Source organism: Paenisporosarcina sp. HGH0030 (genome assembly GCF_000411295.1).
GTDB lineage: Bacteria > Bacillota > Bacilli > Bacillales_A > Planococcaceae > Paenisporosarcina.
Genome location: NZ_KE150422.1, coordinates 57,185 through 172,527 on the forward strand (window position 1 = coordinate 57,185; position 115,343 = coordinate 172,527).

Annotated in this window: 108 protein-coding genes, 2 tRNA genes, 1 other RNA gene, 2 pseudogenes and 1 riboswitch (2 of these 114 running past the window's edge); of the genes and pseudogenes, 26 read left to right on the forward strand and 87 right to left on the reverse strand. The window is 39.7% G+C overall.

The features are described from left to right. The 17 genes and pseudogenes from sufB to HMPREF1210_RS12455 form a co-directional block, all read right to left on the reverse strand. Window positions 1-624, reverse strand: the beginning of a protein-coding gene (gene sufB, locus HMPREF1210_RS12375) for a Fe-S cluster assembly protein SufB (RefSeq protein WP_016429032.1). The gene continues 774 nt to the left of window position 1, outside the view; only the first 624 of its 1,398 coding nucleotides appear in the window; the start codon lies at window positions 622-624; the stop codon falls past the left edge of the window. Between the two features lie 18 nt (window positions 625-642). After that, window positions 643-1,080: a Fe-S cluster assembly sulfur transfer protein SufU gene (sufU, locus tag HMPREF1210_RS12380; protein WP_016429033.1), complete on the reverse strand. Its 438-nt coding sequence runs from the start codon at window positions 1,078-1,080 to the stop codon at window positions 643-645. Then, window positions 1,070-2,299: a cysteine desulfurase gene (locus HMPREF1210_RS12385; protein ID WP_016429034.1), complete on the reverse strand. Its 1,230-nt coding sequence runs from the start codon at window positions 2,297-2,299 to the stop codon at window positions 1,070-1,072. The genes sufU and HMPREF1210_RS12385 overlap by 11 nt, the downstream gene beginning before the upstream one ends. Beyond that, window positions 2,299-3,603, reverse strand: a complete 1,305-nt coding sequence (gene sufD, locus HMPREF1210_RS12390; protein WP_016429035.1) for a Fe-S cluster assembly protein SufD — start codon at window positions 3,601-3,603, stop codon at window positions 2,299-2,301. Before sufD ends, HMPREF1210_RS12385 begins: the two co-directional genes overlap by 1 nt. A 15-nt stretch (window positions 3,604-3,618) precedes the next feature. Continuing rightward, the gene (gene sufC, locus HMPREF1210_RS12395; RefSeq protein ID WP_016429036.1) at window positions 3,619-4,398 is read right to left on the reverse strand and encodes a Fe-S cluster assembly ATPase SufC; all 780 of its coding nucleotides are present in this window, start codon (window positions 4,396-4,398) and stop codon (window positions 3,619-3,621) included. Window positions 4,399-5,201: 803 nt separating this feature from the next. Then, a complete protein-coding gene (locus tag HMPREF1210_RS12400) occupies window positions 5,202-5,732 on the reverse strand; it encodes a hypothetical protein (RefSeq protein WP_016429037.1) in 531 nt (176 codons plus the stop codon). Between the two features lie 506 nt (window positions 5,733-6,238). After that, entirely contained in the window at window positions 6,239-7,063 is an 825-nt protein-coding gene (locus tag HMPREF1210_RS12405) for a MetQ/NlpA family ABC transporter substrate-binding protein (protein ID WP_016429038.1), read from the reverse strand. A 53-nt stretch (window positions 7,064-7,116) separates the two neighbouring features. After that, window positions 7,117-7,785 carry a methionine ABC transporter permease gene (locus HMPREF1210_RS12410; RefSeq protein ID WP_016429039.1) on the reverse strand — a complete coding sequence of 223 codons (669 nt, stop codon included), beginning with the start codon at window positions 7,783-7,785 and terminating at the stop codon, window positions 7,117-7,119. Then, a complete protein-coding gene (locus HMPREF1210_RS12415; RefSeq protein WP_016429040.1) occupies window positions 7,778-8,803 on the reverse strand; it encodes a methionine ABC transporter ATP-binding protein in 1,026 nt (341 codons plus the stop codon). The genes HMPREF1210_RS12410 and HMPREF1210_RS12415 overlap by 8 nt, the downstream gene beginning before the upstream one ends. A 250-nt stretch (window positions 8,804-9,053) precedes the next feature. After that, window positions 9,054-9,161, reverse strand: a riboswitch (SAM riboswitch). A gap of 57 nt (window positions 9,162-9,218) precedes the next feature. Next, on the reverse strand, window positions 9,219-9,527 hold the full coding sequence (locus HMPREF1210_RS12420; protein WP_016429041.1) for a thioredoxin family protein: 309 nt from the start codon (window positions 9,525-9,527) through the stop codon (window positions 9,219-9,221). A 12-nt stretch (window positions 9,528-9,539) separates the two neighbouring features. Next, window positions 9,540-9,881: a toprim domain-containing protein gene (locus tag HMPREF1210_RS12425; protein WP_016429042.1), complete on the reverse strand. Its 342-nt coding sequence runs from the start codon at window positions 9,879-9,881 to the stop codon at window positions 9,540-9,542. Window positions 9,882-10,068: 187 nt separating this feature from the next. Further along, window positions 10,069-10,449 carry a glycine cleavage system protein GcvH gene (gcvH, locus tag HMPREF1210_RS12430; RefSeq protein ID WP_016429043.1) on the reverse strand — a complete coding sequence of 127 codons (381 nt, stop codon included), beginning with the start codon at window positions 10,447-10,449 and terminating at the stop codon, window positions 10,069-10,071. A gap of 74 nt (window positions 10,450-10,523) precedes the next feature. Next, entirely contained in the window at window positions 10,524-10,883 is a 360-nt protein-coding gene (locus HMPREF1210_RS12435) for an arsenate reductase family protein (protein ID WP_016429044.1), read from the reverse strand. 274 nt (window positions 10,884-11,157) lie between these two features. Further along, a complete protein-coding gene (locus HMPREF1210_RS12440) occupies window positions 11,158-12,942 on the reverse strand; it encodes an acyl-CoA dehydrogenase family protein (protein ID WP_016429045.1) in 1,785 nt (594 codons plus the stop codon). A gap of 32 nt (window positions 12,943-12,974) precedes the next feature. Next, on the reverse strand, window positions 12,975-14,150 hold the full coding sequence (locus HMPREF1210_RS12445; RefSeq protein WP_016429046.1) for an acetyl-CoA C-acetyltransferase: 1,176 nt from the start codon (window positions 14,148-14,150) through the stop codon (window positions 12,975-12,977). A 31-nt stretch (window positions 14,151-14,181) separates the two neighbouring features. After that, window positions 14,182-16,548 (reverse strand): 3-hydroxyacyl-CoA dehydrogenase/enoyl-CoA hydratase family protein, encoded by a 2,367-nt coding sequence (locus tag HMPREF1210_RS12450; RefSeq protein WP_016429047.1) that lies wholly within the window; start codon window positions 16,546-16,548, stop codon window positions 14,182-14,184. Between the two features lie 286 nt (window positions 16,549-16,834). Beyond that, window positions 16,835-17,157, reverse strand: a pseudogene (locus tag HMPREF1210_RS12455) (proline dehydrogenase family protein); the annotation flags it as partial. A gap of 184 nt (window positions 17,158-17,341) precedes the next feature. Between HMPREF1210_RS12455 and HMPREF1210_RS12460 the strand changes: the two are divergent. The 4 genes from HMPREF1210_RS12460 to HMPREF1210_RS12475 all read left to right on the forward strand — a co-directional run bounded on the left by HMPREF1210_RS12460 (window position 17,342) and on the right by HMPREF1210_RS12475 (window position 18,853). After that, a complete protein-coding gene (locus HMPREF1210_RS12460) occupies window positions 17,342-17,602 on the forward strand; it encodes a hypothetical protein (RefSeq protein ID WP_016429049.1) in 261 nt (86 codons plus the stop codon). Continuing rightward, window positions 17,599-17,913 carry a spore coat protein gene (locus HMPREF1210_RS12465; RefSeq protein WP_016429050.1) on the forward strand — a complete coding sequence of 105 codons (315 nt, stop codon included), beginning with the start codon at window positions 17,599-17,601 and terminating at the stop codon, window positions 17,911-17,913. Before HMPREF1210_RS12460 ends, HMPREF1210_RS12465 begins: the two co-directional genes overlap by 4 nt. Window positions 17,914-17,984: 71 nt before the next feature. Next, the gene (locus HMPREF1210_RS12470; protein ID WP_016429051.1) at window positions 17,985-18,305 is read left to right on the forward strand and encodes a thioredoxin family protein; all 321 of its coding nucleotides are present in this window, start codon (window positions 17,985-17,987) and stop codon (window positions 18,303-18,305) included. An 80-nt stretch (window positions 18,306-18,385) separates the two neighbouring features. Then, complete coding sequence (locus HMPREF1210_RS12475) at window positions 18,386-18,853, forward strand: STAS domain-containing protein (RefSeq protein WP_016429052.1); 468 nt, start codon at window positions 18,386-18,388, stop codon at window positions 18,851-18,853. Between the two features lie 15 nt (window positions 18,854-18,868). Here HMPREF1210_RS12475 and HMPREF1210_RS17400 read toward each other — a convergent pair whose 3' ends face one another. Further along, entirely contained in the window at window positions 18,869-19,735 is an 867-nt protein-coding gene (locus HMPREF1210_RS17400; RefSeq protein WP_016429053.1) for a GNAT family N-acetyltransferase, read from the reverse strand. Between the two features lie 219 nt (window positions 19,736-19,954). Here HMPREF1210_RS17400 and HMPREF1210_RS12485 point away from each other — a divergent pair, with 219 nt between their 5' ends. Together HMPREF1210_RS12485 and HMPREF1210_RS12490 are read left to right on the forward strand one after the other, a co-directional pair. Further along, a complete protein-coding gene (locus HMPREF1210_RS12485) occupies window positions 19,955-21,400 on the forward strand; it encodes a catalase (RefSeq protein ID WP_016429054.1) in 1,446 nt (481 codons plus the stop codon). 132 nt (window positions 21,401-21,532) lie between these two features. Continuing rightward, on the forward strand, window positions 21,533-22,075 hold the full coding sequence (locus tag HMPREF1210_RS12490; RefSeq protein ID WP_016429055.1) for a hypothetical protein: 543 nt from the start codon (window positions 21,533-21,535) through the stop codon (window positions 22,073-22,075). A 44-nt stretch (window positions 22,076-22,119) separates the two neighbouring features. On the opposite strand, the gene HMPREF1210_RS12495 is transcribed toward HMPREF1210_RS12490, so the two are convergent. Both HMPREF1210_RS12495 and HMPREF1210_RS12500 read right to left on the reverse strand, forming a co-directional pair. Beyond that, window positions 22,120-23,010, reverse strand: a complete 891-nt coding sequence (locus tag HMPREF1210_RS12495) for a 5'-3' exonuclease (RefSeq protein ID WP_016429056.1) — start codon at window positions 23,008-23,010, stop codon at window positions 22,120-22,122. Next, complete coding sequence (locus HMPREF1210_RS12500) at window positions 23,010-23,576, reverse strand: NADPH-dependent FMN reductase (RefSeq protein WP_016429057.1); 567 nt, start codon at window positions 23,574-23,576, stop codon at window positions 23,010-23,012. The genes HMPREF1210_RS12495 and HMPREF1210_RS12500 overlap by 1 nt, the downstream gene beginning before the upstream one ends. Window positions 23,577-23,747: 171 nt before the next feature. On the opposite strand from HMPREF1210_RS12500, the gene HMPREF1210_RS12505 reads away from it, so the two are divergent. The 3 genes from HMPREF1210_RS12505 to HMPREF1210_RS12515 are packed head-to-tail and all read left to right on the forward strand — an operon-like array spanning window position 23,748 to window position 27,551. Beyond that, window positions 23,748-25,301, forward strand: a complete 1,554-nt coding sequence (locus tag HMPREF1210_RS12505; protein ID WP_016429058.1) for a spore germination protein — start codon at window positions 23,748-23,750, stop codon at window positions 25,299-25,301. 16 nt (window positions 25,302-25,317) lie between these two features. Then, the gene (locus HMPREF1210_RS12510; protein WP_016429059.1) at window positions 25,318-26,430 is read left to right on the forward strand and encodes a GerAB/ArcD/ProY family transporter; all 1,113 of its coding nucleotides are present in this window, start codon (window positions 25,318-25,320) and stop codon (window positions 26,428-26,430) included. Next, window positions 26,427-27,551, forward strand: coding sequence for a Ger(x)C family spore germination protein (locus HMPREF1210_RS12515; protein WP_016429060.1), 1,125 nt, complete (start codon window positions 26,427-26,429; stop codon window positions 27,549-27,551). The genes HMPREF1210_RS12510 and HMPREF1210_RS12515 overlap by 4 nt, the downstream gene beginning before the upstream one ends. An 804-nt stretch (window positions 27,552-28,355) precedes the next feature. On the opposite strand, the gene hutH is transcribed toward HMPREF1210_RS12515, so the two are convergent. Beyond that, window positions 28,356-29,882: a histidine ammonia-lyase gene (hutH, locus tag HMPREF1210_RS12520; RefSeq protein ID WP_036660095.1), complete on the reverse strand. Its 1,527-nt coding sequence runs from the start codon at window positions 29,880-29,882 to the stop codon at window positions 28,356-28,358. Between the two features lie 149 nt (window positions 29,883-30,031). Here hutH and HMPREF1210_RS12525 point away from each other — a divergent pair, with 149 nt between their 5' ends. Together HMPREF1210_RS12525 and HMPREF1210_RS12530 are read left to right on the forward strand one after the other, a co-directional pair. Next, on the forward strand, window positions 30,032-30,517 hold the full coding sequence (locus tag HMPREF1210_RS12525) for a DinB family protein (protein ID WP_016429062.1): 486 nt from the start codon (window positions 30,032-30,034) through the stop codon (window positions 30,515-30,517). 17 nt (window positions 30,518-30,534) lie between these two features. Next, complete coding sequence (locus HMPREF1210_RS12530; RefSeq protein ID WP_016429063.1) at window positions 30,535-31,083, forward strand: GNAT family N-acetyltransferase; 549 nt, start codon at window positions 30,535-30,537, stop codon at window positions 31,081-31,083. Window positions 31,084-31,130: 47 nt separating this feature from the next. On the opposite strand, the gene HMPREF1210_RS12535 is transcribed toward HMPREF1210_RS12530, so the two are convergent. From HMPREF1210_RS12535 to HMPREF1210_RS12545, 3 genes are all read right to left on the reverse strand, one after another. Further along, window positions 31,131-32,462 carry a DUF4179 domain-containing protein gene (locus HMPREF1210_RS12535; RefSeq protein ID WP_016429064.1) on the reverse strand — a complete coding sequence of 444 codons (1,332 nt, stop codon included), beginning with the start codon at window positions 32,460-32,462 and terminating at the stop codon, window positions 31,131-31,133. Beyond that, window positions 32,455-32,973, reverse strand: coding sequence for a sigma-70 family RNA polymerase sigma factor (locus HMPREF1210_RS12540; RefSeq protein WP_016429065.1), 519 nt, complete (start codon window positions 32,971-32,973; stop codon window positions 32,455-32,457). Before HMPREF1210_RS12540 ends, HMPREF1210_RS12535 begins: the two co-directional genes overlap by 8 nt. A gap of 310 nt (window positions 32,974-33,283) precedes the next feature. Next, complete coding sequence (locus HMPREF1210_RS12545; protein ID WP_016429066.1) at window positions 33,284-34,912, reverse strand: GNAT family N-acetyltransferase; 1,629 nt, start codon at window positions 34,910-34,912, stop codon at window positions 33,284-33,286. A 636-nt stretch (window positions 34,913-35,548) separates the two neighbouring features. On the opposite strand from HMPREF1210_RS12545, the gene HMPREF1210_RS12550 reads away from it, so the two are divergent. After that, complete coding sequence (locus HMPREF1210_RS12550) at window positions 35,549-38,581, forward strand: efflux RND transporter permease subunit (RefSeq protein ID WP_016429067.1); 3,033 nt, start codon at window positions 35,549-35,551, stop codon at window positions 38,579-38,581. 289 nt (window positions 38,582-38,870) lie between these two features. Here HMPREF1210_RS12550 and sstT read toward each other — a convergent pair whose 3' ends face one another. From sstT to clpP, 18 genes are all read right to left on the reverse strand, one after another. Next, a complete protein-coding gene (gene sstT, locus HMPREF1210_RS12555; protein WP_051123229.1) occupies window positions 38,871-40,139 on the reverse strand; it encodes a serine/threonine transporter SstT in 1,269 nt (422 codons plus the stop codon). Window positions 40,140-40,834: 695 nt separating this feature from the next. Next, window positions 40,835-41,014, reverse strand: a complete 180-nt coding sequence (locus HMPREF1210_RS12560; protein WP_016429069.1) for a DUF4083 family protein — start codon at window positions 41,012-41,014, stop codon at window positions 40,835-40,837. A 665-nt stretch (window positions 41,015-41,679) separates the two neighbouring features. After that, the gene (locus HMPREF1210_RS12565; protein WP_016429070.1) at window positions 41,680-42,858 is read right to left on the reverse strand and encodes a NupC/NupG family nucleoside CNT transporter; all 1,179 of its coding nucleotides are present in this window, start codon (window positions 42,856-42,858) and stop codon (window positions 41,680-41,682) included. 250 nt (window positions 42,859-43,108) lie between these two features. Further along, window positions 43,109-43,196: transfer RNA gene (locus tag HMPREF1210_RS18095), tRNA-OTHER, on the reverse strand. Continuing rightward, window positions 43,157-43,306, reverse strand: coding sequence for a hypothetical protein (locus HMPREF1210_RS18250; protein ID WP_016429071.1), 150 nt, complete (start codon window positions 43,304-43,306; stop codon window positions 43,157-43,159). The genes HMPREF1210_RS18095 and HMPREF1210_RS18250 overlap by 40 nt, the downstream gene beginning before the upstream one ends. Window positions 43,307-43,656: 350 nt before the next feature. Then, window positions 43,657-44,012, reverse strand: a transfer-messenger RNA (tmRNA) gene (gene ssrA / locus HMPREF1210_RS17785). A gap of 122 nt (window positions 44,013-44,134) precedes the next feature. Beyond that, window positions 44,135-44,602 carry an SsrA-binding protein SmpB gene (smpB, locus tag HMPREF1210_RS12575; RefSeq protein ID WP_016429072.1) on the reverse strand — a complete coding sequence of 156 codons (468 nt, stop codon included), beginning with the start codon at window positions 44,600-44,602 and terminating at the stop codon, window positions 44,135-44,137. A 242-nt stretch (window positions 44,603-44,844) separates the two neighbouring features. Further along, on the reverse strand, window positions 44,845-47,169 hold the full coding sequence (gene rnr / locus HMPREF1210_RS12580) for a ribonuclease R (RefSeq protein WP_016429073.1): 2,325 nt from the start codon (window positions 47,167-47,169) through the stop codon (window positions 44,845-44,847). Between the two features lie 43 nt (window positions 47,170-47,212). Then, window positions 47,213-47,959, reverse strand: coding sequence for a carboxylesterase (locus tag HMPREF1210_RS12585; protein ID WP_016429074.1), 747 nt, complete (start codon window positions 47,957-47,959; stop codon window positions 47,213-47,215). Between the two features lie 149 nt (window positions 47,960-48,108). Next, the gene (gene secG, locus HMPREF1210_RS12590) at window positions 48,109-48,336 is read right to left on the reverse strand and encodes a preprotein translocase subunit SecG (RefSeq protein ID WP_016429075.1); all 228 of its coding nucleotides are present in this window, start codon (window positions 48,334-48,336) and stop codon (window positions 48,109-48,111) included. 353 nt (window positions 48,337-48,689) lie between these two features. Continuing rightward, a complete protein-coding gene (gene eno, locus HMPREF1210_RS12595) occupies window positions 48,690-49,985 on the reverse strand; it encodes a phosphopyruvate hydratase (protein ID WP_016429076.1) in 1,296 nt (431 codons plus the stop codon). A 2-nt stretch (window positions 49,986-49,987) separates the two neighbouring features. Then, a complete protein-coding gene (gpmI, locus tag HMPREF1210_RS12600; RefSeq protein WP_016429077.1) occupies window positions 49,988-51,532 on the reverse strand; it encodes a 2,3-bisphosphoglycerate-independent phosphoglycerate mutase in 1,545 nt (514 codons plus the stop codon). Then, window positions 51,525-52,286, reverse strand: coding sequence for a triose-phosphate isomerase (tpiA, locus tag HMPREF1210_RS12605; protein WP_016429078.1), 762 nt, complete (start codon window positions 52,284-52,286; stop codon window positions 51,525-51,527). The genes gpmI and tpiA overlap by 8 nt, the downstream gene beginning before the upstream one ends. 12 nt (window positions 52,287-52,298) lie before the next feature. Continuing rightward, window positions 52,299-53,486, reverse strand: coding sequence for a phosphoglycerate kinase (gene pgk / locus HMPREF1210_RS12610; RefSeq protein ID WP_016429079.1), 1,188 nt, complete (start codon window positions 53,484-53,486; stop codon window positions 52,299-52,301). Between the two features lie 124 nt (window positions 53,487-53,610). Beyond that, window positions 53,611-54,618 (reverse strand): type I glyceraldehyde-3-phosphate dehydrogenase, encoded by a 1,008-nt coding sequence (gene gap, locus HMPREF1210_RS12615; protein ID WP_016429080.1) that lies wholly within the window; start codon window positions 54,616-54,618, stop codon window positions 53,611-53,613. 12 nt (window positions 54,619-54,630) lie between these two features. Then, window positions 54,631-55,668 carry a sugar-binding transcriptional regulator gene (locus HMPREF1210_RS12620; protein ID WP_016429081.1) on the reverse strand — a complete coding sequence of 346 codons (1,038 nt, stop codon included), beginning with the start codon at window positions 55,666-55,668 and terminating at the stop codon, window positions 54,631-54,633. Window positions 55,669-55,782: 114 nt separating this feature from the next. Continuing rightward, complete coding sequence (locus HMPREF1210_RS12625) at window positions 55,783-56,016, reverse strand: glutaredoxin family protein (RefSeq protein WP_016429082.1); 234 nt, start codon at window positions 56,014-56,016, stop codon at window positions 55,783-55,785. Window positions 56,017-56,334: 318 nt separating this feature from the next. Then, on the reverse strand, window positions 56,335-56,931 hold the full coding sequence (gene clpP / locus HMPREF1210_RS12630) for an ATP-dependent Clp endopeptidase proteolytic subunit ClpP (RefSeq protein WP_016429083.1): 597 nt from the start codon (window positions 56,929-56,931) through the stop codon (window positions 56,335-56,337). A 169-nt stretch (window positions 56,932-57,100) separates the two neighbouring features. On the opposite strand from clpP, the gene HMPREF1210_RS12635 reads away from it, so the two are divergent. Beyond that, a tRNA-Arg gene (locus tag HMPREF1210_RS12635) sits at window positions 57,101-57,172 on the forward strand. A gap of 181 nt (window positions 57,173-57,353) precedes the next feature. Here the strand turns inward: HMPREF1210_RS12635 and HMPREF1210_RS12640 are convergent. The 21 genes from HMPREF1210_RS12640 to hprK all read right to left on the reverse strand — a co-directional run bounded on the left by HMPREF1210_RS12640 (window position 57,354) and on the right by hprK (window position 75,630). Next, on the reverse strand, window positions 57,354-58,142 hold the full coding sequence (locus HMPREF1210_RS12640) for an N-acetylmuramoyl-L-alanine amidase (protein WP_016429084.1): 789 nt from the start codon (window positions 58,140-58,142) through the stop codon (window positions 57,354-57,356). Between the two features lie 267 nt (window positions 58,143-58,409). Continuing rightward, window positions 58,410-58,667, reverse strand: a complete 258-nt coding sequence (locus HMPREF1210_RS12645) for an HPr family phosphocarrier protein (protein WP_016429085.1) — start codon at window positions 58,665-58,667, stop codon at window positions 58,410-58,412. 74 nt (window positions 58,668-58,741) lie between these two features. Beyond that, entirely contained in the window at window positions 58,742-59,698 is a 957-nt protein-coding gene (gene whiA, locus HMPREF1210_RS12650) for a DNA-binding protein WhiA (RefSeq protein ID WP_016429086.1), read from the reverse strand. Window positions 59,699-59,724: 26 nt separating this feature from the next. Then, on the reverse strand, window positions 59,725-60,717 hold the full coding sequence (yvcK, locus tag HMPREF1210_RS12655; RefSeq protein ID WP_016429087.1) for a YvcK family protein: 993 nt from the start codon (window positions 60,715-60,717) through the stop codon (window positions 59,725-59,727). 4 nt (window positions 60,718-60,721) lie between these two features. Next, window positions 60,722-61,609, reverse strand: a complete 888-nt coding sequence (gene rapZ / locus HMPREF1210_RS12660) for an RNase adapter RapZ (RefSeq protein WP_016429088.1) — start codon at window positions 61,607-61,609, stop codon at window positions 60,722-60,724. After that, a complete protein-coding gene (locus HMPREF1210_RS12665; RefSeq protein WP_016429089.1) occupies window positions 61,606-62,082 on the reverse strand; it encodes an 8-oxo-dGTP diphosphatase in 477 nt (158 codons plus the stop codon). Before HMPREF1210_RS12665 ends, rapZ begins: the two co-directional genes overlap by 4 nt. A gap of 423 nt (window positions 62,083-62,505) precedes the next feature. After that, on the reverse strand, window positions 62,506-63,456 hold the full coding sequence (gene trxB / locus HMPREF1210_RS12670; protein ID WP_016429090.1) for a thioredoxin-disulfide reductase: 951 nt from the start codon (window positions 63,454-63,456) through the stop codon (window positions 62,506-62,508). A gap of 69 nt (window positions 63,457-63,525) precedes the next feature. Continuing rightward, a complete protein-coding gene (locus tag HMPREF1210_RS12675) occupies window positions 63,526-65,052 on the reverse strand; it encodes a lipopolysaccharide assembly protein LapB (RefSeq protein WP_016429091.1) in 1,527 nt (508 codons plus the stop codon). A gap of 73 nt (window positions 65,053-65,125) precedes the next feature. Then, a complete protein-coding gene (gene hisIE, locus HMPREF1210_RS12680) occupies window positions 65,126-65,761 on the reverse strand; it encodes a bifunctional phosphoribosyl-AMP cyclohydrolase/phosphoribosyl-ATP diphosphatase HisIE (RefSeq protein ID WP_016429092.1) in 636 nt (211 codons plus the stop codon). Next, window positions 65,758-66,516, reverse strand: coding sequence for an imidazole glycerol phosphate synthase subunit HisF (hisF, locus tag HMPREF1210_RS12685; RefSeq protein ID WP_016429093.1), 759 nt, complete (start codon window positions 66,514-66,516; stop codon window positions 65,758-65,760). The genes hisIE and hisF overlap by 4 nt, the downstream gene beginning before the upstream one ends. Next, a complete protein-coding gene (gene hisA, locus HMPREF1210_RS12690) occupies window positions 66,510-67,253 on the reverse strand; it encodes a 1-(5-phosphoribosyl)-5-[(5-phosphoribosylamino)methylideneamino]imidazole-4-carboxamide isomerase (protein WP_016429094.1) in 744 nt (247 codons plus the stop codon). The genes hisF and hisA overlap by 7 nt, the downstream gene beginning before the upstream one ends. Next, window positions 67,250-67,903: an imidazole glycerol phosphate synthase subunit HisH gene (gene hisH, locus HMPREF1210_RS12695; RefSeq protein WP_016429095.1), complete on the reverse strand. Its 654-nt coding sequence runs from the start codon at window positions 67,901-67,903 to the stop codon at window positions 67,250-67,252. The genes hisA and hisH overlap by 4 nt, the downstream gene beginning before the upstream one ends. Continuing rightward, the gene (gene hisB / locus HMPREF1210_RS12700) at window positions 67,900-68,490 is read right to left on the reverse strand and encodes an imidazoleglycerol-phosphate dehydratase HisB (RefSeq protein ID WP_016429096.1); all 591 of its coding nucleotides are present in this window, start codon (window positions 68,488-68,490) and stop codon (window positions 67,900-67,902) included. The genes hisH and hisB overlap by 4 nt, the downstream gene beginning before the upstream one ends. Next, window positions 68,487-69,773 carry a histidinol dehydrogenase gene (hisD, locus tag HMPREF1210_RS12705; RefSeq protein ID WP_016429097.1) on the reverse strand — a complete coding sequence of 429 codons (1,287 nt, stop codon included), beginning with the start codon at window positions 69,771-69,773 and terminating at the stop codon, window positions 68,487-68,489. Before hisD ends, hisB begins: the two co-directional genes overlap by 4 nt. Window positions 69,774-69,785: 12 nt before the next feature. Further along, window positions 69,786-70,409, reverse strand: coding sequence for an ATP phosphoribosyltransferase (hisG, locus tag HMPREF1210_RS12710; protein WP_016429098.1), 624 nt, complete (start codon window positions 70,407-70,409; stop codon window positions 69,786-69,788). Beyond that, window positions 70,402-71,586 (reverse strand): ATP phosphoribosyltransferase regulatory subunit, encoded by a 1,185-nt coding sequence (locus tag HMPREF1210_RS12715; RefSeq protein WP_016429099.1) that lies wholly within the window; start codon window positions 71,584-71,586, stop codon window positions 70,402-70,404. The genes hisG and HMPREF1210_RS12715 overlap by 8 nt, the downstream gene beginning before the upstream one ends. Window positions 71,587-71,739: 153 nt before the next feature. After that, window positions 71,740-72,249 (reverse strand): DapH/DapD/GlmU-related protein, encoded by a 510-nt coding sequence (locus tag HMPREF1210_RS12720; protein WP_016429100.1) that lies wholly within the window; start codon window positions 72,247-72,249, stop codon window positions 71,740-71,742. Beyond that, on the reverse strand, window positions 72,246-72,902 hold the full coding sequence (gene ppaX, locus HMPREF1210_RS12725) for a pyrophosphatase PpaX (protein WP_016429101.1): 657 nt from the start codon (window positions 72,900-72,902) through the stop codon (window positions 72,246-72,248). Before ppaX ends, HMPREF1210_RS12720 begins: the two co-directional genes overlap by 4 nt. Further along, window positions 72,899-73,837: a nucleoside recognition domain-containing protein gene (locus tag HMPREF1210_RS12730; RefSeq protein ID WP_016429102.1), complete on the reverse strand. Its 939-nt coding sequence runs from the start codon at window positions 73,835-73,837 to the stop codon at window positions 72,899-72,901. Before HMPREF1210_RS12730 ends, ppaX begins: the two co-directional genes overlap by 4 nt. A 17-nt stretch (window positions 73,838-73,854) precedes the next feature. Next, complete coding sequence (gene lgt, locus HMPREF1210_RS12735) at window positions 73,855-74,667, reverse strand: prolipoprotein diacylglyceryl transferase (protein WP_016429103.1); 813 nt, start codon at window positions 74,665-74,667, stop codon at window positions 73,855-73,857. A 27-nt stretch (window positions 74,668-74,694) separates the two neighbouring features. Next, window positions 74,695-75,630 (reverse strand): HPr(Ser) kinase/phosphatase, encoded by a 936-nt coding sequence (gene hprK / locus HMPREF1210_RS12740; RefSeq protein WP_016429104.1) that lies wholly within the window; start codon window positions 75,628-75,630, stop codon window positions 74,695-74,697. Window positions 75,631-75,877: 247 nt separating this feature from the next. On the opposite strand from hprK, the gene HMPREF1210_RS12745 reads away from it, so the two are divergent. Then, a complete protein-coding gene (locus HMPREF1210_RS12745; RefSeq protein WP_016429105.1) occupies window positions 75,878-76,420 on the forward strand; it encodes an N-acetylmuramoyl-L-alanine amidase in 543 nt (180 codons plus the stop codon). A gap of 55 nt (window positions 76,421-76,475) precedes the next feature. Here the strand turns inward: HMPREF1210_RS12745 and HMPREF1210_RS12750 are convergent, their stop codons facing one another. From HMPREF1210_RS12750 to HMPREF1210_RS12765, 4 genes are all read right to left on the reverse strand, one after another. Next, window positions 76,476-77,636, reverse strand: a complete 1,161-nt coding sequence (locus HMPREF1210_RS12750) for a DUF4097 family beta strand repeat-containing protein (protein ID WP_016429106.1) — start codon at window positions 77,634-77,636, stop codon at window positions 76,476-76,478. 78 nt (window positions 77,637-77,714) lie between these two features. After that, a complete protein-coding gene (gene uvrA, locus HMPREF1210_RS12755; RefSeq protein ID WP_016429107.1) occupies window positions 77,715-80,615 on the reverse strand; it encodes an excinuclease ABC subunit UvrA in 2,901 nt (966 codons plus the stop codon). Window positions 80,616-80,621: 6 nt separating this feature from the next. Continuing rightward, the gene (gene uvrB / locus HMPREF1210_RS12760) at window positions 80,622-82,604 is read right to left on the reverse strand and encodes an excinuclease ABC subunit UvrB (protein ID WP_016429108.1); all 1,983 of its coding nucleotides are present in this window, start codon (window positions 82,602-82,604) and stop codon (window positions 80,622-80,624) included. Between the two features lie 208 nt (window positions 82,605-82,812). Further along, window positions 82,813-83,052 carry an IDEAL domain-containing protein gene (locus HMPREF1210_RS12765; protein WP_016429109.1) on the reverse strand — a complete coding sequence of 80 codons (240 nt, stop codon included), beginning with the start codon at window positions 83,050-83,052 and terminating at the stop codon, window positions 82,813-82,815. 184 nt (window positions 83,053-83,236) lie between these two features. Here HMPREF1210_RS12765 and HMPREF1210_RS12770 point away from each other — a divergent pair, with 184 nt between their 5' ends. Then, window positions 83,237-83,785, forward strand: a complete 549-nt coding sequence (locus HMPREF1210_RS12770) for a competence protein ComK (RefSeq protein WP_016429110.1) — start codon at window positions 83,237-83,239, stop codon at window positions 83,783-83,785. A gap of 70 nt (window positions 83,786-83,855) precedes the next feature. Here the strand turns inward: HMPREF1210_RS12770 and HMPREF1210_RS12775 are convergent, their stop codons facing one another. Together HMPREF1210_RS12775 and HMPREF1210_RS12780 are read right to left on the reverse strand one after the other, a co-directional pair. Further along, a complete protein-coding gene (locus HMPREF1210_RS12775; protein ID WP_016429111.1) occupies window positions 83,856-84,221 on the reverse strand; it encodes a hypothetical protein in 366 nt (121 codons plus the stop codon). 186 nt (window positions 84,222-84,407) lie between these two features. Continuing rightward, a complete protein-coding gene (locus HMPREF1210_RS12780) occupies window positions 84,408-86,030 on the reverse strand; it encodes an AarF/ABC1/UbiB kinase family protein (protein ID WP_016429112.1) in 1,623 nt (540 codons plus the stop codon). A 115-nt stretch (window positions 86,031-86,145) separates the two neighbouring features. On the opposite strand from HMPREF1210_RS12780, the gene HMPREF1210_RS12785 reads away from it, so the two are divergent. Next, window positions 86,146-86,922, forward strand: coding sequence for an enoyl-CoA hydratase-related protein (locus HMPREF1210_RS12785; RefSeq protein ID WP_016429113.1), 777 nt, complete (start codon window positions 86,146-86,148; stop codon window positions 86,920-86,922). An 81-nt stretch (window positions 86,923-87,003) separates the two neighbouring features. On the opposite strand, the gene HMPREF1210_RS12790 is transcribed toward HMPREF1210_RS12785, so the two are convergent. From HMPREF1210_RS12790 to HMPREF1210_RS12825, 8 genes are all read right to left on the reverse strand, one after another. Beyond that, on the reverse strand, window positions 87,004-88,041 hold the full coding sequence (locus HMPREF1210_RS12790; protein ID WP_016429114.1) for an NAD(P)/FAD-dependent oxidoreductase: 1,038 nt from the start codon (window positions 88,039-88,041) through the stop codon (window positions 87,004-87,006). Between the two features lie 100 nt (window positions 88,042-88,141). After that, window positions 88,142-88,525 (reverse strand): hypothetical protein, encoded by a 384-nt coding sequence (locus HMPREF1210_RS12795; protein ID WP_016429115.1) that lies wholly within the window; start codon window positions 88,523-88,525, stop codon window positions 88,142-88,144. Window positions 88,526-88,709: 184 nt separating this feature from the next. Further along, window positions 88,710-89,843, reverse strand: a complete 1,134-nt coding sequence (locus HMPREF1210_RS12800; protein WP_016429116.1) for a bifunctional cystathionine gamma-lyase/homocysteine desulfhydrase — start codon at window positions 89,841-89,843, stop codon at window positions 88,710-88,712. Further along, the gene (locus tag HMPREF1210_RS12805) at window positions 89,840-90,778 is read right to left on the reverse strand and encodes a PLP-dependent cysteine synthase family protein (protein WP_016429117.1); all 939 of its coding nucleotides are present in this window, start codon (window positions 90,776-90,778) and stop codon (window positions 89,840-89,842) included. The genes HMPREF1210_RS12800 and HMPREF1210_RS12805 overlap by 4 nt, the downstream gene beginning before the upstream one ends. Continuing rightward, the gene (locus HMPREF1210_RS12810; RefSeq protein WP_016429118.1) at window positions 90,778-91,248 is read right to left on the reverse strand and encodes an S-ribosylhomocysteine lyase; all 471 of its coding nucleotides are present in this window, start codon (window positions 91,246-91,248) and stop codon (window positions 90,778-90,780) included. Before HMPREF1210_RS12810 ends, HMPREF1210_RS12805 begins: the two co-directional genes overlap by 1 nt. A 135-nt stretch (window positions 91,249-91,383) precedes the next feature. Then, on the reverse strand, window positions 91,384-92,019 hold the full coding sequence (locus tag HMPREF1210_RS12815; RefSeq protein WP_016429119.1) for a class I SAM-dependent methyltransferase: 636 nt from the start codon (window positions 92,017-92,019) through the stop codon (window positions 91,384-91,386). A 149-nt stretch (window positions 92,020-92,168) separates the two neighbouring features. Continuing rightward, window positions 92,169-92,711: a GNAT family N-acetyltransferase gene (locus HMPREF1210_RS12820; RefSeq protein WP_016429120.1), complete on the reverse strand. Its 543-nt coding sequence runs from the start codon at window positions 92,709-92,711 to the stop codon at window positions 92,169-92,171. An 11-nt stretch (window positions 92,712-92,722) separates the two neighbouring features. Next, window positions 92,723-94,699 carry a S9 family peptidase gene (locus tag HMPREF1210_RS12825; RefSeq protein WP_016429121.1) on the reverse strand — a complete coding sequence of 659 codons (1,977 nt, stop codon included), beginning with the start codon at window positions 94,697-94,699 and terminating at the stop codon, window positions 92,723-92,725. 139 nt (window positions 94,700-94,838) lie between these two features. On the opposite strand from HMPREF1210_RS12825, the gene HMPREF1210_RS12830 reads away from it, so the two are divergent. From HMPREF1210_RS12830 to HMPREF1210_RS12845, 4 genes and pseudogenes are all read left to right on the forward strand, one after another. Then, entirely contained in the window at window positions 94,839-95,114 is a 276-nt protein-coding gene (locus tag HMPREF1210_RS12830; protein WP_016429122.1) for a hypothetical protein, read from the forward strand. A 98-nt stretch (window positions 95,115-95,212) separates the two neighbouring features. Next, window positions 95,213-96,757, forward strand: coding sequence for an FAD-dependent oxidoreductase (locus tag HMPREF1210_RS12835; protein WP_016429123.1), 1,545 nt, complete (start codon window positions 95,213-95,215; stop codon window positions 96,755-96,757). Window positions 96,758-96,949: 192 nt separating this feature from the next. Continuing rightward, window positions 96,950-97,078 (forward strand): annotated as a pseudogene (locus HMPREF1210_RS18100) (glutathione-dependent formaldehyde dehydrogenase); the annotation flags it as partial. A 464-nt stretch (window positions 97,079-97,542) separates the two neighbouring features. After that, window positions 97,543-98,832: a helix-turn-helix transcriptional regulator gene (locus HMPREF1210_RS12845; RefSeq protein WP_016429126.1), complete on the forward strand. Its 1,290-nt coding sequence runs from the start codon at window positions 97,543-97,545 to the stop codon at window positions 98,830-98,832. 108 nt (window positions 98,833-98,940) lie between these two features. Here the strand turns inward: HMPREF1210_RS12845 and HMPREF1210_RS12850 are convergent, their stop codons facing one another. Further along, complete coding sequence (locus HMPREF1210_RS12850; protein WP_016429127.1) at window positions 98,941-99,237, reverse strand: DUF3006 domain-containing protein; 297 nt, start codon at window positions 99,235-99,237, stop codon at window positions 98,941-98,943. A 266-nt stretch (window positions 99,238-99,503) separates the two neighbouring features. Here HMPREF1210_RS12850 and HMPREF1210_RS12855 point away from each other — a divergent pair, with 266 nt between their 5' ends. Together HMPREF1210_RS12855 and HMPREF1210_RS18105 are read left to right on the forward strand one after the other, a co-directional pair. Beyond that, complete coding sequence (locus HMPREF1210_RS12855) at window positions 99,504-100,793, forward strand: helix-turn-helix domain-containing protein (RefSeq protein ID WP_016429128.1); 1,290 nt, start codon at window positions 99,504-99,506, stop codon at window positions 100,791-100,793. Further along, window positions 100,793-100,933, forward strand: a complete 141-nt coding sequence (locus HMPREF1210_RS18105) for a hypothetical protein (protein ID WP_016429129.1) — start codon at window positions 100,793-100,795, stop codon at window positions 100,931-100,933. Before HMPREF1210_RS12855 ends, HMPREF1210_RS18105 begins: the two co-directional genes overlap by 1 nt. 52 nt (window positions 100,934-100,985) lie before the next feature. Here the strand turns inward: HMPREF1210_RS18105 and HMPREF1210_RS18110 are convergent, their stop codons facing one another. Together HMPREF1210_RS18110 and HMPREF1210_RS12860 are read right to left on the reverse strand one after the other, a co-directional pair. After that, window positions 100,986-101,147 (reverse strand): hypothetical protein, encoded by a 162-nt coding sequence (locus HMPREF1210_RS18110; RefSeq protein WP_016429130.1) that lies wholly within the window; start codon window positions 101,145-101,147, stop codon window positions 100,986-100,988. A 132-nt stretch (window positions 101,148-101,279) separates the two neighbouring features. Further along, window positions 101,280-102,416, reverse strand: coding sequence for an IscS subfamily cysteine desulfurase (locus HMPREF1210_RS12860; protein WP_016429131.1), 1,137 nt, complete (start codon window positions 102,414-102,416; stop codon window positions 101,280-101,282). Window positions 102,417-102,529: 113 nt separating this feature from the next. On the opposite strand from HMPREF1210_RS12860, the gene nadB reads away from it, so the two are divergent. Genes nadB through nadA form a run of 3 tightly spaced genes read left to right on the forward strand, consistent with a single transcriptional unit; the run spans window position 102,530 to window position 106,010 of the window. Continuing rightward, on the forward strand, window positions 102,530-104,068 hold the full coding sequence (nadB, locus tag HMPREF1210_RS12865) for an L-aspartate oxidase (protein WP_036660108.1): 1,539 nt from the start codon (window positions 102,530-102,532) through the stop codon (window positions 104,066-104,068). Further along, window positions 104,065-104,919: a carboxylating nicotinate-nucleotide diphosphorylase gene (gene nadC / locus HMPREF1210_RS12870; RefSeq protein ID WP_016429133.1), complete on the forward strand. Its 855-nt coding sequence runs from the start codon at window positions 104,065-104,067 to the stop codon at window positions 104,917-104,919. The genes nadB and nadC overlap by 4 nt, the downstream gene beginning before the upstream one ends. Beyond that, a complete protein-coding gene (gene nadA, locus HMPREF1210_RS12875) occupies window positions 104,916-106,010 on the forward strand; it encodes a quinolinate synthase NadA (RefSeq protein WP_016429134.1) in 1,095 nt (364 codons plus the stop codon). The genes nadC and nadA overlap by 4 nt, the downstream gene beginning before the upstream one ends. A gap of 55 nt (window positions 106,011-106,065) precedes the next feature. Here the strand turns inward: nadA and HMPREF1210_RS12880 are convergent, their stop codons facing one another. The 6 genes from HMPREF1210_RS12880 to HMPREF1210_RS12905 form a co-directional block, all read right to left on the reverse strand. Further along, window positions 106,066-107,619, reverse strand: a complete 1,554-nt coding sequence (locus tag HMPREF1210_RS12880; RefSeq protein WP_016429135.1) for a fatty acid--CoA ligase family protein — start codon at window positions 107,617-107,619, stop codon at window positions 106,066-106,068. A gap of 204 nt (window positions 107,620-107,823) precedes the next feature. Continuing rightward, entirely contained in the window at window positions 107,824-109,758 is a 1,935-nt protein-coding gene (locus HMPREF1210_RS12885) for an FtsX-like permease family protein (RefSeq protein WP_016429136.1), read from the reverse strand. Then, window positions 109,730-110,503: an ABC transporter ATP-binding protein gene (locus HMPREF1210_RS12890; protein ID WP_036660111.1), complete on the reverse strand. Its 774-nt coding sequence runs from the start codon at window positions 110,501-110,503 to the stop codon at window positions 109,730-109,732. Before HMPREF1210_RS12890 ends, HMPREF1210_RS12885 begins: the two co-directional genes overlap by 29 nt. Next, complete coding sequence (locus tag HMPREF1210_RS12895; RefSeq protein ID WP_016429138.1) at window positions 110,436-111,515, reverse strand: HAMP domain-containing sensor histidine kinase; 1,080 nt, start codon at window positions 111,513-111,515, stop codon at window positions 110,436-110,438. The genes HMPREF1210_RS12890 and HMPREF1210_RS12895 overlap by 68 nt, the downstream gene beginning before the upstream one ends. After that, complete coding sequence (locus HMPREF1210_RS12900) at window positions 111,512-112,219, reverse strand: response regulator transcription factor (protein ID WP_016429139.1); 708 nt, start codon at window positions 112,217-112,219, stop codon at window positions 111,512-111,514. The genes HMPREF1210_RS12895 and HMPREF1210_RS12900 overlap by 4 nt, the downstream gene beginning before the upstream one ends. 263 nt (window positions 112,220-112,482) lie before the next feature. Beyond that, window positions 112,483-113,472, reverse strand: a complete 990-nt coding sequence (locus HMPREF1210_RS12905) for a lipoate--protein ligase (protein WP_016429140.1) — start codon at window positions 113,470-113,472, stop codon at window positions 112,483-112,485. A gap of 134 nt (window positions 113,473-113,606) precedes the next feature. On the opposite strand from HMPREF1210_RS12905, the gene yhfH reads away from it, so the two are divergent. After that, window positions 113,607-113,732 (forward strand): protein YhfH, encoded by a 126-nt coding sequence (gene yhfH / locus HMPREF1210_RS17795; protein WP_016429141.1) that lies wholly within the window; start codon window positions 113,607-113,609, stop codon window positions 113,730-113,732. Between the two features lie 46 nt (window positions 113,733-113,778). On the opposite strand, the gene HMPREF1210_RS12910 is transcribed toward yhfH, so the two are convergent. Next, on the reverse strand, window positions 113,779-115,343 hold the 3' portion of the coding sequence (locus HMPREF1210_RS12910; protein ID WP_016429142.1) for a YhgE/Pip domain-containing protein. It continues 622 nt past the right edge of the window; only the last 1,565 of its 2,187 coding nucleotides appear in the window; its start codon lies off the right edge, out of view — the gene reads right to left on this strand; its stop codon occupies window positions 113,779-113,781.

A 115,343-nucleotide genomic window follows, 5' to 3' on the forward strand; every position in this document is an offset into this window, starting at 1 on the left:
GTTTTCTGAGTTAATTCGGAAATAAGCTTGTAGAGGCGTTTCAACTTTGATACCAGGCGGCACATAAATGAACGATCCACCTGACCATACAGCCGAGTTCAATGCAGCAAACTTGTTATCCGAGTTCGGAATGACTGTACCCCAATGTTTTTTGAACAGTTCTTCGTTTTCACGTAGAGCAGATCCAGTATCTTTAAAGACGATACCCATATCTTCTAGTTCTTGTTTCATGTTGTGGTAAACCACTTCAGATTCGTACTGAGCAGATACACCAGCTAAATACTTTTGCTCTGCTTCAGGAATACCGAGTTTATCAAACGTACGTTTAATTTCTTCCGGCACTTCATCCCATGAAGTTTGAGTCGCTTCTGATGGTTTTACGTAATACGTAATTTCATCGAAATTAAGGGAAGATAAATCTCCACCCCATTGTGGCATTGGTTTTGCGTAGAACAACTCCAAAGATTTTAGACGGTAGTCTAACATCCATTGAGGTTCTTCTTTCATATTTGAAATTGTTTCAACGATTTCACGTGTCAGTCCACGTTTTGAACGGAAAATAGACACGTCTTTATCATGGAAACCATATTTGTAATCGCCGATTTCAGGCATTTTTTTAGCCATCATCTTTCCTCCGTTCTGTTACGAATGTGATTCGTTATCTACACCTTTTTCCATGGCTTTCCAAGCAAGGGTTGCACATTTGATGCGCGCAGGAAACTTGGCTACACCAGAAAGAGCTTCGATATCACCTAAGTCGATAGAGTCGTCATATTCTTTTCCAAGCATCATCTCCGAGAAGATGGTGGATAGATTTAGCGCTTCATCCACCGGCTTGCCTTTTACAGCTTGCGTCATCATGGATGCGGAAGCCATGGAAATGGAACAACCTTCTCCATCAAACTTGGCATCTTGTACGACACCATCAGCTACTTGCAAAGTCAAATGAATTCGGTCCCCACATGTAGGGTTATTCATATCGATTGTGACACTGTCCTCTAATGTCCCTTTATTGCGAGGCTTTTTGTAATGATCCATAATCACAGTTCTATAAAGTTGATCTAAATTATTAAAAGACATCGTTAAAATACTCCTTTGCCGTGGTAAGTCCAGCCACTAATCGGTCAATATCCTCTTCCGAATTGTAAACATAGAAACTTGCACGTGCAGTCGCTGTTACTTGCAGCCACTTCATTAATGGTTGTGCACAATGATGCCCCGCACGAACTGCAATTCCGTTCATATCGAGAACTGTCGCTACATCGTGTGGATGTACATCATCTAAATTAAAAGTAACAATTCCTGCTCTTTCTCCAGGATCTTTTGGACCGTAAATTGTCAAACCGTTAATTGTAGACATGCGTTCCAACGCATAAGCAGCAAGTGCGTGCTCATGTTTTTCAATTTCATCGAGTCCGATTTCTTCCAGGAAATCGATAGCTGCGGCTAATCCGACCGCACCCGCAATAATCGGAGTTCCTCCTTCAAACTTCCAAGGAAGCTCTTTCCACGTTGAATCATATAGACCAACGAAGTCGATCATTTCGCCACCGAACTCAATCGGTTCCATTTGCTCTAGCAACTCTTTCTTGCCATAAAGTACGCCAATCCCAGTAGGACCACACATTTTATGACCAGAGAAAGCAAGGAAATCGCAGTCCAGATCTTGCACATCGATACGTAGATGAGGTGCAGCTTGTGCACCATCGACTACCATGATTGCTCCATTTTCGTGAGCAATTTGTGTAATCTCTTTTATTGGATTCATTGTGCCAAGAACATTTGATACATACATAATTGAAACAATTTTCGTACGTGGGGTAACTGTTGCACGTACTTTATCCAAAGAAAGGGTACCGTCTTCTTCTAAATCTACGTATTTTAATACCGCACCTTTTTCCTTTGCTAATTGCTGCCATGGAATGATGTTTGAATGATGCTCCATGTAAGTAATGACGATTTCATCGCCTTCCTCAACATTTGCTCCACCATAACTTTGTGCGACTGTATTAATTGCAGTTGTTGTCCCGCGCATGAAAATGACTTCCTGAGTAGACTTTGCAGAAATGAAGTTGCGCACTTTTTCACGCGCTCCTTCATAACTTTCAGTCGCTCGATTGCCAAGTGTATGAACACCGCGATGAACGTTTGAATTATCGAACTCATAATATTTTTTTAATGCTTCAATGACTTGAACAGGCTTTTGAGATGTCGCTGCACTATCAAGATAGACAAGCGGATTGCCGTTCACTTCTTGATTTAATATGGGAAAATAGCTTCGAATGTCTTTGCTGATCATTAGCGCACTTTCCTTTCAATTACCTCCGTCAGTTGCTTTTTAACGCCCTCGATTGGCAATACGTTTACAACTGGCGCAAGGAAACCATGAATTACTAGTCGTTCTGCATCTTGCTTCGAAATACCACGACTCATCAAATAGTAAAGTTGAAGTGGGTCTACACGACCTACGGAAGCTGCATGTCCTGCTGTAACATCATCTTCGTCAATCAATAGAATTGGGTTTGCATCCCCACGTGCTTTTTCATTTAACATCAAAACACGCGATTCCTGAACAGCATTTGATTTAGTTGCACCATATTCGATTTTGCCAATTCCATTAAAAATAGAAGAAGCTTCATCTTTCATGACGCCGTGTTTCAAAATGTATCCTTCGGAGTGTTTGCCCCAATGAATGATTTTAGTCGTGAAGTTTTGCTTTTGTTTCCCGCGACCTACAACAACCATTTTAGTATCGCCATAAGATGCGTCACCCACCAAGTGTGTAACGTTCTCAGAAATTGTATCGCCGTCATTCATCAAACCAAGAGCCCACTCAATTCGTGCATTACGATTAACGATGCCTCGACGGTTAACATACGTTGTGCCGCCTTTAGCAAGGACATCAACCGCACCATAAGTGATGCGTGCATTGTCTTCAGCAAATACTTCAGAAACAATGTTTACAAGTCCTGCTGATTCGGGAACAGTTGAAAGATAGTTTTCTACATAAGTTACTGAGCTATTCGCATCCGCCACTACAATTGTGTGGTTGAATAGAGAAGCTTGAGCATCGTCATGTAGGAAAACAACTTGAATTGGTTCAACGATTTCAACATTTTTCGGTACGTATACGAACACACCACCATTTAACAACGCTGCATGTAAGCTAGCGAGCTTATGCTCGTCCGATTTCACACCGTTTGTCATGAAGTACTTTTGAACAAGATCGCTATGTTCACGTACAGCAGTAAAGATATCTGTAAAAATGACACCTTGTGCTGCTAACTCATCAGAAATTTGTAAAAAAGCAGGTGTATTATTTCGTTGAATATAAACGCTTTTTTGATCATCATTTACAATGGCTTTTACTTCTTCCGGTAATTCGGCAAGTGAAGCAAATGGTTTGCTTTCAACAGCGTGAACTGGGAAGTTAGTGAAATTCCATTTATCGATTTTCGTTTTATCTGGTGTTGGCATAGGCAGATCTTCTGCCGCTAATAAAGCTTGTACACGATATTCAGCAAACCAAGACGGTTCTTGCTTCGCCGTTGAATAGGAGCGTACATCTTGTTCGGTTAATGCCAATTTTGTTTCAACCGTCATTTGTATGTCTCCTCCTTACGCTTCTTGACCTACAGTTTCGTCTTCAATTCCTAATTCTTCTTTAATCCAATCGTAACCTTGTGCTTCTAGTTTATGAGCAAGTTCCGCTCCACCAGATTTCACTACACGACCTTGCATCATTACATGTACATGATCAGGCGTGATGTAGTTCAATAAGCGTTGGTAGTGAGTGATGATTAAACAACCGAAACCTTCGCCACGCATTTGGTTGATTCCTTTAGAAACTACTTTAAGTGCATCGATATCTAAACCAGAGTCAATCTCGTCAAGAATCGCAAATTTTGGTTGAAGCATCATTAATTGAAGAATTTCGTTACGTTTTTTCTCTCCGCCTGAGAAACCTTCATTTAAATAGCGTTGAGCCATATCTTGGTCCATTTCTAGATATTCCATTTTCGAATCAAGTTCACGGATGAATTTCATAATTGAAATTTCATCACCTTCATCACGGCGTGAGTTAATTGCTGAGCGTAAGAAGTCAGCATTCGTTACACCAGTGATTTCACTTGGGTATTGCATTGCTAAGAAAAGACCCGCTTGAGCGCGCTCATCTACTTCCATTTCCAGTACATCTTCACCGTCTAAAGTGACTGAACCAGAAGTTACTTCATATTTCGGGTGACCCATGATTGCTGAAGCTAAAGTAGATTTACCAGTACCATTTGGTCCCATGATTGCGTGAATTTCGTTTGTATTAAGTGTAAGGTTCAATCCTTTAAGAATCTCCTTACCATCAATGGCAACGTGAAGATCTTGAATAACTAAAGTCGACATTTTATAACCTCCATATTGTATAAATGAACGGAAAAAACCATTCTTAATTTATTATCATTCTAATCTTAACCGAATTATCGACCCCTTGCAAATCTTTTAAACGGCCTATTAAATATATGAAAATCGTTTAACACAATTGAAATTAACTAATATCAGCACGATTTATCATATACTATCATTCACAGTTTTTCATTTTCAATAAAGCGAATCTAATTGAGAATCGATTTCACTAAGAAACGACAAAAAAAAGCCAATGAACCTAGGCTCACTGACTTTTGCTACTATTTATTATACTTCTCAATGTGCTTGACGCTCTAGACGAGCCGCGATTTGTTGGCCAATTTCATGATCACGTTCACGTTGCATTTCAACCCTAATTCGTATATCGGCGTCGTTTTGATAATCAACCAATCCAACTCCATGTGCGCTTCTGAATGCTTGGTCCATACGTTCTGTGTAGGTAAAATCTAGTGATTGGATAGTGAATCATTCCTTTCAAATTTTCAACCTACTGTTGTAAGTTGTAATCCTTCACATTTGTATATATACCCACAGGTCAAACTTTTAAACAAAAACTCTCATAACTTTTGTTTTTGTTTTATAACAAAAGTATGTATCGATTCGATTTCCACGGACTAACTGGTTAATCTCAGTACGTTGGCTTAGGCCTAACAAGCGGCAAGCGCATATGTACAAAATTTACAACGAGATTTTTAATCAGCTCAAAATAAAAAAAAGTTCGACCGAATTAACGGAAGAACTTTTTTGGAAAACATCCAACAAATCAAGCTATGATTTGTTTCTTATAAAGAAACTTCATTAAAAATACTTGAACCAACCAAACCGATTTCTTCAAGGACAGCATTTAACTCTTTGTCAGCTTCCTGGAATTTTGCATTTGCTTCATCTAATTGAACTTCGCCTTCAGAAGCTAACGCTTTTGATTTCATTGTGTAAGCTTCTTGAATTTTAGAAAGTGCGCTGTTAATTGCTTCTTGTTGCTTTGTTAAGGTTTTAGGAACTTCCAACGCTTCTACTTTTGCTGATGCATTGTCTGCAGAAGCTATTGCTGCATCTTTCATCGCTTGAAGATCGGCACCTTCAGGAAGTGCTGCTTCACCCTGTGCATCTTCAAAAGCGTTTAAATCAGCATCAACCTCATTAATTGATTGAGAAATGGATAAATAAAACTTCATCATATCTGCTGCAGGATTAGCTTTTTCTTCAGTCTTTGCTGCTCCGTTTGTTGTTGTTTCCGGCTTTTCTTCTTTATCGGATGAACATGCCGCAAGAACGATTGTAAGTGAAGTAAGTAGTAGTAATAATTTTTTCATCATTGAATCTCCTTTATATGTAGTCAATTTGCATCATTATCCTACCATAACAATATTCCCAATGTAAAGGCTATACAAAATAGTCGGAACACATTGAAAATTATGATTCCAAAGAGCTACTTTCATTAGTTTTTTCACGTGAAAGTCGATTCACGATTAACATGGTGATGCCTCATCTCGATTTATATTTGTTGCCAATTCAAAACTATCCTGTGCTATGTAATGTACAATCATTAATATAATCATCGTTTGGATTAAATCCTAACTCGGTATGACACTCATTTAATTTGGAGTAAAGTGAAAATTAATCGGCATCGTCTTGGATTTAATTGGGTTCAACTGAGATTTAAACGGCATTGACTTAGTTTTAATCGGCATCAAATACCATTTAATCGGTCTCACCCAATAATTCCTACAAAAAATCAAACTTCAAGTTACTGAGTGACTAAGTATCCTCTTCCAAGAAATAGAAAAGACGCCGGTTTCCCGACGTCCATAGGATTACTTTATTTAACTGGAACGACCGAGCCGCCCCATTCATCTAAAATGAAATCTTGAATTTCTTTAGATTTCAATACTTCAACTAATGCTTTAATTTCTTTATTTTTTTCATTACCAGCTTTTACAGCAATGATATTTACGTATGGAGACTCTGAGTTTTCAATAGCGATTGAATCTTCCAATGGGTTCAACCCAGCGTCGATTGCGTAGTTTGAGTTGATTAGCACCGCATCGCCTTCTTCATTTTGGTACATTTGTATAAGTAGTGCCGCTTCGTATTCTGCATCAAATTCCAAGTTCTTCGGATTGTCTACAATATCTTTTACTTCTGCTGTTGTCTTATCAATGCCTTCTTTCAATGTGATTAGACCCTCAGCTTCCAACATAGATAGGATACGACCATGGTCAGCAACTGAATTACTGATTAGTATCGTTGCTCCTTCAGGAAGTTCATCCAGAGTCTTATATTTTTTGGAGTACACACCGATTGGCTCAATATGGATACCGCCAGCATTGGCAAAATCATAGCCATGATCGGCCATTTGAGCTTCGAAGTAAGGAATGTGCTGGAAGTAGTTAGCATCCAAATCGCCATTTTCCAAATCCTCATTCGGTAAAATGTAATCTTGGTAAGTTTCAATTTTAAGTTCAATACCTTTTTCTTCAAGCAACGGTTTTGCTTGTTCCAAAATTTCTGCATGGGGTACGTTAGATGCTCCCACTACAAGTTCTTTACTGTCTCCACCTGATGATGAGCCAGCTCCTCCTCCACATGCCGCTAGAGTGATTGCACTTGCCGATAATAAAATTCCTGCTACAAATTTCTTCATCATTTTCTCTCCCTTTTTTTGTTTATTTGATCGAGCTTTCACCCGAAAGCACCTTAACGTTTGTCTGTTTTTGTTGTGATCGAATCTCCCACCCATTGGATGATAAAGACAATTAGTAAAATGATAATTGTGGAAACAACTGTTACATCTCCCCTACTGCGTTGGAAGCCATCTAAAAATGCGAGTGTTCCAAGACCGCCCGCTCCAATAATTCCTGCCATCGCGGTATAACCTACAAGGGCAATTGCTGTAACGGTCAGTCCTGAGATTAATGCAGGCATGGACTCTGGAAGAAGCACTTTCCATATGATTGTGGAAGTTTTAGCGCCCATTGAGCGAGCAGCTTCAATTACACCTTTATCTATTTCACGTAATGCAATCAGGACCATGCGGGCATAAAATGGTGCTGCACCTATGATTAGTGCCGGTAATGCAGCATTTGCCCCACGAATCGTACCGAGTAGGAATTTAGTAAACGGAATCAACAAAATAATTAAGATGATAAACGGGATGGATCTGAAAATATTAACGAACGCCCCTGTTAACCAGTACACTATTTTATTTGCCCATAATTGACGAGGGCTAGTTACAAACAGCAAAATTCCAAGTGCAAGTCCGATTATGAAAGTTAAAACGGTAGCCATTGAAGTCATATATAACGTTTCAAGTGTGGCTTCCCACATTTTTTCCCAATCCACATTCGGTAGAAGGTTTTCAATCATGTGAAATCACCTCCGTATGAACATCTTGTCCATGTAAATAATCAATCGCTTGATTGATGGCATTTGAATCGCCATCGATTTGTAAATATAACGTTCCATATGCACCATTTTGAGTTTGTGCGATATTCCCTTGAACGATGTTAACTTCTACTTGATATTGCTTAATTAATCTTGATAGAATCGGTTGTTCCGTTCTATCTCCGACAAAAACAAGTTTCACAAGCTTGCCTGTGGGATATTGCTCTACCAAATGAGCAATCGTCTGGCTGGCTGACTCCGGACCATTTACCTGGGCAACAAAGCGTTTCGTAATGGGTTGTTCAGGTGTTTGGAATATTTGAAGTACACTTCCCATTTCAACCACTTTTCCAGCTTCCATGACCGCAACCCGATGACAAATTTTACGGATGACATGCATTTCATGTGTAATCAGGACAATTGTCAAACCCAACCGTTTGTTGATGTCTACCAATAGTTCCAATATGGCATCTGTTGTTTCAGGGTCAAGTGCTGATGTCGCTTCATCACATAGAAGCACTTCAGGATTATTGGCAAGGGCACGTGCAATTCCTACCCGTTGCTTTTGACCGCCGGATAATTGGGAAGGGTATGCTTTCTCCCTGCCTGTCAATCCAACTAGTTCGATTAATTCTTTAACTCGTTCTGAACGTTTCGTTTTGCTAATCCCTGCAATTTCTAGTGGGAATGAAATATTTTCCTCGACTGTCCGCGACCATAGTAAGTTGAAATGTTGAAAAATCATGCTTACTTTTTGTCTTGCACTACGAAGATCTTGTCCTGAACTGGACGAGATTTCGTGTCCATTTACAGTGACACTACCTGAAGTAGGTTTTTCCAAGCCATTTAATAATCGGATCAAAGTACTTTTTCCGGCTCCACTGTAACCGATTATGCCAAAAATCTCGCCTTGATCAATCGTCACATTCACGTCATCTACCGCTATGAGTTGTCCATTAGCGGTTTCAAACCGTTTTGATAAGTTTTTTAATTGAATCATATTCACTTCACCTCTGAATTTATAACGCATTTTATTTGTTTTCATTATCGTGCACTTGCGCTGGCTGCAAGTTTCGCATGAGTCAACAAGTTTAAAACCACTTACCTGCTCTCAAGCTTAATGCGCGCAAATAAACTCTTTCATTTCGCTTAATATCAACATCATTTTATTGAAATATCCTAAAAAAATAAAAATCCCTTCCGCAGACAAGCAGAAGGGACTAATGCACAATTATATACGTTAGACCGTTCTCTCATCTTTCAAAGCAAATTCGCTTTGAGTGATTTGGCACCATTTCACAAATTGTGACGGTTGCCGGGCTTCATAGGGCACTTCCCTCAGCCTCTCTTTATAAGAGTTTACGATATTAAGTTTTTAGTTACGAATGATAATGTAACACGTTCAAATGCGAACGTCAATTATTTTTTTGCAAACGATTATAGAGATAGGGAACTGATTGAAAAGCATAAACTTTTTCAACTATTTGACCATTTTCCGCAATGAGTAAACAAGGGACGCTTTGGATTTGATAATCGACCGCTAAACTTTCTACATAGTTCAAGTTTGCTTTCCCTATTTGCAAATCCGGCAAAAGTTCTTCCACAACGTCCATCATTTTTGAGGCAACTTGGCAAGTTCCACACATGGGCGTATATAAATAATAAGCTGCCCTCTTTGCGTTTTGAGAATGATTTTCCCACTCCGCACGCGTCCATTCTTTCATTGTATTCATCCTTTAGGCAATAAATTCCGCTTTAACATCGATATTCGCTCCGAGCAACACAGTTGCTAGAACTTTCATTGGTGTAGTCGCAACTTCTCGGTAGGCTGGATCAGTATATAAATGAAGTGCTTCGGGAAATTCACGTTTAATGAGCGCACGTAATTTCTCTCCGGACTTATCAGCATCGACAAATACATAAATCTCCAACTGATCGTAGGGGGCTAATATTTCTTCCAATCGCGTGGGGCTGACTGTTCCGTTCGTGCAGATAATTTCAACTGGCTCTGCAATAAGACGCAGAATCCGCTGTTTATCTGATCGACCTTCTACAATTATGACTTTATCAATTGGCATGGGATCACTCCTGGCTGTACTGACATAAAAGATTGTTTAAAAAGTTTTCTTGAAACGGAGTCCATCAGGTTGCAACTCTTCCCGATCACAACCAATGCCACTCTTTTCAATATCCCGTTTTAAACTCGCTGTTATAATCGACATATGCAAAAAACGCCGAACAAATGTCGGCGTTCAACTAACGATATTACTCTTGTGTCATTTCTTCGTATTGCTCAGCCGTCATTAATGAGTCCACTTCAGACAAATCTGTAGGTTCTACAACGATCATCCATGCATTCTCGTATGGAGATTCATTCACGAATTCAGGACTGTCTTCCAATCCGCTGTTCACTTCAACTACTTTACCACTGATTGGTGCGTATAGCTCAGAAACTGTTTTAACAGATTCAACACTGCCAAATGGTTCGTTCGTTTTGATTTCGTCGCCTACTTGTGGAAGTTCTACGAATACAATATCACCAAGCTCAGATTGAGCGAAGTTAGTGATGCCGATGCGTGCTTTTCCATCTTCAACTTTAACCCATTCGTGTTCCTCAGAGTAGCGTAATTCTTTTGGTGTGCTCATTAATACCCCTCCAAATATGTAATATATTCAACTTCAGTTTGACATAATCTTTCCTTAAAAACAAGAACTGAAAATCAGCTTTTCCAATTCACAGTAAAATCCGACTCCTTAAAACCTACTGTGGCTTTCAAGCCGTCCGTCACAAGGGGTCTTTTAATGAGCATCCCGTCTGAAGCAAGCAATTCATATTGTTCTTCATCTGACATCGTCGGCAGTTTATCTTTTAAACCAAGCTCCCTATATTTCATTCCACTCGTGTTATAAAACTTCTTAAGCGGCAACCCACTTGTCTCTACGATCTTTTTCAACTCTTCCTTTGAAGGGGGAGTTTCTACAATATGTACATCATGATACGAAAGACCTTCGGCATCCAACCATGCTTTAGCCTTTTTGCAAGTACTACATTTCGGATATCCATAATACGTAATAGCCATCATTAAACCTCCTTATCATCATTTTAACCAGTCTATCAAAAAATAAATCCGAACACCTCATCAGAAGCGTTCGGATTTTTTATTCTACGTTTTTCTTTGCGTCAATCAAATATTTTCACTTGTTTATTTCCAGTATTGAAGGAAGTTCTCCTTAGGTTCATCGAAGAACCTATCGGTGATTTTTAGTATTAATAGTTTTCTTAAAATACAAACAAGGCGAAGTGGCAGAAGCACTTCGCCTTGTTCAATAATAGGGTCAAATATCGAGATTTTATTAAACTACGTATTTCTCAGCGTCAATCAATTTAACCGAAGCTTCACGTTTTTTGGCAATTACATTATAAGGAGTAGAGCGAGTCAATTTACGCAGTGCAGAAAGCATCATGCGTAAGTTATCGCCTTCAACTGCAGCAATCAATGTTTCTTTCGCATCTTTTTCGATACATTCAAAAGCTTCCTGACAGAAGATTTGAGTGTATAGAAGTTTTTGGTTCGCTTTATCAACACCGTCACGCTGGATTGCTTTCTCTGTACGCAGAACAGCTGATTCCATTGCGAATAGATTGCTCACGATGTCCGCAATGTTTGCCAATACCTCTTGTTCAGTTTCAAGTTTTGTACCGTAACGTTGAGCCGCTAAACCTGCAGCTAGCAAGCCGATTTTTTTAGCATTTTGCACCAATACTTTTTCTTGAGCTAATGGTGTATCTTCAATTTCTTCTGGCATCATCATTAACAATTCTGATTGAAGCGCTTGTGCTTTTTGAAGAAGTGGAAGTTCACCTTTCATAGCTTTACGCAAGAACGTACCAGGTACCAGCAAACGATTGATTTCATTTGTGCCTTCGAAAATACGGTTAATGCGGGAGTCACGATAGATGCGCTCTACTTCATACTCTTGCATGAAGCCGTAACCGCCATGCAACTGAACTGCTTCATCCGCAATATAATCCAATACTTCTGTGCCGAACACTTTGTTGATTGAACATTCAATAGCATATTCCGCAATAGAAGCAGCAATAGCTTTGCCATCTTTTTGCTCTTCAGGACTCAATTGACTCATGCGGTCTTCAAAATAACCAACCGTACGATAAATCAAACTTTCCGAAGCATATAATTTGGATGCCATTGTTGAAAGCTTTTCTTTTGTTAAGTTGAAAGAAGAAATCGGTGTTTTAAATTGTTGACGTTGGTTCGAATAGGCAACAGCCAATTCAAAAGCACGTTTGGATGCACCAACTGTACCCACTCCCAATTTGTAACGACCAATATTCAAGATATTGAATGCAATAACGTGGCCACGGCCAACTTCCCCAAGTAAGTTTTCAACCGGCACTTGTGCATCCTGTAAAATTAAAGTACGTGTCGAAGAAGATTTAATCCCCATTTTCTTCTCTTCCGCGCCTACTGAAACGCCTGAGAATTCACGTTCTACGATGAAAGCAGAGAATTGTTCTCCGTCAATTTTTGCATACACAACAAATACATCCGCAAAACCAGCGTTTGTAATCCATTGTTTCTCTCCATTTAATACATAGTGCGTACCTTCTGCATTTAACTTGGCAGAAGTTTTAGCACCTAAAGCATCCGAACCTGAACCTGGCTCTGTTAGCGCGTAAGCGGCAATTAGTTCGCCAGTAGCGAGTTTAGGCAAATATTTTTGTTTTTGCTCTTCATTCCCAAAAAGTACAATTGGTAATGATCCAATTCCAACGTGTGCACCGTGAGTAATGGAGAAACCACCTGCACGCGACATTTTCTCTGCAATTAGTGCAGATGAAACTTTATCCAATGCCAGACCGCCGTATTCTTCAGGCACGTCTGCACCTAGTAAACCTAAGTCACCAGCTGATTTTAATAGTCTTACAGAATGCTCAAACTCATGATGTTCCAAGTTTTCAATGACTGGCACCACTTCATGTGTAACATAATCCTCTGTTGTTTTAGCAATCATTTTATGTTCATCTGTAAAGTCTTCCGGTGTAAAGACGCGATCAAGTGCTACATCTTCCACTAAAAAGCTTCCGCCTTTAATTACATTTGCAATCGTCTTCGTCATTTTGTTTCCCTCCTATTTTTTCAATAATTCAATTAAAGAATCTCAAATACGCCAGCTGCACCCATGCCTCCGCCGATACACATCGTGACAACACCAAATTGCTTGCCTTGACGTTTTAATTCATGAATCATTTTCAACGTTAAAATCGAACCTGTAGCACCAAGTGGATGTCCAAGTGCTATGGCACCACCATTGACATTCACTTTATTGATGTCGATTCCTAAATGACGAATTACTTGAATCGATTGCGATGCGAATGCTTCGTTCAATTCCCATAAATCAATGTCTTCAATTGAAAGACCCGCTAGCTTCAACGCTTTTGGAATCGCTACAATCGGTCCAATTCCCATGACTTCCGGTGGAACCCCGCCAACCGCAAATGAACGGAATTTAGCTAGTGGTTTTAGTCCTTGCGCTTCAGCTACTTCTCGATCCATGACAAGCACTGCACCTGCACCATCAGAAGTTTGAGATGCATTTCCTGCAGTTACAGTCCCACGTGCGTTGAATACCGGACGAAGTTTTGCCAGAGTCTCCATGTTCGTCCCAACACGAACGCCTTCATCCATTTCGAACATGATTTTCTTTTCTTGTGGTTTGTTATTTTCATCAATATATCTTTTCAGAACTTCTACTGGTACAATTTCTGTTTTGTATTTACCTGCCGCGATGGCTGCAGCTGCAAGCTCATGTGAGCGTACAGCAAAAGCATCCTGGTCTTCGCGGGTAATGCCAAACTTCATTGCCACTTGTTCAGCAGTATGCCCCATCCCCATATAGTATTGAGGTGCTGTTTCTGCAAGTGTTGCGTTAGGACGAATTGTATTTCCCATCATCGGAACCATACTCATCGATTCAACACCACCTGCAATGATTGCTTCAGAGTGACCAAGCATAATGCGTTCTGCTGCATAAGCGATTGATTGCAGACCTGAAGAACAGAAGCGGTTGATAGTAATCGCTGGTGTTGTATCTGAAAGTCCTGCCAGTGCACCTATATTACGGGCAACGTTCATCCCCTGTTCCGCTTCAGGCATTGCACAGCCTAAAATCAAATCGTCAATCGGACCATCATAACCGCCCGCTCTTTTTAACGTTTCTTTTACAACCAATGCACCAAAGTCATCTGGTCTCACTGTTGCAAGGGAGCCTTTTTTCGCTTTCCCTACAGGTGTTCTGGCACCTGCTACAATAACTGCTTCGCGCATAAGTTCTCCTCCTCATTGCCGCTTCGTACGCTTAGTTACGAAGTGGCTTTCCTTTCACTAACATGTGCTGCATTCTCGCTTGAGATTTTGGTTCAGCTACTAAACTTAAAAATGCTTCACGTTCTAAATCGAGTAAATATTGTTCATCGACCAAAGTACCGTAAGGCACTTTTCCTCCTGCTAGCACGTAGGCTAATTTCTTCGCAATTTTTAAATCATGATCGCTGATGAAACCTGAAAGGAACATTCCTTCAGCTCCAAGTAACAGCGTTGCATATCCTGACTCGCCGGTTACTGGTACTTTTTCACGAAGAGGTGCTTTGTAGTTGTTTTCATATAGCGAAAGTGCAACTTGTTTCGCATCATAGATTAAGTGATCAGCATTTACACTGATACCGTCTGCAAAGTTCAGGAAGTTGTTTTCACGTGCTTCTTCGGCAGATGTCGATACTTTTGCCATGGCAATTGTTTCAAACACTTTGTTTGACACGTACTGATAATCAACATGAACACCCGTTGGCAAGCCTTTTAAGTGTTTCATATACAATTCTTTATTTCCGCCGCCTCCAGGAATGAGTCCCACTCCCACCTCAACTAATCCCATATATGTTTCATGAGATGCTTGAATGTGTGCAGCTGGCAGACATGCTTCCGCCCCGCCACCAAGCGTCATGCCGAATGGAGCTGCCACTACAGGTTTCGAACAATACTTTATTTTCATCATGGCGTTTTGGAACGAACGCACGACGAAATCCAATTCAAAAATATTGTCGTCCTGGGCCTCCATAAGAATCATGCCAAGGTTTGCGCCTACACAGAAGTTTTTCCCCTGGTTACCAATCACAAGACCTTTAAAGGTTTTCTCTACTTCATCAACTGCAAAGTTAATCATTTGGATAATATCGAGCCCGATTGCATTTGATTGTGAATGGAACTCCAGTAAAGCAATCCCATCTCCTAAATCTATTAAACTGGCACCTGAATTTTTCTTGATTACGCCATGTTTTTTCTTGTAACGTTTTAAGTTAATTACTTTTTCATTCGTTGGAACCAATGAATAACCCTCACCATTGAAGAAATACAAATCTCCATTGTCTTCTTTATAGAAGGAATCGAATCCTTGATCAAGTAAGCTTTGTGTGAAAGTTGGAATTTCCAACCCTTCCGCTGCCATTTTTTCAGTGGACTCTTTTACGCCGATGGCATCCCATACTTCAAATGGTCCTTGTTCCCATCCAAACCCCCACTTCATCGCATTATCGATTGCCACGATATCATCTGCAATTTCTCCATGTAGTTTTGCGGAATAAGACAATGTAGGTGCTAAAATGCTCCACAGTAATTCCCCTGTGCGATCTTTAGCATAAGTTAATGTTTTCACTTTAGCTGCAAGACCTTTTTGTTGCTTCGCCATTTCCAATGAAGGGGTTTTCAGCTTCTTCACTGGTTCGTACTCCATCGTTTCAGCATTCAATTCAAGAATTTCTTTACCTTTTTTCAGGAAAAATCCTTGACCTGATTTTGCACCTAACCAGCCGTTTTCAAGCATATTAGTAATCAAGGTCGGCAATTCGAACACTTTTTGTTCGTCACCTGTAGTCTGGTCGTAAACGTTTTTTGCGACGTGACCAAAAGTATCCAAACCGACCACATCAAGCGTACGGAACGTCGCCGATTTCGGACGACCAATGACAGGACCTGTAATGGAATCCACTTCACCAACCGAGTAGCCTCTTGCCAGCATTTCACGAAGTGTCACAAGAAGGCCATACGTACCAATGCGGTTCGCAATAAAGTTTGGTGTGTCTTTAGCAAGAACAACACCTTTTCCTAAACGATCCTCACCGAATGTTTGCATGAATACTACAACTTCCGGGAGCGTATGATGAGCTGGTATAACTTCCAACAGTTTTAAATAACGTGGCGGATTGAAGAAATGAGTGCCAAGGAAGTGCTTTTGAAAATCTTCACTTCGTCCTTCAGCCATTGCATTGATGCTAATGCCGGAAGTATTAGAACTGACAATTGTGCCTGGCTTACGAACCGCGTCAATTTTCTCGTAAAGACCTTTTTTAATATCCAGATTTTCTACAATAACTTCGATAATCCAGTCGACATCTTTTAATTTATCCAAGTCGTCTTCGAGATTTCCTGCTGTCAATAATGAAAGATTTTTCTTTGACGATAGGGGTGCGGGCTTTTGTTTTAGAAGTTTCTCTAGTGCACCTTGGGCTATTTGATTACGAGCTTTTGAATTATTTTTGTCCTCTACTTTTAAATCTCGAGGTACCATGTCAAGCAATAAAGTTGGAATTCCGATATTTGCTAAGTGAGCAGCGATTCCTGAACCCATAACGCCAGAACCCAGAACAGCAGCCTTTTTAATTTGATAAGTCACGTGCAAAGCCTCCTTTAGAGTTTTTGAATGAATACTCATTCATTTTTTAATGAAAAAAAATAGAAACAACCTCTATGTCTATTAGTTTAGTTCATTTTCAATTTTTTCGCAATATTTAAATGATGATTAAAAACCAAAATTTACCCCGAAAAATCTTGCTAACTATTGCGTCCTTTTATTCTATGAAAGGCGTATTTTTTGTATGCACTATGTAGCTGAAGAATTCAAATAAAACTTTTCCAAGTCTAATTCAAAAAGGAGATGTTCGTTGGCATCTCCTCTCCTATTATTTATTCAAAATACCATTGGCAACAAACGCAACATTTGCTGGCCGTTCAGCTAAGCGTCTCATAAAATAACCATACCAATCAGACCCATATGGGACATAAATACGCTTTTATAGCCTTCTTTTACAAGTTGGCGCTGTAATTCTTCACGAATACCAAACAACATCTGGAACTCGAATTGATTGCTTGCAATCCCATGTTCCTTAACTAATTCTTTCGTATAGTTGATCATTGCTTCGTCATGAGAAGCAATGGCCGTATAGTTACCTTTCAATAAATGGGTTTTAATGATTTTTTTGAAATTCTCATCCACATCAATTTTAGAATTCACGCATCGATTGTTCGATTATGAGTTCCAGCCTCCTCTATTCAAATACATTTTATTAGTATGTTCTTTCCTATATATACATAACTACCCTAACATCTTTTTTACAAAAGAAACTAAACGGAAAATGTATATATAATCATTTCTGCCTCACACTAAAACGAAAAGGAGGATACATTACATGAATTTATTTTCACAACAAAAAGAACAGCCAATTTCATTTCCCGAACCCCCTAAAATGGTTTCTTCAAAAGATTTCAGCTACTTGACAGATATGATGTCATGGAATTTGCTGGCAGCTAAAAAAATGAATTGGGCGGCTGAAAATTGCCAACTCCCTGATTTGAAGAAGGAATTTGAGACAGCTGAACAAATGCACAGTAATCATTACGACGAGTTGCTCAAGTTACTGAAACAAAATGAAGGAGGTTCTGTTTCATGAATCAGCAAACAGTGAAAAATCCACAAACTCCTTATGTTGAAACACCGCAATTAAACGACCGCGACATCTTAAATGATGCCCTTTCTACTGAAAAATATTTATGTAATTCTTATGCAACGGCAATGCATGAGGCCAGCCATGATGCGCTATATCAAACCATTTTCACTCAATTAAGAGCTACATCCAAACAACAACGTAGCCTTTACGACTTAATGTTCAAGCATGGTTGGTATAAATTGACACCGGCAGATCCTAAAGAAATCCAACAAGCGACACAACAATTCCAGGGATACAAGCAACAGCTTCAGTAATGAAACAAATTGCTATCCGATGGAAGTAAAACCGTGTAAACTGTTCCTATAGAAGTCGAGGAGGAACAAAAATGAAATCTATTACAACAACTGAACAATTCAATGACATTATTTCTTCTGATAATGAAGTCATCGTAAAATTCACTGCTGGATGGTGCCCTGATTGTACTCGTATGGACATGTTCATTGATCCAATCGTTGAAGAGTATAAACAATACACTTGGTACGAAGTGAATCGCGACGAACTTCCTGAAATTGCTGAAAAGTATGATGTTATGGGCATTCCAAGCTTGCTGATTTATCAGGATAGCGAAAAGAAAGCTCATTTGCACAGTGCAAATGCAAAATCACCTGAACAAGTAACTGAATTTTTGCAGAGTCAAAAAGGATAGACCTCGTGTCTATCCTTTTTTCGTGCAGAATCAAGAATAGATTATGCTATACTTAGTGAAAATAATCACTGAGGTGTAAAATGACTCAAGAACTTGAATTGCAACAACTGAAAGAGAAAGTTAAATACTATGAAAATATTATCAAGAACATGTCTGCCCCAGTGATTCCTTCTGTCGTACCAAATACAATATTGATTCCGATTGCCGGATATATGTTCAAAGAACGCTTTGATATGATTCAAACCAAAGCACTTCAATATGCAGGAACCCATCGTGAAACGGAGCGAGCTATCTTTGATTTTACTGGAGTTACAGTAGAAGACGTTGCATCTTTTGATTACAATGATTTGGCAACGGAAATTTACCAACTGAATAACTCACTTAAACTAATGGGTATTCGTCCGATTTATGTTGGTTTTAATCCTCGATTTGTCAGAGAAATTGTTCATGCTGGTATTCAAGTGGAAATCGAAACGTATGTGAATTTCCGTGCAGCTCTTCAACGTCTATTAAAAGAAAACAACCAATCGCTTCACTCCCTTGGGTGAATGATTGGTTGTTTTTTAGTATTTCTTGAGCATAAAGACTTGTGAAATTGCTGTATTTTCAAAACCACTTTCCTGAAGGTAAGATACCACATTGCCTTTCCCCGTCATAAAGTTGTATGTAGATCGACTAACAGGTTGATCATATTCAAGTGCATGTGCCAATAGAAGGTTAACCTCATGTTGTTCGTCTCTGGAAGCCACTTGGAATAAGGTAATTCCATCCGAAGGATTATTATAAATTCCTCTTTTTCGAATTAAACAGGATGCTTTTATTTCCCTCTCTTTTAACAAATTCACTACTTCTCCACCGACTTTGGGTACAACACTCTCGGCTGTTTGCCACGGGACGAGCGTTGGAAAAAGATCTGATCCAATGGCTAGAAACGCAGGAAATCTTTCTAATTCGTAATCTCCTAATTCAGGCAGTTTGTCGATTAGTTTTCCGGAACCAGATAAAAATACAAGCTTATCCTGAATTTCGTATCCACACTTTTCATATAATTTGATTGCAGGCCCGTTTTCAGACAAAGCCTCTAAAGTTGCAAAGGCTACTTCATTTTCCACAAGAATGCGCTCTGCTTCTTTCATTAGGTGAAGTCCAACGCCCTTACCCCGATATTTAGGAATGATCCCCGTACCACCATTCCAGGAAATTTTAACTCCGTCATTTTCTCTTATTCCTTGCAGAATAAACCCAATTGGTGTGTTTCCATCAAAAGCTACAACTGATAGTTCCACCGACAATCCTTCGTTGCCAAAGCGTCCAACAAACTGTTCCATTGTTAAATGCATCGGGATTAGGTATCCTTCAAAACCTTTATTGAACAAAGCAAGTGCATCTTCAAAATTTAATAATGATAACCGTTTATATGTGATATTCACCAGTTATTCCCCCTTTATTAGTGATGTTTAACTTTACGATTGAATTTGTGGAAACATTCTTTCTCTTCTATAATTGTATTTTTTCATCTTCTACAAGTCTACAAGCTAGTAAAAATTTTTTAGACTTTCACTCAATCATATTACTTGATAATCACTTAAATATACTTTACATTTGAATTAGTTCTTTTTTATAATAATTATTAATAAGGAGTCGATACAATGAAAAAGCTAACAACTAACCAAGGTGTACCAATCGGCGATAATCAAAATTCCCGAACTGCGGGTGAACGTGGCCCAACACTTTTAGAGGATTATCAATTAATTGAAAAATTAGCTCACTTTGACCGTGAACGTGTTCCTGAACGTGTTGTACATGCTCGTGGAGCTGCTGCCCACGGTACATTCGTCGTCAAAAACAGTATGAAAAAATATACAAGAGCTGCTTTCTTACAAAATGAAGGGCAAGAAACGCCAGTATTCACTCGATTCTCTACCGTCATTCACGGGCTCCACTCACCAGAAACTGCTCGAGATCCACGTGGATTCTCAGTAAAGTTCTATACAGAAGAAGGCAACTATGATTTTGTTGGGAATAATTTGCCTGTATTCTTTATCCGGGATGCAATCAAGTTCCCTGATGTTATTCACTCATTAAAACCAGATCCACGTACGAATCTTCAAGATGCTTCACGTCTTTTTGATTTCATGGGTCTTTCGCCTGAAGCGACAAATATGCTCATTCACTTGTTTACAGATGAAGGAATCCCTCAAGATTACCGTCACATTCGTGGATCTTCAGTGCATTCATTCAAATGGATCAGCGAAGATGGCAAAACTACATATATAAAACTTCGTTGGGTTCCTAAACAGGGCATTAAAAACATGACAATTGAAGAAGCTGCAGAACAGCAAGGAAAAGATTTCAGTCATGCAACGCGTGATTTATATGAAGCAATTGAGCGTGGAGACTATCCTGAATGGGATTTATTTGTTCAAACTTTGAAACCTGAAGACATGGATAACTTTGACTTTGATCCACTTGACGCTACGAAAGATTGGTTAGAGAAAGACTTCCCTTATGAGTTGGTGGGAACAATGACTTTAAATCGTAATGTAGACAACTTCTTTGCAGAAACAGAATCAGTTGGATTCAATCCAGGTGTTCTAGTACCGGGTATACAACCATCTGAAGATAAAATGTTGCAAGGTCGTTTGTTCTCTTACTCAGATACACAACGCTACCGTATTGGTGCAAACTACTTACAGTTGCCAATCAATGCACCAAAATGTCCATTCTCAAATAACCAACGTGACGGCGCTATGCCATTTAGACAACAAATGTCTCGCGTAAACTACGAACCAAATAGTTTCGACTCAGAACCAAAAGAAGCGCCTGAATTCAAAGAATTTGATCAACCAATTTCAGGAGTTGCAGGTAAAAATGCAATCGAAAAAACAAATAACTTCGGTCAAGCTGGTGAAATTTATAGAAGTTATGATGAATCGACAAAACAAGCATTAATTAAAAACTTACTTGATCAGTTCTCTGGCATTGAAAATCGCGATATCGTAGGTCGAGCGATTGCAAACTTCCACCGCGCCGATGAATCGCTTGGGCATGCACTTGCCGAAGGTGCAAACGTAGACGTTCATCAATACTTGTAATTTAATAGATCGCTAGATTTTAAGTTTCTCTTCCATTTTTAGTCGCAACGAAAGCTTCAAAGTTTACAGAAAAAGAGTTTTTCCGTACTGTTAAATCAGACGGAAAAACTCTTTTTTCACTGAGGTGACATTATGCGTATTCAATTAGAATTACAAGGTCTATCGCAATTTGATAGATCAATCAAAATACAGTATCAGAAATCTGCATGTGGACCTGTTACTGCCCTGACCATTTTGCGTTACTTGATGCCGAATTCATGTCCTTATGATGCGAGTCGATTATACCGTTTACTGGGAGGTACTCGAATTGGTTTATTTACATGGCGTTTAAAACGTAATTTACGGAAACTTCTCGGCCCTAATTGGGATATTGATACCTGTTCGATGGATGAAGCAAAAGAAGAATTACGAGCCGGTAGACCGGTGGCATGTAAATTTGATCGGTACTTTTCATTTCACTGGTTCAGCTCTTATGATTTTTCCTATCATTGGGTCCCGCTCATCGGGTTTGAAGAAAAAGAAAACGACTTGACGCTGATCATCCACGATAATGGTGGAAGAAATCGCCCAAGCCGAATTCGCCAAATTTCATATGAAAAGAACAAAGGAATTTTAACGTTCGTAAAAATATCCCCAAATACTAAGAAGTTTGAATTACTGACAATGCTCGTTTAAGAGCCGATTAACTTCCGACACGACCAAGTTTCCTCCAAATAAAGTTAAATCGAATATAAAGTTCGAGCATACCGACTCGTAATGCCGTATCCGGCTTCCTCTACCTGAGTTAATAATTGCTGACTGTATGAAGGCACAATCAATTGATCAAGTTCAATCGGCAAATCCATTTCACAATGGATCGTAGCAAGTCTTTTTGACAATCGTAACATGTCCAGGTTTTCCTGAATCTTCTTTTGTTGACCCGGCTTTAACTCCGGTAACGCCTCAATGACTCCTTCAACAGAACCATAGTTTTGAATAAGTTGAAGTGCACTTTTCGGTCCTATTCCTTTAACTCCCGGGTACCCGTCACTCGAATCTCCCATAAATGCTTTCACATCGGCAAAAAACGAAGGCTCAATTTGATACTCTTCTACAAAACGTTCGTATGTATATTCGTCATAGATGTTATACCCTTTTTTCGTAAAAGCGATCTTAGTTGTGGGATTGAGTAATTGCAATAAATCTTTATCTCCACTTACGATGGTGATATCTGCTTCATTTTGCCACTTGCATGCCATGGAGCCAATTAAATCATCCGCTTCCATCCCAACTTCCCCAAAGTTTTTCCAGCCAAGCATTTCAGAAAGATTCTTAGCCATATCAAATTGAGGCAGCATTTCTTCAGGCGGAGCAGGACGGTTGGATTTGTATCCATCAAACAAATCATTGCGGAAAGTGTGCATACCCATATCCCAACAAATGGCCATATGAGTCGGTTGCATAATTTGTTTTGCGCTCATCACATGACGGGCAAACCCTTGTACACCATTAGTTGGGACACCTTGTTCATTTCTAAAGTATTGTCCAAAGACTGAAGTTGCAAAAAACGAACGGAATAAAAGTGCCATTCCGTCGACTAATAAAATGTGGGGTCTCTGATTGGATTGCATTATATCTCCTCTTTCTGCCACTCTTTTGTAGCATCGATCCATGTAATGAATTTCTTCAAGACTCCATTAATGAATATTACGGTCTTATCATCAGTTAGTGTTCCTTTATCATTAAATTTCGTTGATGCTTGTCCAATCAAAATTTCATTTCCAGGTAGTGTTAACGCTTGATGTCCTGGTGAATTTAATATTAATCGCAAATGATTTTGAGCACGTGATGTTCCTACTGGTCCTCCTGAACAACCCATGATCAGAACTGGTTTCTTTACAAAAACTTTTTCTTTTCTTGAAAGCCAATCCAATGCATTCTTCAATGCCCCAGGCACTGAATGGTTATATTCAGGCGTCGCAATCAGCACACCGTCAGATTCCTGTATCAGTTGGATGGCTTTTTTCACCTGTTCAGGAACCTCAGCTTCGATATCTTCATTAAACAATGGAAACTCATTGATTTCAATAAACTCCATTTTTATGTCCACTTTGTACGTTTCTTGTAAGTAGGCAAGTAACTTTCGATTTAATGATTCTTTCCGCAAACTTCCAGCGATCAAGGCGAATGTTTTCATTGGAATCTCTCCTTTTAAAATATCTTGTTTCAGTATAACAAATGCAGATCGAACTGTACGAAAGTCTGTATTCTATAAGTGTCAAAAAATATTATTACATTTGAATTATGAGTATAGATTATTTTCCTGGAGCCTATTCTAAAAGAAAGGGTTGTGAAAGGAGGGAAAGAAATGTTTAAAAAAAAGAGCAGACAGTCTTCCTCGAAAAATAAACCGACTGTTGAAGATGGCGAAAATCACAAAGATGAAAAAGCAAGTAAGGTTCATAATGAAAGCTTGTTTCCAATCTCATCAAAAGATTATTTAGAGGCTATTAAAAAAGCAACCAACAATCCAACTGACTTAGTTGTCAAAACAATTTCTCCAAATCTCACGCTTACTTACATAGATAGTTTAGTGGATGGCCAAACCATAAGAGATCAGCTCATTCCAGATCTTTTAAGAAAAGAGTATGAATCACCTGAAAGTCTTAAATCTGCACTTTCCCTCCCCGAGGTAGATTTGGATGAACAACTTGATCATTCCGTACTTTCTATGTATAACGGGACGGCACTGATTCATATAAATGGCTTTTCTCAAGTTGTAATGGCAAAAATAACGACGAAAGAGTCCCGAAGCTTGACAGCACCTGAAAATGAATCACAGGTAATCGGGGCACAGGTCGGATTCAATGAAAGTCTGTCTACCAATGAATCGCTAATTCGAAGGTATATTAAAAATCCTGAACTGTGCAATGAAAAATTTGTTGTTGGAAAACAAACGAATACAACGATTGCCCTTTTATATATCAAGGGCATTGCATCCGAGGACATGGTGAATACGCTGAAAGACCGGATTACCAGCTTAAAGCTAGATGCCTTATTGGACAGTTCGGCTCTTGCTGAAATGATTGATGACAATTCTTTATCACCGTTTCCCCAGATGCTTCTTACTGAAAGACCGGACAGGTTTTGCGAAGGGTTGCTGAATGGTAAATTAGGCATCCTTGTGGATGGCAGTTCCATGGCATTATTATGCCCATACGCGTTCATTGAATTTTTCCAAAGCAGGGAAGATCAAAACCTGCGATGGCCAATCGCTTCCTTTTTTCGACTTTTGAGATTCGGTGCCATATTTTTGTCCACTTACTTGACACCTATATATGTAGCAGCTCTGACTTTTCATTATGAAGTCATCCCCCAATCACTGTTAGTTCCTTTAAGCGAATCAAGAGCTCTAGTGCCATTCCCACCAATAATTGAAGCATTACTCCTGGAATTGATAATTGAATTATTAAGGGAAGCAGGGGCAAGATTACCGACCAAAGTTGGACAAACCATCGGTATCGTAGGCGGTATCGTGATAGGAACCGCGGCGGTACAAGCCGGGATTACGAGTAATATTCTTATTATCATTGTTGCGCTAAGCGCATTGGCTTCTTTTACGACGCCAAGCTTTATGATGGGTAACGTCATTCGGGTCATCCGATTTCCATTGATTTTGTTAGCGGGTTTTTGGGGTTTTTATGGAATCATGCTCGGTTTTTGCTTCATCTTGATCCACCTGATTCGTCAGTCTAGTTTGGGAGCACCATACACTGCTCCTTTCTATCCCCCGCGTTTTAAGGATTGGCGAGATAGTATCATTAGGTTGCCATTACCATTTGCTTACAAAAGGCACTCAAATGCAAGGCCACAGGATGCAGATAAATATCAACCAGAACCAATCAATCCAGAAAAAAGTTGAACTGAAGGTGATTTGAGTGAACAACACCATACATGTGAAAAACCAAGAGATGATCAATGCTTTTCTACTTTTTTTTGTGATTCATACGATTCAAGTAGGTGTTGGTATCCATGGCTTCCAACGTGTCATTTATCAGGACGCCAAACATGATGCCTGGATTTCTGTTCTGCTCGTCGGAATTGCCACTCATATTATCGCGATTATTATGATTAAAACGCTGGAAATCTACGGTTCGAATGATTTATACGGCATCCATCAAGACATTTTTGGAAAATGGGTCGGCAACTTTTTAAATCTTTTATATATATTGTATTGTTCAACTGCATTTTTCTCTGTATTACGAAACTATATTGAAGTGGTTCAAACATGGGTTTTTCCGAACTTGAGTACGTGGTTTATTTCCGCTACTTTACTGCTGATAGTCATCTACGCTTTTACAGGTGGACTGCGTGTTATTGTTGGGATTTCATTTTTCAGTTTCGTTCTGTCCATTTGGCTTTTGCCCATGTTGGTATATCCACTTCAATTTACTTCGGCGCGAAGTTTGCTGCCCATAATGGAAACCGATATTATCGGAATTTTAAAAGGTGCACAGTCCATGACGTTTACTATTGCGGGGTTTGAGATACTCAATGTGATCTACCCATTCATCAAGGATAAAAATAAAGTACAAAAGCATGTACATTTTGGATTGTTGGCAACTACGATCATTTATCTATCTGTCATATTAGTTTCTATCACATACTTCAGCCCAGAACAATTAAATAAATCGATTTGGGCCACCTTAACATTATTCAGCGTCGTCCATTTTCCGTTTATCGAACGGTTTGAATATATTGCCGTTTGCTTTTGGATGTTAGTGATTTTGCCCAACCTTTGTCTATACCTATGGGCTGCTTATCGGGGAAGCTTACGATTGGTGAAAGTAAATTCAAACAAATTTATTTGGCTTTTTTCGGTTGTCATCTTTATGCTCTCTCTTTCCATTGAAACTCGTACTCAAATCAATGCGGTGAACACTTACTTTTCCAAAGTTGGATTTTATGTCATATTTGTTTATCCCATCTTTATATACTTTCTCGCAATAATGAAAAAGAAATATCGGACTCGTAAGGAGCAAAAGATGTGAAAAAAATAAAACTTGGCTTCATATTCGTTGTTCTCTTTGTTTCGTTGGTTGGATGTGCGGAACAGAAATTGCTGGAACAGATTGGATTGACAACCTTACTTGGATATGATTTGAGAGAAGACGATAAATTATCGGTAACAGCAGTCGTTCGTCAAGTGAATCCAGAATTCCAAAGTAATGTAGAAGTAATTTCGGCTGAGAATGAAACTATTCGTGGTGCCCGTACTGTTATTAATAGAAAAACATCGAAAAAAAACGTGACCGGTCAGATGCGAGTCGTCTTGTTTGGAGAAGAAATATCAAAAGACGGAATTGCTCATTATATTGATACTCTTTCGAAGAATTCCGAGACGAGCGGTGGCTTGTATGTGGCTGTTGTTGAGGGTGAAACAAAATCATTACTTGAATATCAATATCAGGAAATCGAAGATATAGGAATCCATATCTTCAAGTTGCTAGAACAAAACATCAAGAGCGAACAAATGATTTCATCCACTATTCATGAAGTAGCACACGATTATTACTCTCTAGGTAGGGACGTTGCTTTACCCATAATTAAAAGAAAGGATGAAATTGTGGAAATTTCAGGAGTTGCTTTATTCAACAAAGACAAAATGGTCGGGAAATTATCGGCTGAAAATAGTTTTTACCTTAAATTGGCTAGAGATTTTCATAAGGCTGCCATGTTTGAAACGAAGATTCCTAAAGAATCACTACCAGCTTCACAAACACAGGAATCTCAAGAAGATATTACAGTAGTGATTGATACTATCTCTACGAAGAAAAAATTGAAACTCATTAATCCGGACACACCGGAATTCGACATGCAATTCACAGTTCGTGGAAGATTATTAGAAATAGAAGCAAATATGGATATGGACAATCCAAAAAATGTGCAGAAATTGGAAGAAGAAATCGAGAAAAGTATGTCCAAGAACCTTGCAAAAATACTCGTTTATTGTCAGGAAGTGGACTCCGATGTTTTTGGTTTAGGTGAATTTTACCGAAGCTCGGTCAGAGAGTCCGATCTCACTTATGAAAAATGGCATGAGATGTATAAGGACGCGAAAGTAAATTTTAAAATTGACTTTACCGTTCTTAGAAGTGGGATTTTCGAATAAGCTAGAGCGAATATACTTATCCCTCTTTCTCTTTTTATTGTTCCCCATTACGAGTATGTTGGCCAATCATGACGGACATAAACTGTTTAAAAAACGTATCATAGTCGATATCGAATGCGATGCGATGTTTTTTATTTCCGTCCTTTTTTGATTCAATATCGTTCCGATGCCCATTTAGTGCAACTGGATCGTAAATATGGTGTTAAATAAGTGAATATAACTGTATACTATTTAAAAAGAGCCTATGCAAGAAAATGTTGATTTCCATTGCGGCGGACGCGTTTCGCGGGCACGACTTCAGTCTCCTCGTCACTACGTTCCTGCGGGGTCTTCAGTTCGTACTGTTCCCGCTGAAGTCGCCGCCTCCACTCCAATCAAAAGAAATTGCTTCTGTAAGCGTGTCTCTGCAAAATTTTAAAGTTAGAAGGGGTCGGCTATTTCTGAAGACTCCTGCGGAAAAACGAAACAAGCTAGACCCCACATGCTCAGCTGTCATAGACAGCTGAGCCGAGGAGGCTAGCGTTTCGTCCGCGGAAAGCGAAAGAAATAGCCGGCCACAATCTTTTTCGATAGAGTGCAAAAAATAAGAACTCAATTTTTATACTTTTATATTAATTGTTATTCTTTTGTCAACAAGCTGAGGCAGTCTCCAAAAATGGAGACTGCCTTTTTTATTGGCTCATTGAGTAGCTGAGCGATAACTCAGTTTAACTTTTTGGGTTTCACGTCTGAAAAATTAGCGTTCACATCTGACTTTGCAGATTCACGTCTGAAAACGACCTTTGAGACATCTTGACTCATCGCTTACTGGACGGTTACAGCCTCTTTTTTCGCATAAATTGAGGAAGCAGTTTCGTTCTTTAAATGTACGCTGATTCGCTCGATATCTGTGCTGAAAATCCGGTCTTCATCCATCGATGGGACGAATGCTCTAAATTCATTCCATTTATCCTGTAACAATGGAGACATTTTATCTTTGCCTCTGTACTCTGAACCTTGCAATGCACAGAAAGCTTCGATTGCCAACACGCGTCGTGCATTTTGAATCATATTTCCAGCATGACGAGCGCCGATTGTCCCCATGCTCACATGATCTTCCTGATTAGCCGAAGATGGGATTGAATCAACCGAGGCTGGATGTGCCAGAGTCTTATTTTCCGATACTAAGCTTGCCGCCGCATATTGCAGAATCATGGCACCTGATTGAAGTCCTGGTTGTGGACTTAGGAAAGGCGGTAAACCTTCGTTCAATTGTGGATTGACCAATCGTTCGATTCGGCGTTCCGAAACATTCGCAAGCTCCGCAACTGCCAATTTCAGAAAGTCCATCGCAAAAGCAATCGGCTGACCATGGAAATTACCTCCTGAAATGATGACTTCCCCATCCTCAAAAATCAATGGATTGTCTGTTGCTGCATTCATTTCGATTTCAAGCTTCTCTTTTACATAACCAAGCACCTGCCAGCTGGCACCGTGAATTTGTGGAATGCAACGCAGCGAATAGGCATCCTGCACACGCTTTTCACCTTGAGTTGTAACAAGTTGACTGCCTTGCAACCACTCTAGCATTCTACGTGCCACATCTACTTGCTCGACATAGCCACGTGCCTGATGGACAGCTGGATGAAATGCATCCGTTATACCGTGAAGCGCTTCCATTGTCATCGCCGCAATCCATTCACTTTGATAAGCCATTGTCTCCGCTTCTAACCAGTTCACTACGCCCTGCGCTGTCATGGCTTGCGTACCATTGATTAGCGCCAAGCCTTCTTTTGCTTCCAGCACTAATGGTTCAATACCTTTATTCCCCCATACTTCATGAGCTGGAATTTGCTGTCCCTCATGCCAGACAAACCCTTCCCCCACCAATACAAGTGCCAGATGAGACAAAGGTGCTAAATCACCGGATGCCCCTAGAGATCCTTGTGAAGGAATGACTGGATGAATAGAATGATTGACCATGTAAGCCAATCGTTCTAATACATCTACTCTAATGCCCGAGAAACCTTTCAATAATGCATTTAATCGTAAGACGACCATTGCACGGGACACTCGTTCTTCAAATGGTTCACCAATTCCACATGCATGTGAACGGATTAAATGGAGTTGTAGTGCGTGTACATCTTCCTCATCAATGCTGACATCACTGAACTTACCAAAGCCCGTATTAATGCCATAAACTGTTTTGCCTTCCCTTACGATTCTCTCAACCGCTTCACGGCTTTTTTGAACACGTGTTAATGCATTTGAATCAAGATTTATTGTTTCATTCTGAAATAATATGGATCGCATTTCTTCTAAATTTAATTTCTCACCAGTTAATAAGATCATCATAATCACCCCTATACTTCGAGTATATGTGTGTATATAATGAACTGCAATTACTATTTTCCAAATTATAACAAGATGCAGTGGTAGTGTACTATCTTAATAAAGTGTTAAAATGGGGAATATTCACATTTTTTAGAGGAGGAATTCAATTGGAATGGCAATCGATGTTTCATTATCACAAATGGGCTACACAAAAACTATTGAATCATGTAGATTCACTAGATGCATCTATCTTTCACCAAGAAGCAAAAAATTCATTTCCATCTATCAGTGAAACTTACTCACATGTCATCAGTGTTGATTACTTATGGTATAAGCGTTTAATTGGTATTGCTAAGCCGGAATGGAAACAATTTGATGTGAGTTCTGTTCAATCAACGAAAGAAGCATTTGCAGCTTTACACGAAAAAATGGAACAATTTTTCTCGACGCTAACTGACGAACAGTGGAAAGAAACAGTGAATTTTACCAATATAAAAGGTGCTCCGTTTTCCAACAAACGAGACGAAATGTTCTTTACGTTCATCAACCACTCTTCCTATCATCGGGGTCAGGTGACTTCATTCCTGCGTCAGTTTGATTTGGAGGGCGTTCCAGTCGATTACATTTATTTTGCAAATGAAATTCAAAGCTAATTATGGAGGTTTTCCTGTTGTCTTTTCCTGTACTAGAATCCGATAGACTTAACTTAATCGACTTAAATCAATCCCATGCAGTCCACTTGTTCAATCAATTCTCACGTGAAGATGTCACACGTTACTATGGGATGGACCCCATCACAACAATGGAACAAGCAGAAAAAATGATTACCAATATGAATAAAGGCTTCATGGAAAAACGTTCAGCACGATGGGGCATCCAACTAAAAGAAACTGGAGAGTTGGCTGGAACAATCGGGTTAAATAATCTGCAGCTTTGGAGCAAAAAATGTGAAGTTGGCTATGACCTGCATCCAGATTTTTGGGGCAAGGGCTATGTGAAAGAAGCACTGGAGAAGGTTTTGTCACATTGCTTTGAAACACTTGAACTTTCCCGAGTTGGCGCCGTTACATTTCCTGACAATGAAGCTTCGTGGAAGCTATTGTTGAAAATGGGGTTTGAAAAAGAAGGATTGCTAAGAAATTATTTATATCAAGGTGGTAAAACTCACGATGCTTTCGTCTTTTCCATAACGTTTGAAGACTGGAATCGACTTCATTAATAATTGGAAAGAGGATGTCCCAACAATGGGTAGGCATCCTCTTTTTTTTACTTATTTGGTTTTTTCAATTCTACCTTAATATCGCCTTCAATGTAATTTGGATATGCCAATAATTCGAGCTCTAGTGGATTCTTATAGTCGATAGTATCAAAATCTAGTGACCAATGACTTTCCAATTTTCCTGAATCATAAAACATTGAGGTAGATGGAGAACTTATCGATTTTCCATTGGCATCTTGTATTATGCTGGTTAAACTAAAATTGTTATTTACATCTTTGGCCTGTGTTAAGAAGAAATCAGCGTGAGTTTTACTAGACTCACCTAATTGCAATCTTCCATCACGTGGACTGTTCAATAAAATATTTTTTTCAGTATCTACAACAACAATTGCTTCATCTTTATTAAGGGCCTGTAATTTATTTATTCGTAAGAATAGTTCTTTTGGTTTTTCAAAGTAATTGCTTTGTAAGTATATAATTTGTTCTAACTCTCCAACTTCACTTCCAGAAATTCCACTTCTAGAACCCCAAATCTCTCCATTTTCATCTTCTAAACGTAAATCCGGAAATTGGAGGATTTTTTTCGAGTTATTTGGATTTATTGAAATTCGAACATCTACACGGAGAGGATTGATTGTTACTTCTTCAATCGTAAACTTTTGATTTTCAATTTCTACTTCTTTCTTTAATACAAAATTAATGCTCGGTTTAACATTTTCGGGAACAGTAAACGGAATAATATATTCTATTTCCTTTCCTTCATTCTCGATTGTCATCACGAGTGAAAATGATAAATCATTAAACTTCGTTGGCTTTTGAAAATGAAAATCGATTGTATTACTAAACTCTTTAACAGCTTGATCATTAGCTGAGATACTAAAAGAACTACTTGGCGAAATAATTTCGTCGTTCCTTAATTCTACATTTCCAACCCGAACATTCTGTATGGCTTCTTCAGAACTAACGGTATAAAAAACATTCATCCCCGATTCATCTAGGATGACACCGTCAATGGTTAGTGTTAGATCTTCCTTGGTTTGAGAAGCATTAATTTCTTGGTAGTAGTCATTTTCAATAGCTGCCGTTAAACCCTTATCATAGTGTATCATTTCAACAATTTTCTCCAGTCCAGGTATAGATGAAACCGCATTTGCAAAAGTTGCGGACACTCGAATGGATGTGGCCAATGTAATCATGAGAAGTGCAGTTGCTGCAAGCATTCCATAATTTCGTATTTTTCTCTTTTTCTTTTTCACTTTTTCAATCTTTGCACGTTCATAGCCTTGCCCAATTGCTCCGTCCAGCTGTTCGGTAGGAATACTGATGTGTTCAAGCTGACGTCGAAGTTCTGCCAATTTCTCTTCCTCGTTTTCAAACATGATCCACTTCCCCTTTCTCCGTCAGATGGTGGCGCAACGTTTTCAAGATTTTGTGAAGACGGGATTTGACGGTTCCCTCAGGTATATTTTCTATCACCGCAATGTCCTTAATCTTCGTATCTTGAAAATATTTCATATACACCAATTGCTGCTCCTGCTCTGATAACTTATTTAAGGCTTCCTGCAATTCAAATTGAACCAAATCATTATTAACGGATATTTCATTAATTAGTTCAGAATTTGAGAAACGCTTTTTCTTTTTCAATTGATCTTGGCAATAATTCATCATGATACGAGTCAGCCATGTATTAATATAGCAAGGTTCTTTGACTGTATGAATTTTTTTATATGCTCTGTAGGTGACTTCCTGAATGGCTTCCAGAGCATCATGTTCATTTCTCAAAAAAGCGAATGCTGTCCGGTACAATGCTTCTTTATTGAATTGCATTACGAGCAGGAATGATTCATCATCTCCAGCAATTGCCCGTTTGACGATTTCAATTTCCCCCAAATCGACCCCTCATTTCAACCTCTGTTATGTATTAGACATTTCACATTCCAAAAAGTTCATATGACAAATAAAAAAAACCTGCCACTTTATGGTAGTGGTCAGGCAGATGGTACACAAGATGTATTTTAGGAAGCTAAGAGTAATGACTTATCGATTTTTTCTCTCTTTGTTTCTTTGCACATTTCTCAACCATATTATAAGCTTTCCTAACCGATGTTTTGATACGTAATCGGAATATACTTTCACATGATCTCCCCCAAAACCAATTTACTGTTGCATGTCCATTTTTAAACCAACAACTCAGCCAAGCTCACTGCTTGCTCGTCGAATTAGTTAAAACTTGTGTAGATGGCTTAAATAACAAATTTCTTTTCTTGATACTGCTGACATGAGTGAAACCTAATTGTTGAAGATGTTTCGTAGTCACTTCATCTTTTTTTGTGGTATGCAGAAAAATGTCCTGAACTCCATTATCTTGCCGCAAAAATGAACATACACTCGACAACTTATGAATTTGCCACTCTGCAATATACGCACTGTTTTTTGGCAACTCCTGCAAGTAATCAACTTCATCTACACGTATAACATTTGGATGAACCCAAAACATCGAAACATTGGCATCACCATAGGGGGTGAACCCATTATAAAACCATTTATTCGTTTGCTTCAGGTCGTGATGTCGTTTTCGTGCTTCGGGATAGATAAGCATTTGATAATCCAGCGAATCTTTAGTACCTTGCTTTTGTTGATAAATCTCGACAGATTTCTGCGAATAAATTTTACCAACTTGGCTGCGAAACGCTTTTACCCACTCTCTGAAGCTAGCATTCCGAAAAAAATGCAGATTTTTTCCAAGAAACTCATTTTTAAATAACAATACTTTATAATTCTTCTTTAAAATTTCTTTTACATACCCCTTACCTTTGATCAGTTGGAAGACCATTTGAGTTTGCCATTCATTAGAAGAAAACAAGAAATTGTTCGTGTAGTCTACTCCCGTATTCCAGTCGAACTTATATGGCTCGTAGCCAATGCTCAAGTCATAAATTCTCAAATCATCATTTTGGCTTCTAGTGATCAATTCTTTATCGAGGATTGTTCCAGGTCCATAAAGGCTGTAGTCAGGATCGTGCCCGTTCAAATAACCGACATGTCGACCTCTGCACTTAAATACGTAAGAGAACGCAATCATTTGATCATCCAAATATAAGCCTTCCACTTTTGCTTTCATCGGTCCATCTTCACAGTTTAATAAAGCACTGTAAAACATCTGATGTTCTTCATCCGTGAAATTGGTCTCGTCCATCTTTCTCCATCGCTTATCATGTAGCGTAAAAACTTGTTCGATTTCATCTGGACTGCTAGTCATTACTTTTGGATGACCTAAATAACGAAGTCTCTTTTCCCTGCGATTGAGACCGTGAATTTTGCTTCTTTTTTTCAAGTAATCTTCGAGATTGAGCGTGTCCGTTTTCACGAAAGGCGTAACAATTGAAAATATGGTGGGTTCACACTTTCTTCTAGCCAGATACAAACTCAACATATTGGTTGTAGGGCTGCTTGATAATAACCCATGTAAATTAAAGATGCATTTCGGCATCGACTCCATTAATTCATCGAAAACATATTGAATCACTTGTTCTCTTTCATCATCGTATACGACGATATCCATGTAATGCGCTTCACCACGCCCGAGGAACTCAATGACGGTCGACTTCATCATGTGAGTGATTTGCAAAGGGAAAAAGGCAATCACGTTATCTGCTTTTTCTACGACGATAATTTCGACTCCCCGATTGCGCCCAAGGTATTTCCACCAATTCTCTATCCATTGAAATTCAATGAATGGGTTATCGTTCTGATTGATATCCAAAATGTGATCCCACATTTTCTGATAAGGTTTCAATTGCTCCAATGACCGGATATGGTAAACCTTCATTAATTTCTCCCTTCTATTATCAGTTGATATTGAATGGTTTCGAGGAAATAAATGAGAAACTTCCGATTGCTTAAGAATTAATCTGAGAAGCTTGGACTATTTACAGTCGCTCAAGTCGCACTTTTTATAAGAGGCGATATGAGATTATATTCAGCCAAGGACCTTATACAGAACCTTTTTATTAACAACAAAAAAACACGTCTTTCGAAATGAATCGAAAGACGTGGTTAATGATGGGTAAATCCATCTACATTTAAATGAATCATGTAAATGGAAACGGCGTGGCCGCTACCCCCTTATAACAACGTAATTGTCTGTAAATGCCGTTGTTCTATTTGATTAATACAATGCATAGTTTGAGAGGTTATTTGATGTTTTCTCATGTTCAAAACATCACTCCGTTTACTTTTCCATTATCTTCTAAGTCTTAGGTCTTAGAAAAACATAATTCTAAGGATCAATGTGGAAGAGACTCCTTTTTTTTACAATGAAGATGTAACTGAAAAGATGGTAAGAAGGGAGCATATAGTTTGAATTAAGTTTTTGTAAAATTTAATAAAAGTCTGATTTTTCGTTTTGCATTTATAGTATATTTCTTTTGATATCAAATTTGTAATTTTATGGAGGGGAATTGTTATGTCGATATTTACCAAGTGGGCTTTTCGAAACAGGGCTGCTGTCGCTGTATTAACCATTTTAATATTGGTGATAGGTATTGTCAGCTATTTTAGATTGCCTATGGAATTTTTACCATCTGCGGATAATCCGCAAGTCACCATTATTTCCGTAGGTCAGGGAACTGACTCCAATACGATGGAATCAGAAGTAACCTATCCGATTGAAAGAGCTGTTGCAGGATTGAATGGAAAAACATCTGTCTATTCTACAACAGGAGATGGATTTTCAAAAGTAGACCTGTTTTTCGAGGCAGGATATGATATGAAACAAGCCAAACAGGATGTACAAGATGCGTTAAGTAATGTAGCTTTGCCGCACTATATATCCAAGCCAACCATATCACAGCTTAATACATCTATGATTCCAATTGCTAACATTGCTGTCACCTTTGAAGAAGGTGTGACTACAGAAAATGTGGATTTTGCTCGTGAAGAGCTTCAATCTCTTTATCAAGAAATCAAAGGTGTTTCCAGTGTAGATCTATATGGGATTACAGATTCCGTCATTTCCGTGAATATTGATGATGAAAAATTGGCTGAAAATCAAATTTCTCTTCAAGCAGTTATGGGCATTCTTAATGGTCAAAATACTGCTGTAGCTGTTGGTGAAAAGATTATTGACGGAAAAACAAGCAATATTAAAGTAATCGGTGATTTAACAAGCATTGAAAAACTAAAAGGTTTAACTGTTGCACCCAGTGTGACGCTTGGAGATATTGCAACAATTGAAGAAACAAGAGATGCAAATTTCATTAGCCGATTCAATGGAAAGGAAAGCTTAGATATTAGCATCACAAAGGATAGCCAATCCAATGCGGTGACTATTAGCAAAGAAATTGAAAAAGTAACAAAGAAAATCAATGAAAAGTATGATCAGCAGGAATCTGTTATTTATATTTCCTCTGCTGATATGGTCCAAAATTCCGTTCATACTATGATAAAAGAAGTTCTTCTTGGTGCACTATTTGCAACAATCGTCATTATGGTTTTCCTGCGAAATATCCGTTCTACTTTTATTACCATAATATCGATTCCTCTATCCCTGTGTTTCACACTATTCCTTCTGTCTTGGTCTGGTGTGACATTGAATATCTTAACGCTCGGTGGTGTCGCTGTTGCAGTTGGACGCCTAGTTGATGACAGTATTGTCGTCATAGAAAATATTTTCCGGAAAATGCAAACAGAGAAATTCTCAGTTCAAATGGTTATTGACGCAACGAAGCAAGTAGGGGTTGCTATTACTGCCTCTACATTAACAACAGTAGCCGTTTTCTTACCTATGAGTTTACTGAATGGTGGACTTCAAGAATTTCTTTTACCATTCGCTTTAACCGTTACTTATTCCTTGCTAGCATCCTTGATTGTCGCGTTGACTGTTGTTCCGTTAATGAGTGCGGGATTATTAAAGAATACAAAGCTTCCTGAACATAAACCAGCTGTTCGTTTTCCAAAAGTAGTTACTTGGTCCTTGAATCATAAATGGATTGTTTTCTCGATTTCCATCCTCCTATTCATCGGATCCATAGGCACTTACTTTTTCATTCCAAAAGGTGCAGTTGACAGCTCCTCTGCTGACTATGTCCTGACCACGCTGAGTTACCCGAATGATACGCCAGTGGAAGAAGTAAAGGAAAAGACAATTGAATTTGAATCATCCATTCGATCTATGGATGTAGTGAAACATGTGTTTTCACAGGTAGGTTCTCCAGCTGAAGCTGCTCAATATGGCTATGTTGGATCACCGACAGAAGCGTCCTTCAGTATTTTATTAGACGATAAAAATGATACAGACTTCATAGTGAAAGAAATGTTAAAGAAAAAGGATCAATATCCTGATGCCATTCTAGAAGTAACTACAGCCTCCTTTATGATGGGAGGAGCAGGTACAAATATCACCATTGATGTAGTCGGTGAAAATTTAGCAGACCTTGAAGAAGTGGCAACCAATATTAAAGAAAAAGTGCTAAACATTGAGGGTGTCGAGGAAGTATCGACCAATCAAGACGAGAAGAAAACTGTACACTCCCTTGTTGTAGATCCAACAAAAGGAAATACTGAACAAATCGCACAGCAGTTGGGTGTGATGTTAAATAAAACACCAATTGGAACGATTAGTTTAGATGACAAGCAGAAAACTGTATTCCTGGAACCGCTCCTGGATACGGAGACACCTGAAGACTTGGAGAATATACCAGTCATGACCGATTCCGGCCTTGTACCAGTATCATCCATTGCTACTTTACAAAGTGAAGAGCTTTCAACCAACCAGTTTCATAAAGATGGGGATGCCTACCTTCGTGTTACAGCATCAGTTGATCCTGCAAAGCTTTCTGAAATCTCAAAAACAATCAATCTAGAGATTTTCGGCGATCAAAAAGACAATAAAGGCATGGATCTACCAGATAATGTTGAGGTTCTAGTAGGTGGATCAAGTAGCCAACAGGCAGATGATTTTACAGATTTATTTCTAATAATGCTTGTTTCGATCGGAATAGTATTTTTAATTATGGTCATCACATTTAAGTCGATCAAAGCACCAATCGCCATTCTTTGCTCCCTTCCACTTGCTGCGATTGGCGCAATTTTAGGAATCCTCATCAGTGGAATTCCAGTTGATATCACAGCACTACTAGGAGCATTAATGCTAATTGGTATCGTCGTAACAAACGCGATTGTTCTTCTAGACCGAGTAAAACAAAATGAACAAAAAATGATTATTCGTGATGCGCTAGTGGAAGCGACATCAACAAGGATGAGACCGATTTTCATGACTGCAATTGCAACCATCTGTGCGATGCTTCCACTGCTACTAAAACAAGCCGAAACAGGAAGCTTAGTATCACAAAGTCTAGCTATTGTTGTGATTGGTGGTCTAGCCATGGCAACCGTGCTGACCCTAATCGTGATTCCTTGTATGTATGAATTACTTTACTATAGAAAGTCTAAGAAACAGCGAATGAATCAAACAACTGAACAAGATATTTCAGTATGAAATCCTGACTTTCGCTTAAAAGCTTGGGACTGACCAAATAGAGTGAGACAAATAAAAACACCTTTAAGTTGAAAACGGGTTTGAATACCTGAACCAACTTGGAGGTGTTTTCTATTAGTAAAAGAATAATTTAATATATCCCAAACCATTATGTACAAAACAAAAAAACACGTCTTTCGAAATGAATCGAAAGACGTACGTGATGGTGATTTCAAATGAATACCTTTATGGAGCATTAGGTCAGATCAATAGTTAAGCTTCTATATTCTTTTTACTAGAGTCGTAGATCCTAAGATTTCATAGTTACTACTGTACCTTCTGTACCTTCTTTACGTTCTTTACGTTCTGTACCTTCTTTACGTTCTTTAGCATACTCAGCTGTAGCTGTGAACAGTACGTCAGAAGAAGAATTCAGTGCAGTTTCACAAGAATCTTGAACAACACCGATGATAAAACCAACACCAACAACTTGCATTGCAATATCATTTGGAACTCCAAATAAATTACATGCTAGTGGGATAAGTAATAGTGATCCGCCTGCAACACCTGATGCACCTGCTGCAGAGATAGCTGCTACAACAGAAAGCATTAGTGCAGTCACAAAATCAACTTCAATACCAAGCGTATTTACTGTTGCAAGAGTTAGTACAGCAATTGTAACGGCTGCACCAGCCATATTAATTGTAGCACCTAGAGGGATTGACACTGCATAAGTATCCTCATCTAAGCCTAGTTTTTCACATAATTTCATATTTACCGGAATATTTGCAGCTGAACTACGTGTAAAGAATGCCGTAATACCACTTTCTCTTAAAACCATTAAAACAAGTGGATAAGGATTTTTTCGCGTATAGATGAATACGATTAACGGATTCACTACAAGTGCGATAAACAACATACATCCAACTAGAATTAAAATTAATCTACCGTAATCAAGTAAAGCAGAAAGACCACTTGTTACAATTGCACTAAATACAAGCCCCATAATACCAAGCGGTGCTAAATTAATCACCCATTGTACTACTTTAGTAATTGCATCTGAAAAATTACCTAACATGTCTTTCGTATTTTGATTCGCATTTTTTAATGCAATCCCAAGAACGATTGCCCACATTAATATACCTAGATAGTTAGCATTTACTAATGCATCAATTGGATTAGCAACTACGTTAAATAGTAATGTTTGAATAACTTCAACAATACCTTCTGGTGGAGATATGTCTTCTGCTCCTGATGTCAGTGTTAATGTAACTGGGAACATAAAGCTTGCAACTACAGCGACAGCCCCAGCTAGGAATGTACCAATAGCATAAAGACCAAGAATTGATTTCATATTCGTTTTCTTACCACTTTTATGTACGGCAATCGCATGCATCACTAAGAATAATACTAATATTGGTGCAACTGCCTTTAATGCACCGACAAATAAAGAACCGAAAATGGAGATCCAACTTGCGGCTTCAGGAACCGTTAAAGCTAAGATAAGACCGACAATAATACCGATCATAATCCTTTTTACTAGGCTCACTTGATTCCATTTAACAAATAAATTTTTCATTCTACTACCCCCCAAAATTTTCTTAAAACACGCATAAAAAACGCACAATCACTTCTCCTCGTTAAAATAATGTGTACTTATTTTAACTTTAAATAGACTGATATTTTATTCTATCACAAATTTTTAGAATGTTATATCGATTTTTTTTGTTATCTTTTGGGATATCTTATGAAAGCCGTCCTTGTGTTAGTTGCAATTTGGGGAGCATAAGGGCAGGGCATCATAAAACATCAAAAAAGCCACAATCCTGAATTATCTTCAGTAATTGAAGCTTTAAAATTCATAGTGTTTGTTCCCTGTGTAAGAAACAAGCTTGAGCGTTAGCGAATAAGGAGGGTGAAGCCATGCCCCCGGAAAGCGTCCGGTCATAGCGAAAATCAACATGATGATTATTTAGATTCTTTTTATTAAAAAATCACTTATTAGAATGCCATTAGATGAAAAAACGTATATTTAGGTGAAAAAGTAAAAAACGCCACCCCCCTTGATTAAAGCATTCGCTGCATTGTTGTTTCTATAGAGTGCAGTTTTATAAAAGTGGTAACAAACAATTCCTACAGTCATTTGACTATCGTCACATAAGGCTCAGTTAATCGCCGATAATTCGGCAAAAGAAAAAAGAACTCTATTAGAGTCCCTTTTTGAATTCTTCTTAAACTAAAAAAGCATTACAACTGATGCTTTGGAATTGGAAGTTATGGGGAAGTGCGCTCATTTAAAAGTAAATCTTTGATTTCATCTAGTTTAGTTTCAATATCTTTATAATGAGTATTCCGCAAGCTTGAATTTATTAATAACCTACGTATAAAAAGAGTAAACGACATTGCTCCTACCAAACTTAAAGTTATTATAATAAGATTTAAGATTATCTCCATATTAACCCCCAACACTTTTTTCTAATTGTACCATATTTTGCACTTTATATAATGATTAGCCTAAACTGGTTTGTCCCCCTGCCCATTACCGATATAGATAGTAAAAGTTGCAAAATATTTAAATTTTTCACTTAAACTAGATTCTACGTATGGTTAATGGGATTGAACTAACCAGTGGCGTTAGTTTAAGTACATTCTCTTCACAATTTCTGTATTTATAAACTAATCATAATTTAAAATTCATTGAAACTCGATGAAATATAAAAAACGCCAAAACCTTTATGTATCAAGGATTTTGACGTTCATTGAAACTCCATGAAATTAAATTATGGAGACGGCGGTTCTTGAAATGAAATTATAGAAAAGTGCTGAAATACCAGTATTTCCAACGATTTTTGGTACACCGTCCTATACGCGAATTGGAAATATTAAAGACACCTGATTTTTTAGACACAAAAAAACCTCCTAATCATAATTGATTTAGAAGGTTCTTTGGTAATCTTAACAGTAAGACGAGATTGAAGATAAAATACTAAAATTCGTATTCCGTTCTTTTACCTACTCACTGAAAAGGTTTATTTGACGTCCTTTTATGTCCAAGGAATACTTATAAGTATTCGCTGGGATGTTGCTTTTATTAGGGTTTTGGATGACACTTTTTCTAACTATAGGATAAAACTCACAATAATCGCTGATAATACGCTCACTAAAGTTGCTCCGTATAAAAGTTTCAAGCCGAATCGTGCTACAACGTTTCCTTGTTTTTCATGAAGACCTTTTACAGCACCTGAGATGATGCCAATTGAAGTGAAGTTTGCAAATGAAACAAGGAAAACTGAAATGATTCCAATTGATCGTTCACTCAGATTTGACGCTAATTCATTTAATGAAAGCATCGCTACAAATTCGTTTGTAACTAGTTTGGTAGCCATAATACCGCCTGCTGTTACTGATTCTGAAACAGGGATACCCATTAAAATCGCAAATGGAGCAAAGACATATCCAATAATTGCTTGGAACGTGACTCCAAATATCATATCAAATAAGTTATTTATTCCTGCCATTAGTGCAACGAATCCAATTAACATCGCCGCAACCACGATTGCAACCTTGAATCCATCCATAATATATTCGCCAAGCATTTCAAAGAAGCTTTGTTTTTCTTCTTGCACAACAAGGAGATCTTCTTCTTCGGTTACAGAGTAAGGATTAATGATTGAAGCAATGATGAATCCTCCAAATAAATTAATCACGATTGCAGTCACGACATATCTCGGTTCAATCATCGTCATATAAGCTCCGACAATAGACATCGATACTGTAGACATCGCTGACGCACTTAGTGTATATAGACGTTGAGGGGATAATTTTCCAAGCTGTTTTTTCACAGTAATAAATACTTCAGATTGTCCAACAATAGCGGATGCTACTCCATTGTAAGATTCCAATTTACCCATGCCATTTACTTTACTGATTGCCCAGCCAAGCCATTTCATAATGAAAGGAAGAACCTTAATGTGCTGCAGAATTCCAATCAGAGCCGAAATGAAAACGATTGGAAGTAAAGCAGTTAAGAAGAAAGGAGCTTGTCCTTCATTTGCAATGCCGGCAAATACAAAGTTGATTCCTTCATTAGCGTAATCTAGTAATTTTGTAAACACAGCTGCGATTCCCTCAATAAGAATCAATCCAAATTTGGTATTCAGTAATATAAAAGTTAATATTAACTGAATTATGATCATCTGAATAATTGGTCTTATTTTTATTTCTTTACGATTGTTACTTGCAACCCAGGCAAGACCCAGAACAACAATTATGCCTACGATTGAGATTAAATAATTCATTTAATGCCTCCACAAAGTTGTATTATTAAAAGGTTAAACGTCTGACCATTAAACTTACTTAATAAGTATACATTTATAACTTATCATGTCCATATACAATTTATTAAATGTTGCCCATGTTGATAAAGGAATATTATATTTTGACTACGTTCGGTTAATACTTATTGAAACTAGATGATATAGACAAAAAGAAAAAACCCTTGATTATCAAGGGTCTTAACACTGTATGAAATCATATGATTTCGTAATATGGAGACGGCGGGAATCGAACCCGCGTCTTCCTATGTTTTCATTCATATTATTTATCTGTTTGTTTTTGTTTTTTTTTCAAATACTCCGCACGTATTTTTTCAAGTTGCTGCTTTTTATCAAATTTGGCAGGCTTGTGTTTTTCATGATACTTTGCCACAGCCACCTGACCTTTGGTATCCAATTGATATTTCCCCACTTTGTTCACCTACTTTTCTTGTCTTTAAAGAGAATCTATTCAACAAATATAATATACCTTATTTTACTGAAGTAAACCTTTTTACTTTATTAGTGTACTGCCTAACCTTGCATATATCAGTAAAAACTTAGTAAAATAATTCATAGCCAAATGGTATTCATTATACTTATCTTTACGACAAGCTCCTAATCCAAATTGGAATCAGAAGGTTTATAAACAAAGTTCATATAAATAATGTGTAAATTACCCTAATAACAAAACAAGGATATTTAATAAGAGTTCAACTCCTATCAAATACCCCTAACATTGTTTAAACATTGATTTAACAGTGTTTCTACTGTCAAAAATAAATATGGAGACGGCGGGAATCGAACCCGCGTCCAGAAACTCCAACACTTAAGCTTCTACGCGTGTATCTTGCCTATTGAGGTTTCGCGCAGCATTATGCCGACAAGCGGGCGTCTTGTGCGCTAACTTGAAAGTCTCTTCTCGGCGGCTCAAGTCGCACCGACGATCGTATCCCACTAAGAGTGAGCTCGTACAGGACCACATGGGCGATGGTCAAGACAAGCAACATTGTCAGCTTACGCTGCGAATGCTAGGTTTTGGTTTTTGCCAGTTATTATAAAATGACGTTGATACGGAGCCGATCCCTCCGACGCGCAACTTAAGCTCAGACCATCCCTGTCGAATCCGTAACGTCCCCTTATAGGATAATCATAAAGTCTTTTAACTCTTTATGATAAGGGATGTTCGGGTGAACAAAAAGTTCAGCTGGCAAAGCTGTAAATCTATTATAAGGCAAATTTGGTCAAACTTCAAGTACCATCAATCTTGATTGCGGGATTTGAATGCACGTTCAATGTCTCGCTTCGCTTCTTTCTTCTTAAGATCATCGCGTTTATCGTAATTCTTTTTCCCTTTACCCATGCCGATTAACACTTTTGCAAAGCCATCCTTCATGTACATTTTGATGGGAATGATTGAATAGCCATCTTGTTTTGAAAGACCAATCAATTCACTGATTTGTTTTTTATGCAATAACAGTTTCCTAGAACGCAAAGGTTCATGGTTGAATCGGTTTCCTTGTTCATATGGGCTGATGTGCATATTCGAAATCCATGCTTCATTGTTGCGAATGCGGACGAATGCATCCTTCAGCTGAACTTTCCCGTTACGGACTGATTTGATTTCCGTACCTTGAAGCACAATTCCTGCTTCAATTGTTTCATCAATAAAATAATCGTGATTGGCTTTCTTGTTCTGCGCAACCACTTTCCCAGTTCCTTTTGGCATCTGTCTACACCTCGCTGTCAAGAAAAGCGCAAAGCACCACTCTAGCCTACACCATCGCCTGAAGTTACCGAATCGAAGTGCATTCGTTTCGATAGGAAGGCTAAAGTCACCGCGTCCTGCGGTAACGCATGACCCACATCCTGTGGGCCCAAGCTTTGGCGTAGGCTGGCGCTTGGAGCTAGACATAACATAATTTTATATTTTATTAGCTTTGTGGAGCGGCTATCCGCCGCTCCGATTACTTACTTTTTCTTACGCTTACGACTGCTTTTATTTTTCTTGGCAATGTCTTCATAAAACTTTTTCTTTTGATTCACGCCTTTTTTTGGTCCTGGCGATGATTTATCAGCAGAAGATTTACCTCTTCCTGCCCCTTCTTTTCGTTTCGCATGAATGACTTTCGGCGTTTCCTTGCGAGGAGGACGGTTGAAAGTTTTGACCATACCGACAATTTCAAAGTCGATGGCAGACTCTTCAGGTTTAACAGATGTCACACGAACCGTAACTTCATCCCCGATTCGGAATTGTTTTCCTGCTCTTTCACCAATCATCATCATCTGACGATCATCAAATCGATAATAGTCATCTGTCATATTACTTACATGCACGAGTCCTTCAATTGTATTCTGAAGTTCGATAAACATACCAAAGTTTGTTACAGAGCTGACGATTCCTTCAAACTCTTCACCAATCTTATCAGCCATGTATTGTGCTTTCTTCAATGATTCTGTATCCCGCTCTGCATCAACAGCACGGCGTTCACGTCCAGAAGTATGGTCAGCAATTTCATCCATCACTGCACCCCAATGAGCCACTGTTGGTTTTGAAACATCTCCATTAATTAAATATGTTCGAATTAATCGGTGAACGATTAAATCCGGATAACGGCGAATCGGTGAAGTGAAATGCGTATAGTAGTCCGTCGATAATCCGAAATGTCCTAAACTTTCCGCATGATACTTCGCTTGTTGCATTGAACGTAACATCATCGTTGAAATAACCGGTTCTTCTGGTAGTCCTTCGATTGACTCTACGATTTCCTGTAACGCACGTGGATGGATTTCATTACCCGAACCTTTTACCACGATGCCGAAATTTGTAATGAATTCGAAGAAACGTTGAAGCTTCTCAGGTTTTGGATCTTCGTGAATACGGTAAATGAATGGTACATCCATCCAGTGGAAATGCTCTGCAACTGTTTCGTTCGCAGCCAGCATGAATTCTTCAATCAAGCGCTCAGCGATCGTACGTTCACGAATGACAACATCCGTTGGCCATCCATCCTCGTCCACCAAAATTTTTGATTCCTTGAAGTCGAAATCAATCGCACCGCGGTCTGCACGTTTTTGGCGTAAAACTTCAGCCAATTCTGCCATTAGTTCGAACATTGGAACCAAATCACGGTAGCGTTCGATTAGTGCTTCATCTTTTTCTTCGACAATCTTGAAAACATCCGTGTATGTCATACGTTCTGTTGTTTTGATGACACTTTGGAAGATTTCATGTGATACGACTTTCCCGCTGCCATCAATCACCATTTCACAAGATAATGTCAAACGGTCCACTTTTGGATTCAATGAACAAATTCCGTTAGAAAGACGGTGTGGAAGCATTGGGATTACACGGTCAGTCAAATAGACACTCGTTGCGCGTTCATAGGCTTCGGTATCCATTGGCGAACCATCAGTTACATAGTGACTAACGTCTGCAATATGAACTCCGAGCTTGTATGTTCCATCTGCATTCTTCGTGACTGTAACGGCGTCATCCAAGTCTTTTGCATCTGCTCCATCAATCGTCACGATAACTTCATTTCGAAGATCACGTCGACCTTCCAAGTCCGCTTCAGTGATTTCATCAGGCACTGCATTAGCTTGATCCAATACTAGTTTCGGGAATTCCGTTTCGATTCCATGCTTATGGATAATGGATAAAATATCGACACCAGGATCATTTTTATGTCCAAGAATTTGTGTAACCATACCCGTTGCTGATTTACGACCTTCTGGCCATCCAGTAATTTCTACAACTACTTTATGTCCTTCCATCGCGCCAAGTGTATCTTCTTTCGCAATGAAAATATCCATTGAGATTTTTTTATCGTCCGGAAGTACAAAGCCGAAGCCTTTATTATCTTGGAACTGTCCGACCACTTTCGTGATGCCACGTTCTGTAATTTTGGTAATCGAGCCTTCACGTCTATCGCCTGAGCTTGAGCTCGAAACACGAACTAAAACGCTATCTCCATTCATTGCTCCATTGATTTCTGTTGGTGGAATGAAAATATCATCCATGCCTTCTTCTTCCGGTGAAACAAACCCAAATCCTCTTGGATGTCCAATGAACTTACCTTTTAATAAATTCATTTGTTGCGGGAGTCCATAACGGTTCGATCTAGAGCGGATGACATCGCCTTGTGTTTCTAATCGGGCAAGCGTCTTCACTAATTCCTTAAATTCCTCGGAATACTCCAGCTCAAGCTTTGATTCTAATTCCTGAACGGTCATTGGTTTATAATCTTCTTCTCGTAATATCGCGAATAATTGTTCTTCTAAAGATTGTTCCATGATTCATCCCTCCTTCTATCAGCGTGTGCGTGCATGGCAATTTTTACACATGCCAGTCAAGTGATTGTAAAAATTCTAAAATATCTTCGTGCAATTGCTCTTTTTCCTGATCAAGTGTAATTACATGGCCTGATTGTTCGTACCATTTAATCTGCTTTTCAAATGATTCCGCCTGATTATATATAATATTAGCCGAGTCCACGTCAATAACACTATCTTGACGGCCTTGCACAACAAAAAGTGGTGCATAGACATGATCCACATGATCACGAACGTTATACACGAGTTTTCGTAATTCAGGTAGTGAATCCATCGAAGTCTTTTGAAGTGCTTCTACTTCTTCTTCGATAAGTGATGTGTCTTTTCCTTCATAGCGCTTATAATCCCTCGCATATTTCAATACACCTTCATACATGAGTTCAGTAGTCTTCATGGACATTGGTGCACACATCGTCACGATACCCTTTACAGGAACGGTATACCCTAATTTCAGTGAAAAGACACCACCTAATGATAAACCTGCCACAGCAATTTCTTCGTATCCAGCAGCCTTCAATTGATCATAGCCACGCATGACATCTTTCCACCAATCAGCAGGTCCACTTTGAATCAATTCTTCTGGTGGAACACCATGCCCTTTATAATGAGGAGCCAATGATGTGTAGCCATTCTTTTCTAAAAAACGGCCAAGCATGCGTACATCTGATGAGTTCCCAGTAAATCCATGCAACAATAATACGGCTCTTTTACCCGCTTCAAAAAAGAACGGTTTGGGTTGCGCAATTCGCATTAAAAAAACCTCTCCTTTACAAAACACATCATTCAATCAGTATGTATCTAAATAATGTTTTTAATTATGACATCCAACTTTTCCCATCATTTCATGGAATAAGAAAACGCCTAACCAATTCAGTCGGTCAGGCGATTCGTATGTGTTGATTATAATTTTGTTACGGCAATTGCCAAAATAAAAAATAATACAGCTAATACAATCGTTACACGGTGCAAGACAAGATCAATACCTCTTGCTTTTTGCTTACCGAAAAGTTGCTCAGCTCCGCCAGAGATGGCACCTGATAAACCTGCACTTTTCCCTGATTGTAACAACACAACAACGATTAATGCTAGCGAAACGATGACGAGTAAAGTCAGTAAAAACGCATGCATTTGTTCCACCTCCGATCAGAAACATCACAACAATAACTATTTTACCAAATAATAGAGATAAGCACAATAAGTTAAGAGAAATAGAATAAGAATTCTGTCAGATTATCTGATAATATGATAGAATCTTGCAGAAAATGTGTATAGCACCTTTATAATTTGACTCCATATTTTGCTGGAGAGATTCGAAAAATAACCTATCGCATAATGGACTGAATCTAATTCCAGAATGGCGCTTTAAGTTAGACAAAGAAAGAATATTGCAAGCGCAAATGTACGATAAACACCTAATTTTATAAAAAAGCCAAATAAAAAAAGCCGCACACCTAAATGAAAAAGGTGTGCGGGCTTTCCAATTATTTTTTCAAGTTATAAAACGTTTTTAGTCCTAAATATTTTGCAGTGTCATACAATTGGTCTTCGATACGAAGCAATTGGTTGTATTTTGCCACACGATCAGAACGTGATGGTGCACCCGTTTTGATTTGGCCTGCATTTGTTGCTACAGCGATATCAGCAATCGTTGCATCTTCAGATTCACCTGAACGATGTGAAATAACAGTAGTATAGCCAGCACGCTTCGCCATTTCGATCGCATCAAATGTTTCAGTCAATGTACCGATTTGGTTAACTTTGATTAAGATCGAGTTGCCAACGCCTTCTTCGATTCCGCGTGAAAGTTTCGTTGTGTTCGTTACAAACAAGTCGTCTCCTACTAATTGAACGCGGTCGCCCAAACGCTCAGTCAGTAATTTATGACCAGCCCAGTCGTTTTCGTCCAAACCATCTTCTATTGAAACGATTGGGTATTTGTTGCAAAGCTCTTCATACCAAGCAACCATTTCCTCAGATGTTTTCACGATGCCTTCGCCAGCCAAGTGGTATTTACCATCTTCTTTATTAAAGAACTCAGAAGAAGCTACGTCCATTGCAAGCAAGACTTCTTCACCAGGTTTGTAACCTGCTTTTTCAATAGCAGTCAAGATTGTTGTAAGAGCTTCTTCATTAGAAGCTAAGTTCGGTGCAAATCCACCTTCATCACCAACTGCAGTGTTCAATCCTTTTTCATGTAGCACGGATTTCAGGCTATGGAAAATTTCAGCACCCATACGTAGTGCATGACGGAAAGATTCTGCTCCAACAGGCATAACCATGAATTCCTGGATATCAACATTGTTATCTGCGTGTGCTCCACCGTTAAGGATGTTCATCATCGGAACTGGAAGTTGCTTCGCGTTGAATCCACCCAAGTATTGATAAAGTGGAATATCCAAGTAATCTGCAGCAGCATGAGCAGCAGCAATTGATACACCAAGAATTGCGTTAGCGCCAAGTTTCCCTTTATTGTCAGTACCATCTAATTCAATCATCGCCTGATCGATCGATACTTGATCCAAAACAGAGAAGTTCTCTTCGATTTCAGCTGCAATGATATCGTTAACGTTTTCAACAGCTTTTAACACACCTTTACCAAGGTAGCGACCTTTGTCTCCATCACGAAGTTCAACGGCTTCATGTTCACCAGTGGAAGCACCTGAAGGTACGATTGCACGGCCGAATGCGCCGCTTTCCGTGAATACTTCTACTTCGATTGTGGGATTACCACGTGAATCCAATACTTCGCGAGCTTGTACTTGTGTAATAATTGGCATGTTTAAATCTCCTCAGCTTTCACTAATGTTTCACCTGTCATTTCAGGTGGTTGATTAATTCCTAATAAGTGTAACATGGTTGGCGCCAAATCGGCTAAAATGCCATCGTCTCGTAAGGTAACGCCTGATTTCGTGACGATGACAGGCACCGGATTTGTCGTGTGTGCAGTCATCGGTGTTCCTTCGATCGTTAAGACCTCGTCAGAATTCCCATGATCTGCTGTGATAATGGCCGCTCCACCTTTAGCTAGCAAGGCATCCACAATTCGACCTAAACATTCGTCAACCACTTCGATTGCACGAATCGTCGGTTCGAGCATTCCACTATGCCCCACCATATCCGGATTGGCAAAGTTTAGTATGATTCCATCAAAACGATCGGAGTCAATAGCCTGCAATAATGCATCCGTCACTTCATAAGCGCTCATTTCTGGTTGTAAATCGTATGTCGCCACTTTAGGTGAATTGATGAGAATTCGTTCTTCACCAGGGAACCGTTCTTCCCGTCCGCCACTCATAAAGAAAGTTACATGTGGATATTTTTCTGTTTCAGCAATGCGTAATTGTGTTTTTCCGTTTGCAGAAAGAACTTCTCCAACCGTGTTCAGTAAGTTATCACTTTCGTAAGCAACTGTAGCCACAACTTCATCACTGTAAGCAGTAAAAGTCACAAACTTCAAATCTGTTGGATGCTTCACGCTTAAAGGAAATGTTGTTTCACATCTTGGATTGGTAAAAACAGACGATAATTGAATTGCACGGTCAGGTCTGAAATTGAAGAAAATGACCGCGTCCTGTGAATCAATCGTTGCAACTGGTTGTCCATGATTTTCAATAACAGTCGGCAATACAAACTCATCCACTACGTTACTATCGTAGGAAGCCTTTACTCCCACCACAGCTGACGCAGCTGTTTCACCTACACCATCGACGAGCGCACGATATGTTTTCTCTACTCGCTCCCAGCGACGATCGCGGTCCATTGCAAAATAACGTCCACTAATAGTTGCGAACTTACCGATTCCGATTTCCGCCATTTGACGCTCGGTTTTTTCAATATAGTTGATGGCTGTTGTAGGTCCGACATCTCGCCCATCGAGGAATCCATGTACAAAAACTTCATCCAGTCCATTATTCTTCGCCACCACTAACAGAGCAAACAAATGTTCATAATGTGAATGGACGCCTCCATCCGATAATAAGCCCATCAAATGTAATTTTGAGCCATGTACTTTAACGTGTTCAATGGCTTCTAAAAATGCAGCGTTGTCAAAGAAATCGCCATCGGAAATCGATTTATGGATACGGGTCAAGTTTTGATAAACAATCCGTCCTGCTCCAATATTTAGATGTCCAACTTCTGAATTGCCCATTTGACCTTCAGGAAGTCCCACTGAATTTCCCGCCGCAATCAACGATGCATGGGGATATTGATTCCAATAGCGATCGAAATTTGGCTTTTTTGCTTGTGCCACTGCATTGCCAAAAACTTCATTACGCAGTGCAAAACCGTCAAGAATAATCAAGGCAACTGGTGATTTAGACATTGGCACCAGCCTCCAACAATTTCAGGAAAGAAGAAGGCTGTAAGCTTGCCCCACCTACTAGAGCTCCATCAATATGCTCCATTCTTAACAATTCATCAATATTTTCAGGTTTTACAGAGCCACCGTACTGGATGCGAAGAGCTTCAGCTACCGATTGTCCGTATAATGACTCCACTTTCGCACGGATGGCGCCACATACTTCATTTGCGTTTTCAGATGTCGCAGTTTTGCCAGTACCAATTGCCCAGATTGGCTCATACGCGATGACGGACTGTTTTACTTGTTCTTCAGTTAAATCTGCAAGTGCTTTCTCTACTTGGCCTTCAACCTTAGATGTGGTGTTTCCAGCTTCACGCTCTTCGAGTGTTTCACCTACACAAATAATTGGCGTTAAAGAATGGGCAAAAGCTGCATGTGCTTTCTTATTCACCGCTTCGTCTGTTTCGTTGAAGTATTCACGGCGTTCTGAATGTCCTAAAATAACATAGTCAACACCTAAATCCGCTAATTGGACAGGACTGACTTCTCCTGTAAAAGCGCCTTCTGTTTCAAAGTGCATCGTCTGTGCGCCTACATGTACGTTAGAATCCGATACGATTTGTTTCAATGACTCCAGAAAAAGGGCAGGTGCACAAATAACCGTATCCACTTTCACAGAATCCGGAGCCAACCCTTTTACTTCTTCTGCAAATTGTTTTGCTTCAGATAACGTTTTATACATTTTCCAGTTGCCAGCAATAATGGGTTTTCTCATACGAATTCCTCCTTAGTTTTGATCGTTCAGAGCTATGACTCCAGGTAAGTCTTTACCTTCCATGAACTCTAATGAAGCTCCGCCACCAGTCGAAATGTGATCCATTTTTTCTGCAACATCGAATTTTTCAACAGCCGCGGCTGAATCGCCGCCGCCGATTACTGTATACCCCTGTGTTTCGGCCATAGCATTTGCAACACCTTTCGTGCCTTCCGCAAATGGTGCCATTTCAAATACGCCCATTGGTCCATTCCAAATAATCAGTTTCGAATTGGCAATGACATCCGCATATTGAGCTGTTGTTTTTGGTCCGATATCAAGACCCATCCAATCAGAAGGAATCGAATCGATTGCGACAACTTTTGTTTCGGCATCTTTTGAAAATTCATTTGCTACGACAACGTCTATCGGCAAGAATAAATTCACGCCTTTTTCTTTCGCTTTATCGATAAATGATTTGGCTAAATCAATTTTGTCTTCTTCAAGCAAAGATTTCCCAATATCATTGCCTTGTGCTTTAGAAAATGTATAAGATAAGCCTCCACCGATAATAAGGTTGTCCACTTTATCCAATAAATGATCAATTACACCGATTTTGTCTTTTACTTTTGCTCCACCAATAATCGCTGTAAATGGACGGTCGGGTTCCGATAATGCTTTACCTAGTACATCCAATTCTTTTTCCATCAACAAACCAGAAACTGCTGGAATGTGCTTAGCAATACCTTCTGTTGAAGCATGAGCGCGGTGCGCAGCTCCAAAAGCATCGTTTACAAACACATCTGCAAGCTTCGCGAATTGCTCAGCCAATTGTTGATCATTTTTTTCTTCACCCTTATGGAAACGGACATTTTCAAGCAATACAATGTCTTCGTCTTCCATTCCGGCAATTGCTTCTTCAACCGACGCGCCGACTGACTCGTCCAGTTTTTGAACAGGCTTATGTAATAGCTCACTTAAATGTTTACCGACTTCAGTCAAGCGTAACTCTTCAGTGACTTCTCCTTTTGGACGGCCCATATGGCTCGCCAAAATTACTTTCGCACCCTTTTCCATCAATAGTTGAATCGTTGGAAGTGCTGCACGTATGCGTGTATCATCAGTAATTTTGCCATCTTCCATCGGGACGTTGAAATCCACCCGGCAAAATACGCGTTTTCCTGCTAATTCGAGCTGTTGCATTGTCTGTTTTTGTTTCATGAAGAATCTCCTCCTCCAAAAATTAAAAAAATAAGGAACGGAGGGTACCTCCGTTCCTTTTACCCTACTTTATTATAGAGGTTAATGACAATATTCGCTACTATAGCTCAAGAACTTAAACGCCTTATAAACCTTTGCTAGCCATGTGTAATGCAAGGTCGATACAACGAGTAGAGTAGCCTGTTTCGTTATCATACCAAGACAATACTTTTACCATGTTTTTCTCAAGAACCATTGTAGACAATCCATCAACAGTTGATGAAGCAGCGTTACCGTTATAGTCACGAGATACTAATGGTAACTCGTTATATTCTAAGTAACCCTTAAGTTCATTATCAGAAGCAGTTTTAAGTGCTGAGTTTACTTCTTCAGTCGTTACATCTTTTTCAAGCTCAACTACTAAATCAACAAGTGATACGTTTGGTGTTGGCACGCGAACAGCCATACCATCTAATTTGCCTTTTAATTCAGGAAGAACTAGTGAAACTGCAGCTGCAGCGCCTGTAGATGTTGGAATCATTGATTCAGCAGCTGCACGTGCGCGACGGTAGTCTTCATGTGGTAAATCTAAAATACGTTGATCATTAGTATAAGAATGAATTGTTGTCATCATCCCACGTTTGATACCAAAGCTTTCATGAAGTACTTTTGCCACTGGTGCCAAACTGTTTGTAGTACATGAAGCATTTGATACAACATTATCCGAATCTGCGTTATAAGACTCGTGGTTAACTCCCATAACGAATGTCGGCATACTTCCTTTACCAGGAGAAGAAACGATAACTTTTTTCGCACCCGCTTCGATATGTTTGCCTGCAGTTTTTTCATCACGGAAGATTCCTGTTGATTCGATTACGATATCGATTTCAAGGTCTTTCCAAGGCAATACCGATGGGTCTTTTTCTGCATACACACGTACTTGTTTACCATTGACGATTAAGTATTCACCTTCAGAAGAAACATCAGCATCAAAAACGCCGTGAATTGAATCGTATTTCAGTAAATGAGCTAACATCGCTGCATCAGTTAAGTCGTTAATTGCTACTACTTCCACTCCATCACGTTGTAATGCCTCGCGGAATACCACTCGCCCAATACGTCCAAATCCGTTAATCGCTAATTTTAAAGTCATTTATAGTTCCTCCTAATTTTCATTACTCATAAGTTGAGTTAATTTCTTCGCTGCACCTTCATCCGTAATCAATACGGTCTGATTTGGTGCATGCTTTAAATATGAAAGCATGGCAGAAGCTTTTGATGCTCCACCAGCTACTGCTAGTAAATGCTTCACTTGATTCAGTTGTTTTAATTGTATTCCAACTGTCCGAATCCGATGGACTGCTTTGCCTTGCTCATTGAAATAGTATCCAAACGCTTCTCCCACAGCCTGTTTCCCTGAAATGATATCCAGTTCCTCAAGGCTTGAGTTGCGTCGTTTAGCCATTTCTTTTGCATCACCGATACCATGAATGACAATGTTCGTGTGATCATATAAGTCCATCATTTCCTTAATGACAGGCTCTTTTATCATGGTCTTATATGCAGCTTCACTTAAATGATCAGGTAAGTATAGTGTTCTGGAAGTACCACTGGCTTGTGCGGCAAATGCAGATGCAATATGATTCGCTTGCAGTTCCACATTTTCCCCGATTCCTCCCCGCGCTGCCACAAACACTAGATTCTTTGGTTTGATGTGCACCGACAAGTGATTCGTAATGGCAGCAATCGTACTTCCACCCGTTACAGCGACAATATCAAGCTCTTTTGATAATTGCTCCAGTTGCTTTGCAGCTTCCTGACCAATCAATGACTTCGCTTGACTTTCTTTTTCGCTATCTCCAGGCACGATGATTACGCGACTTAACTTGAAACTCTTCTCAAGTTGTTTTTCCAGTTCACTTAATCCAGACCATTCGTGTACTAAATTTTTCAAGCTATCTAAAACATCTTTACCTTCATGCGTAATTTCCATTCCATTTGCAAGCACATGTATTAATCCTTGTGCTCGTAAAATGTCAAGCTCTCTTCTTGTCTCCCGTTCGGTTGAGTGAACGATTTCACTAAGGGCTCTGCGACCAATTCCAGCAGTTAACTGGATGGTCATCAATAAACGATATCTTTTTTGGAGAAGCGCAGTCATTTCCGGTAACAATTTTTGTTGTGCTCCAAGTAATTGATTCATTGCATTCTCCTTCTGAAAAGTGGTTGGACGTTTTTTGTCCCACTACATCATTTTATGTCCCACCTTAATAATAATATACTCCTTTTCTAAAAAAAGAGCAAATAAAAAAGACGTTTACGATGTAAACGCCTCTAATAACGTAGGATAATCAATCCGTCCTTCCTGAATGACCACTCCGTTGCTTTCGATTACTGGAATGCGGAGTAAGTACTTTTCATGGATGTCATCATTGTCTTCAATATTGATTTCTTCTATATGTAATTCAACATCTTCTTTTACAAGTTGTAGCATCATTCGTGCGTCTTCACACAAAGTACAGTTCGGGCGAGAATAAAATTGTACGTTCATTATCCATCTTCCTTTCACGTCTTTAACATCTTGATATCCAGAATTGTACTCTATTTTCCACAATTGCACGTCATAAATTTATAAAAAAACAAGTGGCTGTCTTAAGCCGCTTTCTGTACCCTCATTTAAAAACCACGACAAGCGCCGCGTCCACGTGAACCCGGTCCCACACCGCCACCGCCAGCACTTCCTTGATTGGCCTATACCGGCTCGTGCTTTTAAGTTATCCGGAAATGCACTCTTTCGTTACAGTATCCTTAATCATAGCCATAAACAAAAAAGCTACAATGACTATAAAAGTCACTGTAGCTTTGGTTATTATGATTTTTTCAATTCACTGCGAGAAATAATGTGATCAACAAGACCATAGTCTTTCGCACGCTCAGCTGTCATGAAGTTGTCGCGGTCCGTATCTTTTGCGATGACATCAATCGGTTGACCTGTACGTTCTGACAAGATACCGTTTAATTTTTCACGCAAGAATAAAATGCGTTTTGCAGCGATTTCAATTTCAGTCGCTTGCCCTTGTGCTCCACCAAGTGGTTGGTGAATCATGACTTCAGCATTCGGTAAAGCATAACGTTTACCTTTTGTTCCAGCCGCAAGCAAGAATGCGCCCATTGAAGCTGCCATCCCGATACAAATTGTTTGCACGTCCGGTTTGATGAAATGCATTGTGTCAAAAATCGCCATACCCGCCGTGATACTTCCACCTGGGCTGTTGATGTAAATAGAAATATCTTTTTCTGGATCTTCAGCTTCTAGGAAAAGTAATTGTGCCACGATGGAGTTTGCAACATTATCATCAATGCCGCTTCCAAGCATAATCACTCGGTCTTTTAATAAACGTGAGTAGATGTCATAAGCGCGCTCTCCGCGGCTTGTTTGTTCAATAACTGTAGGAATTAAATTCATGGAAATGCCCCCTTCAAGCTTAAAATAATTTTCGTACATCCCGAGTATCATCTATTGTACTCGGTTGTTCCTTTATAATATACAAGTTGGTCAAGGAAGGTCAAATATTATGCATAAAAAAGTACAGTTGAATTGTTTGCCTACTATTTGTATAATAGGTAAGTCGCTTGCCCTCGTGGTGCAATGGATAACACGTAAGATTCCGGTTCTTGAGATGGGGGTTCGATTCCCTCCGAGGGCGTCAAAAGGAAACCGTCCCAAACGTTAAAAGACGTATGGGTCGGTTTTTTTATTTATATTCATTCATTCAGACAATGGATCACTTTAACTTCCACAAAGAATGGAAATCTGCGAGTAACAACCTTTTTTGCATCAGTGGCTTTTCATTACAAAATTTTCACCCATTCAAAACTGTGAATTTTTTATATTTTATCCAAGAGCAACCGTTTTAACACAATTGCAGTTAATCCAATCGCTTCAGATTCTGTCAAGCTTCCCTCCTCAGCCTTTTTCTCCCAATGATTGGATTCAATTACGCCTTGTTCACGCGCCTTGGTCAACATATTTTTAAATTCATTATTTAATGATATTGAACCTGTATTGAAAAACTTCGTTTCCTCCTTACCAGAAGAATCAATAACTTCTTTCATTTTCAGTCCGAAACTCTCCGCGATACCTTGAGCGATTGCTACACCGTGTGCTTTCAAATAACTGTCATCACGCATTTTTACGATATCCGTGAGACTATCCATAAAACCACCTTCTACTAGTACTGCTGGCATAACTGTCTCCCGCAATTCATGAAAGTTGGCAGATTTCACACCGCGATCCCTCAACCCCATCGCTTTCACTACTTTCGGATGAATGGAATTGGCCAGTTTGAGTGAAGATGGATTATTGTTTGCCGGCTCCATTACGTAGGTTTCGATTCCTCCATGATTTCCCCATTGCCCTCCAAGAGCATTATGGTGACAGCTGATGTACATATCAGCTTTCCAAGCATTTGCCATATCAGTGCGAGACGCTAAGGGTATATCCGTTTTTCCGCTGGGATCGTCGACCCGCATTTGTAGAACACCTTCATATTTATCCAGATGTGCCATGCCTGACAGAACCACTTTGTTATTGAATGTCCATTCTTTTTCATCATTTGGCGACCGTTTCCCTGCAGTAGTCAATCCATGTCCTGCAGACCATGCTATTTTAATCATTTCTATTTCCCCCTTTCCTATTAAGATTTTTATCCCATTTTTTAATAACATTCGAAAAAACCATGAATAGTCATCGTCGCTTTTATGCCCCTATTATTTAAAATTAAATTGTATTGTAGCTATAACCCATAGTATTCTCGTAAATCTATTGGGACTGAGTAATTTACTAGATTTATCGAAAAGTAGCAATAGTTAAGTGAAACATTGTGAACTTGATGAATTTTGTCCATAAAAAAACCTTCGACAGATCGTCGAAGGTTTTTGATTTTAATTTTCTTTTTGAATCATGGCGATTAGTCCTTCAACCGCCTGTTCTTCATCTGATCCTTCAGCACTGATTGTAACTGATGATCCTTTGCTGATGGCTAGGCTCATTATGCCCATAATACTTTTTGCATTTACTTTTTTATCGTCTTTTTGCAGATATACATCTGCTTGGTAACGATTTGCTTCTTGCACAAAAAGAGCAGCCTGTCTTGCCTGTAATCCTGATTTCAATTCAACTTGTACTTGATTTTCCGTCATTAGTTCATGCCCCCCTAATCTCTGTCCGTTCATGTATTGTTTTTTATGTTAGCTGAAATGAGTCATTCTCACAACTATCTTTTCACTTTATCGAACGCAACGCCACCGCGAAGTCCATCAGCAATTTCATCAAGCTTACGTAATCGGTGATTAATGCCTGATTTACTGATTGTACCTGTTGAAACCATTTCGCCAAGCTCTTTAAGCGTGACATCTGTGTACTCAACACGCAATCTTGCTACTTCCCTCAGCTTTTCAGGCAATTGATCAATTCCCATGACATTATCAATATAACGAATATTTTCCACTTGTCGTATGGATGCGCCAATTGTTTTATTGAGATTGGCAGTTTCACAATTGACGAGACGATTTACGCTATTTCGCATATCGCGGACAATGCGGACATCTTCAAATTTCAATAATGCGTGATGAGCTCCGGTAATACTTAAAAAATCCGATATTTTTTCAGCTTCTTTTAAATAGGTCACAAACCCTTTTTTACGTTCAATTGTTTTAGCATTCAATCCAAAGCCATTCATTAAATTAACAAGTGCATCACTATGGTCTTTATATAGCGAATAAACTTCCAAATGGTATGCAGAGGTTTCCGGATTATTGACTGAGCCACCAGCCAGGAATGCACCACGCAAATACGCCCGCTTGCAACAATTCTTTTTAACCAGTTCAGCTGAAATTGTATGATTGAACTGAAAGTCTTCTGTAATGATTTTCAAATCTTCCAGCAAAGCTTTTGACCCATCTCGCACCCGACAAATATATACATTGTTTTTTTTCAAGCGCATCTTTTTTCGTACCAATAGTTCTACTTGGTACGGGTACAATTCTTTCATCAATGTATATAAACGTCTGGCAATCGCTGCATTCTCGGTTTGTACATCCAAACTCAAACTTCGGTTCGCAAATGAAAGCGCACCATTCATGCGGATGAGTGCAGATAGTTCTGCTTTCGCGCAACAAGGTGTTATGTCAGCCTGCGTCATTTCTTTTTTTGTTTCAGATGCAAATGACATATATATTTCCCCCTTTCGAGCGAAAGTTAGATAAATGATTGCTTGATTGCATTTTCCTTATCTTCCGCATAATGGACCAGCCATTCCGCAACTTTGGTTGCGTCATGACGAATGGCTCCATCCTGGATGGTCGCAATATCTTTTTTGACCACTGTTATTCCTAATTGATTTAATCTTGATTCGTCATAACTCACCGGCATAGACTGTTCTTGTGCATAAATTTCTTGAACGGATAATGGAACTTCATCCGTGTTAAGTAAAATCGTCTGAATAAACGGCGCACCCATATGCAACATCAATGCACGGACATGATCAGCCGCTGAATAGTTCAATGTCTCTCCAGCTTGTGTCATCAAGTTGCAAATGTATACGTTTGGTACCTTCGATTCGAGTATTGCTTTTTGAATTCCTTGAACCAATAAATTGGGCAAAATACTAGTATATAAACTTCCTGGTCCAAATACGAGTAAATCAGCTTTGCAAATTGCTTTAATCGTATCTGGAAGCGGTTCCACATCATTGGGTGTCAGAAAGACACGATGAATGCGTTGATTGTATGTAGGAATCTTTGATTCTCCCGTAACAATGGTCCCGTCGTCCAGTTCTGCATGAAGGGTGATTGTCTGATTCGCAGCTGGCAATACAGTACCATGAACATTTAATACGCGACTCATTTCCCGAATCGCATGCGAAAAGTCACCAGTTATATCTGTCAACGCTGTTAACATTAAATTACCTAGTGAATGTCCACCTAAATCATCAGATTGACTGAAACGATATTGGAACATTTCTTCAACTAAAGGCTCTACATCTGATAATGCAGCCATTACTTTTCGAATATCTCCCGGAGGCGGAATATCGTAATCGTCGCGGAGTCTGCCTGAGCTGCCTCCATCATCTGCAACTGTAACAATTGCAGTGATATCGACCGGGAATTTCTTTAATCCTCGCAACAACGTGGATAGACCCGTCCCCCCGCCGATTATGACGATTCGTTTCCGGCGTTTGGAACGTGCCATTCCATCAGCCCTTTCTATGTTTAATATCGCGATGCGTAATTACAGTTTGATAATCTTGTTGGAACAATTTCGCATAGTATTCCGTAAGGGTTACGGAACGGTGTTGCCCACCGGTACAACCAAATGCAATGACGAGCTGGCGTTTTCCTTCTCGTTTATATTGAGGAATCATGTAAGTCAGTAAATCAGTCAGTTTTTCAATTAATATTTGGGTTTCCGGCCATTTCAACACATAACCAGATACATCAGAATCCAAGCCGGTTTTCGGACGCAAATCTTCTATATAATAAGGATTTGGCAAGAATCGTACATCAAATACTAAATCCGCATCAATCGGTAAGCCATGTTTAAAACCGAATGACATGACGTTTACAGTAAATGTAGAGCTTCCTATTGAAGAAAACTCTTCTTGTATTTTTTCACGAAGATCTTTCGGTTTCAGGGTTGAGGTGTTGTAAATGAATTGAGCTCTTCCTTTCAACTCAGAAAGCAACAAACGTTCTTTTGCAATCCCCTCTAAAGGTAAGCCTTCAGGAGCGAGCGGATGTGAACGCCGTGTTTCTTTATAGCGTCTGACCAGAGTTTCATCGTCCGCTTCCAGGAATAAAATTTTTGGTGTACATAAATTCCCTTGCGCCATTTCATCGAGAGCACCAATCAACGAATCGAATAAATCTCCGCCACGCATATCCATTACCGCAGCAATCCGATTCATGTCTTTTCCTGATTCCTTCATTAATTTTAAAAACGTCATTAATAAAGCTGGTGGCAAGTTATCGATACAGAAAAACCCTAGATCTTCGAAACTTTGAATGGCAACTGTTTTCCCTGCGCCAGACATGCCGGTAATGATGACCAATTCCGAATCCTGAGTTTGTTTTGATTCCATCATTGCTTCTCTCCCTCATATGACGCTTGTATATCTTGTTTAATCAAATCAAAATCATGGGTGTAAACAAATGTCCCGTATTGAACCCCTTGTCCTGATACAGCAAATTGTAAGTTCGTACGATCTCCTTCTGCCATTGGCAAATGTGCCAAGGCTTCCACAGGATGCCACTCCAAAATTCCTTCTTTTGTTACTTCAAATGGAATACCTTCTAAATCATGCGACACAAATGTAAAGAGCATCCACTCATTTTCGATCTGCTGTTCGTCTTGTACGATCATCGTATAAACGCCTTTTAAATGAGGTTTGACAGGTACGGTGTTGGTTTCCTCTTGAAATTCACGAATGGCCGCGCTGTAAATGGACTCGCCTGCTTCCATTTTCCCGCCAGGGGCTACATACCAATTTCTACGTGGTTTTTTCAATAAAAGAACCTGTTGATCTTTCAAAACAATTAAATTTGCTATACGCTGCACATTCGACACTCCACATCCAAATAAACTCACTTATTCTATTATACAACTTTGAAGGATGGCATATCAAAAAGTATGCAAAAAAGAAAAGCGGAAAGCTCGTCTAGTGATCGGAATGACATCATGGCAAGTTGTTTTCAAGAGTTTTGACCATTGTTATTGAATATCTGACCATTCAGAACCGTTATTGACCACTCAAAGACGTTTTCTGACCGGTTAACTTGATTTTCTGTCCAGTTCGAAGCACTTTCTGTCCATACACTTTCAACCCCCTTTCCAAACGGCAAAAAAAGAGGCTGTTTCATCGATTTGCACCGAGAAACAGCCTTTCAAAATGTTGCTATAAAAAGGGGGTCAATTTACTATCCTTAATATACACCTTTATTGTTGCAAGGGTATTACAGATGGATTAAAGATTGATTAAAATTAAGCCTTAATGCTTAATTTTTCGTGTAATTCTTCGATATAATGCTGTGCAGCCTGTGCAGCGATACTGCCATCACCTGTTGCCGTTACAATTTGACGTAACGTTTTTTCACGGACATCTCCAGCAGCAAAGATACCAGGGATGCTCGTTTCCATTTGTTCGTTTGTTAAGATATACCCCATTTCGTTCAGGATACCTAATTGAGCAAATGGTTTTGTCAATGGAAGCATTCCGATGTAAATAAATACACCGTTCGCTTTAAATTCCTGTTCCGAATCATCTACTGTTGATGCCAATGTCACGCTTCCGACTTTGCCATTTTCATCGTTAATCGATTTCACAGTATGGTTCCAGATGAAGTCGATTTTTTCATTTGCAAACGCACGTTCTTGTAGGATTTTTTGTGCACGAAGTTCATCACGACGGTGAACAATCGTTACTTTGCTAGCAAAACGTGTTAAATACACGCCTTCTTCCACAGCAGAATCTCCGCCTCCTACAACGACTAATTCTTTATTTCTAAAGAATGCGCCATCGCAGACCGCACAGTAACTTACTCCACGTCCACCCAGTTCAGTTTCGCCTGGAATTCCCATTTTCTTATATTCAGCACCGGTTGTGATGATGATTGAACGGGCTTTATATTCTTTCCCACCCGCTTTAATTGTCTTGAACGCTTCACCATCAGTGATTTCCTGTACATCTCCGTATGCGTACTCCGCACCGAATTTCTTGGCATGTTCAAACATTTTCGTTGAAAGTTCAGGTCCTAAAATATGTTCGAAACCGGGATAGTTTTCAACTTCCTCAGTATTTGCCATTTGGCCACCTGGAATGCCACGTTCAATCATTAAAGTCGATAAATTTCCTCGTGATGTATATACAGCTGCTGTCATACCTGCAGGACCAGCCCCGATAATCACAACATCATAAATTTTTTCTTCAGTCATTAAAAATACCTCCTAAACCCTTCTATCACAAATCGTATAAGATTCATGCAAGTCATTCAACTTTTTTGCTTAAGTATCAAAAAGCGGTAAAAATTGAATAAGTTCATTTACATATTTTGTGATGGTTGGTGTGGTAATCTCATAGCGTTCCGCTAGTGCTTTTTTTGTAATGCCTTGTGAACGTGATGATTGGAACATATAATCCGCAGCGGCCGCTAAAGCCTTAGGGTTTTTAAAGGCATAGCCTTTATCAATACCACGCTCAATTAACACAAACCACATTTGAAAGAGGAATGATCCGTCAATTGTTAACGGGTGATTTTTCCGGTACAGCACTTCTGTTGCTTCGACCGCTCTTAAAAAAGAACGTTCAGCAAGTCGACTAGTTTCAAATTCGTGCCCAAGGGCATGGGCCAACAACCATTTTTCCATCGTAGAGTACGTTTCTACATTTACCCATTCAGGATGAGCGATAATTTCTTGTTTATGTGCAGTCTTACCCAACAAAAACAAACCGAACATTCGCTCACTGCGATACGCATTTTCAAGCTTTTCTACAATAAAATCACGATTGTGCTCCATGCCATCTAAAGATTCGCCTTCTTTTTGGCCAGCCCAAGGTTCCAGTCCGTGTTTTTCGGGATCAATTTGAATCAGTTGTTTCCAGTATTGACGAGCTTCTTTTTCATGTCCCGAAAAGTATGCAGAATGTGACAACCAGAAATAAAAGCCAGGGTCGCCCTCGTATCCGCGTTTTTGAAGTGAACGTAACCATTTATACGCATCTTCATATTTACCAACCAAAGCAAAAGTTGCACCCAGCTTGTAGCGGTGTTCCAGCATATACGGTTGGATTTTCCCGAGTAAATTCAAAAGATAAGAGAGTTCCTGCTCATTTTTTTCGTAATAATGAACGACTGCCAAATTACACAATGCATGCAAATTCCCTGTGTTTTCTTCCAACACTTTATGTAATAAAGCTTTTGCTTGATCGACTTCACCGATATAAAAATAAGCAAGCGCCAAATTGTTGAATGCAGCCCAGAAATCCGGATTTTCTTCAATCAAATTCTCCAAAACTTCAATTGCCTTCTCAAAGTTTCCTTGTTCCATCATCCGTCTTGCTTTTTCTTGAATGACTAAAATTTCGCTTCCGATATTATCATCTTCAAATAACGGCCAGTCTTCTTGTTCCGAGAAATCAATGATCTCCATCGCTTCCTCAGCGTAAGCTCCCGTCATATCCAATTCAATATACTGTTTGGCATACTTATGGGCATCCGAAAGAAAACCGAGATGAGCATTGACTTCGGCCAAGAAGAAAACAATTTCACTTTCATTTGGATCAAGACTGTACGCACTTTGCAATAATTCTAGGGCATGGTCGTATTTTTCCACTTCCATTTCCACAATTGCGTATTGCATTAAAATAAGCGGATCATCAGGACTCAGTTCCGCTGCACGTCTCAAATATTTATGCGCTTTTTCAAAATGCTCACGATTCAGAGCTACTAACGCTTTTTGATAATAATATTCGCCTGTAGGAATAAACGAGACGATGTTTTCATTCGCGAGTTGTTTGTGTTTTTTCTCCAATTAATGCCTCCGAAAAAATAAAAAGGAACACAACAGGTCCCTTTTCAGTATCTCTCTATTATAGCACATTGGCTTATGATTTACTCTCATGTCGTTTCTGTAAAACTTCCAACACATCATACAAATTCACTTTTTGTTCTTGAAGCAAGACTAATAAGTGATAGATCAAGTCAGCCGCTTCCCATTGCAATTCTTCGGCATCACGGTTTTTTGCGGCAATTACAACTTCTGTCGCTTCTTCCCCGATTTTCTTGCCGATTTTGTCCACGCCTTTTTCAAATAAGTAGGTCGTATAGGCACCTTCTGGCATAGATTTTTCACGTTGTTGGATGACTTGTACCAAATCTGCCAAAATCCCAAAACTGCCGACAGTTTGTCCTGGAGAGAGGATGTCTTTATGAAAACAAGTGGCTTCACCCGTATGACAAGCAGGACCTTTTGGCAACACTTCCACCACTAATGCATCTTCATCACAGTCTGTTCGGATGGCTACTACTTGTTGCGTGTTACCACTCGTTGCACCTTTATGCCATAGTTCTTGTCTCGAACGACTGAAGAACCATGTTTCTTTCGTTTCAATTGTTTTTTCCATTGATTGACGATTCATATAAGCGACCGTCAACACTTCTTTTGTTTGTGCATGTTGAACAACAACCGGTATCAGTCCTTGCTCATCAAATTGAATGGTTTCCAATACGTTTTTTGTCATCTGACTGACACTCCCTTCTCTCGCAGTACACTTTTCACTTCTGCTACACTTGTCTCTTTATAATGAAAAATGGAAGCCGCCAATGCCGCATCTACATCCACTTCATTGAATACATCATAAAAGTGTTGGGCATTTCCTGCTCCACCACTTGCGATAACCGGAACATTGACAGCCTCCCGAACCGCTTTCGTTAACGCCAAATCAAAACCACTTTTTTCACCATCTTTGTTCATGGACGTCAGGAGAATTTCTCCTGCACCTAATCGAGTGGCTTCTTGTGCCCATTTAACTGCTGTCCATTGTGTAAGCCGTCGACCACCATGCGTATAGACCATCCACGTCCCGTCATCTTCTGACCATTTTGCATCAATAGCGACGACAATGCATTGTGAACCGAAATAAGCCGCACCTTCAGCAATCAATTCGGGACGGTCAAGTGCAGATGTATTGACTGATACTTTATCTGCACCTGCCCGCAGCAAGTTTTTCATATCATCCAGTGTTCGGATTCCGCCTCCAACGGTAAAAGGAATAGCCAGTTCAACGGCAGTTTGACGTACGACATCAATCATCGTCTCTTTTCCTTCATGCGAAGCCGATATATCCAAAAATACTAACTCATCTGCCCCTTGCTCATCATAAAATTTTGCAAGTTCGACCGGATCTCCTGCATCTCGTAATGAAACAAATTGAACCCCTTTTACCACTCGTCCTTCTTTGACATCCAAACATGGAATAATTCGTTTTGTTAACATGAAGCCACCTCACGCAATGCTTCCGGTAACGTGAAACGATTTTCATAAAGTGCTTTACCAATAATCACGCCACCAATTTTTGAACCTGCGGCTGCTTTTGCAACTTTCTTTACGTCTGAAAGTGAACTAATGCCCCCAGAAACAATCACTTCTGCTCCCGTAGCTTCGGCAAGAAGTTCATTCGCAAGAATATTAGGTCCACTTAATGTTCCGTCCGTTGCTATATCCGTAAAAATAAAGGTTTTCGCACCATGAGTTGCAAAATATTGCCCTACTTCAATCGCGGATTTTGAGGAAGTTTCCAACCATCCATGTGTAGCAACCATGCCTTCTTTTGCATCAAGGCCTATAACTATTTTCTCTGCACCGAACCTTTGGATTATCGAGACCGCTAGCTCTGGTTGCTGAATAGCCAAGCTTCCGATGATGACTCTTGCCACACCATTATCCAGATAATATTTCACATCTTCTTCAGTGCGTATTCCTCCGCCAATTTGCACATTCACACCAAGCTCAGTAGCCGCACGGATTACATCCTTATCATGAATTCGTTTCCCATCTTTCGCGCCATCCAAATCTACCATGTGAATCCACTTTGCTCCTTGGCATGCAAAAGTTTTTGCCATTTCAAAAGGAGATTCCGCATAAACCGTCTCTTGATTATAATCACCTTTAAATAAGCGCACACATTTGCCTCCACGCATATCAATCGCAGGGAATAATTCAATCACTGTCATCTTTGTTCACTCCTTTCTTTTACTTGACCGACCCATTTTTTCAACAAGTACTTTCCGAACGGTCCAGACTTTTCAGGGTGAAACTGCATACCAGTGATTGAGTCTTTCTGGACAAGTCCAGGAACAAACTGACCTGCATATGTACTGCTTGCCAGTACTTCTTTTTGCATTGTATTTTGTGCCAAATAGGAATGGACAAAGTAGACATGAGTTGAATCTTCTTTATCGAGACCCTTCAGCCAATCTGGTTGATGTGTAAAAGATAATGGATTCCATCCCATATGAGGAATTCTGATACGTTTTTGTTCTGTATCCAGTTGTTCAAATTTCTGAATATGACCCGTTAATATACCTAAACCTTCCGTCCATCCATTTTCTGTACTATCTTCATATAGAAGCTGCATGCCCAGACATATGCCAAGTAACGGTTTGTTGGTGTTCTCGATTTGTTTAATATATTGATCCAATCCAGACTCACGCAGACGACTCATGGCATCTGGAAATGCCCCCACACCTGGTAAAACATAACCATCCATTTGATTTAAGATGTTTGTATCTGCCGTTATGGAAACTTCACAACCTAGTCGGAGCAGCGCTTGTTCAACACTATACAAATTGCCCATGCCGTAATCGATTACACCAATTTTCATGTTAATAATCCTTTAGTGGATGGCACTCCTTTGACACGCGGATCAATGGATACCGCTTCATCGAGCGCTCTTGCCAAAGCTTTGAATATGGCTTCAATCATGTGGTGTGTATTATGGCCATAATGAAGGATTACATGAACATTCATCCGTGCTTCGAGAGTGAATTTCCATAAAAATTCATGGACAAGTTCCGTATCGAAATTCCCTACTTTTTCTTTAGGGAATGTCGCTCTGAATTCAAGGTGAGGACGGTTTGAACAATCCACAATCACTTGCGCCAGTGCATCATCCATCGGCACAAATGCATTACCGTATCGTCGTATCCCTTTTTTGTCACCTAACGCTTCTTTGACAACTTGCCCGAGTACAATCCCGATATCTTCAGTTGTATGATGATCATCAATATGTGTATCACCAGACGCTTGAATGGTCGCATTAAAGAATCCATGTTTCACAAATAAATCAAGCATATGATCCATAAAAGGGACGCCAGTATCAATCGTGGCCTGTCCTTCTCCATCCAGTTGCATCGTAACTTTCACTTGTGTTTCGTTCGTTTTTCTATTAATCGTTGCTTCGCGTGTCATGATTGATTCATCCCCTTTTTCCAGCCTCTTGATTCTACAGCTCTTGCATGGGCTTCTAACCCTTCCATTCTAGCCAGTCTTGCTATTTTGTCTGCATGTTGTTGCCATGTTTCTTCTGTGTAAAAAATGATGCTTGTCTTTTTGATAAAATCATCCACCGATAATGGACTGGAGAACCGAGCAGTGCTGTTTGTCGGCAAAACATGATTGGTCCCTGCAAAGTAGTCACCAATTGGTTCCGAACTGTATCGACCGATAAAAATCGCACCTGCATGTCGCACTTGTTGTGCAACTTCATGAGGATTGATTGTCATGATTTCCAAATGCTCCGGTGCCAATTTATTTACAGCTTTAATAATATCCAGCATTGTTTCTGCAACATAAATTTTCCCGAACTTTTCAACAGCTGCCCGTGCAATCTTCTCACGCGGGAGCGTTCGCAATTGTTTCTCCACTTCTATTGCAACTTCCTGAGCAAATACATTGCTCGTCGTCAGTAAAATCGGACAAGCCATCGGATCATGTTCAGCTTGCGATAATAAATCGGCGGCAATTTCGTCCGCATATGCAGTATCATCTGCGATGATGGCAATTTCACTCGGTCCTGCAATCATATCAATAGCCACTTCACCAAATACTTCCCGTTTGGCCAATGCAACAAACACATTACCTGGACCTGTTATTTTATCTACAGGTGCAATGGATTCGGTACCATATGCAAGAGCAGCGATTGCCTGAGCTCCACCCATTTTATAAATTTCTTCAATTCCTAAAATCGAAGCCGCAACCAATACTGCGTCTGGTAGTGCTCCTTTATCGTTTGGAGGTGACACAATGACAATTCGTTCAACACCAGCCACTTGTGCCGGAATGACATTCATTAATACCGATGACGGATAAGCAGCGGAACCACCTGGCACGTACAAACCAACTGCATCCAATGGACTTACTCGTTGTCCAATAAATGAGCCATTTTTGACGTCAACTTCATAAGATGACCGTTTTTGCATTTCATGAAAAAGGCGGATATTTTTTGCCGCTTCTTCCAAATCATTTTTAAGTTCTTCATCAAAATTGGCGAGTGCTTGTTGAATTTCATCCATCGAAACACTAAATTCACTTAGTTTAATTCCGTCCCATTTCTCGCTATAGTCCGCGACTGCTTGGTCACCGCGTTTTTTGACATCGGACAATACCATTTTCACGGTGTTCAATTGCTCCTCATTGCCCATTTCCAAAGGTCGTTTTAATGATATATCTTTCGTTAAAGAAACGATTTGCATATAATATCCTCCTTACTCCATTGAATCTTTCAGTCGCTTCACCATATCGCGGATGCGTTCGCTTTTTAGGCGGTAACTGACGGGATTAGCAATTAACCTCGATGTCACATCCACAATGCGTTCGTATTCAACAAGTCCATTTTCTTTCAATGTCCGGCCAGAAGATACGATATCCACAATTCGATCGGCCAGCCCAATCATGGGTGCCAGTTCGATTGAACCATTTAATCCAATAATTTCAACTTGCTCCCCTTTTTCTTTGTAAAAAGCCGAAGCAATTTCAGGATATTTAGTTGCCACACGAGGCGCAATCTCATTCATGACTGTATTCGGCAAGCCTGCAGTTGCGATATAGCATTCGCTGATTTTTAAATCCAGCAACTCATGAACAATTCGTTTTTGTTCAAGTAATACATCTTTACCCGCTATTCCTATATCTGCAACCCCATGTTCCACATAAACAGGTACATCCATCGGTTTCGCAAGAATAAATCGAATCTTTTCACCAGGAGCTTCAACAATGAGTTTCCGTGATTCTTCAAAGTCATCCGGCAACTGAAAACCCGCTTTTTGAAGTAACACATAACCTTCTTCAAAAATTCGTCCTTTCGGCATCGCAATTGTCAGTTCACTCATTATTTCCAACTCCTTCTGTTAACCACAATACTTCTGTAAAGTTATCCTGATAAGCCTGTCTGTCCTCTACACCATTAACATATTGAATGGTTGTCCGAATCCCTTGCTGTCTAAATTTATTCGCCTCATTGACTGCTTCCATATAATTAGCTTCATCAAAAAAGATTAACGTATGTGGCTTACGTGTTGCCGATGTAGTCATCACTTCAAGCAATCTGTCTACTCTCAATCCAAAACCTGTTGCACCGACATCACAATTGAATTCCTGCAACAAACCGTCATAGCGACCTCCATTGCCTATCGGAAAACCTGATCCCCTCGCAAAAACTTCAAATAACATCCCAGTGTAATAACTCATTTCACTAGTAAGTGTCAGATCGTATGTGACCAGATTTGAAAGACCTGCATTTTCCAGTAATACGGACAAGTCACTAAGATACATAAACATGTTCACTTGCTGAATATTTGATTGGTCGATAAAAGGATGTAATGATTGAATGGATTGCACATTCGAAGCATGTCCAATAAATTCAATAAAGCGTTCTTCTTCTACTTTCGATAATCCATACGATTGTACAGCCTCTTCAAATCCAACCATGTTCTTTTCCACAAGTAATTTACGAAGTTCTTTAACTTGTTCTTTGGATTCGGTAAATTGCGTCAAAATTGATTGCAATAACCCAGCATGTCCGACCGTTAAATGATATTCACCAATTCCAAGTTCCTGTACAAAATCCGATGCGGTTATAATCATTTCTGCATCTGCGAAAACCGAAGAATCTCCTATTAACTCCACGCCCATTTGCTCGAATTCAGCGGGCCTTCCGCCTTCATTTTCCTGTGCACGGAAGACGTTCGCAAAGTATGCTAGACGCAATGGTATTTGTTCCTTCAATAGCTTAGATGTTGCCACACGAACAATTGGTGTCGTCATATCTGGTCTTAAGACAAGTGTCTCACCTTGGCGATCGACTAATTTAAACAATGATGAATCTGAAATTGCCGAGGCTTTCCCCACGGTTTCGTAATATTCAACAGTAGGTGTTTTGATAAAATCAAAGCCGTGATTTCGGAAAAACTTTCTGCCGACATCCCGTACTTTTTCCTTTTTTTCATTTATTAACGGAAATGAGTCTCTCATCCCTAGCGGTTTCTCAAATTTTCGAATTGGCGTCATTCTTTCATCACTTCCTAAAATAAGGATATTTTACTTTAGTACACTAGCATGCTACTACAATGAAATAAAATATATTTTAACGTAACTAATAGAGTGCGTCAATACAAAAGACCTCATGAAGCATTGGAATTCTCTTCATGAGGTCTTTTCTGGTTATATAAGGCGACGTGTCGCCATTTCTTCAGCAGTGTAAATGATTTTCATGGGATTCCCCCCGACAAAACTGCCTTCTGGTACATCTTTATGCACAAGAGTTGCAGCAGAAACAATCGCACCATCACCAATAGTAACTCCAGGTAATATGGTAGAATTCGCTCCTATAAGAACACGATTCCCAATAATGACGTCTCCAATACGATATTCGTCAATTAAGTACTCATGAGCTAAAAGCGTCGTATTGTACCCGACGATTGTATTCTCTCCAATTGTAATTCTCTCCGGAAACATGACATCAGGCATAACCATCAAGGCAAATGAAGTTTGCTCTCCAACTTTCATATGTAAAAAGTGTCGGTAGAGGAAATTTTTCAGTGGTAATGAAGGGCTGTATCTGCCCAGTTGAATAACGATAAAATTTTTCATCACTTTCCAAAAAGGCACCGTTCGGTAAATATGCCACAACGAGTTTGCCCCTTCTACGGGATAACGTTCCGTCCTTCTCATGAAGATGTTCCGTCCACGATTTCAAGCAAATCCGTTATATGCTGCAACATATATGTTGGGTTAAAAGTAGCTAAATATGCTTCGCCTTTAGCAGTCCATGCAACACCAGCTGTTCTTACACCTGCGTTTTGACCACCCTCGATATCATGGGAGTTGTCCCCGATCATTATTGCCTCTTCTTTCGTTGCATTCAAACACTCAAGTGCCAAAAGAATGGGTTCAGGGTCTGGTTTTGGGGTAACCACGTCGTCGAGTGCAATCACAACATCGAAGATGTCCTCAATCCCCATTAATGTTAATCCCTTCTGAATCATACCTTGTCTTTTCGTTGATACAATTGCCATCTTAAGGCCTCGAGCTTTTAATATACGGAGAGTATCAGTAACACCATCAAATTCGACAGCCATTTGATCGTGCATTTCAATATTCCATGCGCGGTATTCTTTAATTAGCTCTTCTGTCAATGTTTCATCAATCGAATCAAAGGTCTGTTTTAAGGACGGTCCTATAAATTGCAGCGCGTCTTCTTTAGTAAATCTTCCGGGATATCTTTTACCCAAAACACTTAAAAACGTTTGAATGATGAGCTCATTCGTATCCAGCAATGTACCATCAAAATCGAAAAGAAGCGTTGTTATTGGTTGAGATTTCATGATGTAAGTACTTCCTTTCTTTTCGTTTGCTCAGCTCTTTTCCAAATTGATGCGACCACAATCGTCAATATAAAAGCGATGCCGAGCCTTAGTAAAAATAATGGCCAAATCGGTATTCCAAGAGGAATAAAGATAAGCGTATCTTCTACAACTGCGTGACAGGCGACTAAAAAGATAAAGACCAGCGTTGCATCTTTCTTGCTGACCCCGTCCTCTTGTACTGCCTGAATCATTACGCCTGCACCAAATGCCAACCCGATAACCAATCCAGATACCAGTGTCATCGAAGCATTTGGTTTAATTCCGAGCAACTTTGTAAAAGGTGCTATTTTTTGTGAAAACTTCTGCAAATACTGTTTGTCTTTCAAATATTGAATGACAACCATTAATGGAATAACGACCAGGGCGAGTTGCAGTACCCCATAACTTGCTTTTTGCAGTCCGAGTAAGATGATTTCAAGCCACCCTTCAGGCATGGTAGCCATTTTTGGTGCCATCCCATATTGAGCGACTTGCGAACCACCAGACCACACCAGGTTTATGACGATTGCCGTTATAGCTGCAAGACCAAATCTTACGAGTAAAACTACCCACAATTTTACGCCAACCTTTAATGCTACTCCCGTTTCAATAAAAATATTATGTGAGAATGACAACATGACTGCCAGAATAAAGACTTCTTTAACAGTCAATTCGAGTGAAAGTATTCCAGCAATCCCTGCATACAAATTGAGAACGTTTCCTAATACTAGCGGAATCGCTGCATCGCCGCGCAATCCGAATAAACCCATGATGGGAGAAACGAAGTCAATAATCCACGGAAGAACTGGTGTGTACTGCAAAATAACCAGCAACAATGTAATTGGAAATATGATCTTGCTAAGCGTCCAGGTTGTTTTAAGACCCGCCAGCAGTCCATTTTTTATTGTAGTCATGTATGATACTTCCTTATTTATGCGTCTTTATAACGCACAGGATCTTTAATGGTCATACGACGGTAAACAACAATCAATAGTGCAACAACAACTGTAATAAGAGACACTACCTGTGCCGTGCGAAGTTCCCCGAGTAAGTACAGACTGTCAGTCCGCAATCCTTCAATAAAGAAACGTCCCACAGAATACCAGATAAGATAAAACAAGAACATTTCTCCGCGTAGTAAATTAACTCTACGCAATAATATTAAGATAACAACACCCATGAAATTCCATATAGATTCATATAAGAAAGTGGGATGGTAATACGTCCCATCAATTCGCATTTGTTCGATAATCCAGTCTGGTAAAAACATATTCTCTAAGAAAGCACGTGATACAGGTCCTCCGTGGGCTTCCTGATTCATAAAGTTACCCCAACGTCCTATTGTCTGACCGATTAGGATACTTGGTGCCACTACGTCCGCCAGTTTCAAAAATGAGACTTTTCGTTTTTTCGTAAACACATAAGCGGTAACGAATGAAGCAATCAATGCTCCATGTATGGCAAGTCCTCCCTCCCAAACTTGAAGGATATCACCGGGATTTTCGGAGTAATACTCCCATTTAAATATTACGTAATAAAGACGCGCCCCAAGAATTGCCAATGGGACAGCCCATATCAATAAATCCGTTAAGAATTCTTCGTGAAAACCTCGTTTCAGCATTTCACGCTGTGCTACTAGAAATGCCAAAACAATTCCAAAAGCGATAATGGCGCCGTACCAGCGTACATCAATCGGTCCAAGAGAAATCGCGATTGGATCAAATGCTCCAAGTAAAAAATTCATGTTATACCCCTTCCATACTTCCTGCTTTTAATATGTAGCGTCTTCATTTTGACTAATGACATCGTTCAGACGATTGGAAAATTCCTCTGCTGCATTGACTCCCATACGTTTCAAACGATAGTTCATCGCTGCCACTTCAATAATAACTGCTAAGTTCCGACCAGGTCGAACGGGAATCGTCAGTCTCGTCAGATCCGTATCAATAATTTTCATTTTTTCTTCCTCGAGCCCGAGACGGTCATACGTTTTCTGTGCATCCCAAATCTCTAAATCAATTACTAGAGATATCCGTTTGAAGCTGCGTATTGCACTTGCACCGAACAAAGTCATGATATCAATAATGCCCAGTCCACGGATTTCTAGTAAATGCTCAATCAGTTTTGGTGGATTCCCTACAAGTGTATTTTCGGCTTCTTGTCTGATTTCCACACAATCGTCAGCAACGAGGCGATGACCTCTTTTGACAAGTTCTAGAGCGGTCTCACTTTTACCGACCCCACTCTTCCCTGTAATCAAAACGCCTACCCCATAAATATCAACGAGTACGCCGTGTACTGCAGTGGTAGGTGCGAGTTTGCTTTCCAAAAAGTTTGTCAGCAAACTGGAGAACCTCGTAGTTGCCATTTTTGCAGTCAATACCGGTACGTGCTCTTCATTCGAAGCAATCTTCAGTTCTTCCGGTACGGTCATACCATGTGAAACAATAATAGCTGGTGTATCAGGTGAGCATAACTTTTTCATGCGATCTATTCGTTCGTGAGGCAGCAACATATCATAAAATGACAGTTCTGTCGTGCCGAGTAGTTGGACACGGTTTGCTGGGTAGTGTGTAAAATAACCGGCCATTTCTAACCCTGGTCTTGAGATATCGCTGATGGCAATATGCCTGCCGATGCCTTCCTGGCCACTGACTAGTTTTAAATCGAACATTTCCATTACATCTTTTGTTGTCACTTGTACCAAAATATCACCTGCTTTCTTCGAAATGCGAATTATCCGTCATGTCCTTTATTTTAGCATGCACTTTGAGAAAAGCGCAAAGTGCCGTTTTGCTGTACATCTTCGCTGGAAGGTTAGGGATGGCAATTGGAGCTAGACAAGCATTTTGATAGTACAACATTAATTTCATTGTACTAAATTGAAGGTAATCTCTATCGAAATTATCTCTCTTCTTTCATTTTTCCTATGTAAGTATTAGGAGGGATGAAGAATGAAGAAGATAATCATCGATGCTGGACATGGTCCAGAAACTTCAGGTAAACGATCGCCTGATGGAGCCTTACGGGAATTCACTTTTAATGTAGCCACGGCTATACATGTCAAGAAACTCTTAACTGCTGAAGGATTTACCGTACTATTTTCGCATAATAATTCTTGCGATGTTGCACTTTCAGAACGCATATCTCTAGCGAACAAACTGAAAGTTTCAGCATTTATATCGATTCATGCGAATGCTTTCGGCAATGATTGGAACCAAGCTCAAGGCATTGAAACGTATACTTGTTTGAACCCAAGCGAAACTTCAACTCGGATGGCTACTTTTGTGCAGCAAGCTTTGATCATGCGCACAGGTAGAAAAAATCGAGGTGTTAAAAAAGGAGACTTAGCCGTGCTGAGGGAAACGACGATGCCTGCCATATTAGTGGAATGTGGATTTATGACAAATAAAAAAGAAGCAGACTTGTTAAAAAGTCTAGGATATCAACAGCAATGTGCACAAGCCATCGTTTTCGGTATACTGTGTTCATTATAATAAGGAATATAAAAATCCCCAAATCGATTGTACTTTCGATTTGGGGATTTTCTAGTTATTCAGCTGTTGTATAGCGTACGACAATCGAGCCTGTTTTTGCTTCCCCTTTAATATATAGAGGAGCTGCTGTTGAATCTGTGAGTTCTTTTGTAAAACGGATATTTTTTTGCAAGAAATGCTCTTGCTCATTTAAACGTGTCACATCCGGCAATGATACGTCCATTTTCCCGAAATTCGAAGCCACTTCTCCTTGCAAGGCAACCGTGGAAGGGACATAAATTTCTACTGTACCAGCCACTGCACGTCCCTCAACTTTACGTGCTTCGGGATTTTTCGTGGTGACAACGACATGACCATTCACAGATTGTGCTTCAATATCTTTTAAATGGCCATCAATGTAAATACGACCATTTATGGTTTCTGCATCAACCTTGTTTCCAATGGCATCTTTAATATTAATGGCGCCATTGGCAGTCTGGATTTCACCATCCTCCAATTGAACATTTTTCAATTCAATTTTGCCATTAGCGGTTTTGACTTTAAAGCGTCCCACTTCTAGATGTTTGCTGATGAAGGCTCCATTGAACAATCGAACCGATATGGAATCATACATTTGTTTTGGAACATACAAGACGACATTGACAGAAGTTGTTTTCATATCGCTGATAATGCGCAATCTTTGTTGATCCACGACAAATACAAATTTTTCAAAGAAATCTTTCTTCCCATCCTCTTCATTGGGAGCACGATACACTTTCACATGGCATTCCGCTCGTACTTGACCGTCTTGTGAAGGATAAATTTCGAACTTCCCATTGGCAATGTCGACAGAGACTTCTTTGAAATCTGCCAACTCTTTTGTAAAGGTGTGATGAAATTCGTTCGGTTCACCGAAAGGCATATCGAAATCGAATGATTTCATTTTACCGACAGCCGTTTGCATAAATTGCATGAAACGGTCGCTGAATTGCGAAAAATCTCTTTTAATATCTTCCATAAAATCTTCTGCTTGAGAGGATGTGGTTTTCTTGTTGTGTGTTTCAGAATTTGTATGAGTGGAATGGTTATGCACATCAGACGTTCCCGGTCCAGCGTATGCCGACACACTAGGTTTAGCCTTATCATTTCCAAGAGCCTCTAGTAATACCAACGCTTCTTGAGCAGAAATCGTTCCTTTTTCAACTAGATCTAAAATGCGTTTACGTTCTTCTTGCATATAGTTGGCCTCCTTCAAAGCCGCTTTGCGCGGAACTTTGTTCTTCCCTTATACATACGGTTCATCCACAAAAAGGTTTCATTTAGCTGAAACTGTCTCTTTTTTCGCCTTCTTTTTTGTGGAAGCTTTTGCGATTTGATCTTCCATGCGCTGACGGTCACGTTCTAGCACAGGTTTTAAATAGCGACCTGTATATGACTTTTTGACATTGGCAATTTCTTCAGGGGTACCCACTGCTAAAATGGTGCCGCCTTTATCGCCACCTTCTGGCCCTAAATCAATCAAGTAATCGGAAGTTTTAATAACGTCTAAGTTATGTTCGATTACTAAAACGGTATCGCCGCTTTCAACCAATCGCTGCAAGACAACAAGCAAACGGGCAATGTCATGTGCATGAAGTCCTGTTGTCGGTTCATCTAAAATATAGAACGATTTTCCGTTTGAGCGTTTATGCAATTCCGAAGCCAACTTAACCCGTTGTGCTTCACCACCTGATAACGTCGTAGCTGGCTGGCCCAACTCCATATAGCCTAGGCCTACATCGACAATTGTTTGAAGTTTACGGCTGATTTTCGGGATATTTTCAAAGAATTTCAGACCGTCTTCCACTGTCATTTTCAATACATCTGCAATATTTTTGTCTTTGTATTTCACTTCCAGTGTTTCACGGTTGTATCGTTTCCCATGGCAAATCTCACATGGTACATAGACATCCGGCAAGAAATGCATTTCAATCTTGATGATACCGTCACCACGACAAGCTTCACAACGTCCACCTTTAACGTTAAAACTGAATCGACCTTTTTTGTAGCCACGCACTTTCGCTTCGTTCGTTGACGCATACACATCACGAATATCATCAAATACACCCGTGTAGGTAGCTGGATTTGATCTTGGTGTTCGGCCAATTGGAGACTGGTCAATATCAATGACTTTTTCCAATTGTTCGATACCTGTTACTTCTATGTGCTGTCCAGGTTTCGATTTTGCTCGATTTAGCTTTTGAGCGAGAGCTTTATGCAAAATTTCATTTATCAACGTACTTTTCCCTGAACCTGACACACCTGTAACCGAAGTGAAAACACCCAGCGGAATATCCACGGTAACATTTTTCAAATTGTTTTCTGTCGCTCCCTTGATCGTTATCAAACGACCGTCCGGTTTGCGACGTTCTGTAGGCAGCGGAATGAATTTCTTCCCGCTTAAATATTGACCGGTAATGGACTTCGTGTTTTTCATGACCTGCGCCGGTGTTCCGGAAGCGACAATTTCTCCACCATGTACTCCTGCTCCAGGACCCACGTCAATTAAATAATCTGCAGCCATCATCGTGTCTTCATCATGTTCAACCACAATTAACGTGTTACCGATATCTCGCATATTTTTAAGCGTTGAAATCAAGCGATCATTATCTCGTTGATGCAAGCCGATTGAAGGTTCATCCAAAATGTAAAGTACGCCCGATAAACGCGAACCAATTTGAGTCGCTAAACGGATACGTTGTGCTTCCCCACCCGACAATGTTCCAGCAGCTCGACTCAACGTTAGATAATCCAGTCCCACATTAATAAGGAACCCAAGTCGTTCATCGATTTCACGTAAAATGAGTCGTGCAATTTGCATATCTTTTTCGGATAACTCGAGTGATTTGAAAAATGCATCAGCTTCCTGAATGGAGAAAGACGTCACTTGTCCGACATGTAGTGAAGCTACTTTTACTGCCAATGTTTCAGGTTTCAGACGATAGCCTTCACATGTTGGGCAATCTTGTTGGGCCATATATTTTTCCATTTGCTCGCGAATATAATCCGACGACGTTTCTTTATAACGGCGTTCGATATTTTTTAATACGCCTTCAAAATAAATCTCATTGCTCCGAACTTGTCCAAAATCATTTTCATAACGGAATGTAATTTTATCCTTGCCAGAGCCATGAAGAATTTTATCCATTTGTTCTTTCGGCAGTTTTTTCACGGGTTTTTTCATATCGATTTTGTAATGTTTACATACTGCCGCCAAAAGTTGTGGATAGTATTGAGAACTGGTCGGTTCCCACGGTACAATCGCTCCTTCATTCAACGATTTTGACCAATCGGGAATCACAAGTTCAGGATCCACTTCAAGCTTCGTACCTAGACCATCACATTCCGGACAGGCTCCAAATGGACTGTTGAATGAAAACATGCGTGGTTCTAGTTCCCCAATTGAAAATCCACAAATTGGACATGCATGATGTTCACTGAACAGTAATACTTCATGTTCCATTACATCAATCAAGACACGACCATCCGCCAGTCTTAACGCGGACTCCAATGAATCTGCCAGTCGTGCTGCAACATCATCCTTCATCACGACACGGTCAATAACAATTTCAATGTCATGCTTTTTATTTTTGTCTAAATTAATGTCGTCATCCAGATCCATTAAATCACCGTTTACACGCACTCGTACATAGCCTTGCTTCTTCACATCTTCCAGCATTTTTGCATGAGTACCTTTACGACCGGAAACAATCGGCGCTAAAATTTGCATCCGCGTACGTTCTGGGAATTCCATCAAACGGTCAACCATTTGCTCAATGGTCTGTGATGTAATTTCAGTCCCGTGATTTGGACAGATCGGTTTCCCGACACGTGCAAATAACAGTCGTAAATAATCATAAATTTCCGTTACTGTCCCCACAGTGGAACGAGGATTGCGGCTTGTTGTTTTTTGGTCAATGGAAATGGCAGGTGACAAGCCTTCAATGGCATCTACATCCGGTTTATCCATTTGACCTAAAAACTGTCGTGCATAGGCAGACAATGACTCGACATAACGTCGTTGTCCTTCTGCATAAATCGTATCGAAAGCAAGTGAAGATTTACCCGATCCCGATAAGCCTGTCATGACAACAAGCTTGTCTCGTGGAATTGTTAAATCTACGTTTTTCAAATTATGTGCACGTGCACCTTGTATACGAATTTCCTGGTTTTTCAAATCGGTTCATCCTTCCGCTTTCAGTTCCAAAATCGTGTCACGCAGTTCAGCTGCACGTTCGAAATCGAGTGCTTTCGCTGCGTCTTTCATTTCTTTTTCCAAAGTCAGCAATAATGTCGCTTTCTCGTCTTTGGTCAATTTTTTGCCTTTTGTTACTTTTTCCATATATGTCGATGTTTCTTCTGCATTATGAGAAGCACGAATGACATCGCGAATTTTCTTCTGAATTGTTTGTGGGGTAATGCCATGTTTTTCGTTATACTCTATTTGGATATCGCGGCGTCGCTGCGTTTCACCAATTGCTTTGGTCATCGAATCCGTCATGCGATCCGCATACATGATGACATGTCCATTGGCATTACGTGCTGCCCGTCCAATTGTTTGAATAAGTGAACGCTCGGAACGTAAAAACCCTTCTTTGTCCGCATCCAAAATCGTCACTAGCGAAACTTCCGGAATATCGAGTCCTTCTCTGAGCAAGTTGATGCCAATCAATACATCATACGTACCCATGCGAAGTTCTCTAATAATTTCAATTCGCTCAAGTGTCTTGATTTCTGAGTGCAAATAATTAACTTTAATGCCGATTTCTTTTAAATAATCGGTTAAATCCTCTGACATTTTTTTCGTTAATGTGGTCACAAGAACCCGTTCATTACGCTCGGCCCGTTGACGGATTTCATCAATCAAATCATCAATCTGACCTTCAATCGGACGGACATCGATTGTAGGGTCTAACAAGCCTGTCGGTCTAATGATTTGCTCAACCATGTCAGGTGTGTGTTCCAATTCATAAGGTCCTGGAGTCGCTGAAACGAATATGGCTTGCCCCATATGACCTTCAAATTCCTGGAATGTCAATGGTCTGTTATCCATGGCTGATGGTAACCGGAACCCATGATCCACCAACACTTTCTTACGAGCCTGGTCCCCGTTGAACATCCCCCTTACTTGAGGCAATGTTACGTGGCTTTCATCCACGACCATCAGGAAATCGTCTGGAAAATAATCAAGTAATGTATATGGGGTGGCCCCAGATTCGCGCAGTGTTAAATGACGTGAATAGTTTTCGATACCTGAACAAAAGCCCATCTCGCGCATCATTTCCAAGTCGTAGCGGGTACGTTGTTCCAGACGCTGCGCTTCTAGTAATTTGTCTGCGCCACGTAGAACTTTCAGTTGCTGTTCTAATTCAATTTCAATATTTTCTATCGCTTTCAGCAATTTTTCTTCACGGGTAACGAAGTGGGAGTTCGGGAATATCGCTACATGTTCACGGTCTCCGATAATTTCACCTGTTAAGGCATCCACTTCACGTATCCGGTCGATTTCATCCCCGAAAAACTCAACACGAATGCACCGTTCATCACGGGAAGCCGGGAAAATTTCAACGACATCTCCTCGCACACGGAACTTCCCGCGGACGAAATTCATATCGTTTCGTTCATATTGAATATCGACCAATCGACGGAGTAATTGATTGCGTTCGATTTCCATTCCCGTACGAAGGGACAACACCATTTCCCGATATTCTTCGGGATTTCCGAGTCCATATATACATGAAACGGATGCAACAATTAATACATCCTCTCGTTCAAATAAAGCCGACGTTGCGGAGTGGCGCAATTTATCAATCTCTTCATTAATACTTGAATCTTTTTCGATATACGTATCCGTTTGTGGCACATAAGCCTCCGGTTGATAGTAATCGTAGAAACTAACAAAATACTCCACCGCATTATTCGGGAAGAATTCTTTGAACTCACTGTACAGTTGTCCTGCAAGTGTTTTATTGTGAGCCATGACTAATGTCGGCTTTTTGATTTCCGTCACTACATTCGACACGGTAAATGTTTTACCTGTTCCTGTTGCACCAAGTAACGTCTGGTATTTCCGACCTTCTTCAATTCCTTTTACCAATTCGCGAATCGCCTGCGGTTGGTCTCCATCGGGTTTGTAAGGAGCCTGCAAATCAAAATTCTGTACCATAATTTCCTCCTTGTTTATAAAGCGGAAAGCGCTACTTTTGTTAAGGTTAGCGGGGTTCGGCCATTTTTATTGAATGTTCATATTTTATCATATTCCCCAATGGAACACGAATAAAAAGCGAACGTATGTTTTTCTGCTAAAAAAACAAAATCCGCTCTTCGCGAAGAGCGGATAATTCACAAGTCTATAGGAACTAATCATCTAATCATTACACACTTTCTTGTTGCAACAGACGTAATTCGCTTGTATATGCCACAAACGATTCTTTATCTTTCAGATCGAGCGCTCCGTCAATCAAGGTCAGCAAGCGTTCTTTCCGTTGCTCGCGATGCACATGGTTCAAGAACAAATCCATGTAGATATCGTTCAACAGTTTCTCCGCTTCACTAACGGTCTGATTTCGCCCCATCGCTTTCAGAAAATCAGCATATGAATAATACTTATCCATTGCAATCACCTCGGATGCCTTTTTTCTATTATAAATAAAAAACCCAGGAAGTTGCAAATGTTTTTTCTGAATATTACGTATGATTTATTTTTTCTTAATATTTGTACTAATTAGTCAAAAGTATTGCAAAATTCCCAATTTTCTCTATAATAGGGTTTGTAGTCTAAAATAGGGATGTGAATAGATGGATAAAAAAATCTCCGCTGCCTCGAATTACATCGTGTCATTCAACACCATTGCTCTCGTACCGTTCTGGAATGAGAATAATCTTTACACTCGTGTCATTGAAAACCATATTGAATTTATCGTTAGAATGAAGCCTGGGGCCATTATAAAAAAATCACTTATTTTTTATGGAAACTCTTATAAACATGCTACGTTTTTCTCTCGTGAATCCATTGGCCCTTTGCATAAAGTCCCTCTCATCATTTCACATGATTTTGGAGTTCCATTAATCATGATGCCGACCCTATCTGCCGAATCAGACGGAAATATATGGGTATCCTTTTCTGCTATCGATAGCTATTCAATTAATTCCCACAACCAATGTTTAGTGCATTTCACTAATTCGCAGATTCTACCGGTGAATGTTTCGTACACAACGATGTGCAGACAATTTGTGCTTTCCCATTTCCTGACGAATCAATTTCAAAAAACACGCGATCAAATGAACCATCCTTTTTCTCAGTCAAAGCTTACATATTTACCAACCCAAACAAATCCTATCAGATAATACATACCCTTAAGCCCTTTCTCTGTGAAAGGGCTTATTATTTTGATTTTCACTCAATTTCCCCACTCACTCAATTAGCCTGTTTTGCAATTGACAGATACACACTCAGCAGCTCCTCGACTCGATTTCTCAAGCGCACGTTCAAATAGCGGCGATGCTCTTCGTATCCACTGTAAAAAAAAACATATTCGGTAAAGGTGTCATCGTGATTGCCTCGAATGACTTTCATATTGTGTTGGCGCAAATAGATTTTGGTGTCTTTCAATTCACGCTGCGCTTCCTTCACTGCTTGATCGATCATGGCCACATAAGGTCTCTTCAACTTGAATGGGCCTTTTTCAACGATTTCCCGGTCGCGCTCCAAAATGGTCAATACCATGGGGAGATAAATCATTTTTTCAAAATAGGGTAAACTATCGGCGGGAATGAGCGGCATGTTTTCGCCTCCTTAAAGAACGTTTGTTCGTATTTTATATTGTACGCTCATTTTTAAAAAATACAAGTGGGAAATCAGGGGAATTTCGCTGGAAGTGTTGCTGCGTCTCACTTCAAGTTAACCTGATCGTGAGATGACATGAAATATTCATCAAAAAAACCACCTCAAAAAAGAGATGGTTCAGCGTTATTTATGTGATTTCCCTCGATAAACCCAAGCAGAAGCGATAAAGAAAAATCCGGATGTAACCATTAATGGAGAATGATCATCCCATACCGCATAAAACCCTGTAGCCAAGGACAAAACAGATATGATTCCGGCAAACATTCGCGTTTGCAGTTGGAATCGTTCCACTTTGGATTCTGCATCCCGAATTTGCATGTATTCCCGCATTCGAGTCGGTTCATCAAGAAAAGTAATTACTTTTTGTGGGAAAGCACGCAATGGTCCGATTGCATTTAATGCAAAGCGTACCGCATCCTCTTTCGAAAATGATTTGTCCCCCTCTTTTTGGGTTGTTGCCCATTCGAGCACACGCGGCCGCGCAATAGCAAGTAAATCCACTTTCGGATCCAGAACATGAAGAACTCCAATAAAAGTCGAAACTGCCCGCCCGAAAAAGGCGAATTCCGCAGGCAGTTGCACAGGTTGCGTACGGACAATTCCTTTTAAGTCATCCAGTAAACGGTCGACGACAAAACTGTCCATTTGCGTCAATTCTTCGGATTCATACGCTGCAACCACTCTGGCAATTGCATCTGCCAGTAAACGGCGGTCTGCCTGCGGCAACAAGAATCTCAACTCTTCCAGACCATCCAATACTTGGTCATACTGTTTGAGCAGTATACCTTCAACGACTTTTAACACGGAACGCGCTTCCTCTTTACTGATAGAACCGACCATTCCAAAATCAATCAACACAATCGTGCCATCGGGTTTAATTAAGATATTTCCACCGTGTGGATCCGCGTGGAATTGTCCACCATCCAGCACTTGTTCTAAAAACAACCGAAACAGTCGCTCCGATAAAACGCGACGGTTTATCCCATTAGAATCAATAAATGCAAGGTCGGTTATACGGGCACCTTCAATCCATTCCATCACCAGAACGCGACGCGTAGAAAATTCATCATAGTACACAGGGAAACGAACACCCGGCATTGATTCGAAACGGTCCGCAAAGCTGCGCCCATTACGTAGTTCCTGTAAAAAATTAAGCTCTGCCCCAACCGTATCGACCATCTCGCTATACAACAGATTGAAATCAATTTGTTTGCCAAAAGCCGTGAAACGTTTTGCCAGCCAAATCACAATTTTCATGGCACGAAAATCAGCACGTAAAATGCGCTCGATTTCCGGGCGTTGAATTTTCACTGCCACAGGCGTCCCGTCTTTCAGCGAGCCCTTATAGACTTCACCGATCGATGCAGATGCGACAGGTTTATCCGATAGGTTCATGAGAATATCCGTATGAGTTTCATTCCACTCTTGTTCGAGAAGATCAATTGCTTTCTCTCTCGGAACAGCAGGAACCCGGTCGGTCAACCCTTCTAGCTCTGCAATAAATGAAGGCGGCATTATGTCCGCACGTGTCGATAAAAACTGTCCCATTTTAATCATTAATCCGCCAAGTTTGAGTGCGGTCCGTTTATATTCCTTCGCTTGCCTCGTCACAAGCCGCTCCCATTTTTCGTTGATTACCGGTGTAAAACGACCTTTATAACGGCGCTGAAAAAGCGTTACTTGTGTAAAAAACTTTACGGACATCCAGACAATGCGATAAATTCGATAAATTGCTAAACGTTCCATTTCAAGCGCCTCCTTTGCCTACCATTATAGAGAGAGATGGCGACAACGTCCAAAAAGTGATATGTTTTGAAGGGGAAAACTTTCAAAATTGTGAACATTATAAGGGGGATTTACCATGGACACCATTCGCTACGAACAAAACGGGAATTTAGCTATCATCACACTCAATCGTCCGGACTCTATGAACGCCTTTAACTATGATATGTTACGTGAACTTGGTCAGGTTGCCGAAGCCATTCGCATCAATCCAGACGTTCGTCTCGTTGTTTTCACAGGTTCTGGTGAAAAAGCATTTAGTGTAGGTGCAGATTTAAAAGAACGCAAAACATTGACAGAGCAACAAGTAAAACGCAATATTTACAAAATCGGTGAAGTATTTTCAGCCATTGAAAACTTGCCACAACCTACAATTGCCATGATGAATGGTCACGCATTCGGTGGGGGAATGGAACTTGCACTAGCATGCGATTTCCGAATTGCAGCAGATAATATATTACTTGGTCTCACTGAAACGAGCTTAGCCATTATTCCAGGAGCCGGTGGTACACAGCGCCTACCACGCTTGATCGGAGAAGCAAAAGCTCTTGAATTAATCCTAACTGCACGTCGCTTAACTGCTGATGAAGCTCTGGCTTACGGCGTTTTAACAAAAGTAGTTTCCAGCGGAAGCTTACTAGAAGAAACGGGGAAATTTGCCAATCTGATTTTAGCAAACGGGCCGATTGCCGTACAACAAGCGAAATTTGCTATTAAACACGGCATGAACGCTGATTTACATACAGGCTTGAACATTGAACGAAAAGCCTATGAAATAACGATACCTACTGAAGACCGTGTTGAAGCCTTGATTGCATTTGGCGAAAAAAGAAAGCCTGTCTTTAAAGGGAAATAATAAAGAGCTATTCCAGAGATTTCACACTACCTCTGGAATAGCTCTTTTTGGTAGTATCTTCACTACCACGTTTCAATAGAATCAGTCTTTTAAAAAAGTCATCACATATTCCGCATCGTCTCCTACACCTTGAAGAATAGCGGATCCTCTTTTACTTTGCCATGGCAAGCCCAAGAAATACAATCCCTTTACTGGACTGATTCCTCGTTGATGCAGCACTTCATTTTTCTCACTAATGGCTCCATTAATTTGAATACAAGAGTAGTCAGATCTGAATCCTGTGGACCAGATGATATTTTGTATATGTAAGGTGGAATCATCTTGGAATCTTACTTCATTCGCCTTGCACTCAATGAGCCTTGATTTTAGTACAACCCGATTTTGTTTTAGTGCATTTTTCAACTCGTGACCAAAAATGAAATCGCCTTTTCGCTGTATGAATTTACCTAGCATGGAATTTGAAGACGCATTTAATATTCCCACTTTATCCAACCACCAAAAAATGCTTTTTCCCATGATGAATAACGGCATATAATCGGGGTTTTTACTGACCGCCAAATATGTTTTCTTTGATTTCGATAATTCCACAGCAATTTGTGCTCCACTGTTCCCACCACCTACCACCAACACATTGCCTTCCTGCAATTGACTTTCGTTGCGATACTCGGATGAATGCAATTGAACAACATAATCATCAATTGATTTAGACATTGAAGGAACAAACTTGTTATGGAAAGGCCCAGTTGCCATGACGAGGTTTTTTGTTTGAAAAACACCATTATTTGTCGTTACCTTAAACGACTGATCGTCATTTTGAACGACTCCATGAACTTCCGTATTAAATTGAACGGGGAATTGATAATTCTTGGCATACAGTGCTAAGTAGCGGCTGACTTCATCTTTCGACGGCAATCCATGCGGCTCTCCGTCCATTATCATGCCTGGAAGGGAATTATAAAGGCGTGGTGTGAAAAGAACCAATGAGTCATATCGATTAACCCAACTCTCACCAATGAATGATCCTTTGTCGAGAACAAGAAAATCCTTCTCATTTGACTTTAAAAAATAGCTCATAGCTAATCCAGCCTGACCAGCACCGACGACAATTGTATGATACAACTGGGAACACTCCTAAATAGAGATTTAAGTTTTAAATAGACTTCAATAAAAATATAAAATTGTTATCACTCACTGTCCAGAAAAAAATGGAAATTAAATATCACTCTGAATCAATAGCTTCTAAAGGCATGTCCCATAATAAATAATCGTCTATAAAAATGGCGGTTTCTACCACAATCGTATCTTTATTTTTCTTGAAAAATAAGGCCGTTCCTTCTTGTGTTTCATACGACCATCCCAGATCACTCATGATTTTCTTCACATGGTCAAATGTCGCCTCTTCCGTATATTCAGAAACATAACGTTTCACGTATTCCGTCTCCTGAAACTTTACAGACTCACGTGTAGTGACATCCAAAACTGCAACTGCCAAACCAAGTCGAATTGTCCCTTCATCCTGAGCCAAGATATGACCATACCGCACCCCCAAAATTGTGCAAAAGATTACGCACAATAAACAAAGAACCAAACTGATTTTTTTCATGGCGACCTCCTATCCATATTATAGAATATGTTCATAAGGAGGATAAATAGTATCTAATTCATTAAACAAACCGCTCTGTTAATTTTTATTGATGAAAGACTATTTTATTATCAGCAACATCGTTTATCATAAGCCAAACAAAAACCACTCCATATCTCGATGGAGTGGCTGATGTCTACGAATATTAAACTAACCCTTGCTCTAAATCTTCAATTAAATCTTCAACGTCTTCAATACCAACCGAAATACGAACAAGGCCGTCTAGAATGCCAAGTTCTTGGCGGCGTTCTGCCGGAATTGACGCATGCGTCATCCGTGCCGGGGTGGAGATCAAGCTTTCCACCGCTCCCAGACTTTCAGCAAGTGTGAAGTATTTTAATTTCTTGATCAGCTGATCGGCTTTTTCAGTACTGCCCACATCAAATGAAATCATTCCGCCAAAACCAGTTGCCTGTTTCTTCATGATGCCGTGCCCAGCATGTGATTCCAATCCTGGATAGAACACGTTTCTAACAGCTTCATGAGCAACTAGGAAATCAGCAATGCGCTTAGCATTTGAATTTGTTTCTTCCATGCGGATTCCGAGTGTCTTCAAGCCACGAATCAATAACCATGAATCTTGTGGTCCTAAAATTGCCCCTACTGAGTTTTGAACAAAGTGTAGGTCTTTCGCTAACTCTTCTGTCGCAACAACTACCAACCCAGCAACTACATCACTATGGCCGCCAATATATTTCGTTGCACTGTGCAACACAATATCCGCTCCAAGTGAAAGTGGCTGTTGCAAGTAAGGAGTCAAAAACGTGTTATCAACAATAGTCAGTAAACCTTTTACTTTTGCCAATTGTGCAATTTCCGCAATGTCCGTTACTTTCAGCAATGGATTGGTTGGAGATTCAATAAAGACCGCTTTTGTATTTTCTTTAATTGCCGCTTCAAATTCAGCTACGTTTGAAGAATCAACAAACGTGGATTCAATTCCGAAACGGTTTAATACTTTTGTCATGACACGGTATGTACCACCGTATACATCATCCGTCATGACGATATGATCACCAGAATTGAAAAGCATCATGACTGAACTAATTGCTGCCATTCCTGACCCGAAAGCGAAGCCTGCATGGCCACCTTCTAAATCACTAATTAAAACTTCAAGTGCATGGCGAGTCGGATTCCCTGTACGTGAATATTCATATCCACGGAAATCACCTACGGCATCCTGTTTATACGTGCTTACCTGGTAAATCGGAGTAGAAACGGCACCCGTTGTTTCGTCTCCTACTATTCCAGCGTGAATTAATTTCGTTTTCGGTCTCACTCTGCTTCATCCTCCTTCAATAATTCGTAAACTTTTTGACTTAAATAACGTTCGCTTGAATCTGCAAAAATAGTTACAATATGGCTGCCTGGTTTTGCAACCTTTGCTTCTTCCAGTGCAGCATAAAATGCCGCTCCTGACGAACTGCCTACGAGAAGACCTTCTTCTTTAGCCAGCACACGCAGTTTTTCAAAAGCGTTCTTATCCGTAACCGTATGGATAGCATTAAAATATGCTTTGTTCATATAGGCTGGTAAAAATTCCATACCGATGCCTTCTGTGTAATGCGAACCAGGTTCCCCACCATTTAAAATAGAGCCTTCTGGTTCTACGATCACTGTTTTAATATCTGCATTCTGCCCTTTTAAATACTTCGCAGTTCCCATAAAGGTTCCACCAGAACCTGCGCCTGCGACAAAAACGTCAATTTGACCGTCCAAATCACGCCAAAGTTCAGGTCCTAAAGTATGGACATACGTTTCAGGATTAGCTGGATTTGAAAATTGAGATGGTGAAAAAGCGCATGGTGTTTCTTTGACAAGCTCTGCGGCTTTTTCAATAGCCCCTTTCATTCCAAGTTCAGTTGGTGTATTGATAATTTCAGCGCCCAATGCGCGCATCAAAGTTTGTTTTTCCATACTGAACTTTTGCGGGACCACAAATTTCACTTGGTAACCTTTGCCGATGGCGGCAAGAGCCACACCGATTCCTGTGTTGCCAGCGGTCGGCTCAATAATAGTGCCACCTGGTTGAAGTTTTCCCGATTCTTCAGCATCTTTTAATAAAGAAACGCCTAATCGATCTTTTACGCTACCACCTGGATTCATGAATTCAAGCTTGGCAAAAATACGGCAATTATTAGGAATTTCACAATTTTTAATTTCAACAACCGGTGTATTGCCGATTAATTCATGTACGCTGCCGTATACGTTCATTATGCTTCCTCCGCAAATACGTTACGCCACTCATCTTTCTTCGATAGCATGTCGCGTGCAATTTCTTTCGCGCCTTCGAGACTGTGATTTGCAGCCCATCCACATTGGACTTCGTTACAAGCCGGAACTTCCGTAGCTTGAAGGACATCTTCCAGCGTTTTTTCAAGAATCGTTAGGATTTCCTCATAATTGTCATGGTTGATTACAGCCAAATAGAATCCAGTCTGGCATCCCATTGGACTCATATCAACCACTTGATCTGTATGGTTGCGAATATTTTCAGCCATTAAATGCTCGATGGAATGCAAACCTGCCATCTCCATATGTTCTTTATTTGGTTGTTTGAAACGGATATCATATTTCAGGATTTCGTCGCCATTCGTGCCCATTTTACGACCAGCAAGACGTACATAAGGTGCCACTACTTTTGTATGATCTAAGTTAAAGCTTTCAACATTCATTTGTTTCATCAAAAACACTCCTTATTTTTTACTCTTTACTGTTGATTTTTATTGAGAAGGTGGGAATCTTTGCGACGAGTAACCGCAGGAGCAGATGTTTTTTTCACAGATTCCCTGAAGTTCAACAACATTGTTTAACAGAGTCTATTTTTTAGTTGCGTCCATTAACCACACATAATCATTCATTTGTTCAAACTGAACGTCAAAGCCAGCTTTTTCAAATGCTTGAGTCAAAACAGGAATCGTCGTGTAGTACTCGCGTTCCAAATCATCTGCCACATTGTTAAAACCACGTGCACGTTCTTTTGTAATCTGTGCTTGTTTTGCTTCTTCTGAAACAAATACAGTATCTGCAAATACAATTTTCCCACCAACCGGCAATATAGTAGCATATGTGACCAAAGCATTTTCTTTCTCTAAATCTTTTAAATGATGAAATACATACGAGCTGACAAATGTATCAACCTTCTCGGGTGCTTCAAATTTCAATAAGTCCCCATCCAGTATTGCTAATTCTGGAAAACGTTTCGCTGTTACCGTACGCATTGCTTTATTTGGTTCGATACCAATAACAGAATGACCTGCATCTATTAATTTCGCCGTCAAGTTTCCAGTCCCTGTTCCAAATTCAACAATTGTGCCAAATGATTTAGAAGCAACCGCAGAAAGAATCTCTTCATATTTTTCAAACACATCACGGTATTCTGGATCTTTTCCGGAAACGGATGCATCATAAGAATGTACCCACTCGTCAAAAATATCTACGAATTCACGTCCCATAGTAAATCCTCCTTTTTATTTATATATATTATTCCAATAAGTTTACTTGGTATTAGGTTAACTGACTTATTTATAACATAGTTTACCCGTTATTTCTACTCCTAAATTCCAAAAGACCCCTTTCAAATTATGCGAAAGGGGTCTTGATATTATTTAGATTGTGCTTCCCATTCTTCACGTAAAATGCCCATGCGAATCGAGTCATAGTATGTGCCATTGTAGTAACGAACCTTACGGATACGGGCTTCCATCGTCATGCCAAGCTTTTCCCCTACCCGAATCATCCGATAATTACCGGACCACGTGGTAAAGCCTACACGTACGAGCGGCATGGTTTTAAAGAGACGATTCGTCCATTTTCTTAAGGCTTCTGCACCGTAGCCTCCGCTCCAATATTCCGGCTTAAAGATGACGATTCCCAACTCAAGCCATAAAGAAGGTTCATGCTCCCAGTAATAGGACACCATCCCGATTAGTTCGTCATTCACTTCAATCCCATACATATGCTCCTTATTGAGATAACGATCTTTATCGGATAAAAATTGTTCAAACGTTTTTGGTGAATATGGATAATAGGGTGCATCCCATTTCTTCCATTCGGGATTTTCTTCTTTCGCACTCATTTCCCATAGTCTACATAAATCCTCTTCATAAAAAGGTCGCAAATGGACCTGTGAACTTGCCTCAATCAAATCATTTCACCTCATAAATACTTATCAAACCAACCAGTAATTTGCTCTAGTCGGGCATAGCGTAAATTTGGATAACCCGTTCGAGACAAGTTATGATCTGCATCCGGGAAACGCACAAAGCCCGCTTCTTTTTTCATTTGTTTCAATGTAATGTAAAGTTGCTCTGCCTGCTCAATCGGACAACGGAAATCTTTTTCACTGTGTAAAATCAATAATGGTGTCTCGATGTTCTTGGCGTACTTCAGAGGGGAATGATTCCACAGTTTTTCAACATCCGTCATATCCGCGCCAATTTGCCATTCGTTGAAATAATATCCGATATCAGATACCCCAAAGAAGCTGACCCAGTTTGAAATCGATCGTTGAGTGACCGCCGCTTTAAAGCGATTCGTATGACCGACAATCCAGTTCGTCATGAACCCGCCATAGCTTCCGCCAGTTACTCCAAGACGATTTTCATCAATCCAGTCGTTTTCAGCAAGTACCGAATCGAGGCCTTTCATTATGTCTTCATAATCACCGCCGCCATAATCGCCGCGAACCGCATCAACGAATAGCTGACTGTAGCCATGACTGCCACGTGGATTTACATACAGAACGCCATAACCCTGTGCTGCTAAAAGCTGAAGCTCATGGAAAAAAGTGTTCGCGTACATAGCATGCGGACCACCATGAATCTCTACAATTAATGGATACTTTTCACCTTGTACGTAGCCCGCCGGTTTCATTAACCAACCATGAACGTTCCATCCTTCTGCACCTTCATAAACAATTGCCTCAGGTGATACCAATTCCACCTCGTTTTCAAATGTTTCATTGAATGTCGTTAATGCTTGTCTTTCACCAGTCGCAATCGTTTGTACATATAGTTCGCCAATGCTGGTTGGATTGGACACCGTTACCAGAGCAAACTCCCCAGATTTTGCAACATCATAGCCATATATATATTCATCGTCGCCAGTCGCCGGATACATTTCCCCTTCCAATGAAGCGGCATATAATCGAACGTCCCCCATAGTAGATACTTGGAAATACAAGTGGTCATCTTTCGTCCATACAACGCTAGGCGCATTTGCCCCTTGTTGTGTATCTGCTACGACATAATCCCCAACTGGAGCATCAATTCCTTCAGTCAGGTTTTGGCGTGAACCTGACTCGATATCATATACGTATAGTTCTGTATGTGTTGCATTCTTGAAAGATGCATCGCTACCGACAAATGCCAGTTTCGAATCATCAAAAGAAAATGCAGCACCACCAAAGTAACCATCTTCTTCAATAACAACCGTTTCTTCCTTCGATTCCACATCCACGAAATACAATGATTGACGGAATTCGAAATCCTGGTTTTCAGAACGATTGACACTGAAGACCAGTTTCGATCCATCGTGTGAAACGGACTGTAGCGAATAAAAATAATTGCCTTCCGTAAATTGTGTTACTTCCCCGTTTTCAAGATTTATTACACCGATATGTTTATAACTGTCTTGAGGCAGCAACCCCGTACCGTCCATTTTGTACTTCATTTTATCCACTACGTATGGTTCTGGTTTTTTCTTTTCCTCTTTATCCGGTTCATCAGTAAAGTTCTTTCCTTCTTTTAAGGAAGCAGAAAACCATATTTTCTTTCCACATGGAGACCACACAAAACTGCTGACTCCTGTTTCAAATGAAGTCACTTTACGTGCTTCCCCGCCTTTTGTGGACAATACATAAAGTTGATTCTTATCATCACGAGTAGATAAAAATGCAAGCTGCGTGCCGTCTATGGAATATGTAGGAGAAGAAATCTTCTCTTTGCCATGTGTCCATTGTGTCAATTTCTTTGAATCCAATTCCACATGCCATAAATTCGCTTGATATGTATTTTCCTTGTCGTCTATTTTTGTATGAACAAAAACTGCTTCTTTTTGATTTGGTGCTAAAGTAGGCTGAGTAACAGAAACCAATTGATTTAAATCTTCTATAGTTAATTTGCGTTTTGACATTTAATTTCCTCCCTAGGTGTCGCATAATTCCTATTTCGACATCCGTAAGAGTTTTCCTTTAATTCTGAACCATAATTTTCCCGTCGATTATTTAAATTTATTGCAGTATGTTATTTATATGAAAATTGGAGGTTTTATTATGGCTTGGATACTAGGTGGAATGGCATTGATTCTTCTAGGCTTAGTGGGGATATATTTTTGGGTGTACAAATACGATCGTGATAAAGTCGAATTGAATCATATAGACTCTCCTACAACAGACAGCATCATAGTCTCCATTCTTTTCTTTATTGGCGTAATCTTGATTGCAGTATTTTTCGAAAAACTGCCGATTTGGCTTGCTAGGAGTATTTTATTCCTTGTCTGCCTTTTGCCTATTTTGATCGGGGTTATGATTATTTTGGAAGAAATATAATTTTCAAACCCTCCTTACAGTTCAAATTCTTCCATCCATGATTGTATTTTCTGGAAACGGGTAATAATGAAGAAACTACGAGCAGGAGGGTTTATATTATGTGTGCACTTGAATTGCCTAAATTCACAAAATCCTATTGGAGAAAAGTACGATCAAACAAAACATTTCCACAAATAGAATCGGATGTCTCAACAGAAGTATGTATTATAGGCGCTGGCATTACCGGGGTGACTGCAGCATATGTCCTCGCTAAGGCAGGCGTAAAAGTAATCGTAATTGATGGAAGCAAAATCGCCAGTGGAACTACTGGATTTACTACAGCGAAAATAACCGCACAGCACGGAATAATTTACGATGAGTTAATACAGACATTCGGAAAGACCAAGGCACGCCAATATTTTGATGCAAATCAACAAGCACGTGAACAAATACAAATGTGGGTAGACGAGCTTTCCATAGATTGTGATTTTGAAGAACGAGATGCCATTCTGTACGCACAAACTACACAAGGTGTTGACCAATTACATACGGAGAAAGCAGCTTATGACAAGCTTGGTATTCCTGGTGAACTATCGATATCCTTGGATGAACTCCCATTTCCGGTAAGTGAAACATTAACCTTACCAAAACAGGCGCAATTTCACCCTGTCAAATATATCAACAGATTAGTTAAAGAAGCACAGAATCTTGGAGTCGTTTTTCACGAAGAAACCCGAGCAAGTTCCCTTAAACATAATGATGAAATCATTATCGAAACGACGGAGGGAATGAAAATCACCACCAAGCAAGTCCTTGTTACAAGTCATTATCCGTTTAACGATAAAGACGGTTTGTATTTTTCAAAATTGTCGCCGCAACGCTCCTACGCGGTGTGTGTCAGAGTTCCAGATGAGCATATGAACGGCATGTATATCAATGTAGAAAAACCTACCCGTTCAATTCGAACAGCCAAGGGTGATAAAGGAGAAAGCTACGTGATTGTCGGTGGTGAAGGTCACAAAGCCGGGCAGTATGAAGATACTACTCATGATGATTCTACCGTTGAACGCTATGAAACACTCGTACAATTTGCCAAACAGCATTTCCCTGTCCAGTCCATCGACACTCATTGGTCTGCCCAAGATTTAGAAACGCTCGACCGTATTCCCTATATCGGCGAAATGACATCTGGATTGCCTCATGTATTTGTGGCAACTGGCTTTGCGAAATGGGGTATGACAAATGGGACGGCCGCAGGTCTATTGTTAGCCGATCTTGCCCAAAATAAATTTAATCCCAATAAAGATTTATACTCACCTACTCGATCAAAACTAAAACAACATGATACGAAAAACTTTGTAAAAGTAAACTCAAATGTGGCGAAAGAATTAGTAAAAGGAAAATTCACGAGACCTTCTGATACCCTTGAGAATTTACAGGTGGACGAAGGCAAAATTGTCATGATTGATCATCACAAGACAGGCGCATATAAAGATGAGCATGGGAAAATACATTTAGTAAAACCTACATGTACCCATTTAGGCTGCGATGTTCATTGGAATAACAGTGAGCGTTCATGGGACTGCCCTTGTCACGGTTCACGGTTCTCTTATACAGGAGAAGTTTTAGAAGGTCCTGCAGTGAAACCATTAGAACGCAGATAAATTAACTTTTTGGAAACAACGTCTAGGACATATTCAATAGGACAGTTTTGTATTGAAAGTTTAAACACACACACTAGCAAGTAGCTCTTATAAAGAGTTGCTTGCTTTTTACATGTTGTTTTTGTAAATGTTTCGAAAAAAATCATATGGGTAAAGTTTTAGGCGGTGAACACCGTTTGAGGAGGATGGTATATGAAGGCGATTACGTTTAAAGGCACGAAAGATATCAAAGTCAAAGAAGTGGAAGATCCAAAACGTCAAAAACGAGATGATATTATTGTTCGTATTACCTCTACAGCCATTTGTGGATCAGATTTACACAAATGGTTTTTCGTTTCAGAATCTGATTACTTCAGTGTTGATGTGCTTTTTCACAACCGTTACACCTTCACCAAGAATTGGGAGTAGATTTGAAATGGAATAGATCATGAGCAAGGTAAAAAAAGCGAACGCAATTATGTGGATGGGTTTCGTGATATTTCTTCTGTTTCTTAGAAGAAAAAAGCCCAAAGCAATTTGAATCAAAATCAATGATGTATTTTTCATTTCCTACTCACCTCCCCTTTATATTCTCTCGTTTAATTCCTCTAGTAGTAGTTTACATGAAAAAAACGTCGAAAAATGTCGATAATGTTGGGAAAGTTTTCACATTCAGGGCATATATATATCATTTTTATGAAATAAATTTCTTGATTAAACTTTTGTTTTAAGTTTAATGAACGTATAGTAGGATAAAGATTGAATTTTAAAGATGTAAAATATAAGGAAAGGAGGAAGCTTCGACCATGAATAACTTCGGACATGTGATTAAACTTGAGAGAATTAGAAGGAATATGAAGCAAATTACATTAGCTCAAGGGATTTGTACTCCCTCCTACCTAAGTAAAATTGAAAACAATTCCATCGTTCCAAGTCAAGAAGTGGTCAATTTACTATTAAGCCGACTCGACATTGCGATCAACCAAAACAAAAGTTTAGACGACGAAAGTTATCTGAAGCAAATTCGTGAGATATATTTCAATGCCGTCATGAACAAAGACCGCGAACTCACAGCTATAGCGTTAAAAGAAATTAATAATGAACGTTACTTATTTAAAGATTCTTCAAATTTTTATACATATCAGCTCATGGTGCTCAGATTAACTTTGATTGTGCAAGATGTTCAAAATGACACAAGTGAACTGATTATGGCATTATCTGAGCTATCCAGTAACTTTGATAACTACCAGATGTTTTTATTTAATTCTAATGTCGGCAGTTACTATTCTTTTTTGATGGATTATAACTTAACTCTTCAATCCTATGAAAAGGCAATTTCTTATTACAAAAAAATCAATATTGAGAAATGGGAAGAAGCCGATTTCAATTATCTTTTAGGACATTGTTATCTAACTCAGCAGAGATGGGTCATTTCAATAGAATACATCCAAAAATCTCTAGAGTTTTTCAAGAGCGGATTTTTCAACACTCGTGTGATTGAATGTTACTTAATTTTGGCTTATGCACAAGAATTCTCGTTCCAATATGAAGAAGCTTATGAAAATCTACTGCTCGCACAAAAAATAGCATCCCAACTTAATCTTGTTGAACACTTCCCAATCATTACACAGAACTTAGGGAATTCTGCGTCAAGAAGGGGTTTGCCAGGTGAAGCAATAGAATTCTATTTAAAAAGTCTTCAATCGCGCAACACTAACGAAGAAAAATTGCTACCTATATATTCGCTCGTAAAAGAATATTCTAAATTAAGAAACTCGGCTGAAGTCATTAAATGGTGTAAGGAAGGTTTATCATTAATAGATAATAATCAGAATCCCAGTCAGAAAACATTTTTTCACCATTTAAATGTTTACTTGGCAAGAGAAACTGACTCAACGATATTCGAAAAAGTAGCTATTGATGCTTATAATTTCTTTCAGGAACTTAAAGATTACCGCCATGCTCATAAATATGCGCAATTGTTGGGCAACTTTTATTATGAAAACAATAAATATAAAAACGCAGCCAAATATTTCGTATTATCTAATGCAAGTATGTTTAACAAAAATAAAATGAACCATTGGGAAGAATTATAAAAATTCAAATCAAAAAGCCTGTAACTATTTCCCGAGGTCGGGGGAAATAGTTACAGGCTTTTCGGTATATGTCAGAGACACTGGCGGCAGTGCCTTTGAACGCAAAAATCAGCTAGCCGTTGTATAAACTAAACAACCATGTTCGTAATCAATATAGTAACTGTTAATTTTTTGTGCAGTGGAAACAGAATCTGTTTCTTTCTGTTTATTTGCAGCACGTTTGTTCACTTTTGAGATATGAAAGCCTTCTTCCTGAATGTCTACTAATAATACGTCGCCAACTTTCATATCAGAAGTTAAATCATCTGTTGGAACGACCAATACATTTGATTCACTAGGAAATTCCAAGAGAACTGCTAAATCATCCTGAAATCGATCCAATTTATACATTCTACCTGTAAACATACTGAACAGCTCCTTTTTAAATGATAATTTGCTTGTTGAAAGATAAAAATTGCTAAATATTCATAATAAACGTAGAATTTGAAGAAATACTAATTCATTAACTAGTTACAATATAATCATAATTCGTTAAGATGGAATAAGAAAGAAAAACAGGTTGGGAAACTTTTTTCCAAAACACGCGTTTTATTATAGGTATTTAAGTTTTGTTTCCCAACTACAAGTAGTAGATATTACTCAATGACTCTATTAGTATAAAAGGTGGATATATGAATAATATCGGTTTGCTCATCAAAATGTCCCGCATACAACAAAATATGAAACAAGTTACGTTAGCAAAAGGAATCTGTTCCACTTCCTATTTAAGCAAGATTGAGAATAACCAGACGGTTCCAAGCGAAGATGTCCTGCAGCTTTTATTGGAAAGATTAAATCTGGATTATGAGGATCTCTCCACTGAAGAGGAAACAGAGTTCTTATCTGAGCTTTATCATCTTTATAAAGATGCAATCATTAATCGAAATAAGGAAGAGATTCTGGAGAAGTTGAATTCATTTAAGGAAAGAAATTTTCTTTTTAAAGAAGAGACTAACTTTTTCACATATAACCTCTATCTTTTTCGTCTGTTTCTAATTACAGAGACAGAACAGGAAATCTTAAAAAACTTGATGGAAGCATTGGATCAAATGAGTGAGAACTTCGATGAGCGCCAACACTTTTTATTTAAGTTTAATTGTGGAATACTTTTACATGTTGAACAGTATTATAAAGAGTCACTTAGTTATCTTGAATATTGTTTAGAACTTCTTACAGCTTTTCATTTAGAAGACTGGGAAATTGCAGATTTCTATAATGTTTTAAGTATTTCATACCTCGCTAATAATCATTTTCTAAATACAATTGAATACTCCACTAAAGCTCTTAATTTTTATAAAGACAATTTAATTTTCAAGAGAGCGATTGATTGCTATATTGTTATAGGCATTTCTCAGACAATGACTGCAAAGTACAAAAGTGCTGAAGAAAGCTATTTGTTTGCGAAAAAGCTTACAAACGATTTGAAGTTGAGAGAATATGAAGGTATAATTACCCAAAATTTAGGTTTCCTTTATGCTCAAAAGAACAATCATATTAAAGCCATAGAATATTATATTGAAAGTTTGAATAGTATGAAAGATACCGAAGGTTACTTATTAACTATCTTCTCTATTGTAAAAGAATATTCTAAACAGAAAAAAATTGATAAAATTCTTGAGTGGTGTAAAAAAGGATTAGATTTGTTAGAAGCAAATCCTTCGGAAAAAATCCATTCATATTATTATCACTTTTCGATTTATAGCATTATGCATAACAATGATTTAAAAGATGAATGTCTTTATAAGACTTCAATTGAACACTTCGAAAGTACAAAGGATTATCGATATGCCAATAAATATGCTATTAAATTAGCTGATTTATATAGTTACCACAGGAAATACAAAAATTCTTCTTTAATGTATCAAAAAGCATTGGAATATCATTTTTCACAAAAATCTATTACTTACTTGGAGGAATTATAATGAAAAAGAAATTAGCAGTTATGTTATTCGCAGCAGTTATTATTCTTGGGTTTTCTACGCAAGACCGTACTCATGCGGATTTCCAAATACCTAAAATCACAAGTATCAAATCACCTACATTCATTGCTCTAAACAACTAATTAAAAAAGCAGAAACTGCCGGGATTTTTATTCCATTGCAGTCTCTGCTTTTTTATTTGATTTGTTTTTTGGATACGCCCTCTGATAAAGAGTCTTTTAGTTGGTTGTGATTTTTACGGCTTTTCGAGGACATGAACATATAAATTAAGAGGCCAGTGATGAACACTGGAATGATGAACACAATAACCGTGAGAAAGAAGTCACCTATATTCAATTTGTTTCCCCCTCTCTTTAAGTTTCTATTTATATATAGAATACGCAATATCTCACATTTGTGTTTCAATTATTAACAATTTATTTTTTATAATCAATTGCCCATATAATTGAATGTTAAAAGCCACTCTTCTCATAGAGTGGCTTTCGTATTGTTATCTGTTAAGGAATTTTGCACAACGTGTAAAAATGCATTAATTTCTTCCACAGTTGTCTTGTGATTAAAAGAAACTCTTATAAATCTATTTGCCATATCTTGTTCAAGACCCATTGCGCTCAAAGCAGAAATTGCTTCTCCATAGCCAATTTTGCAAGCCGTTCCAGTGGAGATGGCAATCTGATGACGATTGCATTCTAGCATCAGCCACTGCCCTTCTACATGTGGCAAAATTAATCCTTGTATAAAAGGAGACTTAGTCGCTGGGTTTCCTACTAAATGGACAGATTCAGGTAGATTAGCCAAGATAAAATCTTGTAAATGACTCGCCTGTTGATAGGCACCATCTTGCTCCGCAAAGGCATATTTTGCCGCGATTGTCGCTGCTACAATTGCTGGGATATCGACTGTGCCAGCTCGAAATCCACTTTGATGCGTGGTACCTTCATAAACAGATTCCCAGTGTACGGACGGGTCTAAATAAACGATTCCTACCCCTTTAGGTCCTCCAATTTTATGCGCTGAGCAAACGACGGACGTTACATTCAATGCACGAACATCCACGGGTATCTTCCCGACTCCCTGCACCATATCGCAATGAATAGGCACGCCAAATTGCTTGGCATGCGTTGCACATGATACAACCGGTTGAATGGCTCCCATTTCCGAGTTGACTAGCTGCATGATGACTAAAGCGGTATTATGTTTCACCGATTTCTTAAACAATGGCAAATCGATTACACCATATTTGTCTACCGGTATGTAGTGAATACGGTAGCCTTCTTTTTCTAATTCGTGCAGTGCGGTTAATACGGAAGCATGCTCAAGTTTGGTTGTGACGATATCCCGATATTCAATAGGTCTTCCTCTTAATAAGGATCGAATCGTCAATTGATTTCCTTCTGAAGCATTGGCTGTAAAGTAAATCCCTTCCGCACGTCCATTTAATAATTTTGCCCACAATTGCTTACAAGATAATAAATATTCTGCAGCGATTGAACCCGCATCGTGCAAACTTTGTGTGTTTCCAAACGCTATCGTTGCCGCCTCTACATAGGCGTCAATCGCTTCTTTTCTCATTGGTGATGTGGCAGCTGTATCTAAGTAAATCATCAAAACTCACCCATTTTCCTTCCAAAAACGATTTTCTTCTTGTAATCACTGTATCTTTATGTCATTAATAGTGTCAAGACAGCTGTAAACTTTTCGAAAAGTTGGTGTGAAGAATGTTTGATATTTGTATCATCGGTGGTGGAGTCGCAGGGTTAATGCTCGCTCATTCTCTCCCCGCTTCCATGTCCATTGCTATCCTCACAAAAGAAAATCCTTTCACTAGTAATACTGCACTTGCTCAAGGTGGAATTGCAGCAGCACTTGCTCCTTATGATTCCCCTGAAACACATGCCGTCGATACAATACTTGCTACTGCTGATCATGCGCACTATACACGCGTGGAGCTTCTTGTTCATGAGGGAAAAGTACTCATCGAAAGATTGATGGCACAAGGACTTCCTTTTGATGCTAACTCGCATGGCTTACCCGATCTTGGTCAAGAAGCAGCACACACACAACGGAGGATTTTACATGCTGGTGGAGATCAGACCGGCAAGATGTTAATGCATTATTTGCTCGAACAAACACAAGAAAAAGTTACCCGCCTCCCTTTTCATACCGTACTGCAATTGCAAATTGATGACGGGCAATGTACTGGGGCGTTCGTTAGTGATTCAAATGGTCACAAACATCTTATTAAAGCGAGACATGTTGTTCTTGCGACCGGTGGTATTGGTCAACTTTATAGTCAGACGTCCAATTCCCCAGTAGCAACGGGAGATGGGTTATCCCTTGCCTATCATGCGGGTGCTATTTTGGAAGACTTGGAATTTGTTCAATTTCACCCCACCATTTTTACGTTGAATGGAAAATCGTGCGGTCTTATTTCTGAAGCCGTAAGAGGTGAAGGTGCTTTCCTCGTTAATCAAGACGGAATTCGTGTGATGAAGGATGTTCACCCGTTGATGGAGCTAGCACCACGGGATATTGTCGCTCGTGTCATTGAGTGGCATTGGCAAAAAAACGACCCCGTTTATTTGGATGCTCGACATATTCACCGGTTCGATAAAAAATTTCCATCAATCTATGCTAATTGTATGAGTTATGGTGTGAGTCCACTTCATGAGTTATTACCTGTTCGTCCAGGCGCTCACTTTCATATGGGTGGCATACAAACGAATGATATTGGAGAAACATCCATTCCTCAGCTGTATGCAATTGGTGAAGTAGCTTCTACAGGTGTGCATGGAGCGAATCGTTTAGCTAGTAATTCATTATTGGAAGGTCTCGTTTTTGCAGAACGATTGGCAAAGAGATTGCAAGAAAACGTGATTCGCTCAGGAGTTCAACTTGATGAAGAAGTAGATTGTTCATTCATTCAGGTCTCTCTAACGACTATGCAACTACGAATGACGGAACAAGTCGGAATTATTCGCACGGGAAACGGTCTTGCAGATTTCATTCAAGAATTCCCTCTCTCTCGCCTTGACCTTGCAAACTACACAAAAGAAGAAATACAGCTTATTCACCGTTATACAGCTAGCAGTTTAATTGCAAAATCCGCCTTCCTTCGAACTGAAAGCCGAGGAGGTCATTATCGACATGATTATCCAACGTCGGCTGATGAATGGACAGGAAAAGTTATCGAACGTTCCATTCAAGGGGAATCGACGAGATTACGTGAAATTGAAAGTAAGGAGACTGTAAAATGAATCGTTTAAAAGTAGAAGCTGCGTTAAAAAATTTCTTGATTGAAGATATAGGAGATCGTGACGTGTCCTCAGTTCTCTTCCAGGAATCCGACATCGGCGAGGCCATTGTGCGTCTTAAAGAGGATGGAGTGGTAGCTGGTTTGCAGTGTTTTACATGGGGTTATGGTTTACTGGATAACACAGTGGAAGTAGAACTGTTAAAAAAAGATGGGGATCATGTGGCATCTGGTGAAGCTATTGTTCGATTGAAGGGTCCGATTTCTTCCTTACTGTCAGGAGAACGCGTGCTATTGAATTTAGTTCAGCGAATGAGTGCCATTGCAACTTTGACAGCTAAATGTGTGGAAGCACTTGGCTCATCGCATACACGCATTGTGGATACTCGCAAAACTACACCGGGTCTCCGGATGTTTGAAAAATATGCAGTTCGGGCTGGAGGCGGGTTTAATCATCGCATCGGTTTATATGATGCGGTGATGTTGAAAGACAATCATATCGCTGCGGCGGGTTCCATTACGCAAGCCGTGGAAAAAGTCCGTGCTTCGCTTGGTCATATGGTCATGATTGAAGTGGAAGTAGAAACAGAAGAACAATTACTTGAAGCAATTAAGGCAAAACCACATGTCATCATGTTTGATAATCAAACCCCTGAGACGATGACACGTTGGTCAAAACTTGTGCCAGCTTCCATTCGTACAGAAGCTTCTGGCGGAATTGATTTAAATAAACTTTCATCATACCGTCATACTGGAGTCGATGTTATTTCCATTGGCGCTTTAACACATAGTGTCTCAAACATAGACATCAGTATGAATTTAACCGTTTCAAGCAAGGAGGCCGTTTTCGCATGACATCGTTATTAAAAGAATTACAAATGGCGGATCCAATACCTGCCCATTACTTGAACACGCCTGCAAAAGAACTACATGAACGAGCATTGAAGGCTAAGAAGTTATTGGGTGAAAGGTTGTACATTTTGGGGCACCATTACCAAAAAGATGAAGTCATTGCCTTCGCAGACGTGACTGGCGACTCGCTTCAGTTATCGCAAATTGCAGCCAAACAAACGGCCGATTATATTATCTTTTGCGGCGTCCATTTCATGGCGGAAACCGCGGATATATTAACTACTCCAAACCAAGCAGTGATTTTGCCTGATATGAGAGCAGGTTGTTCAATGGCGGATATGGCGAACATTGATCAAACAGAACGTGCCTGGATTGAATTACAAAAATGCTTCGGTGATACAATTGTTCCTTTGACGTACGTCAATTCTACTGCAGCGATCAAAGCATTTGTCGGTCGCAATGGTGGTGCGACGGTAACTTCTTCTAACGCAGAAGAAATGGTGGAATGGGCACTTTCCCAGAAAGAGCGCATGCTATTTTTACCTGATCAGCATTTAGGACGCAACACTGCCGTGAAACTTGGCATTCCTTTGGAAACGATGGCAATTTGGGATCCGATTAAAAACCAGCTGGAATTGCAATGTGCTTTAGAAGACGTTCGAGTAATTCTATGGAAAGGACATTGCTCGGTGCACATGAATTTTTTGCCTAAACACGTGGCAAATTTAAGAGAGAAAGATCCGGATCGCAAAATCTTAGTCCATCCTGAGTGCACATATGAAGTGGTTGCCGCATCTGATTATGCTGGTTCCACAAAATACATCATTGATATGATTGAGGCGTCTGAAGTAGGTTCTAAATGGGCAATTGGTACGGAAATGAATTTAGTGAACCGCTTAATCGCTACCTATCCTGACCGTGATATCGTGTCCTTGAATCCCTTTATGTGCCCTTGCCTGACGATGAATCGCATTGACTTGCCCCATTTAACGTGGGCTTTGGAGGAACTCTTAGAGGGTCGCATCATCAACCAAATTTCAGTTGATGAAAAAACAGCTGTGGAAGCAACCATGGCTTTGGAGAAAATGCTGTAAATAGAAAAAGAAACGATTCCGCATTGATGGAATCGTTTCTTTTCGTTTTGCTCAATTATTTAGCAAGTGCCTGATCTCTTAAAGAACGACGTAAAATTTTACCCGTCGTGTTTTTCGGTAATTCTGTCAGAAACTCAAAACTACGTGGAATTTTATATTTTGCTAAATGTTCTCCGCAATAGCTGGACAGAACTACACTGTCGAGACTTTCGTCTTTCACTACCACATAAGCATGAACAGTCTCTCCGAAGTTGGCATCCGGTAGACCAATCACGGCTGCTTCTACGACACCTGGGTGAGCAAATAATACTTCTTCCACTTCACGTGGGTAAACATTGTAGCCCCCAACAATGACTAAATCTTTCTTGCGGTCCACAATATAGAAATATCCATCTTCATCAATTCTCGCTAAATCACCTGTGTACAACCACCCATCACGGATTGTAGCGGCAGTCTCTTCTGGCATTTTGTAGTAGCCTTTCATCACGTTTGGTCCACGGACAATCAGTTCGCCAACTTCACCAACCCCTACATCTTCGCCAAGTTCATTCACAACCCGATTTTCAACGTTGCTGATTGAAGTCCCAATTGAGCCTACTTTACGATTACGATCTAATGGATTGAAGCAAGTAACGGGTGAAGCTTCTGACAAACCGTATCCTTCCGAAATTTGCACATTGAACTTATCTTCAAAGTTATGCAGTAAGGCAACAGGTAAAGAAGAACCTCCTGAAATCGCCAAACGAATCGTTGAGAAGTCTTCGACATTTGCCTGCGGGAATTGGTACAGGAAATTGTACATTGTCGGAACCCCTGCAAAGACAGTTGCTTGCTTTTCCCTCGCTAATTCAAAAACATCTTGCGGGTTAAAGCGAGGCACTAGTAAAATCGTAGCACCTTTTAATAGTGGCGCATTCACGACAACTGTCAGTGCAAATACGTGAAATACAGGTAAAGTTGCGAGCACTTTATCTGATGAGGAAAAGCCTAAATAGTCAGCTGAATCACGTGCATTTGAATACAAGTTTCCGTGCGTTAACATAGCCCCTTTAGGACGACCCGTCGTTCCTGAAGTATATAAAATAACGGCATTGTCATTCTGGTCAATATCAACAGGTAAAACGTCAGGTGAAGCAGACATGACTAGTTGTGTAAAAGATTTCACTTTTCCGCGAAGCTCTTTAGGAAGAGCAGCCAGCTTCTCTTCCATATCTGGAGAAGTTTCACAAATTACATATGTATGGACTGACGGAAATGCTCCTGCTGCTTTCACAACAAATGGCAAAAGCATATCAAGTGCTATTACTACTTTCGCGTCACTATCTTGAAGGATGTAGGAAATCTCATCAGGTGTATAGATTGGATTGATTGGTATTACTGTAGCTCCCAAACGCATCGTTGCGTAAAGAGAAATCAAGAAGTGTGGTGTATTGCCGAGCAATAATGCTACGTGGTCTCCTTTTTCCACACCTTGTTCACGCAAAGCTGACGCAAAACGAGCAATTGATTGATCGAATTCTGCATAGGATGTATCTTTCCCCATAAAATGATAAGCCGTTTTAGATGGTTGTTGTAAAGCCGTTTCACGAACCCGAGATACTAAATTCATTTGACTATCCCCTTTGTATTGAATGAATACTCACTCATTTTTCAATATATTCATTATATAAGAAATGTTCAGTCAATACAATAAGCACCGTGAACTTTCACGGTGCTCCTGAGGTTACTCGTCGCAGACAGTTCTTATGCTCCTGCATCGCTTCGCTAGCTTCGTCGCATAAAATTTTTCCGCTCGCTTCAGAGCGGAAAAATTTTATGCTCGGACATGTGCAATATAACGCCAGCGTATTAAAAAATAATAAACGACCTGAATTAATGTGAAACCAATCAATACTAAAATCATTTCACTCAAAATGGAGACTTCCGCCAAGTTCCTCCAAATGACTTGCAGTGATAAAAATGAAAATGCACTGTGTAACATCGCAATCCCCCAGGGTAGGAAAAACTGAGGAACCAGTTGACGATTGACGATTTTGATAATTTCCGGTTCGGTCAAGCCCATTCTTTTCAACACATCAAATTGTCGTTTGTCCCGCTCCAGTCCCGTATACAGTTTGAAGTAAACAAAACTTCCGGCTGCCAATAACAAAACGGCTGCAACCATTAACCCTGTAAACAATAACAACGAGAATGTTGCCCGTATAACACTGTAGTTCAATCCTGGATTTTCAAAGTAAAATGGCAGAGTGGTAAAACCTCCATCATAAATTGCGTTCGTCACTTGAGAGTCTATATCTAATCCGATTGATTTTGTACGTTCCCATTCGGCTACATGGAAAGCAAAAAATTTATACGATGAGTCAAGCATTGTTCTTCCTGCAAACGGTTCGTCTATCAATCGATAGTCTATGTCGTCTACTACCACAATGTTTGATCCTATAATCATTGAAGGAAATAACATCTTGGGATACACACCATGGATTTTAATCGGGACATTGCTTTCTTCCAATACAGTCTGAATTTCTTTACCTTTTAAATTGCCGATTGATTCCTCAGAATACGGAATAAACATGGCTTCTCCAGGAGCCAATTCAATGAGTGGCGAACCGAGTGCTAGTGCTAAACTATTGACATCCGACTCTCTTAAAATATCCACCGAGTTCCGTGAAAAGGATGAAGTTTGCTGTTTAATTAAGAACGGCACAAGCGTGTAGGACAACCCCTGCTCTTCCAATTCCTTACGCAATAATGAAATGTGGTCCGATTCATATGGATTATTCATTTCACTCGAATAGATTAGCGAAAGCGGGTTTATTTCACGAAACTGCCCTGTATAGGAAGACAGAGATGTTAATGTTCCAACTGATAAAAAAGCAACAGTCGAAACGATGGTGACGATAAAATACATACGTGCATTTTCACGGAGCTTTACAGCCACTTCCGAAACGGCGATCATTCGATACGGATGCCAGTAAAGAGACTTGCGTTTGCGTACTTGATGAAGCAAAAACAACACACTATGTGTAAAGAAGAAATACGTACCTAGTGCAGCAAGAGGTGGTAAAACAATGGCTAAAGCCAGTACCACATTCATCGATGTAAACGCGGCCGCTCCGTACGCAAACAATAACATGGCAATGCCTAGAATTGCTTTCACCGTCGAGTAACTTTGTAGTTCATCGTTCTTCCAGTAACCACGTATCAGTTCGATTATTTTTTGCTCTCGTATGAACACGACGCTCGTCATCGCAATGATGACGAAAAGACTGAAAAATGCCCCAATTGTCAAGGCAAAGGGCTTAACTGATACATATAAAGGTAAACTTTCCAATTGAAGCAATTCGCGCACAATCATAAAAAAGAATTTGGAAAAGGCATACCCAAAAAAGATTCCGGTTGCTACAGATACAGCACCAATCAACATCGTTTCTAGGAAAATCAATTTATTCAATTGCTTCTTCTCCATACCAAGCTGAAGTAGCAACCCGAACTCTTTGGAACGGGCCTGTAAAAAAGCGCTCATGGAATAGAACAGGAAAAACAGCGTAAATATGTACAATATTATTTCCGCTACAATCATCCCTGAGGCCGCAAATTCCCTTAAAAATTCATCTTCGATTTTCGGATGAAATAGTAACATGGAATACATGAAAAAGACCATGACTGAAAACATACTCGCCATAAAAAAAGCGGCATATATTCGACGATTTCGAATGACATTACGATAGGCGAATTGTCGAAAGGTCATTGACATTGCCTCCTAGCAAAGACAGCACGTTCAAAATACGCTGGAAAAAGGTTTGCCTGCGATTGTCGCTATAAATTTCATTAAAAAACTCACCGTCTTTTATGAAAATGACACGGTCACAGTAACTTGCGGCAATTGGATCATGTGTGACCATGAGTATCGTTGTTTTTTGTTCCTGATTTACCTTTGCCAATAGTTCTAGCACATCACGAGAAGCTTTAGAATCCAAGTTCCCGGTTGGCTCATCGGCTAAAATAAAGGTGGGATGATGAATGAGCGCCCGCCCAATCGCAGTCCGTTGTGCTTGTCCTCCAGAAATTTCATTCGGTCGTTTTTCAAGTATTTGTTCCAAGTTCAATTTCTTCGCCAAATCCTCTATACGTCGCTTCATTTCATCTAGTGGAAGTCCATCCAGTGTTAATGGGAGAACCAAGTTTTCTTCCACTGTAAGCATTTGCAATAAATTAAAATCCTGAAAGACAAAACCGAGCTGTCTCCGACGAAAAAGAGCTAGCTCGGTTTTTGACATTTCATCTGGACGTAGCCCATCAATCGTTAGGGTACCTGAAGTTGCCGTATCAATCGTTGAAATTAGATTGAGCAGGGTCGTTTTCCCGCTACCTGAAGGGCCCATGACAGCAACAAATTCACCTTTTCCCACTTCAAAACTTATTTGGTTAATTGCACGATGCGTCACTTTCCCCTCGTACACTTTCGTCACTTCGTCCATTTTCAATATGCTCATCTTCTGTTACACCTCGCTTTGCAGCTTCATGTTTATGGAATAAAACCGATACTGTCGTGCCTTTGCCTTGCTCAGACATTACACTCATTTCATGACCGAGTTTCCCACAAATTTCATTAGCTAAATATAAGCCCATTCCTGTACTTTCTCCTGTTTTCCGACCATTTTCCCCCGTAAAAAAAGCTTTCAAGACGCGGGGAAGATCGGTCGCAGGAATACCGATTCCTTCATCTTGAACAGAAAGGAGAACTTGTCCTTGTTGACAGGTTGCTTGAACATTTACTTTCTTGCCTTCTTCAAACGTGTATTTTACGGCATTCGTGATAAACTGACCGATCACAAATTTCATCCATTTCTCATCTGTTGGCACGATAAATTCATCATCAATCGCAATCACTGGATACACATGATGTGTAATGAACAAGCGTTTATTTTCCGACACTACTTCCGACACCAATGTCTTTAGATGTACTTGTTCAATTTGCATATCCTGTTCAAACGTATCCAAGCGGGCATTCATCAAGACAGAATCAAGTCCGCGCTTCAAGCGGTCAATCTCTTCCTGCATACTTTTCTTATCGACATTGCCATCTTCTTGCAATAGCAATTCCACGACAGATAGAGGTGTTTTCATTTGATGCACCCATTGATTCATGAATTGAAGATGGCGATGCTGGTTGGCGTAGAGTGCTTGAACTTCATTTTGGTACAGTCTATACAAGCCCTGTAAATACGCCTCTATTTGTTGTTGTTCGGGTGATTTCCCATCACGCTGCAAAGCCTCTTCCATGTGCTTGGGTGGAGACAATACTTTTTGATAAAATGCGTATCGTTTCACGAACCGACCAAATAAAAACGATAAAATCAGTAACGTGCTGATGACAACTGAATAAATAGCCGTATCGACATTGCGAAATCCATCCAACCAATACAGCAACATAATAAAGAGCACCATAATAAGTTGAAAAATCAAGTAAGCAGCATGTTCTTTCACAAAAAGCCGGAAATTCATGACGACTCCTCCACACTTAATATGAAACGGTACCCAGCCCCTCTTACTGTTTCAATAGTTGAGGTGATTCCGTAGTCCTGTAATTTCTTCCTTACACGAGTCATATTAACGTTCAATGTGTTCTCATCGACAAACGCTTGGTCGTCCCAAAGTTCTTCCAGTAATTGCTCACGAGTGACCACTTTTGGTGACTGGGTCATTAATAGCTCAAGTATTGTACACTCACGTTTTTGCAGTGGAATTTCTTGCGAAGAAGTATGAAGTTCCATGCGCTCCAAATATAAACAGAGTTTGCCCGTTTTTATCGTTCGTTCTTCTTGTTTCGCTGCATATTCACCGTAAGTTCTTCGTAAATGACTTCTTATTTTGGCTAGGACGATTTCATAGTGGAAAGGTTTCGTGATGAAATCATCCCCGCCATTTTCAAGCGCAAACACTTGGTCCATGTCACCAGAACGTGCTGAGATAAAAATAATCGGGCACGTCGTCTTCATGCGGAACTGACGACACCAATAGTATCCATCATAAGAAGGTAAATTAATGTCAAGCAAAATGAGGTGCGGATCGAACGCTTCGAATTCTTCTAAAATCAGTTCAAAGTCTTGAACCGTTTGCACTTCATAATGATATTTACGTAACGTATCGGCAAGCAGCGAGGCGATTTTCCGATCATCTTCAACGATATAAATGCGATGTGTCGACATCTTGTCCTCCCCCTTAATATCTTTTTCTTAATTGTACTTAAGAACAGCTCGAAGTGCTACTCTATGTAGATTATTCCGATGAAAGGAGAGAATGGAACAATGGCGTAATTCCAGGTAGACAGTTTGGTGTTCCGGGTAGACAGAATCGCCTTCTAGGTAGATAGTTTGGCCTTCCAGGTTGCACAAATTGGATTTGGACGACCATCCTGCTACCTCTTGTCCATAAAAAAAGCCTGACAGAAGTCAGGCTTTCGTAATGAATATTAATAAATCAACTGAAGGAATTCTTCTTTTGTAATTCCGCCAAGGTACGTTGAGATTTCCATATCACCTAGCGCGTCAGAAATCGCCGCTTTATCGTAAGTCACACCGATGATTCGCTTCTCGATATCTGCAACATCGCCTACTCCGAAGAAATCACCATAAATATTAGCATCTTCAATGACTCCGTTTTTCACTTGCAATCTCACGTCAATTCCACCAGTTGGGAATCTTTCTGAATGGGACATATTGAATGCCGGAGACTTGCCATAATTCCATTCCCAATTTCCATAACGTTTTTTTGATAGGGCTTTGATATTTGCCCAGTCCTCTTCAGTCAATTCAATTGTTTTAACTTCTTCTCCACCAAAAATTGAGTGGAGCAATTTCACACGAAACTCTTCAATTGTAATTTGCTTGTCCAAAAACTCGGTAATATTTGCCACTCGACTGCGAATTGATTTAATTCCTTTTGATTCAATTTTGTCCTTGCGTACTTTTAATGCAGAAACCACTGCATCAATTTCAGTATTGAACATTAATGTACCATGACTGAACATACGGCCTTTTGTTGTGAATTGGGCATTTCCAGAAATTTTTCTACCTTCGGCTAAGATATCATTGCGTCCTGACAGTTCTGCATCAACGCCCATTTCTTTCAGCGCATCCACAATTGGTTGCGTAAATTTCTTAAAGTTTCTGAAGCTGTCCCCATCGTCTTTCGTGATGAAACTGAAGTTTAAATTACCCAAATCATGATAAACAGCTCCGCCACCAGATAGTCTGCGTACTACGTGAATACCGTTAATATCTACGTAATCTGTATCAATTTCTTCAATGGTGTTCTGGTTCTTGCCGATAATAATAGCTGGTTCATTGATATAGAACAGAAAGAAAGAATCCTTTTCTATGTCCATTGTTTTTAGTGCATATTCTTCAATCGCCAAATTTATGCGAGGATCTGTAATTCCTTTGTTATCAATAAAATACATGAGGGTATCGCTCCTTTTAGATGTTATTCATATTATATAGGAATATTAGGCGTTTGTGTTGACATTCGTTTAACTGTTATAATACAATACCATATACGATAACAGTACTAGTACAGAAAAAGGAGGTCACCGACATGATTGAGAATGTAGTAGAGTTTTTCAAGAACCTTCCCCCTAAGCAATGTGCCCAATGTGGAGAAAAAATCGAAGAACAGCATGAATGCTACGGTAATACATGCGATAAATGTAATACTATTTAATTAAAAAAACAGCCGTTCAGGATTTACCTCCTGAACGGCCGTTTTTTTATGCTTCCTGGACTTTTGAATAGCGTCGCTTGAACAAAATGACGAAATAAGTCATCGTGCATGCAGCTGCTGCTATAAAGAATGCCAGCAATATTCCGATATTCCACTGAATAAAGTCAATATCCGTTGAGGAAATCGCAGCTTTGAATCCTTGTACGGAATAGGTCATCGGCAACCATTGGTTAAATATTTGCAATGGTTGCGGAATCATTTCGAGCGGGAACGTTCCTGCACTTGTAACCAGTTGCAAAATAAGAATGATGATGGCGACAAATCGACCACTGTCACCAAGAACTGAGACGAGCAATTGCACGATGGCTAAATAGGTGAAACTCGTCATGATGGCAATCGCAATAAACCATCCAAGATTTTCTGGATCTAATCCTAATCCGAAAATTAGGATTGCTACCGCAATCAGTGCTTGCACAACGCCAACGATACCGAGAACGGTCATTTTACTCGTTGCCCATGCAAAACCACTTGTCGGTGGGATAGCTGTTTGTACCAGAGGGAAAACGATCGAAATTAGCAATGCTCCCACAAACAATCCAAGTGACAAGAAATATGGCGCAAATCCTGTTCCATAGTTTGGCACGTGATTGACAGCTGATTTTGTTACGCCAACTGGAGAAGAAGCCATGTCAATAGTATCTTCGTTAGCATTTACTGCGCTTGCTTCAGTAGAAGCATCTGCAAGTTTTTCTTGTAAAGAAGACGTACCTTCAGCTAGTTTCGCTGTCCCATCAACAAGCTCGGTGGATCCAGCAGCAAGTTCTCCAGATTTTGATGCAATTTGTGATGTACCTGAAGTTAACTCGTTCGAACCTTGAACAAGTTGTTGCAACCCGTTTGAAAGTTCATTACTGCCCGTAGAGGCACTTGCCAACCCGTTTTTCAAATCTCCCAACTTAGTCGAAAGGGTGTCACTTCCAGATGCTAAAGATGCAGCCCCTGTATTTAAAGCTTCGGAAGATTGAGTTAAGGTAGACAATCCATTCGCAAGCTCCTGATGACCTGTAGCTAATTTCTCTGCACCAGATGATGCTTGACTCATGCCGCCGCTTAGCTGTTCTGTTCCGACTTGTAACTCACCTAAACCTTGAGAAACTTGTGAACTTCCTTGTTGAAGTTGCTCAAGTGCCCCTTTTAAAGCGATTTGTTGCTCTTTTGGAAGGGATGCGAGAATCGGAGCCATTTGTTCAGATAAAGTTTCTAAACCAGCTGTTACTTGAGTAGACCCCCCTGCCAATTTTCCAACAGATTGATTCGTCATGGTGGCACCTTGTTGCAGTTGGCTTAGCGCTTCATTGAGTTGCTGTTCTTTTTCATTTGCCGCCGCTAATCCATTTGATACTTTTGCGACACCTTGCGTATAAGACGCAACTCCATCTTGCAGTTGGCCTGCTCCATCTGCTGCTTTGCCAGCACCTTGTTGTAACTGACCCGCTCCTGCTGTAAGTTTCCCAAGTCCTTCATTTAATTCTGTTGCTCCATTTGATGCTTTTACGGCTCCTGAAGCAAGTGCTGTTGACCCATCAGCCAATTGTACCGATCCACTTGCCA

Bases quoted from the DNA above. Each gene is read 5' to 3' on its own strand.
- trxB (WP_016429090.1), bottom strand. From the start codon at position 63,456: ATGACTGAAGAAAAAATTTATGATGTTGTGATTATCGGGGCTGGTCCT.
- HMPREF1210_RS12465 (WP_016429050.1), top strand. From the start codon at position 17,599: ATGAATCAGCAAACAGTGAAAAATCCACAAACTCCTTATGTTGAAACA.
- HMPREF1210_RS12495 (WP_016429056.1), bottom strand. From the start codon at position 23,010: ATGCAATCCAATCAGAGACCCCACATTTTATTAGTCGACGGAATGGCA.
- HMPREF1210_RS12420 (WP_016429041.1), bottom strand. From the start codon at position 9,527: ATGAAAGAATGGACGCGTGCGGAGTGGGAAAATCATTCTCAAAACGCA.
- HMPREF1210_RS12900 (WP_016429139.1), bottom strand. From the start codon at position 112,219: ATGTCGACACATCGCATTTATATCGTTGAAGATGATCGGAAAATCGCC.
- HMPREF1210_RS12855 (WP_016429128.1), top strand. From the start codon at position 99,504: ATGAATAATATCGGTTTGCTCATCAAAATGTCCCGCATACAACAAAAT.
- lgt (WP_016429103.1), bottom strand. From the start codon at position 74,667: ATGAATTTTTTACTTGGAGCATTTGATCCAATCGCGATTTCTCTTGGA.
- hisD (WP_016429097.1), bottom strand. From the start codon at position 69,773: ATGCAAATCGTTTCTTTAACGAAAGATATATCATTAAAACGACCTTTG.
- uvrB (WP_016429108.1), bottom strand. From the start codon at position 82,604: ATGGTACAGAATTTTGATTTGCAGGCTCCTTACAAACCCGATGGAGAC.
- HMPREF1210_RS12780 (WP_016429112.1), bottom strand. From the start codon at position 86,030: ATGGAACGTTTAGCAATTTATCGAATTTATCGCATTGTCTGGATGTCC.
- nadC (WP_016429133.1), top strand. From the start codon at position 104,065: ATGAATCGTTTAAAAGTAGAAGCTGCGTTAAAAAATTTCTTGATTGAA.
- sufD (WP_016429035.1), bottom strand. From the start codon at position 3,603: ATGACGGTTGAAACAAAATTGGCATTAACCGAACAAGATGTACGCTCC.
- HMPREF1210_RS12895 (WP_016429138.1), bottom strand. From the start codon at position 111,515: ATGAATTTCCGGCTTTTTGTGAAAGAACATGCTGCTTACTTGATTTTT.
- HMPREF1210_RS12620 (WP_016429081.1), bottom strand. From the start codon at position 55,668: ATGAATCAATTACTTGGAGCACAACAAAAATTGTTACCGGAAATGACT.
- sufC (WP_016429036.1), bottom strand. From the start codon at position 4,398: ATGTCGACTTTAGTTATTCAAGATCTTCACGTTGCCATTGATGGTAAG.
- HMPREF1210_RS12500 (WP_016429057.1), bottom strand. From the start codon at position 23,576: ATGAAAACATTCGCCTTGATCGCTGGAAGTTTGCGGAAAGAATCATTA.
- HMPREF1210_RS12730 (WP_016429102.1), bottom strand. From the start codon at position 73,837: ATGACTACAATAAAAAATGGACTGCTGGCGGGTCTTAAAACAACCTGG.
- HMPREF1210_RS12550 (WP_016429067.1), top strand. From the start codon at position 35,549: ATGTCGATATTTACCAAGTGGGCTTTTCGAAACAGGGCTGCTGTCGCT.
- hisA (WP_016429094.1), bottom strand. From the start codon at position 67,253: ATGACAGTGATTGAATTATTCCCTGCGATTGATATGCGTGGAGGCAAA.
- pgk (WP_016429079.1), bottom strand. From the start codon at position 53,486: ATGAAACAAAAACAGACAATGCAACAGCTCGAATTAGCAGGAAAACGC.
- gcvH (WP_016429043.1), bottom strand. From the start codon at position 10,449: ATGAGCACACCAAAAGAATTACGCTACTCTGAGGAACACGAATGGGTT.
- gpmI (WP_016429077.1), bottom strand. From the start codon at position 51,532: ATGTCTAAATCACCAGTTGCCTTGATTATTCTTGACGGTTTTGCACTG.
- HMPREF1210_RS12545 (WP_016429066.1), bottom strand. From the start codon at position 34,912: ATGAAGGTTTACCATATCCGGTCATTGGAGCAATTGAAACCTTATCAG.
- HMPREF1210_RS12585 (WP_016429074.1), bottom strand. From the start codon at position 47,959: ATGCGAATTGCGCAACCCAAACCGTTCTTTTTTGAAGCGGGTAAAAGA.
- HMPREF1210_RS12460 (WP_016429049.1), top strand. From the start codon at position 17,342: ATGAATTTATTTTCACAACAAAAAGAACAGCCAATTTCATTTCCCGAA.
- hisB (WP_016429096.1), bottom strand. From the start codon at position 68,490: ATGACACGCGAAGCAACGATTAATAGAAAAACGAACGAAACACAAGTG.
- secG (WP_016429075.1), bottom strand. From the start codon at position 48,336: ATGCATGCGTTTTTACTGACTTTACTCGTCATCGTTTCGCTAGCATTA.
- hisH (WP_016429095.1), bottom strand. From the start codon at position 67,903: ATGAAAATTGGTGTAATCGATTACGGCATGGGCAATTTGTATAGTGTT.
- HMPREF1210_RS12535 (WP_016429064.1), bottom strand. From the start codon at position 32,462: ATGTTTGAAAACGAGGAAGAGAAATTGGCAGAACTTCGACGTCAGCTT.
- HMPREF1210_RS12830 (WP_016429122.1), top strand. From the start codon at position 94,839: ATGGCTTGGATACTAGGTGGAATGGCATTGATTCTTCTAGGCTTAGTG.
- HMPREF1210_RS12815 (WP_016429119.1), bottom strand. From the start codon at position 92,019: ATGGGACGTGAATTCGTAGATATTTTTGACGAGTGGGTACATTCTTAT.
- HMPREF1210_RS12765 (WP_016429109.1), bottom strand. From the start codon at position 83,052: ATGGATAAGTATTATTCATATGCTGATTTTCTGAAAGCGATGGGGCGA.
- HMPREF1210_RS12405 (WP_016429038.1), bottom strand. From the start codon at position 7,063: ATGAAGAAATTTGTAGCAGGAATTTTATTATCGGCAAGTGCAATCACT.
- HMPREF1210_RS12770 (WP_016429110.1), top strand. From the start codon at position 83,237: ATGGATAAAAAAATCTCCGCTGCCTCGAATTACATCGTGTCATTCAAC.
- nadB (WP_036660108.1), top strand. From the start codon at position 102,530: ATGTTTGATATTTGTATCATCGGTGGTGGAGTCGCAGGGTTAATGCTC.
- HMPREF1210_RS12890 (WP_036660111.1), bottom strand. From the start codon at position 110,503: ATGAGCATATTGAAAATGGACGAAGTGACGAAAGTGTACGAGGGGAAA.
- HMPREF1210_RS12805 (WP_016429117.1), bottom strand. From the start codon at position 90,778: ATGAACGTATACGGCAGCGTACATGAATTAATCGGCAATACACCGGTT.
- HMPREF1210_RS12485 (WP_016429054.1), top strand. From the start codon at position 19,955: ATGAAAAAGCTAACAACTAACCAAGGTGTACCAATCGGCGATAATCAA.
- HMPREF1210_RS12825 (WP_016429121.1), bottom strand. From the start codon at position 94,699: ATGTCAAAACGCAAATTAACTATAGAAGATTTAAATCAATTGGTTTCT.
- ppaX (WP_016429101.1), bottom strand. From the start codon at position 72,902: ATGAAATCTCAACCAATAACAACGCTTCTTTTCGATTTTGATGGTACA.
- rapZ (WP_016429088.1), bottom strand. From the start codon at position 61,609: ATGATGGAATCAAAACAAACTCAGGATTCGGAATTGGTCATCATTACC.
- HMPREF1210_RS18105 (WP_016429129.1), top strand. From the start codon at position 100,793: ATGAAAAAGAAATTAGCAGTTATGTTATTCGCAGCAGTTATTATTCTT.
- HMPREF1210_RS12645 (WP_016429085.1), bottom strand. From the start codon at position 58,667: ATGACGGAAAATCAAGTACAAGTTGAATTGAAATCAGGATTACAGGCA.
- whiA (WP_016429086.1), bottom strand. From the start codon at position 59,698: ATGTCATTTGCATCTGAAACAAAAAAAGAAATGACGCAGGCTGACATA.
- HMPREF1210_RS12565 (WP_016429070.1), bottom strand. From the start codon at position 42,858: ATGAATTATTTAATCTCAATCGTAGGCATAATTGTTGTTCTGGGTCTT.
- HMPREF1210_RS12400 (WP_016429037.1), bottom strand. From the start codon at position 5,732: ATGAAAAAATTATTACTACTACTTACTTCACTTACAATCGTTCTTGCG.
- tpiA (WP_016429078.1), bottom strand. From the start codon at position 52,286: ATGAGAAAACCCATTATTGCTGGCAACTGGAAAATGTATAAAACGTTA.
- HMPREF1210_RS12750 (WP_016429106.1), bottom strand. From the start codon at position 77,636: ATGCAAGAAGAACGTAAACGCATTTTAGATCTAGTTGAAAAAGGAACG.
- HMPREF1210_RS12640 (WP_016429084.1), bottom strand. From the start codon at position 58,142: ATGATTAAAATAGCATGGTCTGCAGGACATGGATTGACTACTGCAGGG.
- HMPREF1210_RS12810 (WP_016429118.1), bottom strand. From the start codon at position 91,248: ATGAAACAAATGAATGTTGAAAGCTTTAACTTAGATCATACAAAAGTA.
- rnr (WP_016429073.1), bottom strand. From the start codon at position 47,169: ATGGAACAATCTTTAGAAGAACAATTATTCGCGATATTACGAGAAGAA.
- HMPREF1210_RS12440 (WP_016429045.1), bottom strand. From the start codon at position 12,942: ATGACGAAGACGATTGCAAATGTAATTAAAGGCGGAAGCTTTTTAGTG.
- hisIE (WP_016429092.1), bottom strand. From the start codon at position 65,761: ATGACAAAAAACGTATTGGAAACCATTCAATTTGATGAGCAAGGACTG.
- gap (WP_016429080.1), bottom strand. From the start codon at position 54,618: ATGACTTTAAAATTAGCGATTAACGGATTTGGACGTATTGGGCGAGTG.
- sstT (WP_051123229.1), bottom strand. From the start codon at position 40,139: ATGAAAAATTTATTTGTTAAATGGAATCAAGTGAGCCTAGTAAAAAGG.
- HMPREF1210_RS12505 (WP_016429058.1), top strand. From the start codon at position 23,748: ATGTTTAAAAAAAAGAGCAGACAGTCTTCCTCGAAAAATAAACCGACT.
- HMPREF1210_RS12715 (WP_016429099.1), bottom strand. From the start codon at position 71,586: ATGACGCCAATTCGAAAATTTGAGAAACCGCTAGGGATGAGAGACTCA.
- HMPREF1210_RS12410 (WP_016429039.1), bottom strand. From the start codon at position 7,785: ATGATTGAAAACCTTCTACCGAATGTGGATTGGGAAAAAATGTGGGAA.
- HMPREF1210_RS12785 (WP_016429113.1), top strand. From the start codon at position 86,146: ATGGACACCATTCGCTACGAACAAAACGGGAATTTAGCTATCATCACA.
- HMPREF1210_RS12470 (WP_016429051.1), top strand. From the start codon at position 17,985: ATGAAATCTATTACAACAACTGAACAATTCAATGACATTATTTCTTCT.
- HMPREF1210_RS12775 (WP_016429111.1), bottom strand. From the start codon at position 84,221: ATGCCGCTCATTCCCGCCGATAGTTTACCCTATTTTGAAAAAATGATT.
- yhfH (WP_016429141.1), top strand. From the start codon at position 113,607: ATGATTGAGAATGTAGTAGAGTTTTTCAAGAACCTTCCCCCTAAGCAA.
- HMPREF1210_RS12385 (WP_016429034.1), bottom strand. From the start codon at position 2,299: ATGATCAGCAAAGACATTCGAAGCTATTTTCCCATATTAAATCAAGAA.
- HMPREF1210_RS12885 (WP_016429136.1), bottom strand. From the start codon at position 109,758: ATGACCTTTCGACAATTCGCCTATCGTAATGTCATTCGAAATCGTCGA.
- smpB (WP_016429072.1), bottom strand. From the start codon at position 44,602: ATGCCAAAAGGAACTGGGAAAGTGGTTGCGCAGAACAAGAAAGCCAAT.
- HMPREF1210_RS12835 (WP_016429123.1), top strand. From the start codon at position 95,213: ATGTGTGCACTTGAATTGCCTAAATTCACAAAATCCTATTGGAGAAAA.
- HMPREF1210_RS12905 (WP_016429140.1), bottom strand. From the start codon at position 113,472: ATGTATTTTATTGATAACAAAGGAATTACAGATCCTCGCATAAATTTG.
- HMPREF1210_RS12625 (WP_016429082.1), bottom strand. From the start codon at position 56,016: ATGAACGTACAATTTTATTCTCGCCCGAACTGTACTTTGTGTGAAGAC.
- yvcK (WP_016429087.1), bottom strand. From the start codon at position 60,717: ATGGCACGTTCCAAACGCCGGAAACGAATCGTCATAATCGGCGGGGGG.
- hutH (WP_036660095.1), bottom strand. From the start codon at position 29,882: ATGATCTTATTAACTGGTGAGAAATTAAATTTAGAAGAAATGCGATCC.
- nadA (WP_016429134.1), top strand. From the start codon at position 104,916: ATGACATCGTTATTAAAAGAATTACAAATGGCGGATCCAATACCTGCC.
- HMPREF1210_RS12560 (WP_016429069.1), bottom strand. From the start codon at position 41,014: ATGGAGATAATCTTAAATCTTATTATAATAACTTTAAGTTTGGTAGGA.
- HMPREF1210_RS12435 (WP_016429044.1), bottom strand. From the start codon at position 10,883: ATGGCTATTACGTATTATGGATATCCGAAATGTAGTACTTGCAAAAAG.
- HMPREF1210_RS12880 (WP_016429135.1), bottom strand. From the start codon at position 107,619: ATGAATTTAGTATCTCGGGTTCGTGAAACGGCTTTACAACAACCATCT.
- HMPREF1210_RS12860 (WP_016429131.1), bottom strand. From the start codon at position 102,416: ATGATTTACTTAGATACAGCTGCCACATCACCAATGAGAAAAGAAGCG.
- clpP (WP_016429083.1), bottom strand. From the start codon at position 56,931: ATGAATTTAATTCCTACAGTTATTGAACAAACAAGCCGCGGAGAGCGC.
- HMPREF1210_RS12425 (WP_016429042.1), bottom strand. From the start codon at position 9,881: ATGCCAATTGATAAAGTCATAATTGTAGAAGGTCGATCAGATAAACAG.
- HMPREF1210_RS12415 (WP_016429040.1), bottom strand. From the start codon at position 8,803: ATGATTCAATTAAAAAACTTATCAAAACGGTTTGAAACCGCTAATGGA.
- sufU (WP_016429033.1), bottom strand. From the start codon at position 1,080: ATGTCTTTTAATAATTTAGATCAACTTTATAGAACTGTGATTATGGAT.
- hisF (WP_016429093.1), bottom strand. From the start codon at position 66,516: ATGTTAACAAAACGAATTATTCCATGTTTGGATGTCAAAGAAGGACGA.
- HMPREF1210_RS12850 (WP_016429127.1), bottom strand. From the start codon at position 99,237: ATGTTTACAGGTAGAATGTATAAATTGGATCGATTTCAGGATGATTTA.
- eno (WP_016429076.1), bottom strand. From the start codon at position 49,985: ATGCCAATTATTACACAAGTACAAGCTCGCGAAGTATTGGATTCACGT.
- HMPREF1210_RS12475 (WP_016429052.1), top strand. From the start codon at position 18,386: ATGACTCAAGAACTTGAATTGCAACAACTGAAAGAGAAAGTTAAATAC.
- HMPREF1210_RS12445 (WP_016429046.1), bottom strand. From the start codon at position 14,150: ATGCGCGAAGCAGTTATTGTAGCAGGTGCCAGAACACCTGTAGGGAAA.
- hisG (WP_016429098.1), bottom strand. From the start codon at position 70,409: ATGAGTGAACTGACAATTGCGATGCCGAAAGGACGAATTTTTGAAGAA.
- HMPREF1210_RS12490 (WP_016429055.1), top strand. From the start codon at position 21,533: ATGCGTATTCAATTAGAATTACAAGGTCTATCGCAATTTGATAGATCA.
- HMPREF1210_RS12745 (WP_016429105.1), top strand. From the start codon at position 75,878: ATGAAGAAGATAATCATCGATGCTGGACATGGTCCAGAAACTTCAGGT.
- HMPREF1210_RS12720 (WP_016429100.1), bottom strand. From the start codon at position 72,249: ATGAGAAGGACGGAACGTTATCCCGTAGAAGGGGCAAACTCGTTGTGG.
- HMPREF1210_RS12795 (WP_016429115.1), bottom strand. From the start codon at position 88,525: ATGAAAAAAATCAGTTTGGTTCTTTGTTTATTGTGCGTAATCTTTTGC.
- HMPREF1210_RS12845 (WP_016429126.1), top strand. From the start codon at position 97,543: ATGAATAACTTCGGACATGTGATTAAACTTGAGAGAATTAGAAGGAAT.